General features: G+C 37.5%; 105 protein-coding genes and 1 tRNA gene (1 of these 106 running past the window's edge). 63 read left to right on the top strand and 43 right to left on the bottom strand.

Going from position 1 to position 115,343, the window contains the following annotated elements:
- Window positions 1-539: the 3' portion of a peptide-methionine (S)-S-oxide reductase MsrA gene (gene msrA, locus ESU54_RS08630; RefSeq protein WP_111844608.1), read on the top strand. 133 nt of this gene lie to the left of the window's left edge; 539 of the gene's 672 nt are visible here — the last part of the coding sequence; the start codon falls outside the window, past its left edge; the stop codon is at window positions 537-539.
- Window positions 540-576: 37 nt separating this feature from the next.
- Here msrA and ESU54_RS08625 read toward each other — a convergent pair whose 3' ends face one another.
- Window positions 577-1,383 carry a class I SAM-dependent methyltransferase gene (locus ESU54_RS08625; protein ID WP_111844555.1) on the bottom strand — a complete coding sequence of 269 codons (807 nt, stop codon included), beginning with the start codon at window positions 1,381-1,383 and terminating at the stop codon, window positions 577-579.
- Between the two features lie 158 nt (window positions 1,384-1,541).
- On the opposite strand from ESU54_RS08625, the gene ESU54_RS08620 reads away from it, so the two are divergent.
- Together ESU54_RS08620 and ESU54_RS18165 are read left to right on the top strand one after the other, a co-directional pair.
- Window positions 1,542-1,700 (top strand): lmo0937 family membrane protein, encoded by a 159-nt coding sequence (locus tag ESU54_RS08620; protein ID WP_014781235.1) that lies wholly within the window; start codon window positions 1,542-1,544, stop codon window positions 1,698-1,700.
- Between the two features lie 42 nt (window positions 1,701-1,742).
- A complete protein-coding gene (locus ESU54_RS18165) occupies window positions 1,743-1,874 on the top strand; it encodes a hypothetical protein (RefSeq protein ID WP_262510803.1) in 132 nt (43 codons plus the stop codon).
- Window positions 1,875-1,926: 52 nt separating this feature from the next.
- On the opposite strand, the gene ESU54_RS08615 is transcribed toward ESU54_RS18165, so the two are convergent.
- From ESU54_RS08615 to ESU54_RS08595, 5 genes are all read right to left on the bottom strand, one after another.
- Entirely contained in the window at window positions 1,927-2,214 is a 288-nt protein-coding gene (locus ESU54_RS08615) for a GNAT family N-acetyltransferase (protein ID WP_111844554.1), read from the bottom strand.
- A 201-nt stretch (window positions 2,215-2,415) separates the two neighbouring features.
- Window positions 2,416-6,075 carry a metallophosphoesterase gene (locus tag ESU54_RS08610; protein WP_111844553.1) on the bottom strand — a complete coding sequence of 1,220 codons (3,660 nt, stop codon included), beginning with the start codon at window positions 6,073-6,075 and terminating at the stop codon, window positions 2,416-2,418.
- A 24-nt stretch (window positions 6,076-6,099) separates the two neighbouring features.
- The gene (locus tag ESU54_RS08605) at window positions 6,100-8,448 is read right to left on the bottom strand and encodes a hypothetical protein (RefSeq protein ID WP_111844552.1); all 2,349 of its coding nucleotides are present in this window, start codon (window positions 8,446-8,448) and stop codon (window positions 6,100-6,102) included.
- A gap of 11 nt (window positions 8,449-8,459) precedes the next feature.
- A complete protein-coding gene (locus ESU54_RS08600; RefSeq protein ID WP_111844551.1) occupies window positions 8,460-9,623 on the bottom strand; it encodes a Pycsar system effector family protein in 1,164 nt (387 codons plus the stop codon).
- 244 nt (window positions 9,624-9,867) lie between these two features.
- Complete coding sequence (locus ESU54_RS08595; protein WP_111844550.1) at window positions 9,868-10,296, bottom strand: (4Fe-4S)-binding protein; 429 nt, start codon at window positions 10,294-10,296, stop codon at window positions 9,868-9,870.
- A 67-nt stretch (window positions 10,297-10,363) separates the two neighbouring features.
- On the opposite strand from ESU54_RS08595, the gene ESU54_RS08590 reads away from it, so the two are divergent.
- The 12 genes from ESU54_RS08590 (at window position 10,364) to ESU54_RS08535 (ending at window position 22,353) form a co-directional block, all read left to right on the top strand.
- Complete coding sequence (locus ESU54_RS08590; RefSeq protein ID WP_111844549.1) at window positions 10,364-11,062, top strand: hypothetical protein; 699 nt, start codon at window positions 10,364-10,366, stop codon at window positions 11,060-11,062.
- Between the two features lie 53 nt (window positions 11,063-11,115).
- Window positions 11,116-12,381, top strand: coding sequence for a kynureninase (kynU, locus tag ESU54_RS08585; protein WP_111844548.1), 1,266 nt, complete (start codon window positions 11,116-11,118; stop codon window positions 12,379-12,381).
- Window positions 12,382-12,390: 9 nt separating this feature from the next.
- Window positions 12,391-13,047 (top strand): DUF2306 domain-containing protein, encoded by a 657-nt coding sequence (locus ESU54_RS08580; RefSeq protein WP_111844547.1) that lies wholly within the window; start codon window positions 12,391-12,393, stop codon window positions 13,045-13,047.
- 6 nt (window positions 13,048-13,053) lie between these two features.
- Window positions 13,054-14,460, top strand: coding sequence for an FAD-dependent oxidoreductase (locus tag ESU54_RS08575; protein ID WP_111844546.1), 1,407 nt, complete (start codon window positions 13,054-13,056; stop codon window positions 14,458-14,460).
- Between the two features lie 69 nt (window positions 14,461-14,529).
- Window positions 14,530-14,952: a RidA family protein gene (locus tag ESU54_RS08570; RefSeq protein WP_111844545.1), complete on the top strand. Its 423-nt coding sequence runs from the start codon at window positions 14,530-14,532 to the stop codon at window positions 14,950-14,952.
- A 15-nt stretch (window positions 14,953-14,967) separates the two neighbouring features.
- Complete coding sequence (locus ESU54_RS08565; protein WP_111844544.1) at window positions 14,968-15,468, top strand: hypothetical protein; 501 nt, start codon at window positions 14,968-14,970, stop codon at window positions 15,466-15,468.
- Window positions 15,469-15,515: 47 nt separating this feature from the next.
- The gene (locus ESU54_RS08560) at window positions 15,516-16,958 is read left to right on the top strand and encodes an aldehyde dehydrogenase (RefSeq protein WP_111844543.1); all 1,443 of its coding nucleotides are present in this window, start codon (window positions 15,516-15,518) and stop codon (window positions 16,956-16,958) included.
- A gap of 39 nt (window positions 16,959-16,997) precedes the next feature.
- Window positions 16,998-17,783, top strand: coding sequence for an SDR family oxidoreductase (locus tag ESU54_RS08555; RefSeq protein ID WP_111844542.1), 786 nt, complete (start codon window positions 16,998-17,000; stop codon window positions 17,781-17,783).
- 24 nt (window positions 17,784-17,807) lie between these two features.
- Window positions 17,808-18,896: an amidohydrolase family protein gene (locus tag ESU54_RS08550; RefSeq protein ID WP_111844541.1), complete on the top strand. Its 1,089-nt coding sequence runs from the start codon at window positions 17,808-17,810 to the stop codon at window positions 18,894-18,896.
- Window positions 18,893-20,029, top strand: a complete 1,137-nt coding sequence (locus ESU54_RS08545; RefSeq protein ID WP_111844540.1) for a hypothetical protein — start codon at window positions 18,893-18,895, stop codon at window positions 20,027-20,029. Before ESU54_RS08550 ends, ESU54_RS08545 begins: the two co-directional genes overlap by 4 nt.
- Window positions 20,030-20,144: 115 nt before the next feature.
- A complete protein-coding gene (locus ESU54_RS08540; RefSeq protein ID WP_111844539.1) occupies window positions 20,145-21,701 on the top strand; it encodes a peptide MFS transporter in 1,557 nt (518 codons plus the stop codon).
- A 10-nt stretch (window positions 21,702-21,711) separates the two neighbouring features.
- Window positions 21,712-22,353 (top strand): O-methyltransferase, encoded by a 642-nt coding sequence (locus tag ESU54_RS08535; RefSeq protein WP_111844538.1) that lies wholly within the window; start codon window positions 21,712-21,714, stop codon window positions 22,351-22,353.
- A gap of 24 nt (window positions 22,354-22,377) precedes the next feature.
- Here the strand turns inward: ESU54_RS08535 and ESU54_RS08530 are convergent, their stop codons facing one another.
- From ESU54_RS08530 to ESU54_RS08500, 7 genes are all read right to left on the bottom strand, one after another.
- The gene (locus ESU54_RS08530) at window positions 22,378-22,947 is read right to left on the bottom strand and encodes a phosphatase PAP2 family protein (RefSeq protein WP_111844537.1); all 570 of its coding nucleotides are present in this window, start codon (window positions 22,945-22,947) and stop codon (window positions 22,378-22,380) included.
- On the bottom strand, window positions 22,948-23,235 hold the full coding sequence (locus ESU54_RS08525; protein ID WP_111844536.1) for a twin-arginine translocase TatA/TatE family subunit: 288 nt from the start codon (window positions 23,233-23,235) through the stop codon (window positions 22,948-22,950). It lies immediately after the preceding gene.
- A 127-nt stretch (window positions 23,236-23,362) separates the two neighbouring features.
- Window positions 23,363-25,669: a M1 family metallopeptidase gene (locus tag ESU54_RS08520; RefSeq protein WP_111844535.1), complete on the bottom strand. Its 2,307-nt coding sequence runs from the start codon at window positions 25,667-25,669 to the stop codon at window positions 23,363-23,365.
- A 40-nt stretch (window positions 25,670-25,709) separates the two neighbouring features.
- On the bottom strand, window positions 25,710-26,213 hold the full coding sequence (locus ESU54_RS08515) for a DUF6702 family protein (RefSeq protein ID WP_111844534.1): 504 nt from the start codon (window positions 26,211-26,213) through the stop codon (window positions 25,710-25,712).
- Between the two features lie 218 nt (window positions 26,214-26,431).
- On the bottom strand, window positions 26,432-27,688 hold the full coding sequence (locus ESU54_RS17825) for a T9SS type A sorting domain-containing protein (RefSeq protein WP_160113278.1): 1,257 nt from the start codon (window positions 27,686-27,688) through the stop codon (window positions 26,432-26,434).
- Between the two features lie 188 nt (window positions 27,689-27,876).
- Entirely contained in the window at window positions 27,877-28,650 is a 774-nt protein-coding gene (locus tag ESU54_RS08505) for a carboxypeptidase-like regulatory domain-containing protein (RefSeq protein WP_160113276.1), read from the bottom strand.
- Entirely contained in the window at window positions 28,643-29,461 is an 819-nt protein-coding gene (locus ESU54_RS08500; RefSeq protein WP_111844531.1) for a carboxypeptidase-like regulatory domain-containing protein, read from the bottom strand. Before ESU54_RS08500 ends, ESU54_RS08505 begins: the two co-directional genes overlap by 8 nt.
- Before the next feature lie 126 nt (window positions 29,462-29,587).
- Between ESU54_RS08500 and pepE the strand changes: the two genes are divergently transcribed.
- Window positions 29,588-30,304, top strand: coding sequence for a dipeptidase PepE (pepE, locus tag ESU54_RS08495; RefSeq protein ID WP_111844530.1), 717 nt, complete (start codon window positions 29,588-29,590; stop codon window positions 30,302-30,304).
- A 34-nt stretch (window positions 30,305-30,338) separates the two neighbouring features.
- On the opposite strand, the gene ESU54_RS08490 is transcribed toward pepE, so the two are convergent.
- Window positions 30,339-30,776: a GNAT family N-acetyltransferase gene (locus ESU54_RS08490; protein WP_111844529.1), complete on the bottom strand. Its 438-nt coding sequence runs from the start codon at window positions 30,774-30,776 to the stop codon at window positions 30,339-30,341.
- Window positions 30,776-32,332, bottom strand: a complete 1,557-nt coding sequence (locus tag ESU54_RS08485; protein WP_111844528.1) for a T9SS type A sorting domain-containing protein — start codon at window positions 32,330-32,332, stop codon at window positions 30,776-30,778. The genes ESU54_RS08490 and ESU54_RS08485 overlap by 1 nt, the downstream gene beginning before the upstream one ends.
- Window positions 32,333-32,501: 169 nt before the next feature.
- Between ESU54_RS08485 and ESU54_RS08480 the strand changes: the two genes are divergently transcribed.
- From ESU54_RS08480 to ESU54_RS08455, 6 genes are all read left to right on the top strand, one after another.
- Window positions 32,502-33,245, top strand: coding sequence for a M15 family metallopeptidase (locus ESU54_RS08480; RefSeq protein ID WP_111844527.1), 744 nt, complete (start codon window positions 32,502-32,504; stop codon window positions 33,243-33,245).
- Between the two features lie 62 nt (window positions 33,246-33,307).
- Window positions 33,308-34,825, top strand: a complete 1,518-nt coding sequence (gene gpmI / locus ESU54_RS08475; RefSeq protein ID WP_111844526.1) for a 2,3-bisphosphoglycerate-independent phosphoglycerate mutase — start codon at window positions 33,308-33,310, stop codon at window positions 34,823-34,825.
- Window positions 34,826-34,831: 6 nt separating this feature from the next.
- Entirely contained in the window at window positions 34,832-35,422 is a 591-nt protein-coding gene (locus ESU54_RS08470) for a thioredoxin family protein (RefSeq protein ID WP_111844525.1), read from the top strand.
- 51 nt (window positions 35,423-35,473) lie between these two features.
- Window positions 35,474-35,881, top strand: a complete 408-nt coding sequence (locus ESU54_RS08465) for a BT0820 family HAD-type phosphatase (RefSeq protein WP_111844524.1) — start codon at window positions 35,474-35,476, stop codon at window positions 35,879-35,881.
- 4 nt (window positions 35,882-35,885) lie between these two features.
- Window positions 35,886-36,704 carry a type I methionyl aminopeptidase gene (gene map / locus ESU54_RS08460; RefSeq protein ID WP_111844523.1) on the top strand — a complete coding sequence of 273 codons (819 nt, stop codon included), beginning with the start codon at window positions 35,886-35,888 and terminating at the stop codon, window positions 36,702-36,704.
- A complete protein-coding gene (locus tag ESU54_RS08455; RefSeq protein WP_111844522.1) occupies window positions 36,664-37,482 on the top strand; it encodes a class I SAM-dependent methyltransferase in 819 nt (272 codons plus the stop codon). Before map ends, ESU54_RS08455 begins: the two co-directional genes overlap by 41 nt.
- Here ESU54_RS08455 and ESU54_RS08450 read toward each other — a convergent pair.
- From ESU54_RS08450 to ESU54_RS08440, 3 genes are all read right to left on the bottom strand, one after another.
- Window positions 37,471-38,478, bottom strand: a complete 1,008-nt coding sequence (locus ESU54_RS08450) for an FAD:protein FMN transferase (protein WP_146848103.1) — start codon at window positions 38,476-38,478, stop codon at window positions 37,471-37,473. The genes ESU54_RS08455 and ESU54_RS08450 overlap by 12 nt on opposite strands.
- Window positions 38,479-38,584: 106 nt before the next feature.
- Complete coding sequence (locus tag ESU54_RS08445) at window positions 38,585-38,947, bottom strand: Na(+)-translocating NADH-quinone reductase subunit F (protein WP_111844606.1); 363 nt, start codon at window positions 38,945-38,947, stop codon at window positions 38,585-38,587.
- Between the two features lie 104 nt (window positions 38,948-39,051).
- The gene (locus ESU54_RS08440) at window positions 39,052-40,365 is read right to left on the bottom strand and encodes an Omp28-related outer membrane protein (RefSeq protein ID WP_111844521.1); all 1,314 of its coding nucleotides are present in this window, start codon (window positions 40,363-40,365) and stop codon (window positions 39,052-39,054) included.
- A gap of 166 nt (window positions 40,366-40,531) precedes the next feature.
- Between ESU54_RS08440 and ESU54_RS08435 the strand changes: the two genes are divergently transcribed.
- Together ESU54_RS08435 and ESU54_RS08430 are read left to right on the top strand one after the other, a co-directional pair.
- Complete coding sequence (locus ESU54_RS08435) at window positions 40,532-41,020, top strand: TlpA family protein disulfide reductase (RefSeq protein ID WP_111844520.1); 489 nt, start codon at window positions 40,532-40,534, stop codon at window positions 41,018-41,020.
- Between the two features lie 26 nt (window positions 41,021-41,046).
- On the top strand, window positions 41,047-42,708 hold the full coding sequence (locus tag ESU54_RS08430) for a DUF6029 family protein (protein WP_111844519.1): 1,662 nt from the start codon (window positions 41,047-41,049) through the stop codon (window positions 42,706-42,708).
- A gap of 74 nt (window positions 42,709-42,782) precedes the next feature.
- On the opposite strand, the gene ESU54_RS08425 is transcribed toward ESU54_RS08430, so the two are convergent.
- Window positions 42,783-43,517: a T9SS type A sorting domain-containing protein gene (locus ESU54_RS08425; protein WP_111844518.1), complete on the bottom strand. Its 735-nt coding sequence runs from the start codon at window positions 43,515-43,517 to the stop codon at window positions 42,783-42,785.
- Window positions 43,518-43,877: 360 nt separating this feature from the next.
- Here ESU54_RS08425 and ESU54_RS08420 point away from each other — a divergent pair, with 360 nt between their 5' ends.
- The 3 genes from ESU54_RS08420 (at window position 43,878) to ESU54_RS08410 (ending at window position 48,157) form a co-directional block, all read left to right on the top strand.
- Window positions 43,878-45,557, top strand: coding sequence for a T9SS type A sorting domain-containing protein (locus tag ESU54_RS08420; RefSeq protein ID WP_111844517.1), 1,680 nt, complete (start codon window positions 43,878-43,880; stop codon window positions 45,555-45,557).
- A 241-nt stretch (window positions 45,558-45,798) separates the two neighbouring features.
- Complete coding sequence (locus ESU54_RS08415) at window positions 45,799-47,484, top strand: T9SS type A sorting domain-containing protein (protein WP_111844516.1); 1,686 nt, start codon at window positions 45,799-45,801, stop codon at window positions 47,482-47,484.
- 109 nt (window positions 47,485-47,593) lie between these two features.
- Window positions 47,594-48,157, top strand: coding sequence for an NUDIX domain-containing protein (locus ESU54_RS08410; RefSeq protein WP_111844515.1), 564 nt, complete (start codon window positions 47,594-47,596; stop codon window positions 48,155-48,157).
- Between the two features lie 50 nt (window positions 48,158-48,207).
- On the opposite strand, the gene rsmG is transcribed toward ESU54_RS08410, so the two are convergent.
- Window positions 48,208-48,837, bottom strand: coding sequence for a 16S rRNA (guanine(527)-N(7))-methyltransferase RsmG (gene rsmG / locus ESU54_RS08405; protein WP_111844514.1), 630 nt, complete (start codon window positions 48,835-48,837; stop codon window positions 48,208-48,210).
- 126 nt (window positions 48,838-48,963) lie between these two features.
- Between rsmG and ESU54_RS08400 the strand changes: the two genes are divergently transcribed.
- The 4 genes from ESU54_RS08400 (at window position 48,964) to purT (ending at window position 55,567) form a co-directional block, all read left to right on the top strand.
- Complete coding sequence (locus ESU54_RS08400; RefSeq protein ID WP_111844513.1) at window positions 48,964-50,064, top strand: fatty acid desaturase family protein; 1,101 nt, start codon at window positions 48,964-48,966, stop codon at window positions 50,062-50,064.
- Between the two features lie 5 nt (window positions 50,065-50,069).
- A complete protein-coding gene (locus ESU54_RS08395; RefSeq protein WP_111844512.1) occupies window positions 50,070-51,257 on the top strand; it encodes a pyridoxal phosphate-dependent aminotransferase in 1,188 nt (395 codons plus the stop codon).
- A 129-nt stretch (window positions 51,258-51,386) separates the two neighbouring features.
- Window positions 51,387-54,299 carry a GEVED domain-containing protein gene (locus ESU54_RS08390; RefSeq protein WP_111844511.1) on the top strand — a complete coding sequence of 971 codons (2,913 nt, stop codon included), beginning with the start codon at window positions 51,387-51,389 and terminating at the stop codon, window positions 54,297-54,299.
- A 95-nt stretch (window positions 54,300-54,394) separates the two neighbouring features.
- The gene (purT, locus tag ESU54_RS08385; protein WP_111844510.1) at window positions 54,395-55,567 is read left to right on the top strand and encodes a formate-dependent phosphoribosylglycinamide formyltransferase; all 1,173 of its coding nucleotides are present in this window, start codon (window positions 54,395-54,397) and stop codon (window positions 55,565-55,567) included.
- Between the two features lie 27 nt (window positions 55,568-55,594).
- On the opposite strand, the gene ESU54_RS08380 is transcribed toward purT, so the two are convergent.
- Together ESU54_RS08380 and trkA are read right to left on the bottom strand one after the other, a co-directional pair.
- Window positions 55,595-57,100 carry a TrkH family potassium uptake protein gene (locus tag ESU54_RS08380; RefSeq protein WP_111844509.1) on the bottom strand — a complete coding sequence of 502 codons (1,506 nt, stop codon included), beginning with the start codon at window positions 57,098-57,100 and terminating at the stop codon, window positions 55,595-55,597.
- Window positions 57,100-58,449, bottom strand: a complete 1,350-nt coding sequence (gene trkA, locus ESU54_RS08375; RefSeq protein ID WP_111844508.1) for a Trk system potassium transporter TrkA — start codon at window positions 58,447-58,449, stop codon at window positions 57,100-57,102. The genes ESU54_RS08380 and trkA overlap by 1 nt, the downstream gene beginning before the upstream one ends.
- Before the next feature lie 162 nt (window positions 58,450-58,611).
- Between trkA and ubiE the strand changes: the two genes are divergently transcribed.
- Complete coding sequence (gene ubiE, locus ESU54_RS08370; protein WP_111844605.1) at window positions 58,612-59,343, top strand: bifunctional demethylmenaquinone methyltransferase/2-methoxy-6-polyprenyl-1,4-benzoquinol methylase UbiE; 732 nt, start codon at window positions 58,612-58,614, stop codon at window positions 59,341-59,343.
- 3 nt (window positions 59,344-59,346) lie between these two features.
- Window positions 59,347-60,057 (top strand): type IX secretion/gliding motility protein PorT/SprT, encoded by a 711-nt coding sequence (gene porT, locus ESU54_RS08365; protein ID WP_111844507.1) that lies wholly within the window; start codon window positions 59,347-59,349, stop codon window positions 60,055-60,057.
- On the opposite strand, the gene ESU54_RS08360 is transcribed toward porT, so the two are convergent.
- Window positions 60,044-60,772 (bottom strand): RNA methyltransferase, encoded by a 729-nt coding sequence (locus ESU54_RS08360; RefSeq protein ID WP_111844604.1) that lies wholly within the window; start codon window positions 60,770-60,772, stop codon window positions 60,044-60,046. The two genes, porT and ESU54_RS08360, sit on opposite strands and share 14 nt — an antisense overlap.
- Before the next feature lie 36 nt (window positions 60,773-60,808).
- On the opposite strand from ESU54_RS08360, the gene tamL reads away from it, so the two are divergent.
- From tamL to accD, 3 genes are all read left to right on the top strand, one after another.
- Complete coding sequence (tamL, locus tag ESU54_RS08355) at window positions 60,809-63,367, top strand: translocation and assembly module lipoprotein TamL (protein ID WP_111844506.1); 2,559 nt, start codon at window positions 60,809-60,811, stop codon at window positions 63,365-63,367.
- Between the two features lie 96 nt (window positions 63,368-63,463).
- Window positions 63,464-64,531 carry a class II fructose-bisphosphate aldolase gene (fbaA, locus tag ESU54_RS08350; RefSeq protein WP_111844505.1) on the top strand — a complete coding sequence of 356 codons (1,068 nt, stop codon included), beginning with the start codon at window positions 63,464-63,466 and terminating at the stop codon, window positions 64,529-64,531.
- 40 nt (window positions 64,532-64,571) lie between these two features.
- Window positions 64,572-65,438, top strand: a complete 867-nt coding sequence (gene accD, locus ESU54_RS08345) for an acetyl-CoA carboxylase, carboxyltransferase subunit beta (RefSeq protein WP_111844504.1) — start codon at window positions 64,572-64,574, stop codon at window positions 65,436-65,438.
- Window positions 65,439-65,489: 51 nt separating this feature from the next.
- On the opposite strand, the gene ESU54_RS08340 is transcribed toward accD, so the two are convergent.
- Entirely contained in the window at window positions 65,490-66,323 is an 834-nt protein-coding gene (locus ESU54_RS08340) for a hypothetical protein (protein ID WP_146743991.1), read from the bottom strand.
- Window positions 66,324-66,493: 170 nt separating this feature from the next.
- On the opposite strand from ESU54_RS08340, the gene rpsO reads away from it, so the two are divergent.
- From rpsO to ESU54_RS08265, 15 genes are all read left to right on the top strand, one after another.
- Window positions 66,494-66,763: a 30S ribosomal protein S15 gene (rpsO, locus tag ESU54_RS08335; RefSeq protein ID WP_045080761.1), complete on the top strand. Its 270-nt coding sequence runs from the start codon at window positions 66,494-66,496 to the stop codon at window positions 66,761-66,763.
- Between the two features lie 218 nt (window positions 66,764-66,981).
- Complete coding sequence (locus ESU54_RS08330) at window positions 66,982-69,231, top strand: polyribonucleotide nucleotidyltransferase (protein ID WP_111844502.1); 2,250 nt, start codon at window positions 66,982-66,984, stop codon at window positions 69,229-69,231.
- 252 nt (window positions 69,232-69,483) lie between these two features.
- Complete coding sequence (locus ESU54_RS08325; RefSeq protein WP_111844501.1) at window positions 69,484-70,014, top strand: GNAT family N-acetyltransferase; 531 nt, start codon at window positions 69,484-69,486, stop codon at window positions 70,012-70,014.
- 161 nt (window positions 70,015-70,175) lie between these two features.
- On the top strand, window positions 70,176-70,736 hold the full coding sequence (locus ESU54_RS08320) for a Crp/Fnr family transcriptional regulator (protein ID WP_111844500.1): 561 nt from the start codon (window positions 70,176-70,178) through the stop codon (window positions 70,734-70,736).
- 62 nt (window positions 70,737-70,798) lie between these two features.
- Window positions 70,799-71,716, top strand: coding sequence for an alpha/beta fold hydrolase (locus tag ESU54_RS08315; protein WP_200830107.1), 918 nt, complete (start codon window positions 70,799-70,801; stop codon window positions 71,714-71,716).
- Window positions 71,717-72,027: 311 nt separating this feature from the next.
- Entirely contained in the window at window positions 72,028-72,828 is an 801-nt protein-coding gene (gene proC / locus ESU54_RS08310) for a pyrroline-5-carboxylate reductase (protein ID WP_111844499.1), read from the top strand.
- 21 nt (window positions 72,829-72,849) lie between these two features.
- Window positions 72,850-73,620, top strand: a complete 771-nt coding sequence (proB, locus tag ESU54_RS08305; protein WP_111844498.1) for a glutamate 5-kinase — start codon at window positions 72,850-72,852, stop codon at window positions 73,618-73,620.
- A 28-nt stretch (window positions 73,621-73,648) separates the two neighbouring features.
- The gene (locus ESU54_RS08300; protein WP_111844497.1) at window positions 73,649-74,848 is read left to right on the top strand and encodes a glutamate-5-semialdehyde dehydrogenase; all 1,200 of its coding nucleotides are present in this window, start codon (window positions 73,649-73,651) and stop codon (window positions 74,846-74,848) included.
- 117 nt (window positions 74,849-74,965) lie between these two features.
- A complete protein-coding gene (locus tag ESU54_RS08295) occupies window positions 74,966-76,003 on the top strand; it encodes a hypothetical protein (RefSeq protein ID WP_111844496.1) in 1,038 nt (345 codons plus the stop codon).
- Window positions 76,004-76,219: 216 nt separating this feature from the next.
- Complete coding sequence (locus tag ESU54_RS08290) at window positions 76,220-76,735, top strand: RNA polymerase sigma factor (RefSeq protein WP_394348867.1); 516 nt, start codon at window positions 76,220-76,222, stop codon at window positions 76,733-76,735.
- 3 nt (window positions 76,736-76,738) lie between these two features.
- Complete coding sequence (locus ESU54_RS08285; protein ID WP_111844494.1) at window positions 76,739-77,410, top strand: hypothetical protein; 672 nt, start codon at window positions 76,739-76,741, stop codon at window positions 77,408-77,410.
- A gap of 128 nt (window positions 77,411-77,538) precedes the next feature.
- Window positions 77,539-78,402 carry a sigma-70 family RNA polymerase sigma factor gene (locus ESU54_RS08280; protein ID WP_111844493.1) on the top strand — a complete coding sequence of 288 codons (864 nt, stop codon included), beginning with the start codon at window positions 77,539-77,541 and terminating at the stop codon, window positions 78,400-78,402.
- A 124-nt stretch (window positions 78,403-78,526) separates the two neighbouring features.
- Entirely contained in the window at window positions 78,527-78,976 is a 450-nt protein-coding gene (locus ESU54_RS08275; RefSeq protein ID WP_111844492.1) for a BLUF domain-containing protein, read from the top strand.
- Between the two features lie 5 nt (window positions 78,977-78,981).
- Window positions 78,982-79,644, top strand: a complete 663-nt coding sequence (gene rpe, locus ESU54_RS08270; RefSeq protein WP_111844491.1) for a ribulose-phosphate 3-epimerase — start codon at window positions 78,982-78,984, stop codon at window positions 79,642-79,644.
- A gap of 40 nt (window positions 79,645-79,684) precedes the next feature.
- Window positions 79,685-80,656: a YpdA family putative bacillithiol disulfide reductase gene (locus tag ESU54_RS08265; protein WP_111844490.1), complete on the top strand. Its 972-nt coding sequence runs from the start codon at window positions 79,685-79,687 to the stop codon at window positions 80,654-80,656.
- Between the two features lie 89 nt (window positions 80,657-80,745).
- Here ESU54_RS08265 and ESU54_RS08260 read toward each other — a convergent pair whose 3' ends face one another.
- The 11 genes from ESU54_RS08260 to xrtF form a co-directional block, all read right to left on the bottom strand.
- Window positions 80,746-81,576 carry a zinc-dependent peptidase gene (locus tag ESU54_RS08260; protein WP_111844489.1) on the bottom strand — a complete coding sequence of 277 codons (831 nt, stop codon included), beginning with the start codon at window positions 81,574-81,576 and terminating at the stop codon, window positions 80,746-80,748.
- 167 nt (window positions 81,577-81,743) lie between these two features.
- Complete coding sequence (locus ESU54_RS08255) at window positions 81,744-83,177, bottom strand: SusD/RagB family nutrient-binding outer membrane lipoprotein (RefSeq protein WP_111844488.1); 1,434 nt, start codon at window positions 83,175-83,177, stop codon at window positions 81,744-81,746.
- A gap of 11 nt (window positions 83,178-83,188) precedes the next feature.
- Window positions 83,189-86,413: a SusC/RagA family TonB-linked outer membrane protein gene (locus ESU54_RS08250; RefSeq protein WP_146848102.1), complete on the bottom strand. Its 3,225-nt coding sequence runs from the start codon at window positions 86,411-86,413 to the stop codon at window positions 83,189-83,191.
- A gap of 405 nt (window positions 86,414-86,818) precedes the next feature.
- Window positions 86,819-87,352, bottom strand: coding sequence for a hypothetical protein (locus ESU54_RS08245; RefSeq protein ID WP_111844486.1), 534 nt, complete (start codon window positions 87,350-87,352; stop codon window positions 86,819-86,821).
- A 345-nt stretch (window positions 87,353-87,697) separates the two neighbouring features.
- The gene (locus tag ESU54_RS08240; RefSeq protein ID WP_111844485.1) at window positions 87,698-88,057 is read right to left on the bottom strand and encodes a heavy-metal-associated domain-containing protein; all 360 of its coding nucleotides are present in this window, start codon (window positions 88,055-88,057) and stop codon (window positions 87,698-87,700) included.
- Between the two features lie 30 nt (window positions 88,058-88,087).
- On the bottom strand, window positions 88,088-90,322 hold the full coding sequence (locus ESU54_RS08235) for a TonB-dependent receptor (protein WP_111844484.1): 2,235 nt from the start codon (window positions 90,320-90,322) through the stop codon (window positions 88,088-88,090).
- Between the two features lie 3 nt (window positions 90,323-90,325).
- The gene (locus ESU54_RS08230; protein ID WP_111844483.1) at window positions 90,326-92,833 is read right to left on the bottom strand and encodes a heavy metal translocating P-type ATPase; all 2,508 of its coding nucleotides are present in this window, start codon (window positions 92,831-92,833) and stop codon (window positions 90,326-90,328) included.
- Window positions 92,834-92,946: 113 nt separating this feature from the next.
- Window positions 92,947-93,366 (bottom strand): HYC_CC_PP family protein, encoded by a 420-nt coding sequence (locus ESU54_RS08225; protein ID WP_111844482.1) that lies wholly within the window; start codon window positions 93,364-93,366, stop codon window positions 92,947-92,949.
- A gap of 55 nt (window positions 93,367-93,421) precedes the next feature.
- Window positions 93,422-93,964 (bottom strand): DUF3347 domain-containing protein, encoded by a 543-nt coding sequence (locus tag ESU54_RS08220; RefSeq protein ID WP_111844481.1) that lies wholly within the window; start codon window positions 93,962-93,964, stop codon window positions 93,422-93,424.
- Window positions 93,965-94,001: 37 nt separating this feature from the next.
- Window positions 94,002-94,436 (bottom strand): exosortase F system-associated membrane protein, encoded by a 435-nt coding sequence (locus tag ESU54_RS08215; RefSeq protein WP_111844480.1) that lies wholly within the window; start codon window positions 94,434-94,436, stop codon window positions 94,002-94,004.
- Entirely contained in the window at window positions 94,433-94,978 is a 546-nt protein-coding gene (gene xrtF / locus ESU54_RS08210) for an exosortase family protein XrtF (RefSeq protein WP_111844479.1), read from the bottom strand. Before xrtF ends, ESU54_RS08215 begins: the two co-directional genes overlap by 4 nt.
- Window positions 94,979-95,076: 98 nt before the next feature.
- Here xrtF and ESU54_RS08205 point away from each other — a divergent pair, with 98 nt between their 5' ends.
- Entirely contained in the window at window positions 95,077-95,532 is a 456-nt protein-coding gene (locus tag ESU54_RS08205) for a GAF domain-containing protein (RefSeq protein WP_111844478.1), read from the top strand.
- A gap of 145 nt (window positions 95,533-95,677) precedes the next feature.
- Here ESU54_RS08205 and ESU54_RS08200 read toward each other — a convergent pair whose 3' ends face one another.
- Window positions 95,678-96,934, bottom strand: a complete 1,257-nt coding sequence (locus ESU54_RS08200) for an ABC transporter permease (protein ID WP_111844477.1) — start codon at window positions 96,932-96,934, stop codon at window positions 95,678-95,680.
- 129 nt (window positions 96,935-97,063) lie between these two features.
- Between ESU54_RS08200 and purH the strand changes: the two genes are divergently transcribed.
- From purH to rodA, 6 genes are all read left to right on the top strand, one after another.
- Window positions 97,064-98,596, top strand: coding sequence for a bifunctional phosphoribosylaminoimidazolecarboxamide formyltransferase/IMP cyclohydrolase (gene purH, locus ESU54_RS08195; RefSeq protein WP_111844476.1), 1,533 nt, complete (start codon window positions 97,064-97,066; stop codon window positions 98,594-98,596).
- Between the two features lie 63 nt (window positions 98,597-98,659).
- Window positions 98,660-99,688 carry a rod shape-determining protein gene (locus ESU54_RS08190; protein ID WP_111844475.1) on the top strand — a complete coding sequence of 343 codons (1,029 nt, stop codon included), beginning with the start codon at window positions 98,660-98,662 and terminating at the stop codon, window positions 99,686-99,688.
- A gap of 102 nt (window positions 99,689-99,790) precedes the next feature.
- Window positions 99,791-100,621 (top strand): rod shape-determining protein MreC, encoded by an 831-nt coding sequence (mreC, locus tag ESU54_RS08185; RefSeq protein ID WP_111844474.1) that lies wholly within the window; start codon window positions 99,791-99,793, stop codon window positions 100,619-100,621.
- Window positions 100,608-101,117: a rod shape-determining protein MreD gene (locus ESU54_RS08180; protein WP_111844473.1), complete on the top strand. Its 510-nt coding sequence runs from the start codon at window positions 100,608-100,610 to the stop codon at window positions 101,115-101,117. The genes mreC and ESU54_RS08180 overlap by 14 nt, the downstream gene beginning before the upstream one ends.
- The gene (gene mrdA, locus ESU54_RS08175) at window positions 101,114-102,979 is read left to right on the top strand and encodes a penicillin-binding protein 2 (RefSeq protein WP_111844472.1); all 1,866 of its coding nucleotides are present in this window, start codon (window positions 101,114-101,116) and stop codon (window positions 102,977-102,979) included. The genes ESU54_RS08180 and mrdA overlap by 4 nt, the downstream gene beginning before the upstream one ends.
- On the top strand, window positions 102,979-104,235 hold the full coding sequence (rodA, locus tag ESU54_RS08170) for a rod shape-determining protein RodA (protein ID WP_111844471.1): 1,257 nt from the start codon (window positions 102,979-102,981) through the stop codon (window positions 104,233-104,235). Before mrdA ends, rodA begins: the two co-directional genes overlap by 1 nt.
- Window positions 104,236-104,289: 54 nt before the next feature.
- On the opposite strand, the gene ESU54_RS08165 is transcribed toward rodA, so the two are convergent.
- The 3 genes from ESU54_RS08165 to ESU54_RS08155 form a co-directional block, all read right to left on the bottom strand.
- The gene (locus ESU54_RS08165) at window positions 104,290-105,105 is read right to left on the bottom strand and encodes a DNA/RNA non-specific endonuclease (RefSeq protein ID WP_111844470.1); all 816 of its coding nucleotides are present in this window, start codon (window positions 105,103-105,105) and stop codon (window positions 104,290-104,292) included.
- Window positions 105,106-105,115: 10 nt separating this feature from the next.
- The gene (locus tag ESU54_RS08160) at window positions 105,116-106,222 is read right to left on the bottom strand and encodes an ABC transporter permease (RefSeq protein ID WP_111844469.1); all 1,107 of its coding nucleotides are present in this window, start codon (window positions 106,220-106,222) and stop codon (window positions 105,116-105,118) included.
- Between the two features lie 63 nt (window positions 106,223-106,285).
- Complete coding sequence (locus tag ESU54_RS08155; protein ID WP_170253269.1) at window positions 106,286-108,502, bottom strand: carboxy terminal-processing peptidase; 2,217 nt, start codon at window positions 108,500-108,502, stop codon at window positions 106,286-106,288.
- 179 nt (window positions 108,503-108,681) lie between these two features.
- Between ESU54_RS08155 and surE the strand changes: the two genes are divergently transcribed.
- The 3 genes from surE to coaD are packed head-to-tail and all read left to right on the top strand — an operon-like array spanning window position 108,682 to window position 110,293.
- The gene (surE, locus tag ESU54_RS08150) at window positions 108,682-109,458 is read left to right on the top strand and encodes a 5'/3'-nucleotidase SurE (RefSeq protein ID WP_111844467.1); all 777 of its coding nucleotides are present in this window, start codon (window positions 108,682-108,684) and stop codon (window positions 109,456-109,458) included.
- Window positions 109,459-109,494: 36 nt separating this feature from the next.
- Window positions 109,495-109,782, top strand: coding sequence for a hypothetical protein (locus tag ESU54_RS08145; protein WP_111844602.1), 288 nt, complete (start codon window positions 109,495-109,497; stop codon window positions 109,780-109,782).
- Window positions 109,783-109,837: 55 nt separating this feature from the next.
- The gene (coaD, locus tag ESU54_RS08140) at window positions 109,838-110,293 is read left to right on the top strand and encodes a pantetheine-phosphate adenylyltransferase (RefSeq protein WP_111844466.1); all 456 of its coding nucleotides are present in this window, start codon (window positions 109,838-109,840) and stop codon (window positions 110,291-110,293) included.
- Between the two features lie 74 nt (window positions 110,294-110,367).
- Here coaD and rpsT read toward each other — a convergent pair whose 3' ends face one another.
- From rpsT to proS, 3 genes are all read right to left on the bottom strand, one after another.
- Window positions 110,368-110,619: a 30S ribosomal protein S20 gene (gene rpsT, locus ESU54_RS08135; protein WP_111844465.1), complete on the bottom strand. Its 252-nt coding sequence runs from the start codon at window positions 110,617-110,619 to the stop codon at window positions 110,368-110,370.
- A 27-nt stretch (window positions 110,620-110,646) separates the two neighbouring features.
- Window positions 110,647-110,718 (bottom strand) — tRNA-Glu (locus tag ESU54_RS08130).
- Window positions 110,719-110,798: 80 nt separating this feature from the next.
- Complete coding sequence (gene proS / locus ESU54_RS08125) at window positions 110,799-112,274, bottom strand: proline--tRNA ligase (RefSeq protein ID WP_111844464.1); 1,476 nt, start codon at window positions 112,272-112,274, stop codon at window positions 110,799-110,801.
- A 72-nt stretch (window positions 112,275-112,346) separates the two neighbouring features.
- Here proS and ESU54_RS08120 point away from each other — a divergent pair, with 72 nt between their 5' ends.
- Both ESU54_RS08120 and ESU54_RS08115 read left to right on the top strand, forming a co-directional pair.
- On the top strand, window positions 112,347-113,396 hold the full coding sequence (locus ESU54_RS08120) for a hypothetical protein (protein ID WP_146743990.1): 1,050 nt from the start codon (window positions 112,347-112,349) through the stop codon (window positions 113,394-113,396).
- Between the two features lie 125 nt (window positions 113,397-113,521).
- The gene (locus ESU54_RS08115; RefSeq protein ID WP_146848101.1) at window positions 113,522-115,051 is read left to right on the top strand and encodes an OmpP1/FadL family transporter; all 1,530 of its coding nucleotides are present in this window, start codon (window positions 113,522-113,524) and stop codon (window positions 115,049-115,051) included.
- 172 nt (window positions 115,052-115,223) lie between these two features.
- On the opposite strand, the gene ESU54_RS18245 is transcribed toward ESU54_RS08115, so the two are convergent.
- The coding region (locus ESU54_RS18245) for a T9SS type B sorting domain-containing protein (protein WP_146848100.1) at window positions 115,224-115,343 on the bottom strand (120 nt) is incomplete at its 5' end.

Below are 115,343 nucleotides of genomic sequence, written 5' to 3'. Positions count from 1 at the left end.
CAGTAAACGGATTAAAAAAAGCTTATTTTGCAAGTGGCTGTTTTTGGTGTGTTGAAGCGGTTTACGAAAGTATAGAAGGCGTTAAAGAAGCAATTTCTGGATATAGTGGTGGAAAAACGCAAAATCCAACTTATGAAAATCATGGCGATCACGCTGAAGCTGTTGAAGTTATATATGACCCCGCTAAAGTGAGTTTTGCGCAATTGGTAGCTGTTTACTTTGGATCTCAAAATATAACTCAAGTTAACGGTCAGGGGCCAGACCATGGGGCTTCTTATCGCTCCATTGTTTTCTATCAAAACGATGAAGAAAAGAAAATAATAGTTGAAAAAATTGATGCGCTGAACAAGCAATTAGACGGAGACAAAGTTGCTGCACAAGTTTTGCCCTTTCAAAAATTTTGGGATGCTGAAAACTACCATCAAAACTACGAGCGAAATAATCCGGGGAATCCTTACATTCAAAATGTTTCTATTCCTCGCTTAAACAGGTTTAAGGAAAAATTTCCGGAGTTGTTGAAGAAAGATACAAAGCACTAAATTCTTCGAAATTATCATAATTCTAAAATTCCACAACTTAGGTTGCGGAATTTTTTTTTGCTTTTACTTCAAAAATCAAAGGATACATCTTATCAGTAAGTTCGAACATTCCTTCATCATTCTTTACCAATTTTGGAAAAATATCATAAGGCGATGCATCGTACTCTTTTAAATATTCAATGCGAAGTCCAGCTTCTGAAAGCGATGTAATTACCTCTCCTAAGCTGTGGTTCCAGCCGTATTCCTTACTTACCATTTCTGAATCTATATTTGCATAGGTTCCTTCATATTCTTCATAAATAGCCTCTTTTTGCTGGTAGCCGTATTTCATAACGGGTGGTGAAACGGTATAATCAAACATCCAAGCAATAGGATGAAATTCTACAATATAAAAGAAACCGCCAGGCTTCAATCTTTCTGAAATCATTTTTGCCCAAGGTTTTAAATCTGGTAGCCAGCCTATTGTTCCGTAGCTGGTAAACACGATATCAAACTTCTCTGAAACATATTCTGAAGTGTCCAATACATTGCAGCAAACAAAACTTACGTCAAGCTTTAAGTCTGCATTTAATTGTTTTGCCAGCATAATTCCTTCATCAGAAATATCAACGCCCGTACATTTGGCTCCCATTCGCGCAAAACTCAAGGTATCTTGCCCAAAATGGCACTGAAGATGGAGCAATTTTTTATCAGAAATGTCTCCTAAGGCTTCAATTTCATATTTGTTGAGTGAAGTTTTTCCTTTTCTGAAATTCTGCATATCATAAAAGTCACTTTCAAAATGAATGGCAGCTTTGGTGTTCCATGTTTTTCGATTTGTTTCAAATTTGTCGGAATGATTCATCTAGTAATTTTTGCTAAATATAAAGAATTAACTCAAAAAACACATTCACTAACATTTTTCATATTTATTTGCGCTTTTCGTTAAACATGGGTTAAAAAAATTGAAAAGTGAAAGGTTTTATCGTAGTTTTAATCACACTAACTTTAAAAACTAATATTATGGGTGACATCATTTGGTTAATTGTAGTACTCCTTATTATAGGGTGGCTTGTAGGTTATTTCGGTTTCGGTGAAGCTGTTGGAAGCCTAATTCACATTTTATTGGTCTTAGCTATTATTGGTATTTTATACCGATTAGCAACTGGCCGCAGACCCTAATCAAGCTAAAAACAAATTATTAACTCTTAACAACAAATTAATATGAAAAAAGTATTTTTAATTTTATTTGCTGCAGGTTTAATGAGCACAAGTTTTGTAAGCTGTCGCGAAAAGAAAACAGTTGGAGACAAAATTGAAGATGTTGCGGACGATATAGAAGACGCAGTAGATTAATTCAATCCAAATATTTATTAAAAAATAGCCCTTTCAATTATTCTTGAGAGGGCTATTTCCTTTTATGCTCGTCCGCTACAATGGATTTCCATTCGGGGTGTTTGTCTATATATTTTTTGGTGAAAGGACACACTGGTATCACTTTTAATCCTCTAAGTTCTATTTGCAGCAAAACTTTCTCAGTCATTTCACTAGCAATCCCTTGCCCAGAGAGTTCTTTGGGAACTTCGGTATGGTTTAGAGACAAAATGCCAGGCTGCACGGAATATTCAATGATGGCTTTGTAACCATCAACTTCGGCCTCAAAACGGTTCTTTTCTTTGTTATCAATCACACGCATGCCAATTGGGAAGTTTTATTGGTTCAACGCATTAAAAATACGAAAAATATGATAGGCTTTTATACATAATGATTTTTTGCTAAAATTTAATTCGAACTGGAATTATACAGTTTAGTCCTTATGTGAATCTCTACAATTATCTCATAGATACATATAAAAAAAAACAGGCTTTCGGATGAACATTTTGTAACTAAGTCCTAGTTAAAAACCAAAACCTAAGCCAAATGCGACCCTTATTCCATCTTCCGAACTGAACACGCCTAAATTGGCAGATAGCAATTCTGCTCCGTTTATAAATAATCCGCCGCCATAGGTATTATGCCATTTTTCAGAATAATCATAATTTGGTAGCCATACTCTTCCATAATCAAAGCTTCCATAAACTCCTATTTTGATCGGAATCAATGTTGTCTTTAAATTGCTGAAGGAATACCGTAAATCAGTATTTTGATAAAATGCCCGTTTTCCAGAGAATCGTTGGTTTCTATAGCCTCGCAATCCATCTGTTCCGCCTATGCTCGCCGCTTGATAAAATTCGTAATCATTCCCAAAATTAAGGTGTCCTTTAAGCGTGGTTGCCAAAACCAATTTCCCAGAAGGAATTAATTTGTGTGAAATACTCCATTTAGAAATTAAGTAACCATAATTTCTGCTGCTTTGATCTAAATTACTCTTAAACCCAATATTTATATTGAACAACATTCCCATTGTGGGGTATGCTTGGGTGTCATAATTAACAAATTCAAATTTTGTGTTTGCTCCTGCAAATTGCACCTCACCAAAAAGATAATCTGGCAATGCCGGATTTCCATCCACAAATCGATTTTCTGTTTTATCAACTTCAATTGTTTCATATGTAGCGCCTAAACTTAATGTACTTCCGCGTTTTGAATTCCAAATTAATTGGGGCGAAATTGAAAAATTTCTAATTCTAACACGGTTATAATCCTCTTCTAAGTCATCATCATAATTGCTAGTTTCGTTGCCATAACCGAAGAAATTCTGAGTAAAATTGGGGCTTTGGAAGTTCAGATTTAATGCAAAGTTTAGTTTGTTAATTACATGGGAAAATTCACCACGATAATTTAACTCATAACCACTAGTGGCAAAATAATACGCGCCTTTTAATTTATGTTGGCTTGTAAATGGATTTCTTTCAAAACCATATGTAGTATACGTATTTGAAAGCCCCAATTTTAAACCATCATCAGGATTTGTACCAATCGTTGGAATCATTTGATTGGTGTTTGCTTTCATTTTTTTATAATCATACACATTGGTTTCGTAATCGTCGGTAAGTTTGATTCTTGCTTTTTTAGCTTCTGATAAATCATTTTTCTTAGATTTATAATCATAAATTATTACATTTCTTCCATCAATTACCTTATAATCGTCATTGTTTTGACCGCCAATTAATCGAATTTTTATTTTTTTACTTTTCCCTATTACTTCAAAAGTGTCATCATCATCCAAGCCATAGACCCAGATTTCCTTTGTTGTTTTGGGAGAATATTTTTTATAATGAAACCGATCTTTAATGGTTCCATCTTTTTTTCGGAATATTGCTACTATTACTTCCCCATTTTCTTCTGCTTTAATTTTAATATAGTCATCCTTGTTTGTACCTGTTAAAACAGCATATTTAGAAGTAAGTTTATAATATCTATCCGCAATTTTTTGAAGATTGGTCCGTCGCTGCTTTAAAGTGTTTTTTATCTTTTCCATGCCTTCGTCCTGCACTTCTTTAGGCATTTTTGAAAAAGCGAGATCTATAACACTATCAGTAATATGTTCTGTGATAGAACGCACTTCTTTATCCCAAACTTTTTTATCAATATCAACCAAAAACGCCACGTCTAGTGGGTAAGGCTCCAAGTTTACTCCTTTTACATCTTTTAAATCTGGACTATATTTTCGTAAAACTCTCGCCGTCGGAATTAAGGCGACACCCGCACCTAGTATAAATCCATCAGACATTACAGAAAAGGCTTGATCGCGATCTCTTGGCAAAGGCCTGTAAACCTTTTTCCCTTTCTCTTTGAATTCCATCCAGCGCCATTGGTCTTGATGCCTATCCCAATCGCCAATGAGCATATCAAACAAGCGCGCTCGAATGTAACTTTCTTGATCAATAACTACATCTTCGTCTGAATGCAGATCTTGCATCATGTCGAGGGTGCTAATAATATCTCCTGTAAATTTACCATTAGCAAGCTCGGTATGTCCGTCAGAGGCGTGTTCTTCAAACAAATACAACTCATCGCCAAATTCATCATTAAATTCTCCTAAAGCATGCTGTTTTGGAATAAAGAATAGTTGCGGATTTAAATGATACACTCCAATAGCATCAGACAATGTGTAAATCACCAATGGCGCGTATGGGTGAGAGCCTGTAAAAACATCTTTCACAAGTTTTTCAGAAGCTGTGTCATCAAATTGTCCTTCCACAAAATTATCTTTGAACAACAAAGCTTGAATGTATTGTGTGGCACTTTTTTCAACGGCGCGCATTACATATTCTTTACCATCAGGAGCTCTTAATCGCAACGATATGGATTGTGTTCCGCCTCCTTTTCTGACTGGTTTTAGACCTCCGTATAATGTATCTAAATCAACGGTTTGTACCTTTACTTCTGTGCCAAAATATTTCCGGTATCGCTCACCCCAAAGAAATTTATAAAATCCAGATTTTTTGGTTTCTTCCTTTGTATAAACAGAGGCTACAATAGAATCTTTAAACGTTTTTGGATAATCGCTACTTTTACTTTGTCTTGCATTTTTTATCGCTTTTCTAAAAACCACTTCGTTGGAATTGGCATCTATAAATTGAACGTTTGACGAATTGTCTTTATATATATTCAACAATGCATAACCGTTTGCTCCCAAACCAAATTCATCATCATTTCTAACCCTGAGCGGGGTTGTTTTTGATCCAGATCCGCTAATGATTTGTGTTAAATTATCTGAAGTTATAAATTGTAAGTTATGCTCGTGCCCAGAAAGAAAAACAACATTATCATTTTGTTGCGCAGCGGCAACAAGGTTTCTCCGTAATTCATTATAAAACTGGTTTGACAAATCAGCATGAGAAATACCGCTGGTGCTTCTAATTATATTTTTCAAAGTTCCCAAAACAGGAAATGGGTTCATATAATCAACAAAACTGTATTGCCCATCGTGCGGACCGTTAGTGTACATAGGGTGGTGTATGGCTACTAAAGTAGTTTTACCGCGTGCTTTTTTTATTTCGTCTCTAAATTCATCTAAAAAAAGTGAGCGTGATTTAATTTCACATTCGTCATTAATTGTTGGGTGTCTATTCCAGTTTGTAATGTACCATTGCGAATCTACTATCAACAAAACAATATCATCACTCAGGTCTACTTTCTTAATCGGACAACCATTTTCTGGCAAGAAAGTGTTTTTCCCCAAAGCATCTTCTACTAACTTTTCTTGCTTTTTTAAACCTTTAACGCCACTGTACCAATCGTGATTTCCAGGAATAAAAATTACCTTCCCAGGAAATGTTTTAGCAATATCAACTTGAAGTTGTAATACTTTTTTTGCAGTATCAGCTTTCTCGCCATCGGTGGTTGGGAATCCTTTTGAATAGATATTATCTCCCAAAAATAATAAAACATCCTCTTTGTCGGCGGCGGCGAATTTCTGCTGCATTACTCGCAATGCTTTGGGCGCAGAACCATTTTCATCGGGTTTTCCAGAATCTCCAATTAAAAAAACATTAGTTGTTTTGGAATCAATGTCTTTCACATCGGTTTCCAATCCACTTTCAGGCGTGAATTTATACGTAGCACAAGAGGTAAGTATGAGTGCTAAAGAAATTAGAAATATTTTTTTCATGAAAATTGGACTAAAACGAAACGATTATAGTATCGTTTCGAGGTCTTCTACTGTATACAAGCTATCTGCTTTTTTTAAATGTTGATTAAGATCCACTCGAATTGCTTTAAAACCACTCGCTCCTTGAAGTTCTTCAATCTCAACAATTTCTATATTCTCTCCAATGTAATTTTTGGATTGTAAAAACTCAAAATAATTTAGGTATTCCTTTTCTATGGCATTGCTTGAATATACTACGCTTAATTTGTGTGGTAAGGTCAAACGCTCGTTCGTGTTTTTTATATGCGCCTTATCAATTCTTTTTTTTATCATTTCATAGCGCACGTTATAAGCTCCGTCCACATCAAATTGTTTTTCATCCATTCTGTAGCGAATATTTAAGGGTACATCATAGGCTAAAATTAGTGAAGCAACTTCCAGTTTTAAAGGAAATCCCTCTTGCGCTTTGTAGTACATAGCTTCCATTTCACAAGCAACTTGTAATTGCCAAAGGCGTAAATTGTATAGGTCGGTTAAATGAAAGGTTTTGTCGCGCGTTATGGATTGGCCTATATACATATTGTGTTCTACACCATCGGTTTTGAATTTTTCAAAATAATGGGGAAACATTTCTTGTGCCTTCAGTTGCTGTTTATCCATAAAAGCTGATAGCTGCTTATTTATCAAATTAACCGTGTTATCATAATTTTTTCGGGCATCGTAATAGGATTTTAAATCTTCATTTAAATTGGCATTGAACGATTTTATATCTGAAACATTGGTGTCTGAAACCAAAAGGTGTTCAAACAATGGGAAAATCTGAGTGCTAAAAAACAAGCTGATTTCCTGTTCGGTATTGGCGTGAAAATTCACTTCAAGTTCGAACAAAAATTTATCGATTTGGAAAATCAGGTGTTCATAAAATGGTAGTTTTTTTGTTTTAAAACGAATCTTCAACAAGCGCTTGGCTTGCACCAATTGTTCTTTAAAATCTTTCTGTATTGCTTCGTTTCGTGCATTGGAAGAACCTACAATATCAATTTGACCATACAATGGAACTACGTCCTTAAAGACGACTTCCTTAAAATTTGTTGGCTCACCAAAATTTCGCTTTTGAATATAAAGTATTGCTTCTTCTTCAAAACGCCATTGAACCGAAGGATGTATGGAGGTACATTCTTGCTGTATAACCGCGCTTATTTCATTTTTATATTCTGTCATGGATCTGGCGGAATAACTTAAAATAAAAGGCATTAAGGCTTCCAGCTTTACCATATTAATGGCATTTAGCTGATTGGTTTTATAAGTTGCCAATTCTATGATAAAAGCCAGTTTTTCCTCAATAATTATAGGTATAAGTACGGCACTTTTAAGCCCTTGTTTAAGCAATGTTTTGCTCAAAGTATTTCCCCCTGAAGATTTGTGATAACGCGCTACATTTGATAGGATTACCAGTTTATGATCTACAAACAATCGGTTGTAAACATAATTACAGGCGTAGTCTTCACAATTAATGGACTCTCCTTCCTCTATGCTCAGCATTCTAAAACTTAGGTCATAAGGTGGCTTTAATTGGTTTTTATCGAGTGTATAACTTCCCACTTGTAGATCGGGGATTCCAAAAATATTTCGAAAATCGTCAACCAAAGATTTATAACTTTCATTAGTAGTTTGAATCAGGTGGGTTTTAAATTCGTCAATGGTTTCATCTAAAGAGGTATCAATCATATTTATAATACCAAATCCCTCTATTGTCCATGAGTTTTCTGGAAAATATTTTTTCCAGACTTCTTTATTATTAGCATCTGCGAGCAATTCATCTATAATTTCTTCGGTTATTTCTATTGCATTTTCATTGGGATAGATTTCCAAAAAATCGGCATTATAGGTTATTCGGTAGTTTTTAGTTATACCAGTTTTAAACTTAATTTTTAAAGTTTTTAGTCTTTCTAAATCAACGTTAAATTGATAATATGAATTCAAAATCACGGCATAGGGGATCAAATCAAATCCTTCAATATGATCATCCTTAAACACCTCTTTAAATATATCGTCTAAACTACAAACTGAGTTTTCTATAATTTTATTCAATCTATTGCTTGTAAAAAAAGTAAAATTGGACAGCGGGTAAACGGCGGCCTTAATTTCGTTATTGGTTAACGCTGCAGGAAACAAATAACTCATTAATTGCTGAACCACATCTTCGTACTCTTTGTATTCAGAAAGTGTTGATGTTCTACTAATGAGTTTAGGATTTTTCTTAAACAAGTCCAGCACTTGTTTTGCCTGAAATTGTTCCACAGGGTTTTTTGATTCTGACAATACCTCAAACTTTTCTTTTAGCAATCTAAATGATAATTTAGGCACAAAAGGTCCTGGTAGTAATTTTCTCATAATGATTGTTTTTAAGGATTCATGGTTATGTAATAACTAATGCCAAATGCCAAAGCCGAAATCACTATTCCAAACATAAACACAGTATAGGTAATACGTAGCAATCTATATTTTCGCTCTAAAACCAAACCGAGATAGTATAAATCTTTAGTGAGCGAATTATACAGAACATCTTGATTTTCCATTAAATAATCAATACCCCATTCAAAATCTTTCAGTCCCATTTTGTGAAAGTTTCCAAAAAACAAAATATTGGTTTGCTTGTTTTTTATCATGTCTTTAGTAACTGTGACATTGGAAATATTGGGACGAGTAGAAAGCACAGATAAAACAACTGAAGTAACACTAAACAACATTAAAATCAAGGTGGGCCAAACCAAAAATGAATTGGATACACTATCAAGTTTTGGAACAAGATTGGACAATGCCACCGAAATAATAATGGCATTTACAGAAAGTAAAATATTGGCTTTTGTGTCTGCAATGGCGCTAAGCTCAATATGATTTTTGAGTGTTACCCGAAACATAGTTTCTACGCCTCTTCCAATTTTTTTTGAGTTAGACTTCGCTTCTTCTTTTGCTTTAATTTTATTTATTTTAGTTTCAATTTCACGCTCGTTCAGTTTTTTTAGTGGTTGCCATTTCAGTCTTGCCGCATTTGTATAAAATTGTTGCATTTCGAAAAAAATCTTATTTTCCTCCAACCATTCTAAATCGGTAAAAGTGGTGTGTCTTTTTAAAGCGAATTCTTGCCTTAATAGATTGGATACCTCAAAATAATAGTCAGATGCCACGTGACTGCAATCAGCATCTTTAGTTATCTTTTCAAGTTTTGTATTGGGTATAGAATTTTTTCTTGAAACAAGAATCAGGCTTTTTACAAGTTCAATTTCATCATTGAAAATTTGATTAGATTTTAAGAAATCTGCTGCAATTCTTGCACTTACTTCTTCATGACCCTCATCTTTTTCAACAAAGCCTGTATCGTGAAACCACGCAACGATTTTTAAGGTCGTTTGCTCGCCATAAGAACACCCTTCCCATTCAGCAAGTTGTGTGATGCGCTCTACAACTCTTTTGGTATGTTCAATATTATGATAGAAATTAATTGTAGATAATTTTGTTTCAAATAAATGCGACACAAAGTCTTCGGCTTTTTTTACTATGTTTTCCACTAAAGAATATTTAAAATTATTGTTGTTTTATAGTTGCTGAACTTACATAGAAAATTGATGAAGTAGAATAAGGCAGTATGTTCAAGTGCTTGGTCATTTATTTACCGAAAAACTTACTTTACTACAGAAGAGCAACTCCTTTATCCAAAATTATGATGAAACTTAGAATGAGCTAGAAAATTTTATTTTGGGTTCCACTTTTATCATCAACTGACCCTAAAGCGTTTCTTTATTCTTTTAATTGTTACTTCCACAAGTGCTGTTTATGCGATCCGTCGCAAAAAGGTCTGTTCGTGCTATCCCCACAACGGCAAAATGCAGTGACCTTTGACTTTTTTTCTTCCCGCCCATCGTCATGAGTTAACGAAAGCGAACCGTAAACCATTAAAGGACCATTCTCTAAGACCTCAACTTTAGTGTTTTCAGAATTCTTCTCTGAAGGGCTTTCGGTATTTTCCATGTCGTTCATAAAATAGCTCAAAGCACCACTGGGACAGTTGCCTATTGTTTTTATAATCTTTTCAGTTGAAGCATTTTCAGCCTTTATCCATGGTTTTTCTTTCGGTTTAAAGACTTCGGGCAGCCCATGCACACAATTTGCAGAATGTATGCAAAGATTAGGTTTCCAAACCACAGTAACCTCGCCGTTCGAGTATTTTATTGATTTTTCCATATTATAAATTTACAAAAAATATGAAAGCACTACTTGTTTGATTATTTTTACCTAAAACCATCTCACAATGAAAAATTTTTTCTCCACATTACTTATTACAATTGCACTGATTTCTTGTAATAACAATAAAAATTCTGAAAAAATCGAAAATGACCAATCCATTTTCGAAGAAAATTCAACTATCGCAGAAAAAATAGCCAACGCCAACGGTTATGAAAACTGGAAAAACGTTTCAGAAATTGCTTTCACTTTCAACGTAGATCGCGGTGAAAACCATTTTGACCGCTCGTGGATCTGGAAACCAAAAACAGGAGATATTTCAATGATGTCGGCAAAGGACACCATAAATTATAACCGTTCACAAATGGACAGCTTGATTATGAAAACCGACGCTGCCTTCATAAACGATAAATATTGGCTTTTGGCACCCTTCCAAATTGTTTGGGACGAAGGCACTACTTTTTCGGAAAAAGAAAATGCTGTAGCGCCCATTTCAAAAGACACTTTGAATCAACTTACCATTGTTTATAAAAACGAAGGAGGTTACACACCCGGCGATGCTTATGATTTTTTCTATGATAAAAATCTCAAAATAAAGGAGTGGAATTATAGAAAAGGAAATGCAGACAAACCTTCTATGAGCACCACTTGGGAAGATTATAAAAACTTCAACGGAATTGAAATTGCAAAAACACACAAAGACAGCACTGGCAATTTCAAGTTATATTTCACTAACATTTCAGTGAAAAAAGAAACAGACAATTAAACGAATATTAATTCCTATTTTTGTAAAAAGCCGATAAAATTCAACGTATCCAAATGTTCCAAAACTCTTTAGAATACGCAAAAAAACAAGATGCTGAAGATGCTTTGGCTTCTTTCAGAAATAAATTCCACATTCCAAAAAATGCTTCCGGAGAAGAACTTATTTACCTCTGTGGCAATTCACTCGGATTGCAGCCTAAAATCACTTCAGAATATATTAAAGAAGAATTGACAGATTGGGCAAACCTCGGGGTTGAAGGTCACGTTGAAGGAAACCACCCTTGGCTTCCCTATCACGAATTTTTGACGGAGAATATGGCGAAAATTGTTGGCGCAAAACCTTCTGAAGTAGTTGTAATGAACACGCTTACAACCAACCTTCATTTAATGATGGTTTCGTTTTACCAACCCACAAAAACCAAATATAAAATTGTTGTGGAAAGCGATGCTTTTCCCAGTGACAAATATGCAGTTGAAAGCCAATTAAAATTTCATGGAATAGACCCAAAAGACGGTTTGATTCTTTGGAAACCCCGAAAAGGTGAGGAACTCTGCCATTTTGAGGATTTGGAAGAAATAATGAAAAACCACGGAAACAAAATCGCTTTGTTGATGATTGGTAGCACCAATTATTATACAGGACAATCTTTTCCGCTTAAAAAAATTACAGAGCTTGGACACAGCTATAATTGCATGGTAGGTTTCGATTTGGCGCACGGCGCTGGAAATATTCAACCAATTCTGCATGAAACTGGAGCCGATTTCGCCGTTTGGTGTACTTACAAATATTTAAATAGCGGGCCTGGAAGTTTGGGCGGATGCTTTGTACACGAACGCCACGCAAACAATGAAAACCTCAACCGTTTTGCCGGCTGGTGGGGACACAATAAAAAAACGCGTTTTAATATGCGACACGAATTTGATGCGCTACCTGGGGCAGAAGGTTGGCAACTCAGCAACCCACCAATTTTATCAATGGCTGCCATTCGTGCATCGTTAGATACTTTTGCGGAAGCAGGTTTCGAAAATCTTCGGAAGAAATCCGAAAAGCTGACTGGCTATTTAGAGTTTCTATTGGATGAAATGAAAAATGATTCAATTAAAATTATAACACCTCGAAATCCAGAAGAACGTGGTTGCCAACTTTCAATTCAAGTGAAAAATGCTGATAAAGGTTTACACACAAAACTTACTAAAGCTGGTGTAATAAGCGATTGGCGCGAGCCTGATGTAATCCGTGTTGCCCCTGCCCCACTTTACAATAGTTTTGAGGATGTTTTTCACTTTTCAGAAAAATTAAAAAGTGTATTGAATAGCTAAAACTACTAAATGGAACTAGAAAAATTCATTCAAACCTTAATACTAATCCACGCAGGATTTGGAGGAATTGCACTAGTATCTGGGCTTTTTGCCCTAATAGCAAAAAAAGGTAGTACAATTCATAAAAAATCAGGGATAGTTTTTTTTTACACAATGCTGGCTTCGGCAATAGTTGCATTATTAATTTCTTTTCTGCCAAACCATCACAGTCCATTTCTATTTTCCATTGGTATTTTCAGCATATATTTTTTACTTATCGGTTATCGTAGTCTTCGTTTTAAAAGAAGAAATGTCGGTTCTAAAAACGAAAAAATAATTTCGTTGGCAATGGTTTTTGTTGTTGTTGGAATGATCGTCATACCACTAATTACAAACGGTGTTTTAAATATTGTACTTACAGTTTTTGGGCTAACAGGTTTAATTTTCGCTTTAAGAAATATCAAGCTTTATCAAAACCCAGAAAAACTTCAGAAGAATTGGCTTAAACTACATTTGGGAAATATGATAGGTGGTTACATTGCCGCAGTAACGGCATTTGTTGTTGTAAATGAATTTTTTCCGAGTTTTTACGGTTGGTTTATTCCCGGAATCATTGGCGGAACTTTTATAGCATATTGGATTAGAAAACTGAACAAAGGAAACACTCCTAAAATATTGACAAATTAAAGTTGAATGACAAATAAAGAAACCATACTCATTATCGGTGCAGGTCTCTGCGGAAGTTTACTCGCCTTAAGAATGGCACAGCGAGACTATCAAGTAATCTTGGTTGAAAAACGCCCCGATTTACGGAAAGTTACACAAGATGCTGGACGTTCCATAAACCTCGCTCTCAGTGATCGTGGTCTGCGTGGCCTTCGTATGGCAGGAGTTGAGGAAGCTGCAAAAAAGCAGTGCATCCCAATGAATGGGCGAATGATTCACGATAAAGCGGGAAATACATTTTTAAGTCCATACAGCGGTCGAAAAGATGAATACATAAACTCCATTTCTCGTCCCGGACTAAATATGCTGTTGCTCGACGAAGCCGAAAAAATGCCGAATGTAAAGCTTCTTTTCAATCAGGCCTGTGAAGACGTTATTTTGGAAAATGCTTCGGCAACTTTCAGAGACTTTAACTCAAAAAAAGAAATGACCATTACTGCAGATGTAATTTTCGGAACCGATGGTGCGGGATCTGCGGTTCGCAAAAATATGTTTGACAGCCATAAATTTCTGTTTAGTTTTTCGCAGCAATGGCTAAGCCACGGTTATAAAGAACTTGAAATTCCGGCTGCAGAAAATGGTGGATACAGAACTTATAAAAATGCGTTACATATTTGGCCTAGAGGCGAAGATATGTTGATTGCGCTGCCGAATTTAGATGGAAGTTTTACCGTTACCCTTTTCCTTCCTTATGAAAACAGTGAATATTGTTTTGCGAATTTGACTTCGCCAGAAATGGTGCACGAATATTTCAACAAAGAATTTCCAGATGTGGTAGAAATGATTCCAAACCTTTCCGAAGAATTTTTTGGCAATCCAACTGGTCCGCTTGGCACCGTAAAATGTTCTCCTTGGAACAGCTTTGGAAAAGTGCTTTTGTTGGGCGATGCTGCACACGCAATTGTTCCATTTTATGGACAGGGAATGAACGCTTCCTTTGAAGATGTTGTGGTTTTTGATGAAATTCTTGAGAAATACAATGCCGAAGAAAACATAAATTGGAGTACACTTTTTAAGGAATATGAAGCCCTTCGGAAAATAGATACCGATGCCATTGCAGATTTGGCTGTGGACAATTTCCACGAAATGAAAGAACACACCGCAATGGAAATCTTTCAGCAAAAGCGTAAACTTGAAACCGCCTTCGAGGCGGAATTTCCGGAGGATTATTACAGCAAATATTCTTTGGTTACCTTTAAGGAATCAATCCCTTATTCCGAAGCAATGAAACGCGGAAGAGCGCAGGATAAAGCAATTTTAAATCTTTTGGACGACGGAAAAATGAGCGATAAAATGTCCTTAAAAGAAAAACTGGAATTGGTAAAAAAAGAAACCGAAGCCAACCTTCACGACGATGAAGTGGCGTTTGGATAGGCTTCGGCTCCGCTCAGCCACCAATCGGTCATTAAGCGAAGCCGAAATGACATTATAAAAACAGAAATTATGAGCAATAAAAGCAGATTAGTAGAAGGAAAAGCAACCCCTCGTGGGGCATACCCGCACGTAAAGCGTGTTGGCGATTTTATATTTATAAGTGGAACAAGTTCAAGATTGCCAGACAATACATTTGCCGGTGTCCATAAGGTAGACGAAATGGGCACCATGCATTTCGATGTTAGGGAACAAACCCGTGCCGTACTTGAAAACATAAAAGACTACCTCGCCACAGAGGGAGCTACGATGGCTGATGTAGTTGATGTGACAAGCTTTTTGGTTAATATGAATGATTTTGCAGGCTACAATGAAGTTTATGCAGAATATTTCAACAAAGAAACTGGGCCAGCACGAACAACAGTAGCCGTACATCAATTGCCACACCCTTATTTGGTGGTGGAGATAAAGGCGATGGCTTATAAACCGCTTTAAATAATTTGACAAAAAATGAAATTTCTTACTTTATCTATATTTTTTAGCATTGCAATCGGTTATTCCCAAACAGCAGAATATGGAAAGTTGACTAATAAAGCCGAATACAAAATCTATCTGACTAAAATTGGAGACACTTTAAAAGTTGGAGATACATTGACTATTGGAATTCCAACATCAGATTTAGGCTTTACCTATATTTCACAAGGCGGACAAAGAGTATCAAACACTTTATCCGATAAAAAAGTGCTCGTTGATAAATTAAAAACATATGGAAGTAAGAATAGCGGATATAAACTCTATGCACAATTCAAAGGATATGGTTTGTTACCTGTCCTAATTGATTATGATACTGCTCTGGAACTTGGCGAAATTAAAAATTCGAATATTAAACTAACTAAAGAACAAGCAATTGCAAAATTGAAGGAAGCCAAAGAATTATTAGATTTAGAAGTAATAACCAAAACCGATTATGAAAAGTTGAAAACTGAATTGACACCTCTCATTTTGAATTAAAAATTTTATAAAAAGTAAGTAAAAATTACACAACTAGATTAAAGATATTGAAAATCCTAAACTACATAAACGGCGAATACGTTGAACCACTTTCAAAAAAATGGTTGGATAATTACAATCCCTCTAATGGTGAAGTGTATTCACAAATAGCGAATTCAAATCAAGAGGATATTGAAAACGCATATTTAGCTGCGAAAGAAGCATTCCCAAAATGGAGCAACACTACCATTGACGAACGCAGCAGAATTCTTTTAAAAATCGCAGATTTAATCGAAGAAAAATTGGTTGATTTGGCAGAAGCCGAAGCAAAAGATAACGGAAAACCCTTGAGTTTGGCTTTGGCTGTTGACATTCCAAGAGCTTCAGCAAACTTTCGCTTTTTCGGAAATGCAATCACACAGTTTTCTAGTGAAGCCCACGAGAGTATAGGTTTGAACACGATTAATTTCACTTTGCGTCAGCCCCTTGGTGTTGTTGGCTGTATCTCGCCGTGGAATCTTCCACTGTATCTATTTACATGGAAAATCGCGCCAGCAATCGCAGCCGGAAATACGGTGGTTGCGAAACCCAGCGAAATTACGCCACTTACCGCTTTTCTTTTAGGCGAAATCTGCACCGAAGCCGGTTTGCCAAAAGGTGTTTTAAACATCGTTCACGGCACTGGGCCTTCCGCAGGTCAAGCCATAGTTGAACATAAAAATATTAAAGCCATTTCATTTACCGGTGGAACAAAAACAGGTGAAAACATTGCACGAACCGCAGCGCCAATGTTTAAAAAACTGTCATTGGAACTCGGCGGAAAAAATCCCAATCTCATCTTCGCCGATTGCGATTACGATAAAATGCTGGAAGTAACCGTTCGTTCTTCCTTTGCAAACCAAGGCCAAATTTGTCTTTGCGGAAGTAGGATTTTTGTTGAAAAACCAATTTTTGAAAAATTCAAAAAAGATTTTGTTGATAAAGTAAAACAACTCAAAATAGGAAATCCATTTGATGCTGAAACAAATATTGGCGCTTTGGTTTCAAAACCGCATTTGGAGAAAGTAGAATCCTATATAAAACTTGCTGAAAAAGAAGGCGGAAAAATTCTTTGCGGCGGAAAGCGGGTAACAGTAAAAGGTTTCGAAAAGGGGTATTACTTAGAACCAACAGTTATTGAAGTTTTTGACGACCAATGTCGCGTAAACCAAGAAGAAATTTTTGGTCCCGTAGTAACCATTATGCCTTTTGAAACCGATGAAGAAGCATTGCAAATGGCTAACTCGGTTAAATATGGCTTGTCTTCCACGCTGTGGACTTCAGATTTAAACCGCACGATGCGTATTTCAAAAGAAATTGAAGCTGGAATCGTTTGGGTAAACACATGGCTTAACCGAGATTTGCGAACTCCCTTCGGTGGAATGAAAGATAGTGGCGTAGGCCGTGAAGGCGGTTTTGAAGCACTTCGATTTTTTACGGAGGCGAAGAATGTGTGTATAAAATACGATTGAAAAAGAAACTGAATACTCAATACTCAATACTCAAAATAAATGAATTTAGATTTAACAAATAAAAATGCCCTAGTCTGTGGAAGCACAGCAGGAATAGGAAAAGCAACCGCAATTCAACTTGCAAAACTTGGCGCAACCGTAACTCTAGTTGCCCGTGATGAAGAAAAACTAAAAGAAACCTTAATTGAACTCGCCCACGATAAAGGCCAAAAACACAACTATTTTGTAGCAGATTTCACCAAACCCGAAGAAGTAAAAAAGAAGGCTGAATTGGCCGCATCAACTAAGACCTTTCACATTTTGGTTAACAATACTGGCGGCCCAAAAGGCGGCCCCATCTTTTCTGCATCAACTGATGAGTTTGAAAAAGCCTTTTCAATGCACTTAATCTGTAACCAGATTTTGGTGCAAGCAGTTGTCCCAGGCATGAAAGAAGCCGATTACGGTAGAATTATAAATATTATCTCTACGTCTGTGAAGCAACCTATTGACGGTTTGGGCGTGAGCAATACCATTCGCGGTGCAGTTGCCAGTTGGAGTAAAACTTTGGCTAATGAATTGGGACAATTCGGAATAACAGTAAACAATGTTCTGCCAGGTTTTACCGCTACGGACAGACTTGAGGACATTGTAGAAAACGCAGCAAAACGGATTAATAAAACCGAAAAAGAGGCCAGTGAGTTTATGAAAAGCTTGGTGCCAGCAAGACGTTTTGCGCAACCTGGCGAGATTGCCAACGCAGTCGCTTTTTTGGCTAGTGAAGCCGCCAGCTACATCAACGGAATAAACCTTCCAGTTGATGGTGGACGAACCAAAAGTTTGTAACTTTAACGTTCCTTAAATTTTCTTATGAGACGAAAACTCCGTATTAATGGTCATTCACACCTTCTTCCCTATCCAGAGGAAATTCCTCAGTTTATGCAGGATAAAGGAATTTTTTGGGTAGATAAGGACCGGAAATTTATGCTTCAAAAAAATTGGAGCCGGCCAGTTACCGATTCCAGTTTCTTTTTAAATGAAAAGTTGGAATGGATGGAGCGTTTCAAAATAGATCATGCCGTTGTTTTAAATCTTTCACAACTATACGGAAATGGGCTGCGGGTAGAAGAAATGAAACAGGCACTTCGGTTTCAGAATGATTTTAATGCAAAAGTGCAGCACGACCATCCTTCAAAATTTACCTGTGGTTTTGTGGTGCATCCTGGTTTTGTAAGGGGTGCTCTGTGGGAAATAGAACGTTGCGTAGAAACCTTGGGACTTCAATTATTGTGTTTGCCCACGCATTATATGGACACTATTGGAACTTGGCGCTGTATTTTTGATGAAGAAAATGAACCTATTTTTGAACTGGCTTCAAAATATAATCTTGCAGTTGAAATCCATCCCTACGATGGTGAAAAATTTATAAAGCTGGAAAACACATCTTGGCGTTTTCATCTTATATGGATGCTGGCCCAATGTGCTGATGCCTATCACTTTTTAACATTGAACGGTTACGCAGACAAATACCCGAATATGCGTACTTGCTTCGCCCACGGGGGACAATTGGCACAAATAAATTTGGGAAGAAGAATTCAAGGTTTTGATGGCCGCCCCGATCTTTTTGAAGGAAAAACACATCCTCGAAAATCTGTTGGACACAAAAATATTTTCTTCGATACATTGCTACACGACACCGGCGGACTGGAATTATTAGTAAGAAATCAGGGGTACAAACAAGTAATTATGGGCTTGGACGATCCATATCCGTTGGGAGAAATGGAAAGCGCTGTACAATCTTCCTATCCTGGAAAAATCTTAGACTTGGCTGTTGAGCAAAAGATAATAACATCAGAAGAGTGCGATGACATTTGGGATAAAAATGTAATTCAATGGCTCTGTGGAGATGATGAAGCAGCCAAAGAGAAATTAGTTAAAAGAATTCTTGGTGAAAAATGACCGAAGTAGCCAAATTTTATATCCTTTCTCATATTTGTATCGCTTTTCTCGGCGGGGTTTTGCTACTTGCGCTTTGGTTCAATATTCGGGCACGTTTTAGCCAACTTTTAGAAGAAGACGATTCACAAAAAAGAGTGGACAAAGGAATGCTTTACCTAAGTTTCGCAATGTTTATTTGGGTAATTTCTGGTTGTTGGATTTATGGCGGAACCGTTTTCAATTTTACCGAAACACAAGGATACCAATTAGGGATAAATTTATTCTCCATTGTTAACAATATGTTTTTGCTGTTGGCGCTTTTCTACTTTTATTATGCTCCCGGATTTATTTATCACAACAAAAAGAACATCAAGAAAATAGTTATTGTTATTGTTTTCACTTCAATTGTAACTTTTGCGCTTCCTTTCATTTTAAAAGAAAATAATGTAATAAACGGTTTACGCATAAGCGGAATTCCAGATTTATTGCTCTCTGCTTTTCTCTGTTATTTATTAGGCATTTCCTTCTACAGAACATTTGTATATAGAGGTTTAAAGATTATCGGCTATATTTCGGTTTTGGTGATTCTGCTGATTTTTGTCTCGCAGATTTCCGAAGTTTTCTTGACTTTTGGAAACGATTTCAGTAACAATTTCATTAAGATCATTGCAAAGACTTCGTTGATTTCAATCTTTTTGGTTTTGGCCACTACTTGGGTAATTCGGCTTGCAAGCACACCGAAACCAAACGAAATTACCATTCACTTTTTGGATTGGGGCTTGGTGAAATTGAACATTCCCACCAAAAACATTTATGATCAAACTATTGATTTTGGCTCTAAAACCACGCAATATAAAAACTTACTGAAATTTGCCATAAGAAGAAAATATACTGAAGGCGATCTGCAAACCATTCCTGTAAATCTCGGAGGCGAAATAAAAAACCAAACCTACCTTACCCGAATAATCGAAAACATCAACGATATTCTTCAACTAGACGATACACAAAAACTGGATCGCCGCGATCTTTTCACCTTTATTGGCGAAAGTAAATACCGTTTACGCATTGTTCCCAATAACATTACAATCGATAAAACACTACTAGAAGAATTCTCTGAAAGTATCGAAAATAAAGACTACAAGGCTTTTTTGTAATTAATTGTTACACAAATTACAGATACGCACAATCCACTATTTTTTAGTATAATTTAAAACAGCAAAACTGTTGGTTTGCAAACTGTTTTACATTGCTCCAAATTAAAAATCCACTATGAGCAATGTAATCTCCGAAGCTGAACAACCTCAACTTTTTGGCCACCCCAAAGGACTTCTATATCTATTTTTTGCAGAGATGTGGGAACGTTTTTCTTTCTATGGAATGCGCGCTCTTTTGGTGCTTTATATGACCAAGCATCTATTATATGACGACGATATGGCCTTTGGCGTTTATGCAGCCTACATGTCTTTGGTTTATGTTACGCCAATGATTGGAGGAATTTTAGCCGACAAGATACTGGGCTATCGAAAAGCGATTATTCTGGGTGGAATTTTAATGGTGTTTGGCCACTTTTTCCTTTCCATTGAAATGCCCGTTTTCTTTTATGGTTCGCTCGGATTGATAATTGTTGGTAATGGATTTTTCAAACCAAATATTTCATCTTTCGTAGGTGAACTTTACGCTCAAGGAGATGCGCGCCGTGATTCAGGATTTACTATTTTTTATCTTGGAATTAATTTAGGTGCCGCTATTGCACCACTTTTATGTGCCTGGTTTGCCATAACCTACGGCTGGCATTACGGTTTTGTTTTGGCAGGAATTGGAATGGTTACTGGACTTTTGGTTTTCAGAAGTGGATTGAAAAACAATGTCTTTGGAAATAAAGGTCATGTGCCAAATCAGGAAATTTACGACCGCAAATCGTTTGGATTAAATCGAGGAAAACTGATTGTTTTGGCGGCAATTTCATCAGTCGCAATTTTCGCGACCCTTGTTCGCTTTAATGAATTTGAAGGGTATTTAGTGTGGATTGTTTCTGCATTTTTGGTTTTCTATATAGGTTATATTATTACAACTGTGAGTTCAAAAGAAAAGAAGCGATTATTGGTGGCAGTTTACTTTACGGTTTTATACACTTTGTTCGCCGCTATTTTTGAACAAGCGGGTAGTTCGCTAACGCTTTTTGCAGATAGAAATGTGAATTTAATTGGAATGGATGCCGCTGGGACAAATAGTATAAACGCAGGGTTTATCATTCTTTTCGCCATTCCGTTTTCAATGCTTTGGACATTTTTAAGCCGAAGAAAAGTAAATCCAAATTCTGCTGTAAAATTTGGTCTCGGACTTTTATTTCTAGGTCTCGGCTTTATTGTTTTCGCACTTTCTGCGCACAGTGTAGACGATTTTGCGAAAACTTCGATGAGCTATTTGGTAATTGGTTATTTGGTTTTAACCATTGGAGAATTATTTCTTTCACCAATCGGCCTTTCAAAAATGACAGAGCTTTCACCCATAAAATATGTAGCTTTCATAATGGGTGTCTGGTTTTCGGCTAACTTTTATGGACACTTTTTTGCCGGAAAAATCGCGAAACTGACTACCGTTTCTGATAGTGGTTCAAATGTTTTTTCAGAAGGAATCTTCGGAACTATCACGGAATACATTACGGGATTGACGCCACAGATTGCTTCTGTGCAAAGCGATGCTTTTCAGCAATTGTTTTCCTACGTTTCTGTATATGCAAGTTTTGGAGTAATTAGTATGATTGTGGGTATATTTGCAATACTCATTTCGCCAATTATAAAAAAGATGATGGGCGGCATTCACTAAAAATTTCAAAATGGATTTTCTTCCTGAAAAATTAAACGAATACGTTGAAAAACATTCGCAACCAGAACCAGAATTACTTCAAAAGCTAAATCGTGAAACCTGGCAAAAAATGATTGCACCAAGAATGTTGAGTGGGCATTTACAGGGGCGTGTTTTGAGTATGCTTTCAAAATTAGTACAACCGAAAAATATTCTCGAAATTGGAACTTACACGGGCTATTCCGCTTTGTGTTTAGCTGAAGGAATGCAGCAAACTGGCGAACTTCACACGATAGACATCAACGAAGAATTATTTGATTTTCAACGAAAATATTTTGATGCATCTTCTTTCGGAAAGCAAATTTTCCAGCATTTGGGGAATGCTTTGGAAATAATTCCGAAGCTCGAAAAAACCTTTGATTTAGTTTTTATTGATGCCGATAAAAACAACTATCCCAATTATCTTGAAATCTTGTTGCCTAAGCTAAAAAAAGGTTCGATTATTTTAAGTGACAATGTACTTTGGAGTGGAAAAGTAATTGAAAAAGTGAAAGATGATGATGAAGACACTAAGTCACTACTTCAGTATAATAAACTATTAAATGAGCATCCGAAACTTGAAACGGTAATTTTGCCCATTCGAGATGGATTAACCATAAGCCGTGTTATGTAAATAAACGTTTTTTTATTGGTAAATTCAATATCCAGAAAGACTTGAGTTATTTAATATTTTTTTACAGCCATAATAAAAAACAAAAGCGAAAATTGTTCCCACCAAAGCGCCTACAAGAATATCGCTTGGGTAATGTACACCCACATAAATACGGCTCATCACAAAAATTAGCGGCCAAAGATAGGCGAGATAAATCCATTTTGTGAATTTGCGCAATACCAAAACTATAAAAGTGGTTATCGAAAAGCTGGAAGAAGCATGTCCTGAAAAGAAACTATAACTTGTCGGTTTTTGAAGAATCCGAATCAGTTCGGTAAAAGCTTCTACATTGTTGGGCCTCAAACGGGCTACATAATCTTTCACAACTGTTGTGAAGAAAAAAGTAATCGCAAATGTCAACAAGGCAAAAAGGAAAACAACAACGGCTTTTTTTCCTTTGTAGTAGTAAAAAATAAGGAGAATGAAGAGAATAAAAAGCGGTGTCCAGCTTTCAATTTTTGTTACATAGATCCAAAAGAAATCAAAACGCTCTATCCCTAAACTATTAAGGTAGACAAAAAGTTCCCTGTCCCATTGCCTTAGGGTTTCTAGCATTTAGAATTTTCGTTTAATGGGGCCGGTAACCTCATCTACATCGTCCTTCACTTTGTCTATTTCTTTACGGACGTCTTTAGTGATGTCTATATCTATGCCTTGTTTTTCAGCACCTTTAGAAATTTCAGATTTAATATCGTTGGTGGCATCTTTAACTTGTCGCATAGCTTTCCCCAAACCGCGGGCTATCTCTGGTACTTTGTCTGCACCAAAGACCAAAAGAACGATGAACAGGATAAAACCTATTTCGGCACCGCTGATAAAAAGAAAAATTGCCTGTGAAATCATGATGCAAATATAGTAATGAGTAATGAGTAATGAGTAATGAGTTGTTAGTTTTTCTGAAATCAAATCTTTACAAAAAAACCCTTCTTTAGTAAATTATAAAGAAGGGCATATCTGAAATAGTTCCAAATTAATCTGGGCTCGTTTTATTTTTGAATTGGTCAAAAGCACTCAATTTTTTGCGTTTTGGCCATGTGTTGTTTGAAGTATCGATATCTGCCGTTTCTTCATCGGGGTCTACTTCTATTTTAGTGATTTCCTTTTCCGAAGCAATAACTTTTCCTACTGATTCGTCATTTTTTCGCCATATTTCGGCTGGATACGTTACCTTTTCGCTGCTTCCGTCACTATAAGTATATTGCACAATAATAGGCATTGGGATTCCTCCTGGTTTTTCAAAAGTCACTTGGCAGAAGTAATTAGGGCGCTTTAACTTCGATCTTTCCTCTGCAGGAATATTGTCCATAATATATTCGTTCAAGGTGGTTACATCTTCCAGTTTTGAGTTGCGCATGCTTTCGTCAAAACCTTCACTGCCTTCTTCAACCATATAAACCAACGGTAACAAATCGTTTTCTGAAATCCCGCGTGCGGTTATCATTTCTTCCATTTCCTTGTTCATTTTGGAGGTAACATAGAATTTTTTAACGTCTTTCACCCCGATATCCACATAGTCTGTGGTGTAAAACCATTCTCTCCAATACCAGTCCAAATCTATGGCTGAAGCATCTTCCATTGTTCTGAAAAAGTCCTCTGGAGTTGGGTGTTTAAACATCCAACGGTTTGCATAGGTTTTAAAAGCGAAGTCAAAAAGTTCACGGCCCATAATGGTTTCACGAAGAATATTTAAAGCCGTTGCGGGTTTCGCATAGGCATTGGCACCAAAGTTATATACATTCAATCCTTTGCTCATAATGGGCGCCAACTGGCTTTGATCTCCCGCCATATAGTCTACAATTTTATTTGCTGGACCTCGGCGTGATGGATATTTTTTGCTTGGCGCAATGGCATCTGGATATTCTTCTGCAAAATCCTGTTCGGCCACAAATTGTGTAAAAGTGTTTAAACCTTCATCCATCCAAGTCCATTGGCGTTCGTCGCTGTTTACGATCATCGGGAAATAGTTATGTCCCACTTCGTGGATTATCACACTGATCATTCCAAATTTTGTGCGGTCGCTGATACTTCCATCTTTATCTGGACGTCCGTGGTTCCAGCAAATCATGGGATATTCCATCCCCTGGTTTTTTGCGCTTACCGAAATTGCTTTGGAATAGGGATAATCAAAAGTCATTCGGGAATAAGTTTTTAAAGTACTGGCCACTGTGCGTGTGGACCAATTTTCCCAGAGCGGATTTGCTTCTGGAGGATATAAAGAAACTGCCATTACAGAACCACTGCCCATTTTCACGGCCATCATATCCCAAATATATTTGCGTGAAGTTGCAAAAGCATAATCACGCACATTTTCTGCTTTAAACTTCCAGGTTCTCTTTGCAGTTGAAAAGCTTTTTGAAGCAGCTTCAGCTTCTGCTTGGGTTACAATTACAACTGGCTTGTCAAAAGACTTTTGAGCCGCTTCATAACGGCGAATCATTTCTTTAGAAAAAATATCTTTACTATTTTGAAGCTCACCAGTAGCATCCATAATATGATCTGCGGGAACGGTGATGTTTACTTCAAAATTCCCAAAGGGAAGCGCAAACTCGTCCCTTCCCCAAAACTGACTGTTCTGCCATCCTTCCACATCATTATAAACCGCCATTCGTGGGTAGAATTGCGCAATCACATAACCACGGTTGCCATCGTCAAAGGTTTCATAACCGCTGCGAGCACGATCCACAACGTGGTCATTGATGTTGTACCACCATTTTATGGAGAAGATAAATTTTTCGCCGGGCATTAAAATCTTTGGCATATCCACCCGCATCATGGTTTGGTTGATGGTATATTTAAGTGGAATACCTTTGGCATCTTTTATTTCCAAAATATTGAAACCACCATCAAAACCTCCATCCATATAATTCTGAACAAAACTGCTCGCCTTATCGACAGGAACGGTATTAGACGATTCAATCAACGGTGATTTTGAATCTTTTGCTCTTTTGTTTTGGTCAAGTTGTACCCAAAGATATTCTAGTTGATCGGGAGAATTATTTGTATAAGTTATGGTTTCGTTACCACTAAGTTTTTTGTTTTTATCATCAAGCTCTACGTCCATTACATAGTCTGCCTGTTGCTGATAATAATTTGGCCCTGGTGCTCCACTAGCGGTACGAAACATATTGGGTGTTGAAAATTCTTCGTATAGCTGTTTAAAACGGTTGGTGTTGTAATGACCAGGTTCCCGTTTTGTAGTTTCGGTTTCATCCTGCGCTGAAACCGCCGCCGATACTAAAAATAATCCGGCAAGAAATAGGGAGTTAGATAATCGCATAATAATTCAGAAATTTTAAAAAATTAAGATTGACAAGGTATCAATTAAAATTCAATTTGCCCTTGGGTTCATCTTTGTCAAGAATTAAACTTAGCCGGTTTTTTGGAGTTTTTAGGTGAATAATATTTTGTTGTTCGGGGAACATTTCCATCAACACTTTGTTTTCAATTTCGATGGTTTTCAGCTCCTTTACGTTTTTCACTTCAATATATGCCACAACCATATCGGTCTCGTATTCTTTGCCTATATAATCCAGAGCTACCTGTTTTCCGTTTACTTTGATAGTTATTTTTTGAAGGATATAATTTTTCAAATCTTCATCAGCTGCTTCGGTTTCCTTTTTTGTGTCGAGTGATATTGAGGAGTTATACCGCTGCTGTAGCGCATCTTCAATATCATCGGTAAAAATTTTGGTGATTATTTGAAGGGAACTTTTCTCTTTAACGTATTCTATCTTGGTGATGCTAACATAAAATTTATGAACTGGAATGCCCGAAACCATCGGAAACACTAGCAATAAAAGAAAAACACGGAAAAACTTCATATTAAGAGAAAGAGGCTAATGGAACATTAGACGGTGAATTTTGCTACATGTTACATTCTTTACATTGCTATTTTTTTCGATAAGACGCACTTTATATTCTTAACATTTAATTTGAAGAAATTCCATTAACTACATTTCATTATCGGATTTTAATAACTTTTCTACTTATCAGTACTACAATATGAAGTTATCGTTAATTACCATTTTCAAAAATTACTTTACTTTTTAATCAATTTGTAGATTCCGGTTTGTTCTTCGGAAATAACTTTCATAAAGTAATTTCCGGTGGATAAATTAGAAACACTTAACTCCGTAGTGGCTTTCCCTATGTTTTGATCAATCACTTTTTGACCTAATATATTGTATATAACCACACTTTCTATAGTGCTATTTGCACGGAGATGCAACACTTCATTCATTGGGTTTGGATGATAGGTAAACCCATCTATAACATTGTCTGCTGTTCCCAATACATCTGTTACAAAAGTAAAAGGACCAGACCATGTACTAGTTCCAGTTCCACCGCAATCAGCTTGCACATAATAATCATAAGAAGTATTAGGCATTAAACCTTCTAATAAGTACGGTTTTGCTAAGACCACTTGAGGGTTTCCTGTTCCTAAAGTAAAATTAGAAAAGTCCCATTCAACGTTCCATGTAGTTGCTGTTCCATTTTCAGTCCAATCTAACACAGCAGAAGTTAATTGAATATCAGATGCTGTTAAGTTTGAAGGATTTGAACAAGGATCGTTTCCCCAAGAAATCAAAGCGTAACCGCTATAGCCCATGCCTGGACCACCCCCATTTCCGTTTCCACCACCACCACCACCACCGTAGGGCATTCCATTGGCTGAAGGATCAGTTACGTTACAAGAGACATCTGTAAATCCAGCACCTTTACCTCCACTTCCACCAGGAATTCCACCTCCATCACCACCACTTCCACCAGGTGTTTGACAAATTCCTGTCCAAGGGATGGTGTCTCCACCAATAGATCCATTTCCTAGTGAACCAGCGGCACCACCTCCACCTCCACCGAAATAAGTATAATATCCACCTCCACCTACTCCGCCAGTATAATTTAAAGTACCTCCAGAACCAATACCTCCAGCTCCACCACCACCTACTTCTGGATTAGGAACCGAAATTCCGGGTCCACCACCAGTTGCCTGATTAAATGTTCCAACGGTAGTTGTTCCTCCTGCGGTACCACTTCCTCCAGCGGCACCAATAGTTACTGGAATTACGGCTAAAGGGGTTACCGAATAAGTTCCTATTGAATAACCGCCACCGCCACCGCCGCCAGTACCATTAATTCCACCACCACCGCCTCCACCAACAACCTCAATGGTAATGGATGTGACGCCAGCAGGAACTGTAAAATCTCCAGAAGTAATAAATGATTCCGAACCTGATTGAGCGTAAATGAAGTTAGCTAATAAGAAAATTGAAACAAAAGAGAGTGTTTTTTTCATGATCAGTTAGGGTTAGATATGTGTTAAAATTAATTCTTAGTGATATTAATTTATATGCTATTAAGATACTATTTTATATTTAAAATAGCCCTAACTGCAATCTGATGTTATTAGTAATTAAAATTTACTAAGTAAAATAGTCGACAAATGGAACCTTAGACAAGTTCTTTACGTTATTTTATAAATACCTATTCTTTATTTTCTCCAGCAATACGTTCGTTATAAATCTTCGCCTTTTCATCTAAAACAAGCAAAACCTTTCCGTAATGCTCATTTTTGAAATCACTTTCTATAGAAGTAGTTTCAGTACAAAAAAGCAGGAAATCATACACTCTATTTTCAGAAATACCGTAGGTTGTGGTGAAAAACGGAACGGTATAATAGTTTAGCATTTGTGCCACGGCGTTGTTTTCATATTCCCACTTTCTTCGGGTTTTTAAAGTTTTATAATAACCCGAAATATGTTTGTACAATGCTTCCAAATTGACACTCAAAGGAGTCACGGCAAAGTAAAGAGGCACAATTTTTTCCTCTGGTTTCCCTTTAAATCCAGGAATGCCAACATCATCAAAATTAATGGGCTTTTCGGTTTTAATTTTTTTAAGATCTGCCGCAATGTTGCCTGAAAGGTTTGGCTGTAAAAAAACTTCATCAAGCTCATTCAACAGTTCCGAGAGTTTGACGGTAATAACTCCTTTTTCAAAAATAGCTTCGGTAACCACTACTTTTTCGGGCATATACTTTATAGACGAAAAAAGAAGCGTGTCCGACGGTTTCACATTAATGGAGAAATGACCATTTTCATTGGTAATGGTATTAAAACGCGAAGCTATATTCAACACGTGGATGCCTTCAATATCGGCTTCATTTGTTATTTTTCCCTGTATTGATTTTTGCTGTGCGGAAAGTTGAAGCAATGCAAAGAAGCAAATGAGTAAACTATAAAAAATTCTTTTACTCACCGCGCACTTTATATTCCTTGCTTTTTTTGAAAAGAAATTCCATCAACTGAATTTCGTTTTTGGGTTTTAGCAAATCTTGATCCAGACCGTTTTCTTGGGCATAGAAGAGAAAGTCTACCGCTTTGTCTTCGGGGATATCAAAATTTGCAGCAATGAAATCTTTACTAAACCGCTGTTGAATATTGTTGCTTAACAAACTTTGATTCTCTTGTTGTTCAACTATTGAAATTTTCTCTCCATTTGGAAAAAGTAGCTGAGCCACCCCGCCTAAAATTGCCAGCACATTTGCTCCATTTTTCAATGTATTGCTATGAAGGGCCTCCTCTGCAGCATTGCTTTCAATTTTAGTTTTATCGTCAGGATCAAGATCATCACCGTATTTCAAATTGTAATAGGAAAGCTTCAAATCCTTTGTACCGTTATAAGTGGGGATTTTTTTAACATCTGCATTTATGTTTCCTGAAAGGTCGTATGGACGAACCACAACTTCCTCTAACTGGTTAACTGAAGGGTTCAGAAAAATATTCATCACTTTACGATTCACAATACCTTTATCTACAATCACGGTGAAGGATTGGTATTGCAACGCGGTGATTTGTACACGGTCGTTTTCGGCTATTTCAATTTCAAAACTCCCATCGGCATTGGTGATGGTTCCTTTTTGAGAAGAAATATTGTAAACAGAAATGCCTTCCGAATCCTCGCCTTGGGGCACATGAATTTTTCCAGAAATTTTGGTGCGGTCAATATCCTGCGCAAAAAGTGCGGGAGAAGTGACGATAAATAATAGAAGAAGTAGTTTTTTTGTCATACACTAAAAGTACGGATTTGTTTTGTTAGTGAAAACTTAAAGTTTACATTGTCAATAGTTAAATTTACATTTCTGAAAAAATACTCCTCGTTCCCTGGGCAGGGCCGAAGGGAACAATTTGAAACTATGAAAAATCTATTAATAGCAAGCACCAGTACCGTATACGGCGGGAAATATCTAGATTATCTAACCGAACAAATGGCTGCGTTTTTTAAAGATACTGAAGAAGTTATCTTCATCCCCTACGCACGCCCTGGTGGCATAACCCACGACGAATACACTGAAAAAGCTGCAAAGGCTTTCAGCAAAATTGGTAAAAAACTGATTGGGCTGCACACTTTTGAAAATCCTGTGGAAGCTATTAAGAACGCAAAAGGCGCCTTTACGGGTGGCGGAAATACTTTTGTTTTGGTAAGCGCACTTTACCGTTTGGAGTTGATGCAACCGCTTCGCGAAGCTATTTTTAACGGTTTGGCATATATGGGGACAAGTGCTGGCAGTAATATTTGTGGTGTATCTATGCAGACCACCAATGATATGCCTATTGTTTATCCGCCATCGTTTAAAACCTTGGGTGTTATTCCTTTTAACCTCAACCCGCATTATTTGGACCCAGAACCAAACAGCAAGCATATGGGCGAAACACGCGAAACACGCATTGCGGAATTTCATACGCAAAACTCCGTGCCTGTTGTTGGACTGCGTGAAGGAAGTTGGTTACTTGTAAATGGAGATGAAATTATTCTGAAAGGTGAACTAAAAGCCCGCGTGTTTGAGCAGGGGAAAGAACCTTATGAAGTGGAAACTGGAACTATATTTACAGATCATTTCGGCTCCGCTTAATGACCGAGAGACTGGTGACTGCGCGGAGTTGAAGTCAAAGCTCCTTCACAAAATGGTATCCCTTCGCCACAAAACCTTGGCTATAGAAAAATTTATGGGAAGGAAAATTGTGTACATAACTATTTAGCTCAACCCAATTGCAGGATTTTTTCTTGGCGTAATCACTAATAAATTCTATCAGCATTTTTCCAATTCCTCGGCTTCGGTAGGCATCGTCAATAATTACGTGATCCATCTCCATACTTTTGCCTGCATAATGGCGGGTTTGGAACCACAAGCCACACGTACCAATTAATTTTTCAGCATCAAAAATACCCAGACATTCGTAGTTCTGTTGCGTCATTTCCTGTAAACGCTCTTTTATAAGCGCTTCAGAAACCGTGTAATTCCCAAGTTTTTGCAACAATGGAATGATGCTGAAAATTTCAGAAGAAGGAATAATTTCAATAATAATTTTACTTTCTGAAGCCATTATTCAACTACAATCATTCTAAGGGTTTTAGACTCTCCGTTCACTGTCAGTTTGCAGAAATAGCTGCCATTTGCAAGATTCATTTCACTTAAATTCATTGGGATAATATACTTGCCATAACCTTTGGTTTCATTGTTCATCACCGTATAAACTTTTCTACCCTGGGCATCAAAAAGATCGATACTAACGGTAGCTTCTTCGTGGAGTTTAAAAGAAACATAGCTTATATCGCTGGCGGGGTTTGGGTATTGCATCACGTTGTTTACTTGCTGCGCCGCTCCGTTTCCAGCAAATAGAATTGGGGACGGAGTAACATCTGTCCAAATACTCAGTTGACTGCCCTGCAACCGTGTCCAGATAGGTCTGATCACGTTATTATGCGCCACAATATTGGTGTAATCGCCAAAGAAAACTCCCGAATTGGGCGTAAATGGTGATTCACTGATTCGTTTGTTGGTAATTGTATTTCCACCATCATCTGAATAGGCAAGATAAACGTCCGTCTTATTATCTGTATATTCCCTTCTATCGTAAAATACAAAGAACAGATTTCCATTAGTCTGATCAATATCCATCCAAGTAAAAAACTGTTGTTTTCCGGCTGGGTCGTCATTCACCCTTATGGGCGCGCTCCAAGTATCGCCACCATCGGTAGATTTACTCATAAACACATCTGTGTCATTTGCGCCATTTCGTTGGTCGCTCCAGTTTACGTAGATAGTTCCATTATTTGGGCCACCGCTAAGGTCGCATTTTGTTATAGGCAAACCATTGGCGCGGCTAATCCCGGGAATGGAATAATCCCAGCCTGTAGGCATTGGATCTATTGCAATTTCTTGGGGCAACCAAGTTTCTCCTTGATCTAACGATCTGTTGAAAACAAGTCCGTTGGGTCCTGCCCAAGCAACATAAATCTCTCCATTGGGACCAACTGCGGGAACTGCTCCTTCAGTGGTATCGTCTTCATCTATACAGTTACCGTCAACACTGTTTATCTTTTTAGGTGTTGACCAGTTTTCACCGCCATCGGTAGATTTTGAAAAAAGAATGATCGATTTATCGTTCGGATTGCTGCTTCCATAGTCGTCAAACTGCGTCCATGTTAAATATATATTGTTATTGGTACGATCAATTACGCTCCACTGTTTGTCCTGCGCTTTGGCGCCATTCAAACCTGTGTAGGTTCCGCTGCTCCAAGTATTGCCATTGTCTGTAGATTTCTGACATACAATTCTATCAATCCAGTTTCCGCTAGCAGGATTTGAAAGGTGGAAATAGTAAAAATTACCCTCTGTATCTACATCAAAAGCAGGGTCGCCCCAAACACCATAGCTGGAAGTCATTTCCTGTTCGCTCCACGTAAGCCCACCATCGCTACTATTATACAAGTTGTTCAAGTTTGCACCCGCAACTAGAATATCTGTGTTAAGCGGATTCATCATTATGGAAGGTTCATTTGGCGAATTATTATTGGTTATCATTACGTTTTGGGCAGCTACGGAAGCAACAGCCAAACCGGAAAACAACACTAATGCGGATAGTTTTTTGGGAGTCATACTATTTCGAATTTTAAATGGTTAGTAAATGTATAAAATACTTTAGTTTTTCTTCGGAAGAAAAACGTTTTCAATTGTAAAAATTGAATTAAAAAAGAAAACAGTAACCGACTACTAAATTATTTTTAACGAATTTAGTAAACTCAAAAACTTAGAATATTCACATTTAATGAGACGAAAAGAATTCATCAAGATTTCAGGTATTGCAGGAATAAGTTTGGCAATATTGCCGCAGTTATCTTTCAAAAATTTTATGGGAGAATTTACCCGAAACCAATTGATTGGAAAGGGAAATCCAGATATTGTGGGCGACAGTTACACTTCAAAAATGCACAAAACCGCGAAGGATGCATTTAGCAAAATGAGGTCCGCTGCTGCGAAAGAAAACATAAACATTGAAGTAGTTTCCGCCTATCGAAGCTTTCAGCGACAGAAAGAAATTTTTGAAGGAAAATATAGAAAATTCACTTCCGAAGGGCTTTCGCCAGAGAAGGCGATTGAAAAAATCATTGAATATTCCACTATTCCTGGCACTTCGCGTCATCATTGGGGAACCGATATCGATATAATAGACGCCAACGCCCCCCGACCCGCAAATGTGTTGATGCCCGAAAATTTTCACGGAACGGGTCCTTATTGCAAATTGAAAACGTGGCTGAATAATCATTCTGAAAGTTTTGGTTTTTATGAAGTTTACACAGACAACGGCAACCGAAAAGGCTTTAAATATGAGCCCTGGCATTTTAGCTATGCGCCCGTTTCTATTCCAATGTTGAAGGCTTATAAAGAACAAATTGACGTAAAGAAAATGCTCTCTGAAGAAAAAATTATGGGCAATGCTCATTTTTCAGAAGCTTTCACTCAAAAATATTTGAAAGAGAATATTCTGGATATCAATCCGAAATTATTTTAATATATTAAAATTGAAAATACTTCGAATCTAAATTTCCCAAATCCGCTTCGTATCTTTGCACCATGAATAAAAAAGTCCTTTTAATGATCCTCGATGGTTGGGGCATTACGCAAGACCCTTCAGTTTCCGCCATAGCAAAGGCCGAGACACCTTTTATTGATTCACTTTATAAAAAATATCCACACGCACAATTGCTTACCCACGGGATGAACGTTGGTCTGCCCGACGGCCAAATGGGCAACAGCGAAGTGGGTCATATGAATCTAGGAGCTGGAAGAATCATTTATCAAGATCTTGCCAAAATAAATATGGCGGTTGAAAAAGGCACGTTGAGCAACGAACCCGAACTGCAAAAAGCCTTTGAATACGCAAAAAGCCACAACAAAAAAGTACATTTTCTAGGACTGGTTTCCAACGGAGGTGTGCATTCGCACATAAATCATTTAAAGGGATTGTTAACTGCGGCTCAAAGCGATGGTTTGAAAAATGTGTACGTCCACGCTTTCACCGATGGTCGCGATGTTGATCCACATTCTGGGAAAGGTTTTATTGAAGAATTGGAAAAGCATTTGGAAAAAACAGGTGGAAAACTGGCTTCAATTATTGGGCGTTATTATGCCATGGATCGCGACAAGCGCTGGGAGCGCGTAAAGAAGGCCTATGACTTATTGGTCTTCGGAGAGGGTAAACCCTCACAAGATGCTTTAAAAAGTATAGCCGAAAGTTATGCCGAAGGAATTACAGATGAGTTCATTGAACCAATTGTAATGACTACCTCCGAAGGTAAACCCGTTGCAACCATTGAAAAGGATGATGTTGTTATTTTCTTCAACTTTAGAACCGATCGCGGCAGGCAGCTCACCGAGGTTTTAACACAAAAAGATCACGAAACTTTTGGGATGAAAACGCTTCCGTTGTATTTCGTAACACTTACCAATTACGATGATTCCTTCGGAAATATTCACGTGGTTTACAACAAGGAGAATTTACATGATACCTTAGGCGAATTATTGGAAAAAAACGGAAAGAAGCAAATTCGCATTGCGGAAACAGAAAAATATCCACACGTTACCTTCTTCTTTTCTGGCGGAAGAGAAATTGCTTTTGAGGGCGAAAAACGCATTCTTTGCCCCTCGCCTACTGTCGCCACTTACGATTTAAAACCCGAAATGAGTGCCTATGAACTTCGGGATATGATTTTACCAGAAATTGAAAACGAAACTGCCGATTTTATCTGCTTAAATTTTGCAAACGCAGATATGGTTGGTCATACCGGTGTTTTTGAAGCAGCTGTTAAAGCCTGCGAAACGGTCGATAAATGTGCCAAAGCAATTGTGGAACAAGCCTTGGAAAGTCATTATGCCACAATCATAATTGCTGACCATGGAAATAGCGAAACCATGCGAAACGCCGATGGCTCACCAAACACAGCGCATACTATAAATCCGGTTCCAATCATAATTGTAGACAACGAAATTAAAGCCGTTAAAAACGGAATTTTGGCTGATGTGGCTCCAACTATTCTCGATATTATGGGGATTGAAAAACCTGAGATAATGACACAACATTCCCTAATTTAATAATTTATGAAAAAGCTATTTATAATACTCGCTGCAACCTTTTTAGTTGCCTGCAATTCATCAAAAGAGAAAAACAAAGTGAAAAAGAGCACTTCGACAGAAATGACTTCAGAAAACCCAAAAGAAAAAATAAACGACACTGTTCCCTATGAAGATTCTGTAATGCTTTTGGGAAAAGCCAACCGCAAAGGTTTTCAAATGGACGCGTTTAAAGATTGGTTTAATACTGGATATGCAGATTACAAAGCAGATTCTGAAACTGTGGAACAACTAAAACCTCTTTTAAAAGATGTAAACATCTCCGTATTTATGGGAACTTGGTGCGAAGACAGCCAACGCGAAACTCCACATTTTTATAAAATTCTGGACGATGCTGATTTTGATGAATCCAAACTCACTTTAATTACCGTTTCTGAAGAAAAAACCACCCCACAAGGTTTTGAAGAGGGAAAAAACATAACAAACGTTCCGACCATCATTTTTTACAAAAACGAAAAGGAATTGGGCCGAATCGTGGAATACCCGATTGAAAGTCTTGAAAAAGACATGCGCACTATTTTAAGTGGAAAGGAATACAAGCACGCTTACGCCGAATAAAACTTTAGCAACGGTATAATTCTTTGTAAATTTGCGGCTCGAAAAATGACGATGATCAGAGAAACACTCACTATAGCCATAGATTTTGACGGAACCCTTGTTGAAGATGAATATCCTCGCATTGGCCGTCCCATTATTTTTGCTTTTGATACGCTGAAAAAATTGCAGCATGAAGGGCACCGACTCATTTTATGGACATACCGAAAAGGACGTGCTTTGGAAGAAGCTGTAAAATTCTGTGAAGAAAACGGAATTGTTTTTTATGCCGTAAACCGAAGTTTTCCCGAAGAAGAATTTGATGCTTCTTACAGCCGAAAAATACACGCTGATATTTTTATAGATGACCGTAATATTGGCGGACTTAAAAGTTGGGGCGAAATATATCAGCAACTTATTGGTGAACCTACACCTACAAAACCTAAAACTCAGAAAAAAGGATTTTTTTCCTTTTTAAAATAGTATTATGATAATTTCAAAAACAAGAGAAGAAATTGAATTGATGCGCGAAAGCGCTTTGGTGGTATCCCGCACTTTGGGAATGCTCGCAAAGGAAGTAAAACCAGGCGTTACAACCAATCAGTTAAATAAAATGGCGGAAGATTATATTAGGAGCCAAGACGCAATCCCGGGATTTTTGGGATTATACGACTGTCCTTCAACCCTACTTACTAGTGTAAATGAAGCGGTGGTTCACGGTTTGCCGACAGATATTCCTTTGAAAGAAGGTGATATTATAGCTATTGACTGTGGCTCCATCAAAAACGGATTTTACGGTGACCACGCCTATACTTTTGAAGTGGGTGAAGTTGACCCTGAAATTAAAAAACTACTGAAGATTACTAAAGAATCACTTTATATCGGTATCCGTGAATTTAAAGCTGGAAACCGGGTGGGCGATGTTGGTTTTGCAATTCAGAATTATTGTGAAGCACAAGGGTATGGTGTGGTACGTGAGCTTGTGGGCCACGGTTTAGGAAGAAAAATGCACGAAGACCCAGAGATGCCAAACTACGGTCGTCGTGGTCGCGGAAAGAAGTTTATTGAAGGAATGACCATAGCTCTTGAACCCATGATAAATATGGGAACGCACAAAATAAAACAATTGAAAGACGGTTGGACCATTGTTACGCAGGACGGGCAACCCAGCGCACACTTTGAGCACGACATTGCTTTGGTAAACGGAAAACCAGAATTGCTTTCCACTTTTGCGTATGTTTATGAAGCCTTGGGGATTGTGAGTGATGAAGAAAAGGAGTTTAGAGAAAAGGAATTCGTTTTATAACAACTCAAACCCTTTGTTCAAAAAAATTCTAAATACCATTCCCAGACCACTGCTCATAAGACTGAGTATTATTGGCAGGCCTATACTAGCTTTTCTTCTGAAAGGAAATAAATACACCGACCCAATAGACGGGAAATCCTACCGAAAGTTTCTTCCTTATGGGTATGAAATTGTTCGCGAAAATGTGCTTTCCCCAGGAACACTTTCTTTGGAACGGCACAGATTATTCTGGCTTTATCTTCAAAATGAAACTGGTTTTTTTACTAAAAACTTGAAGGTGCTTCACTTTGCGCCTGAGCAAGCGTTTTATAAAAAGTTCCGGAAAATGAAAAATCTGGATTACACCACAACCGATCTCAATTCGCCAATTGCTGATGTGAAAGCGGATATTTGTGATTTACCTTTTCAGGATAATGAATTCGACTTTATAATCTGCAACCATGTTTTGGAGCACATTCCAAATGACACAAAAGCGATGCGGGAAATTTACCGTGTATTAGCGCCCGGCGGCACGGCAATTCTTCAAATTCCCTACAAAGCAAATTTAGAAAAAACGTTTGAAGACGACAGCATTACCGACCCAAAAGAACGTGCAAAAATATTTGGACAATACGATCACGTTAGGGTGTATGGGATGGATTATTTCACCAAACTTGAAAGTATTGGCTTTAAAGTTGAAGCCGTGGATTACACAAATATTATTCCTTCAGAAAAAGTTGAAAAATACAGGTTGGCAAAAGGGGAATTGATTCCTGTTTGTAAAAAGCTAATTACCTAAGCGCTTTTTAAATCCATCCGTCATAAATACTTGATGCTGGTTTAAAGAATCATTAAAGGTCAGATATGCTTCCACATTTGGAAGGTTTTTTAGCAATTCCTTAGATTTTTCTATACCTAAGGCCATAAAGGAAGTTGCATAAGCATCCGCCACACCGCAAGTTGGTGCAATTACTGTTGAACTTGTCACGTCACTCATTTCCGCAGAACCAGTTAGTGGATTTAAAGTATGCACATATTTTTTTCCTGTTGCGGAATCAATTCTGAATTTGCGGTAATTGCCCGAAGAAGCCATTCCCACATTTTTCAGTTTTACTGTAGCTTCAAAACTTCGGTCTTCAAGTTCTGAATCCACCGCTTCAATACCAACAACCCAATCTTGGTTTTTTTCAATGTTTTCTCCTTTCGCGAGGATTTCACCGCCCAATTCAATTAAATAATCGGTTACGTCTTTGGATTCCAAATAACGTCCAAGACAATCTATCCCGAATCCTTTTGCCACAGCATTAAAATCGAAATATATTTGCGGATATTCTTTTGAAATAGTTCCATCGTTGTTGATTTTCACTTTATGGAAACCTACGTATTTCATTAAGGAATCCAAGGTTGTACTGTCAATTTCTTTCATCGGTTTTACATCTCCAAAACCGTAGGCATTGCGCAATACCCCGATGGTTGGATCAAAATAGCCGTTTGTTTTTTTATTTACTTCTTTAGAAATTTCAAAGACTTCTTTGAAAATAGAATCTACCACAATGGTGGAATCGCCTTGGTTTACTTTAGAAATATCGCTGTCGGGAATATAAGTGCTCACGGAACGATTTACAGCTTCAATAACAGAGTCCAGCCCTTTTTTGAAATCAATATCTTTTTCTGAATAAAACTGAATATTATAAGTGGTTCCAAAGGCTTCACCCTGCATAAAACGGTGCGTGGCTTCTTTCTTTTCACAAAAAATGAAAAGCAACAATACGGGGATAAGGATTAGTTTTTTCATCTGTATAAAATATTTGAGAAAAAGGAATGCTTCGACTGCGCTCGGCACAGGAATGGAATGCCCTAATATACATTTTCGGTTGTTTTGCAATTTGTTAATGGGCATTTCATAAAATTATCTGTAATCCTTTATAGACCATAGTGTAGTCTTCATCTTTTAAAACTGGTTTTCCGTAATCGCTTCCGTTGCCCAAACCAACGCCTGCATAATAGGTTTTTGCTTCAAACTTTGAAGCATGTTCCTTCATCGTTTGCATAAAAACGGGGTCGTAAGCATGAGCATCCTGAGGAAAAGAAACTGCGCGAACAATTATAAAGTGAAGCATTTTATCTTTCAACGCTACGAACTGAGGATCACTTTTCAGTTTTGAATTGACGCCTAAAAACTCATAGCCCTCAGCTTCAAGCTGTTTCCCAACTATGTTCATAGCTAGGTTATGAAGTTCCTGTTTGGTAAGTTTTTCGCTCATAATTGGTTTCAAAATTACGAATATTTCGATTGATTTTTTCAAACCCATAAAAAAACCCACTCCAATAATTTGGAATGGGTTTTTAAATTTATGTGAAAAGTATTTTACTGATACAATTTAGTTTCACCCAACTCTGCATGCAATGAGTTTTTGGCGCTATTATCAGCTTTTACAAGCATTACAACAAAGCTTAAGTTTTCAGCATTGTATTCCGAAGGAATCTCAAAAGTATATGTCTTTTTATATTCTTGGTAAGCAGGAGTTTCTGGGATATTATCTCCAAAAAGGCCTGAAAGTGAATTACGCAATGCGTCCTCGTGAACAAAATCTAAAATTGGATCACCCATTCCAAAATAAGGACTGGTGGGATCACCATCAAAATAATTTCTCTGATCAGCAACAATTCCGCTTTCCAATAAATACACTACAAGTTTATCCCCCGACTCGGAGCCATTTCTATAAATCACTTTTGCATCCACAGAAAGCGTAGAACCACTAACTTGTGAAGAGATTGCAAGGGAGGCATCTGTTTCTAAACCAGCAATACTCGTTACGGCATCCAAATCATAATCATTAGAACCAGGAAGAGAATTCCATTTTATGGTTCTGTTTAACTGACCCTGAGGAAATTCATTTGGAACATCAAATTCAGCTTGAAGATCATTAACCTGTGGAAAATGCATAGGTTCATAACCTAAAGATTTTTTGTGAATAGCAACTACTGAAATGTGATCAGTCATTTGCTTTAAAGTATTAATCGCCGCTAAAGCTTTTAAGCAATAGCCACACCAAGTACCTGTGTAATCTTCAAGCACCACATTTCTTTTTGGAATATATACTGCAAAGTTTTTCACGGTACTTGTATATGTATCGCCATTCACTAAATATTCTGCATAAACCTCAAAGCTTCCTTCTGCTGCAGAGGAATAGGTAAACCCAGTAATTGCCGCGCCATTAACATAAAAAGTAGCATCGGAAGCTGTATTGTTTCCATTGGAATCAAGCAAACCAAAAGTTATGGTCTGATTATTCATAGCTCTCGTCACATCTAAGGTCAGTGCTCGTTCGGTCTCAGCGATTACTTCAAAGTTAAGAACATTACTTGCCGTACTTTCGTAAAGCGCTTTTACGGTAAATGTTCCCGTGCTTGAAAAAGTATATGAAGAGCCCTGTATTTCGGAATCGTTCACATATATTTTTGCAGAAGAAGTATAATTTTCTCCATCATTCCCTGTAATTGTAAAATTCACCAATTGATCTACGGACAATACTTCCAATTCGTTGGTACCGGCATCACTTGTAAGTGTAATTGAAAGACTTTCGGTGGGAGCACCAAGTGGATCTTCTTTTTTGCTACATCCAACGATGGCTATAAAAGCAAAAAGAAACAAGATTTTGAAATAGGGATAAGTTCGCATAATAACAGTTAATTAAATAATTTTAGTGGGCTAATATAAAGCATTTATAAAAAAAGGCACGGTTTTAGAATGTTAAATCCATAACTTTCGGCAATACAAATTTAAGTATTTATTAAAAATAACTTAATATTGCTACACTTTAACTAATTATTAAAAATTTTATTGGATGAAAAGATTACTTCCCCTTCTTCTTGCGTTGGTTACCTTAAGTGCCATTGCACAAAACGAATTACCAAAAGTTGATATGACCACCTTGGATGGTCAACCTATCAATTCCAATGATTTGTCTACGGATGACAATGTAGTTGTAATATCGCTTTGGGCCACTTGGTGCGTTCCTTGCATAAAAGAACTAGATGCCATTAGCGAAGTTTATCCAGATTGGCAGGCAGAAACTAACGTAAAACTCTACGCCGTTTCTATTGACGACAGCCGTGGCGTGAAACGCGTAAAACCAATGGTAAACGGAAAAGGATGGGACTATACAGTGCTCCTAGACACCAACAATGATTTTAAACGTGCCGTTGGTGCCGCCACTGTACCCTTAACGCTTCTCGTAAAAAACAATCAGATCGTTTACAGACATTCAGGCTACAGCCCAGGCGCAGAGATGGAACTTTATGAAAAAATAAAGGAATTTTCCGCTGTTAATTAAAAAAAATTACCAACCAAACCTTTACAATGAAAAAAATTATACTAGGAGCCTTTATGTTTATGGGCGCCGTCTCCTTTTCGCAAGATAACGGCTACTTTTTTGGTGGTCTTGAGTCAAACTCTCAATGGCTCGTTCCAGATGAGAACACAGGCTTTGAAGCCCCAGAAGATCGTTTTAGATCCAATAATTATTTACAGATGAATTATTCTCTGGGAAAATTTACTGCAGGGCTTCAATATGAAGCTTATCTTCCTTCCGTATTATTGGGATATTCTCCAACTTGGGAAAACCAAAACGGCATAGGAACATACTATCTAAACTTTAAAAATGAAACCTTGGATGTTACTGGAGGTTATTTTTATGAGCAATTCGGTAGTGGTCTTATATTAAGAACTTGGGAAGATCGCCAATTGGGTATCAATAACGCTCTTAAAGGTCTTCGTGTAAGATTCACCCCAATTGAAAACCTTGACTTAACTGGAGTTTACGGTCAAATAAGAAATGGCTTTGACGTTTCTGAAGGTGTTATGCAAGGTCTTGATGCCAATGTAGATTTAAGTGGACTTTTGAATATTGATGCCGTTGACCTAAAACTTGGCGGAAGCTATGTGGGCCGCTATCAATCAAATGGCGCCAATGACTCAATCCCTGCAAACATTAATGCTTATGGAGGAAGACTGGATTTTGTCGCCAAAAATTTCTATGGAGGTGTAGAAGCAATTACCAAAGACCCAGACGTACTTATAAATGAAGGCGAAGTAACTTCACCTCAACTTTTTGATGGTACAGCACTTCAGGTGAATTTGGGTTATGCCCAAAAAGGATTAGGAGTGAGCTCTACTTTTAGAAGACTGGAAAATTTTAGCTTTTATGCAGACCGTTATGCTGAAGGCAACGTTTACAATGAACAAATTGTTAATTACGTGCCCGGTCTAACAAAACAACATGATTATTTGCTATCTAATATATATGTATATAGTGCCCAACCACGATTGCTTTTCGGTGATACCGAAAAAAGAGCTGGAGAAGTGGGAGGACAAGTTGATGTTTATTATTCTTTTGATAAAGAATCATTCTTAGGAAAACTTGGAACTAAATTAGCAGGAAATTTTTCCTACTGGGCAGGATTGGAAGCAACATTTAATGATGCAGAACAAACCTATGACCCAAAGTTTATTGGTGATGGCCCACGTTATTTCCGTGATTTAAATATTGAAATGAAAAACCGTTGGTCTTCAAAATGGAGCTCCGTGGCTACTTTTCAAGATGTTATTATAGACAAAGGAGTTGCCGAAGGTGGCCCACTTGGAACACAAGGTGACATTAGAGCCCAAATTGCTGTAATTGAAGCAACACGCCGTTTTGAAGGCGGGAAAGCTTTACGTATGGAGCTGCAACATCTTTCTGTTGATAAAAGCAGAAAAAATGTAGATAGAAAGAACTGGGCGGCTGGAGTACTGGAGTATAACTTCAGTTCTGCATTTACGCTTTACGCAGCAGATGCTTGGAACTATGAAGGAGAAGGAAAAATTCACTATTACAGCTTTGGAGGAAGTTATTCCAAAGGTCCTGCGCGTTTTGCAGTAAACTATGGCCGTCAGCGCGGTGGTTTGATTTGTGTAGGTGGTGTTTGTAGATATGTACCTGAAAACACTGGTTTAACCGCCAATCTTGTAGTTACCTTCTAAAGAAAATTTTCAACAAAATAAAAAGTGCCCCGAAGAAAACTTCGGGGCACTTTTGTTTATAGAGAATTTAAGTTCTATTGAACGACAATCCTTGTGGTTTGCGTAGCTCCATTTTCATTGTTGAACTTAACTATATAAGTTTGTGAACTTAGGTCAGACATATTTACTGTTTGAAGACCTGTTTCAAAACGCGCTTGTTTCACAACACTTCCTTGCAAATTGTAAACCAACATGCTAACTGGCTCATTCACATTTAGCACCATTTCACTGGAAACAATTGTAGATTGAATGGTTAAATTCACTTTGCTGTTTTCATTTACGCCCAAAGTTGGGTTGTAGCGATAGGTAAAAGTTAGAGGCGTTCCTATTTCAGTAACACCATCTGCTTCGTATTGGTGAAACGCACAAATATAATCTATGAGATAAACACCATCACCTGGATCCCCGTTTAAAATATGGTCACCGCCTGGTGTTGTTTCACCTGGGCCAATTGGAAGTACACCTGGTGCTGCTGGAGCAGTAAAACCAAATGGAATACCAGTATAACATTGTCCTGCATAACATATTTCTAATAAAGAACCATCGGCATTTACAGCAGAAACAAATTCAAGTCTTGAATATATTGTCTCAGTAGGATTGTCATTAGTTACAAAAAAAACGTAATCAGCGCCTACATCATAACCGTATGTTCCATACTCTAATACAGCGCCTTCTTGAAGAACAGCTCCATTTTCATCGGTAACAGTATATTGGGCATTTGCCACAGCTATTGAGCCCATAATTGTTAAAAAAAGTAATTTAAGTTTCATTTTTTTGATTTTTAAGTTAAATAAATTGTTTAAAGCTTACTAAGTTTAACAAAAGTAAACATAAAAATTAAAAACCTTCACTTCTATACTCCTTCTATTTCAGTTATTTAACATTTATGGAAGTTTATCCTAAAATATTATCTTCTAGAATTTGGTAATGGAGAAGATTCTTTCTTTTTTGGCTTTAACGATAATTTCAATTATTGAATAAAATACTTAAAAAAATACTTTAAAGTTAGTTTCGACACTATTTTAACATTTAAATCCTAAAATTTTGTCTCCCAAAAGATTGTATTTAACTATAAAAAAGTAAATTTGAAATCAAACTTTAATAATTCACAACAATTTAAATTTAAAAAAATGTTAAAAAAACTACCCCTCTATTTAGTTTTTGCATTGTTTGCAAGCGCTACATATGCGCAAACAATTGTATCAACTTCCCCTCAAGACCAAAACGTAGTTCTTGAAGAATTTACGGGAATCCACTGTGTATATTGCCCTGATGGCCATGCTATCGCAAAAGCAATCCAAGATGCTAACCCCGATCGCGTTTCTTTAATTAATATCCACGTTGGTAGCTATGCCAATCCAGGTTCTGGCGAACCAGATTTCAGGACTCCTTATGGCTCAGCCATCGTTGGTCAAACAGGTTTAACCGGTTATCCTTCAGGAACTATTAATAGACATGTTTTCCCTGGTAGAGAAAACACCCCCGGCGGAACAGCTATTTACAGAAATTTTTGGACCCTTTCATCAAGCGAAACTATGGCAATAGGATCTGCCGTAAACGTTGCTGTTGAAGCTGAAATTGATGTGCAAACAAATATTCTAACCGTTCACGTAGAAGGATATTATACAAGTAACAGTCCAGAAGGAACAAACTTATTGAATGTTGCACTTTTACAGAACAATACCAAAGGACCACAAACTGGTGGTAATATGGGCAATAATTATGTTCACATGCACCGTTTAGTTGAAATGATTACTGGCCAATGGGGTGAGATTATCAACACCACTACATCAGGTACATTTGTAGACCGTACTTATACCTATACAATTCCTGCTACTTATAATAACGTGCCAACTGAGCTTGCCGATATGGAAGTTGTAGCATACATTAGTAACACACACCAAGAAATTCCTAGCGGAAATCGCGCATACCCAACCTATACTGGTCTTACCAATGCAAATGATGCATTTGTAAGATACGTTGAAGACATTCCAAATACATGTCTTGCCACAGTTGCACCAGAAGTTAATATCCAGAATATGGGTCAAAATGCAATAACATCTTTGGCTATTGATTATACCATTAATGGAGATGCACATACTTACAACTGGACAGGTGAAATTCTTTCACTTCACAGTGAAACCATTATGCTTCCTGAAGTTTCATACACTATTCAAACAACCAATACAGTTGGCGTAAGTGTTCCAAATGATGACAACAATGCTAACAACAGTGCCACAACAACCTTTGACCAAGCTATTGAAAGCACAGGAACTGTTAATATGGTATTGCACACAGATGGCTATGGAAGTGAGTGCAGATGGAATGTAAAAGATGGTTCAGGTACCGTAATTTATAACGGTGGACCTTACGGTAACAATCAAACTATAAACGAAACCTTCACATTAACTTCAGACTGTTATTCTTTCAGTATCATTGATACTTATGGTGATGGTGGTGGTTCTGTAACACTTACTGACCATCTTGGAATGCAAGTTTACTACACAAATGGTCAATACGGTTCTGGCGAGACTTCACAGTTTTCCAGCAACGGAGTTTTGGGCATAACCCAAAATCAACTTGACAACATCAGTTTGTATCCAAACCCAGCTTCTTCAACAATTAATGTGAAAAATGCTGAAAACGCAAGTATTCAAGTATTTGATATCCTTGGAAAATTGATCCTTTCACAGGAAAACATTGCTATGGATGCACAAATAAATGTATCACAATTACAAGTTGGGACGTATTTTATGAAGATTTCAAAAGACAACTTTGTAACTACTAAGCGATTCTTGATTTCCAAATAAATCAAATCCTTCAGTTTTTTAAAAACCCCGATTTTTCGGGGTTTTCTATTTTCAAAAAAATAAACCTCTATCCATTTGAATTCTTATTATATATTCTCAAGCCTTTTTAATATGAATTCATTTTATTTATAACTTCAATGTTAAAATGCATAAAAAACTACATTTGAAGTTGTTATAATAAAAATTATAAGCTATTTTTACCCTTAATCTTATTTTTCACAACTAAATAAATCTAATAATCATGTTTAAAAAACTACCTTTCACCTTAGTTTTTGCTTTGTTTGCAAGTGTTACGTATGCACAGACAATAGTATCAACGTCACCCCAGGACCAAAACGTTGTTCTTGAAGAATTCACAGGAATTCATTGTGTATATTGCCCTGATGGCCACGCCATTGCGCAAGCGATTCAAAACGCTCATCCAGATCGAGTTTCCCTAATAAATATCCACGTTGGAAGTTATGCAGTTCCAGGGAATGGCGAACCAGATTTCAGAACTCCTTATGGTAGCGCCATTGTAGGTCAAACAGGTTTAACGGGTTATCCTGCTGGAACTATTAACAGACACGTTTTCCCAGGTAGAGAAAACACAGCAGGCCAAACAGCAATGTACAGAAATTATTGGTCTGTTTCTGCAAATGAAACAATGGCAATAGGATCTGCCGTAAACGTTGCTGTTGAGGCAACAATTGATGTAAATACCAGTGTGCTAACTGTTCACGTTGAAGGATACTATACAAGCAACAGCCCACAAGGAACAAACATGTTAAATGTTGCACTCTTGCAGAACAATACTAAAGGACCTCAGACTGGCGGCGGTGCTGGCAATAACTATAATCACATGCACCGTTTGGTAGAAATGATTACAGGCCAATGGGGTGAGGTTATCAATACAACTACTGCGGGAACTTTTGTAGACCGTACTTTTACTTACCCTATTCCATTAGATTACAACGATGTTCCTACCGAGCTGGCAGATATGGAAGTTGTTGCTTTTATTTCAAATACACATCAAGAAATTCCTAGTGGTAGTAGTGTATTGCCAGGTTTCACAGGACTTACAAATGCAAATGACGCCCAACTAAGATCAGTGTCTGACTTTCCTTCTACTTGTAAAACGGAACTTACACCAGAAATAAACATCTTAAACGTAGGGCAAAACCCAATTACAGCTTTGACTATAGACTATACCGTCAATGGAGAATCACATACTTACAATTGGACTGGAAACATTACTTCACTTCGCAGTGAAACTGTAGAGCTTCCAACCGTTCCATTTGTATTACAAGGAAACAATACAGTTGTAGTAACCTTACCAAATGATGATGATAACTCAAACAACAGCATCACAAAAACTTTTGCTCAAGCACCTGTTGGAACGGGAATTGTTAATATGGAATTACATGTTGATAACAATGGTTCTCAGACAAGATGGTATGTTACTAATTCTAACGGTACCGTAATATACAACGGTGGACCTTACCCAAATAACAATCCACAGGTTATAAACGAAACGTTTAACTTGACTGCAGACTGTTATAGCTTCCGTGTTTTGGATATTCCAAGCAATGGTGGTGGCGAAATAACATTAACTGACCATCACGGTAACCAATTATACCATACCGATGGTAATTATGGTAATGGAGAGACTTCTCCTTTTTCAAGCAACGGAGTTTTGGGTGTTACTCAAAATCAACTTGATAACATCAGCTTGTACCCAAACCCAGCTTCTTCAACAATTAATGTGAAAAATGCTGAAAACGCAAACGTTCAAGTATTTGACATTCTTGGAAAATTGATCCTTTCACAGGAAAATATTGCTATGGATGCTCAAATAAATGTATCACAGTTTCAAGCTGGAACTTATTTTATGAAAATTTCAAAGGACAATCTTGTAACTACCAAGAAGTTCTTGATTATTAAATAAGAAATATTCCTTAAATATTCTGAAAAACCCCGACTCGTTCGGGGTTTTTTATATCTTAACCCTTTCAGTTTAAAAAAAACTGAAAGGGTTCTTTATATAAATTTTTAATATGAAATACACCATCAACGAAGAAAAAATAGTTTTTGACGACCACTATAAAATAGTCAAGGCCAAAGTAACATATGACACTTTTAACGGAAAGCAAATAACCACCAAACGCCTTGCCTTTGAAAGAGGTGACTCTGTTGCTATTCTGTTACTGGAAAAGGAAACCCAAAGTATTCTATTAACAAAACAGTTTAGATACCCTAGTTGTAAAAATAATGAAGGCTGGCTTACGGAGATACCTGCAGGCTCTATGGAAGAAAATGAAAAACCAGAAGAATGTATAACCCGCGAAGTGATGGAAGAATTAGGTTACAAAACAAACCACCCAAAACTTATAAGTACATTTTACACATCTCCGGGAGCTTCAACGGAACGTATTTTTTTATTCTATGCTGAAGTTTCCCTAACAGATAAAACCGGAAAAGGCGGTGGAAACGATGCTGAAAATGAAGACATTCAGTTAGTGAAAATTCCGGTTTCAGAAATAGCTTCTAAAATATTAAAATTAAAGGACGCGAAGACAATTCTGGCTTTACAATGGTTTCTTTTAGAAGGTTGTAGGTGATTTTAAAAAAAAGTGAGATTGGTAAAAACTTGTAAATTGAAGTTTGAAAATTAACCTTTATATTTCAATGGCAAATACACTACACTTTTGGTTTCATAGAAATCTTCCTCAAAAAAATCGTACAACGGAAAAACAGTAGCATTTTTATATACTTTTAATTCTTCCGTTAAATCACCTCCTTTTAAGTAAAGAATTCCGTTTTTGCGTTCGTGAAGGCTTTTTTTGGCAATTTTATCATTCACCCAGTGCACAAAAGTTTCCATTTGTGCCACGGCTCGGCTTACTATAAAGTCATATTTACCAGAAACGTCTTCAACCCGGGCATTTGTAGCTTTTACATTTTTAAGCTGTAAGCCTTCAACTACTTCCTCCACGACCTTTATTTTTTTGCCAATACTATCTACAAGGTGAAACTGAACCTCAGGATAAAGAATGGCCAATGGAATCCCTGGAAATCCACCGCCAGTGCCAACGTCCAAAATTTTTGACCCTGGAAGGAACGGTTGTATCTTTGCAATTCCGAGGGAATGTAAAACATGCCGCAGATAAAGTTCGTCAATATCCTTCCGGGAAACGACATTTATTTTTAAGTTCCAGTCTTCGTAAAGTTCCTGTAACATCTGAAACTGATTTTTTTGACTATCAGTAAGTTGTGGAAAATATTTAGATATCAGTTCCATAATTTCATTTAGGAGGCAAAAGTATGGTAACTTTGTGAAAATTATGATTTTGAAACCACAGATTTCCATAAAAGATAATTATTTTTGTGGTTTACACTATAACAATCCCCAGTTAAACAATTCATTTTGACATACAAAAATCTAAATTTCTCACGAGTTGACAGTGCTAAATTTTTTAGAACTCTAAACAAACGCGTTAATGATTATTTCAAGGACAACGACATTGCTCGAACGGGCAACTGGAAACTACACTTGAAAACAATCATTATGTTTTCAATATATCTTACCCCCTATTTTTTGCTGTTAGCCCTTGATCTTCCTGGTTGGGCGCAATTGCTTTTCACCATTGTTATGGGCGTAGGGATGGCTGGTGTGGGCATGAACGTGATGCACGATGCTAACCACGGCTCGTATTCCTCCAAAAAATGGGTAAATAAAGTTATGGGAAGCAGCATGTATATTCTTGCTGGAAATGTTTATAACTGGCAAGTTCAGCACAATGTTTTGCACCACACATATACAAACATTCACGGCCACGACGAAGACTTGGAGGCGGGGAGAATTCTTCGTTTTTCACAACATTCAAAATGGCACAAGTTCCATAAATTCCAACACTGGTACAGCCTTTTTTTCTATGGGCTATTGACGTTCAACTGGGTGCTTACCACAGATTTTTACCAAACCAAAAGATATTTGGCTCGCAAGCTTTCGTACGGAAAATTACCAAAGCCAATTACTCAATGGAGTATTTTGGTAATAACAAAAATGATTTATATATCACTATGGATCGTAATCCCCATTCTATTTTTTAATATTGTTTGGTGGAAAATTATATTGGGTTTCTTCATTATGCATTATGTTGCAGGACTAATTTTAAGCGTTGTTTTTCAGCTGGCACATGTAGTGGAAGATACCGAAATAATGCTTCCAGATGAAAGCGGCACGATGAAAAACACTTGGGCAATACATCAATTATTTACCACGATGAATTTTTCAACCAATAATCGAATTGTGAACTGGTACACTGGTGGTTTAAACCACCAGGTAGAGCATCATATTTTTCCGAACATAAGCCATGTTCATTACAAGAATATTTCAAAAATTTTAAAAAGCACAACCAAAGAATTTAACCTACCCTATAAAGAATATAAAACTACACGCCAGGCGATTACTGCACATTTCAGACACCTAAAAGAAATGGGGCTAAAACCTACCGTATCCGCTTAATTATTATGGACAATAGACTTTCAAAACGAGTGAACGAGATGGCCACCTCGGCCACTCTGGCAATGGCTGCCAAAACAAGAGAATTAAAAGAAAAAGGAATTGACATCATTGGTTTGAGCCTTGGGGAACCTGACTTTCCTATTCCAGAATTTGTAAAACAGGCTGCCATTAAGGCAATAGAAGACAATTATCACTCTTACACTCCAGTGGATGGTTATGGCGATTTAAAAAAAGCTATTATAACCAAATTCAAAAGAGATAACAACCTTGAATACAAGCCTTCACAAATAGTTGTATCAACAGGTGCTAAGCAGTCTTTAGCCAATTTGATGATGGTACTCTTAGACGAAGGTGATGAAGTTTTGTTGCCAGCTCCTTACTGGGTAAGCTACGCAGACCAGTGTAAGGTTGCGGGAGGCGTTCCCAAAGAAATACCTACTTCAATTGAAACCGATTTCAAAGTAACCGGTGAAGCATTGGAGGCTGCTATTACGCCAAAAACCAAAATGATAATTTACAGCTCCCCTTGCAACCCAAGTGGTTCTGTTTACAGCAAAAAGGAACTCCGAAAGTTAGCAGATATTTTGGTTAAATATCCTGAGATTATCGTTATTAGCGATGAAATCTATGAACACATCAACTTTACGGGAAACCACACTTCCATGGCCGAATTTGAGGATATGTACGACCGAACTGTGGTTGTGAACGGTGTTTCAAAAGCTTTCTCAATGACGGGATGGCGCATAGGTTATATTGGCGGCCCCGAATGGATAGCCCGAGCTTGCGACAAAATGCAAGGGCAGGTAACCAGTGGCGCAAACTGTATTGCACAAAGAGCAACCATAACCGCTTTGGAAAATCCGCCGAGCAAAATAAAATACATGGTTGACGCCTTTAAAGAAAGAAGAAGTTTGATTCTGAATTTACTTTCTGAAATTGAAGGTTTTAAAACCAACAAACCTGAAGGAGCTTTTTATGTTTTCCCAGATATTTCCTATTTCTTCGGAAAAACGCTGCGCGGGAAAAATATTAATACCGCTTCAGATTTTTCATTATATCTTTTGGAGGAAGCCAGAGTGGCTACTGTTACTGGTGAAGCCTTTGGCGATCCAAACTGCATTCGTTTATCTTATGCAGCTTCTGAAACGGACATAAAAGAAGCTATGCACCGAATTAAGGAGGCTTTATCCTAAAATATTAAATATCTGAAAATTGAAATGAAAGAGGGAATGGTTAAAACTGACCAAGCCTTTTTGCAATCTATAAATTAACTGTATTTTAGACGCCTGAAATAAAAATTAACTCAAAACAAACCCTAAACCATGAAAATTAAGATTACGTTACTCCTATTTTTCTTCGCTTTTGTCTTTCAAGGACAGGCTCAAGAAAAAACAAATGCAACTTATGTGGGCACAGTAGGCTCTATGGTGCATGTGCCCTCAATAGCCTCTCAAACAAATTTGGCTCCAGCAAGAGTAAAAGAACAAGTGATGCAAGACGGAAGAGCTTCAAAAAACTTGATTGTTCCCGGAAAAGATCCTCAGATTGAAGATGATTATTTCGTTAGAAACCCAGATAAAATGGAGCAAATTCTTAGCGGAAAAGCTCCTACCTTGGTTTTTGACGCGGCAACTTCAAGTTCACAACCTACAGACCCTTCTATAGGTGTTGGACCTAATCACGCCGTAGTTGTATTCAACACTGGCTTCCGTATTTTTGACAAAAGCGGAAACCCATTAACTGGTCAAATTAGCCCAAACCCAACTATTTTTCCAAATGGTGGTTGCTGCGATCTTACTATTTCGTATGACAATGCTGCAGATAGGTTTGTAATGACTTTCTTGGGGAGTGGTGCACAAGTAGCTGTTTCCGACGGTCCAGACCCAGTAAATGATGGCTGGTATGTTTACAACATTCCACAAATCAACGATTATCAGAAGCTTTCAGTTTGGAGCGATGGTTATTATATGACAGACAATACTTCAGCTACTAATAAAATTTATGCAATGGAGCGGACTAAAATGCTCGCTGGCGATCCAACCGCACAAATAATTGGTTTTCCCCTTCCGGGAATTGTAACCAGCGGTTTTTATAGCCCTCAAGCACTTAACGTAAGCAATAGCAACTTGCCAGCAGCTGGCGGTTTGCCAATTATCTATTTGCAAGATGATGCTTGGTCTGGTGTTTCGCAGGATCACGTAAAACTTTGGACTGTAGATGTTAACTGGGCTAGCCCAGGAAGCTCCACTATTTCTGCTCCTGTTGAATTGACCACAACTCCTTTCATTTCAGTTTTTGACGGTGGTAGTTTTGTGAATTTAACCCAACCAGGTGGTGGTACAGCTATTGATGCATTACAGGCAACGATAATGAACCAAGCACAGTTTAGAAAATTTGGCGACCATAACTCTGCGGTTTTCAACTTTGTTGTTGATACTGACGCCACAAGCGGTGAACTTGCCGGTGTGCGCTGGTTCGAGCTTCGCCAAACTGCCGATGGACAACCTTGGTCAATATACCAAGAAGGAACCTATACTTCCCCTGATGGAAAACACGCTTGGCATGCAAGTATGATGATGGATGTACAAGGAAACATTGGGATGGGATACACTTCTATGGCTGGACCAACAACTCCTGATCCGACTACAAAAAGAGTAAGCTCCTATTATACTGGCCGCTATGCAAACGACCCTTTGAATACCATGACTATTGGGGAAGAATTGATTGCCGCAGGTAATCAAAACATTCCAGGTACTCGTTACGGTGATTACAGCAAAATTGATTTGGACCCATCAAACGATAAAGAATTCTGGTTCATAGACGAATATATGAACAGTGGAAGAAAAGATGTGGTAGGTGTTTTCCAAATTGCACCAAACTTCAACAATGATATTGGAGTAGTAAGCATTGACTCACCAGTTACTGGAACGCTTTCAAACAGCGAAACAGTTACCGTTACTGTCTTCAACTATGGCCAAAACAGTGCTTCAAACTTTCCAGTAACCTTCCAAGTGGATGGTGGAGCAGTAGTTTCAGAAACTTTCATCGGAACAATAGCTTCTGCTGCAACGGCTCAATATACTTTTACCGCTACAGCAAATATGGGTACTGTTGGTCAAACCTATTCCATTATGTCTGAAACCAATATGGCTGGCGATGAAGACACCTCAAACGATGGCCGTACAAAATCCGTGACCTATTTACAGCCAAATGATATTGGTGTGAGCGCAATTACAGCTCCTGTTTCTGGTACCGACTTGACAGCTTCCGAAAACATCGTGGTTACCATCAACAACTTTGGTGGTGAGCCGAAATCAAATTTTGATGTTTCATACGACTTGGAAGGAACTGTAGTTACAGAAGTAGTTGCTGGTCCTTTGGCTGCAAATTCATCTACTTCATACACCTTTGTACAAACTGGTGATTTTTCTGCTCTTGGAAGTTATAACTTGAGCGCCTATACATCTTTGGCTGGAGACAGTGATACTTCAAATGATTCAACCTCTGTGGTTATCATCAAACAAAACTGTCAGCCCGTTGGCGATTGTTCATTTGGAGATGGTTTTCAACTTTTCAGTGTAACGGATATCAACAATCCATCTGCTTGTGAAGGCTATGGTGATTTTACAAACCTTATAGCAGGAATGGAGCCAGATTCTACTAACGACCTTACTATAACTACAGGTTATGGTGATCAGTTCATTCGTGTTTGGATTGATTTTAATGATGACTTCGTCTTCACTAATGACGAAATTGTGGTTGACAACATTGAAGTTGCTTCCGGGCAAGGAAGTGGAACATACACCATAACTACTGATTTGGTAATCCCATCAGGGGCAGCATTTGGTCAACACTTGATGCGTGCAAAAACCAACTGGAATGGTCCTGTACCGGATGATGCCTGTGAAGAAACAAATTTTGGTGAAACCGAAGACTATTCAGCACAAATTGGTACTGTGGGTGTTGGTGAAAATATTTTCGACGAAAATGGTTTAACCGTTTTAATCCTAGAGAACAACAATTTTGACATAAGTTTGAAGACCGTTAATTATTCCGAGGCTATGAACCTTTCCGTTTACAATACTCTTGGACAAAGATTATTGTTCAAAAAGCTTGAAAACAACGGCAACGGATATCAATACAAATTAGACATGAGTTATGTAGCCAAAGGGGTTTACCTAGTTCGTGTTGGAAACAAAAAAGACGGAAGAGTTAAACGAATCATCGTTAAATAACTTAGAAACTTTTTAAATGATAAAAACCCAAAGTACAAATTGTGCTTTGGGTTTTTTCATTTAATCTATTGCTGTATTTTTACAAAAAACATAGCATGGCTAAAATTTTATTATTAGGAAGCGGAGAATTGGGCAAGGAATTTACTATTGCCGCTAAAAGAATCGGGCAAACAGTAATAGCCGTGGACAGCTATGCAAACGCACCCGCAGCGCAAATTGCAGACTTTGCTGAAGTAATAAATATGCTCGATGGAAAAGCGTTGGATGCCCTTGTTGAAAAGTACAAACCAGATTATATAGTTCCTGAAATTGAAGCTATACGCACAGAGCGTTTTTATGAATATGAAAAAAAAGGCTATACAGTAATCCCATCAGCAAAGGCGGCAAACTTTACAATGAATCGAAAAGCAATTCGCGATCTTGTTTCCAAAGAATTAGGCTTGAAAACCGCCAAATATCGCTATGCAACCTCAGCTGAAAGTCTTAAAGAAGCGGTTGCAGAAATAGGAATGCCATGCGTAGTAAAACCTTTGATGTCTTCCAGCGGAAAAGGGCAAAGCACTATAAAAACGGAAACAGATATTGAAAAAGCTTGGAAATATTCACAAGACGGCTCTCGCGGCGATGTGGCGGAAGTAATTGTAGAAGCTTTTGTAAACTTCAAGTATGAAATAACACTGCTCACCGTTACCCAACGCAACGGGAAAACACTTTTTTGCCCTCCTATTGGCCACCGCCAAGAACGCGGCGATTATATGGAAAGCTGGCAACCAGCACCAATGAAAAGTGAAGTTTTAAAGGAAGCACAGCAAATGGCCGAAAAAGTAACCACTGCCCTAACCGGCTGTGGCATTTGGGGCGTTGAATTTTTTGTTGCAGATGATGGCGTTTATTTCTCCGAACTTTCCCCCCGTCCGCACGACACGGGAATGGTAACGCTTGCCAAAACCCAAAATTTCAATGAATTTGAGCTACACCTTCGCGCCGTGCTAGGACTTCCAATTTCTGATATAACTCAGGAACGCATTGGCGCCAGTGCTGTTATTTTGGCCACGGAGAATTCAGAGAACCCCATTTTTGAGGGACTTGAAATAGTAGCGGCTTCGCAAAAAACAGATTTCAGAATTTTTGGAAAACCTACTTCCCGACCTTACAGAAGGATGGGCGTTGTTTTAACCCACGACAAGCTCGAAGGAAATATTTCAGAAGTAACCGAAAAGGCAAAGAATTTGGCTTCAAAAGTAAATGTAACTTCCGCTAAAAATTAGCTTATATCTTGAGCTTTGAACTTTAAATTATCTATTCCTCCAGAAAAAAGGAGTAAGCAGAATAAGTACGGTAAACAATTCCAATCTACCAATTAGCATTAAAAAGCTGGACCACCATTTTGCTGCATCGGGCAGATAGGCATAATTATTTACAGGCCCCAGATCGCCGAGGGCGGGACCAATATTCCCTAGGGTTGAGGCAGCAGCCCCAAGGGCGGTTTTAAAATCTAAACCAAGCCATGAAAAAATCAAGGTTCCTACAATAAAAGAAAGCATATAAAGAATAAAGAAGCCAAGAATATTGAAAACAATTGGCTGCGGCACTGCTTTTCTATTGTAGCGAACAGGCAAAATAGCATGTGGGTGAAGGGTTCGTTTAAATTCAAGCACGCCATTTTTAATCATGATTAAATGTCGCATTATTTTTATTCCACCCGCCGTTGAACCTGCGCAAGCTCCCAAAAACATCATTCCAAAAAAGAAAATGGTCAAGAACGGCGTCCACAAGGTGTAGTCTGCACTAATAAATCCTGTAGTGGTAATAATTGTAAGCACCTGGAAAAGCCCGTGGCGTACCGCACTTTCAAATGGCCCCCAAACCATAGGGTGTGCAATGCTAGAAAGCGCTACGTCTGCTTGAAAATAAATCAGCAAAGATGCGACTATGGTCAATCCAACTACTAATACTGTATATAGTTTAAACTCTTCATCTTGAAAAATTTTCTGAAATTTCCGCTTGAAGGCGAAATAGCTTAAAACAAAATTACTTCCCGCTAAAAACATAAACGCAATGATAATATATTGCACCATTGGGTTGTCGTTCCAATAAGCAACACTTGCATTTTTGGTTGAAAATCCACCCGTACTCAAGGTTGCCAATGAATGGTTTACAGCGTCAAAAAAGCTCATTCCTGCTATTTTCAGTAAAATGGTTTCAGCTAAAGTGTAGCCCACATAAATAAGCCACAATCTTTTTGCTGTATCTGTTATTCGTGGATGCAGTTTGTCTCCACCAGGGCCAGGTGCTTCGGCCGCAAAAAGCTGCATGCCTCCTATTCCCAATAATGGTAAAATTGCTATTGCCAAAACGATGATACCCATCCCCCCAATCCAATGGGTTATGCTTCGCCAAAAGAGTACACCTCGTGGCACAACTTCAATATCTGTGAGAATAGTAGCACCCGTGGTGGTATAACCACTCATTGTTTCAAAAAAAGCATCGGTAAAACTTGGAATTGCATTGGTGAAAATATATGGTAGTGTTCCTATAAGCGCCATAAATATCCAACCAAACGTAACTATTATGTATCCTTCCCGCTTTTGGATTTCCTTTCGGTGATTTTTTGTTAAAAGCATTATGATTCCCCCCACTCCTAAGGCAACTGTGCCAGCCAAAAGCATTTCTTTAAGTACACCATCTTTGTAGTACCAGCTCACTATGGAAGAAAGCAGCATAAACCCGCCATTCACCATAAGCAAAAGACCCATTAAGTGTGAAATGATTTTATAATTAAGCTTGGTAAGTGAACCCATTATATAAAGAGTTTTTCAACTTTCCCGATGGATTGCGGAAGACAGCAAACCACTACCCTATCGCCATTTTTAATTTCGAAATCGCCTAGGGCAATAATCCCTTCCCCATTTCTAATTACCCCGCCAATTATTGCTGAAGCAGGAAAATCAAGGTCTTTAATTTTTCTATTGCACACTTTAGAATGTGAAGAAACCATAAATTCCAATAGCTCTGCATTCATATTGTTAAGCTTCGTCATTGCAACAACCTCTCCTCTACGGACGTAGCGGAAAATATTATTTGCCGCCAAAAGTTTTTTGTTGATGAGCGTATCAATTCCGATAGAGTGTGAAAGCTGAAAATAATCCATATTTTCCACTAATGCGATTGCTTTTTTAACACCTTTCGACTTTGCCATTAAACAAGACATAATATTGGTTTCGCTGTTTCCTGTAACGGCAATAAAGGCGTCCATATCCTCAATGGATTCTTCGGATAACAAATCCACATTTCTACCGTCGCCGTTTATTACAAGACAACTGGGGATATCATCAGCAATTTCAAAAGCTTTGTCTTTGCTGCTTTCAATAAGTTTGACGTTGAAACCGGTTTTACACAAATCTTTTGCTGTTTTGTAGCCAATTTTGCTTCCTCCGAGAATCATTACATTTTTTATTTCCTGTTTACTTTTTCCCGAAAGTTTAAAAATCTGGTCATCCCCTTTATCAACGGTTGTGAAGTAAACCTGATCACCTTCTTTAAATTGGGTATCGCCGCGTGGAATAATGGTGTATTGGGTGCCAAAACGTTGCAAGGCAATAGGGACAAACTGTAATTCGGGATAAACTTTCGCCATTTCCTTTACAGATTTGCCTACAAAAGCAGAGGTACGGGAAAGGTTTAGCCCAATCATACTCAATGCGCCATTCTCAAATTCATAGTTTTCGTTAAAGGCACTTTGACTTAGGAGAAGTTCAATTTCATTTGAAGCCAAAGATTCGGGGGAAATCAATTCGTCGATTCCAAATTTTTCAAAGCCTACCTCATCCTTTCTATCAATAAATTCGGTATTAGAAATACGTGCAATGGTACGCTTAGCGCCCAACTGTTTTGCCAGAACGCAAACCGTAATGTTGGTGGTTTCGCTGGAAGTTACAGCAATAACAAGATCGGTTTCACTTACCTGTGAGTCCTTCAAAACCGCGATTGATGTAGAATCTCCCCGCACTACTCTAATGTCCAAATTCGCATCGGCGTGGGCCAAGGCTTCTCGGTTGGTATCTATAAGTGTAATGTTTTGCGATTCAAAAGATAACAATTTCGCAAGGTGAAATCCCACTTCGCCGGCACCGGCAATGATAATCTTCATTGAGCTATTACTTTAGGCTTTAAAATAAACAATGCAAAGATATAGAAATAAAAGCCATTGGTAGAGAAATCATTTTTTGGGAATAAGTTTTCGCTATAGTCTGAAAATTAAACAAAGTTGATAGCACCTCTTAAAAAATATGTAGTTTTGCAAGCGAAATTTATGGAAAAGAAAATAACACCTTATAAAGATTCTTCGGAAGGAAAAAAGAAACAGGTTGAACAGATGTTCGATGCTATTTCTGAAAATTACGACGGCCTAAACCGTATCATTTCCTTAGGTTCTGATATTAAATGGCGAAAAAAGGTCATTAAAATGGTTGCTGAAAAAAAACCAAAAACCATTCTTGACATAGCTACGGGAACGGGCGATCTTGCCATTCAATTTGCAGAAAAAACTTCCGCAGAAAAAATTGTTGGTTTGGATCTTTCCGAAGGAATGCTTTCCGTTGCCCGCAAAAAAGTTTCCGGAAAGCCTATTTCTAAAAATATTGAATTTGTGCAAGCAGATTCGGAAGCGTTACCTTTTGGAGACAATACTTTTGACGCAATCACTGTTTCCTTTGGTATCCGCAATTTTGAAAATCTGGAAAAAGGTCTTTCCGAAATTTTTCGTGTGCTAAAAAAAGATGGCATTTTTGTGGTTTTGGAAACTTCAGTGCCAACAAAATTCCCTTTCAAACAAGGATACCATTTTTATTCAAAAACTATTTTACCGCTTATAGGTAAAGTGTTTTCCAAAGACAAAGTAGCCTACAAATATTTAAGCGAAAGTGCTTCGGTATTTCCACACGGCGAAAAGCTCAACAATATTTTGCGAAAAATTGGGTTTAATGAAGTGAAAAATATCCCGCAAACATTTGGGGTAGCAACTATCTATAACGCTACAAAATAATTTATGAAGAAGCTTTTTTTTGTATTGGCCGTTTTATTCATTGCAAACAGTGCTCACGCGCAATGGTTTTTCAATAAGGAACGGATAGCAAATTTGGAAAATTTTGATAAAAAGCGCTTTTCATTTGGCTTCTTTTTAGGCTTTAACAGCTACGATTTTAAATTCGATTACAAGGACCAATTTGAAGACGACAATACAGACATTCAAGTAGAACGCTCCGCGGGCTTCAATGTTGGGCTTGTTGGCGATATGCGCCTCACCCAATATATAAACCTGCGTTTGGAACCAGGCTTGTATTTTACGCAACGTAATCTTATTTATCCTGGTTTTGAGGATCGGAAGGATTATTTGCGAGAGGTGAAATCAACTTATATTCACGTTCCGCTGTTACTAAAAGTTTCAACAAAGAGGCTGAACAACATCAAACCGTTTGTTATTGGTGGTATTTCTACATCTATTAACCTTTCCAGCAACGAGAAAAACCCTGAGGACAACGAGCAGGGAAAGTTCCGGATGACGAAAAATACCAATTATTACGAACTAGGTTTTGGAATAGATTTCTATCTGTATTACTTTAAATTCACACCTTCCATCCGTGGGGTGTTTGCTATGAGCAATGAATTGGTACCAGACGACGACCCGAATAGTCCTTGGACCGGGAATATTGAAAAATTATCTACGCGCGGTATTTTTGTGAACTTTACTTTTCAATAGCTCTTCTGAATTCGCTTAAAAGAATAGCAGTTGCCGTGGCAACATTCAAGCTTTCCGTCTTTTGAGATTTTCCGAAACGGGGAATGGTTATTTTGTGAGTTATTTTTTGAAGTATTGCATCTGAAATACCATTGGCTTCATTACCCATTATTACAATTGCATTTTTTGGAAGTTTTTCGGAATAAACATTTTTTCCGTCCATAAATCCTCCAAAAATGGGCAATTCTGTTTGGTCAAAATATTCAGTAAGCGACAAATAATTAACCTGCACCCGCGCCAATGAACCCATTGTTGCCTGCACTACTTTTGGGTTGAAACAATCTGCCGTGTCTTCAGAACAAAGCAACTGCTGTACCCCGAACCAATCGCAAAGTCGAATGATTGTCCCTAAATTTCCTGGATCGCGCACTGCATCCAAAGCAACTATCAAACCTGAATTTTGCACAGGCTTGCGTTTTGGTATTTCAAAAATGGCAACAGCAGTGTTTGCGGTTTTCAAAAAACTTATTTTTTTTAGTTCGTTTTCAGTTACCCGAAAATGATTTTCATTAGTAATTTGAGAAACATCAGTTGAAAAAAGCGACTGAAGCGTCAAGCCTTCGTTCAGCAATTCAGCAATAACCTTTGGCCCTTCAGCCACAAAAAAACCTGTTTGTTCGCGGTACTTTTTCTGCTGAAGGCTCGTTATTAATTTTGTTTGACTTTTGCTGACCAAAATATAGTATTTTTGAATTTGAATAAAAACGTACACTTGAAGCGCGACCTCACAAAAATATCACTATTTATAGTATTAATCAGTTTGTTTTTTTCCTGTGATGCAGTAAAGCTTGTGCCAGAGGGAAAATATTTGCTAACTAAAAACACAATTTTAGTTGATAGCGTAGAAACAAAAGATGCTGGCGTATATAGCCAGCTGGCCCAAAAACCTAATCCTACCATTCCGCTGGTGGGTATTCCTTTTGGATTGCATATATATAATCTTGCAGATCCACAACCAGATTCCACATATTACAAATGGCTTCACAAAAACCCAAAACGAGAGGAGCGGCTTATTCGTCTTCTTTCTAAAAAACAAGTGGACCAGATAGACAGTAGTTATGTGGGCTTCAATAAATGGCTTCAAAAATCTGGAGATGCACCCGTAATTATAAGCGAGCAACGGATTGAAAAATCTGTGGAACGTTTGAAGCGTTGGTATGCGAGCTATGGTTATTTTAACGATGAAGTTGATTATAAAATAGCCCCAAGCGAAAAGAAGAAAAAAAGAGCGACAATCACTTATTCCGTCAAAAAGCACAAACCCTATTTTGTGGGCGATTCCATAGGCGAAAAGATAAGTTCGCCCGTGGTTGATTCACTGTTTCAAATTACGAAGGCCAACTCGTTTATTATTCCAGGGAAGCAATATGCGGCCAATGATTTTGTGAATGAACGTGACCGACTTACTATTTTATTTAGAAATTCTGGATTATATCATTTTGAACAAGATTACGTTGGTTTTGAGGCGGACACCGTCAATACGGATCACAAAGCCGATATAACCTACATTATCCCCGACCGAAAAATTACCGAAGGAGACAGTACCCGTACAGTTCCATTTAAGGTCCATACTATTAATGAGGTTCGGATTGTTACAGATTATTCATACGAAAATCGAAATAAAAGCTTCCAAGACTCATTGAGTTATATGGGTTACAAACTTTACAGTTATGGCAAAATGCGTTTTCGCCCCAAAGCCATTACATCTGCCGTCTCAATCAATCCTGGGAAAATTTTTAAAGATATTGACAGAACCCTAACCTATAACCAGATAAGCGATCTCCGAATATTTAAATATCCAAATATCAGTTATGCCGAAGTAGCTTCAGACACCACTGGAAAGCTATTGAATTCAACCGTTTTGTTAAGCCCGCGCGACCGTTTTACCTTAGGAGTAGATTTTGACGCCTACACCTCTACCATTCAGCAATTTGGCGTCGGCTTTAGTGGAAATATGATTTTTAGAAATATTTTTCGAGGTGCGGAAATTCTTGAAATTTCGGGTCGTGGAAGTCTAGGTTCTTCGAAAGATGCGGGCGATAGTGAGAGCAAATTTTTCAACATTTCAGAATTTGGTGGCGATGTAAAACTCACTTTTCCACGGATCCTTTTTCCATTAAATACTGAAAAGCTTATTCCGAAGTATATGTCGCCCTCCACCAGTGTCAGTTTTGGTTATAGTGCACAAAATAATATTGGGCTGGATAGGCAGACTTCCAACGCCATATTCAATTATCGATGGAAATCTTTAAAAATACTTACCTATCAGCTGGATTTGTTAAACTTGCAATTTGTACGGAATCTGAATCCTGAGAATTATTTTAATGTATACAAAAGTTCCTATTCACGATTGAATGAAATTGCGAGGGATCTCAATTATGACTTTAACAATCCCTCCACAGATCCGATATTGGAAATTCCAGACGAGACAACTGTATTTATTTCTGATGTGTTAAATAGAGATCTTTACGCTGATAATGTAGCCTATCAAGAAGTGTTGAGTATTCGGGAGCGCCAAATACGCCTTAGCGAAAACAACCTTATTTTTGCTTCAAACATAACAATGACGCGGGATACCCGTGAGCACTTAAACGATAATAATTTTTCTCGCCTACGCCTAAAACTGGAATCTGCCGGTAATTTACTTTCTGGTATTTCGAGTCTTGCGGGACTAAACAAGAACTCCGATGGAAACTATGAAACCTTGGGAATTGTTTATTCGCAATATGTGAAAGCAGAAACAGAATACATTAAGCATTGGGACTTAGATGGCAAAAACATCTTTGCTTTTCGTGCTTTTGGTGGTATTGCGATTCCTTATGGCAATAGCAACAGCATACCCTTTACCCGAAGTTATTTTGGAGGAGGTACTAACGACAACCGTGGATGGAGAGCCTATGACCTTGGCCCAGGGAGCAGCGGGAGTGTTTTGGATTTTAATGATGCAAACTTCAAACTCGCTCTTAATGCGGAATATAGATATACAATCTTGGGCGATTTTAAGGGAGCCTTTTTTATTGATGCCGGTAACATTTGGAATGTGTTGGACGATGTTGAAATTCCATCATTCAGATTTGACGGAATTCAAGATCTAAAGGAAACTGCAGTCGCTTCTGGATTCGGGCTTCGTTACGATTTTGGATTTTTTGTATTTCGTTTTGATGTTGGTTTTAAAACCCACAACCCTGGAAGACCTGTTGGCGAACGCTGGTTTAAAGACTATAATTTCTCAAAAGCTGTTTACAACATAGGCATCAACTATCCCTTCTAAACCATTAAAATTTGTTATTTTTGTTTGCTGAAATCGGTTATCAGCTGAAGCTTAAAAACAATGCACGATTAACGTTTAACATTTTACCACAAAATTATGAGTCATGGAATTAAGCCTGGAGTAGCCACAGGAAAAGAAGTTCAAAAAATACATCAATACGCCAAGGAGAAAGGCTTTGCTATGCCCGCAGTTAATGTTGTTGGATCCGATAGTGTTAATGCTGTTATGGAAACCGCTGCTGCGCTCAATGCGCCAGTTATTATTCAATTTTCAAATGGCGGCGCACATTTCAATGCGGGAAAAAGTCTTTCCAACGAAAATGAAAAAGCGGCAATAGCTGGTGGTGTTGCCGGTGCAAAACATATCCACGAACTTGCAAAAGTTTATGGAGCTACTGTAATTCTTCACACAGACCATTGCTCTAAAAAAATACTTCCGTGGATTGATGGTTTGCTTGATGCAGGTGAAAATTTCTTTAAAGAAACTGGCAAACCGCTTTACAGTTCACATATGATAGATCTTTCCGAAGAGCCTATTGAAGAAAATATTCAAATCTGCAAGCGCTATTTGGAGCGCATGAGTAAAATGGGAATGACCCTAGAAATTGAATTGGGTATCACTGGAGGTGAAGAAGACGGCGTGGACAATACCGGCGTAGATTCCTCAAAACTTTATACCCAACCCGAAGAAGTTGCTTACGCTTATGAAGAACTTTCTAAAATAAGCGATCAGTTTACCATTGCTGCTGCCTTTGGAAATGTACACGGTGTTTACAAGCCAGGAAACGTAAAATTGACTCCAGTAATTCTGAAAAATTCGCAGGAATATGTTCAGAAAAAATTCAAGACGGGCCATAATCCAATCGACTTTGTTTTCCATGGTGGGAGTGGTTCTTCTGTGGAAGAAATCCGCGAAGCAATCGGCTATGGTGTGATAAAAATGAATATTGACACTGATATGCAGTTTGCTTTCACTGAAGGTGTTCGCGATTATATGGTAAACAATCTGGAATATTTAAAAACACAGATAGGAAACCCCGAAGGCGATGACCTTCCAAACAAAAAATATTACGACCCACGGAAATGGCTTCGCGAAGGAGAAATCACTTTTAAGAACAGACTTGAACAGGCCTTTAAAGATTTGAACAACGTAAACACGTTGTAAGCCTTGATTAAAAATAAAAATATTAAACAAACACTAGTTTATGCCTTGGTTTAAAAGAACAAAAAAGGGAATTCAAACCCCAACCGAAGAGAAAAAGGACGTCCCAAAAGGACTGTGGTATAAATCACCAACTGGAAAGGTGGTAGATAGCGAAGAGCTTGAAAAGAATTTTTATGTAAGCCCGGAAGATGGCTACCACGTGCGCATAGGTAGTAAGGAGTATTTTGAAATCCTTTTTGACAACAACAAATTTAAAGAGTTCGATAAAAACCTTACGTCTCAAGATACTTTAAAGTTTGAGGATAAAAAGAAATATACTGATAGGTTAAAGGAAGCCCAGGACAAAACTGGACTTAAAGATGCTATTCGTTGCGCCGTTGGAAAATCCATGGGTGCTGATTTGGTCGTTGCTTGTATGGACTTCAGTTTTATTGGTGGTTCTATGGGAAGCGTTGTAGGCGAAAAAATTGCACGTGCAGCAGATTATTCACTTAAAAAGAATATCCCATTATTGATTATCTCAAAAAGTGGCGGTGCCCGTATGATGGAAGCAGCACTCTCTTTGATGCAGCTTGCAAAAACAAGTGTGAAATTAGCTCAATTGAGCGATGCGGGAATACCTTATGTTTCATTATGCACAGACCCAACCACTGGAGGGACAACTGCTTCTTTCGCGATGCTGGGTGATATAAATATTAGCGAGCCCGGAGCATTAATAGGTTTTGCAGGACCGCGTGTAGTACGTGATACCACAGGAAAGGAACTGCCCGAAGGTTTCCAAACCGCTGAATTTGTTTTAGAGCACGGTTTCCTCGATTTTATCACGCATCGCCGAGATCTGAAAAGAAAAATTAATCTCTATCTCGATTTGGTTTTAAACAGACCACTTCGTGAGAAAATTGCATAAAAAAAAGCTGCCCAAAAACGGGCAGCTTTTTTTATGAAAAATCAAATTCAATTAATTCATTATAAAAGGATATTCTTGGCCATTATAAATAAATACAGCCATGTTATCACATTCGCCATCTCCAAAATCAATAGCTGCAGTTAACCCATCTTGAGTTACTTCAAGCCGGCCATCAACAACATAAGGGCAGGCGGTTTTATAAACAAGCGTCTCAGTAACCTCTCCGCTGCGTTCAAAACCATTGGTGAATTTAGTTTGCCAATTTCCGTTTATATGATATACATTGTCAAGCCATGTACCGGAACCAACACCTTCCACCCATTCAGAAATACGGGTTCCATTTCGAGTACCAGTAACCGTAGTATTCGGGAAACTCACAGTAATACTTTCGGTAACGGTAGATTGCGGATTATCGTTTTGATTTGCAATTTCATATAAAATACTGCCGCCACCGCTTACGCCGTTTCCGTTGATAACAAAATTCTGAAAGGTGTAATTGACCGTATAAGTTCCTGAAACCAAAGGCCCATATTCCAAAAGAATACTTCCAGAAACTACATTCCCGTTGTTCAACGTGCAAGAGTTACCAAAATCCAATAAAATGGTAAATACGTTTCCTTGCATTTCAACGGTTATTGTGGTACAATCCGAGAAGAGTGAAAATTGAGTTATGCCACGGCCACCAGTTTCATTTTCAACAAAAGCCTGTTCTATAATATTGAATGTAGCCTCAGTAACATTATCAGTTTTTGCAGCTCTCATAGAATTGTCTGAAGAAAAATTAACTTCTTCCGAAGAATCATTTTCGTCTTTATTACAACTTGTAAACAAGAAGATACCCATTGCTAAAAATGACACAATTAATCTAAAAGGGGTGATTTTCATAAATTTGAGGTTTAGGGGTTTAGACAGATATAACGCAGAAAAATGGGAATAGATATATTTTTGAATTAATTTTATTGAAACATATAAATTTCAAATTCGATTTTGTACTTTTGCGGCCTTGATTATCAAAACGGTAGTCAGTACATAAAAATCATTTTAACAATATTGGCATGTATTTATCAACAGAAGAAAAAGGAAAAATTTTCGAAAAACACGGAAAGTCTAAGACTGACACTGGGTCAGCAGAAGGACAGATTGCGCTATTCACGTATCGCATTGAGCACTTAACAAAACACCTTAAAGCAAACCACAAGGACTACAACACTGAGCGTTCTTTGGTAATGTTGGTAGGTAAGCGTAGAGCATTGTTGGATTATCTTATGAAAAAAGACATCCTTCGTTACCGTGCTATCGTTAAAGAATTAGGATTACGTAAGTAATATTCAAAGGGCTCTTACGAGCCCTTTATTTTTATTTCAACTATTTTTTAGGAGTAATATTCTGAAAAAACATAGAAAAGCTACCCTTAGGTTTTTCATTGGTCAACCACGACAACACAACAACACTAAACCTGAAAATCAGGTTTTGACCAAAATTAACGTACTCCTTTGCTATTGCTGAAAAAGCAAAAGCTTCTGAGCACAAAAATGAAAAACAAATGATACCTAAAGTATTTAGAGAGGTCATAGACCTAGGTGATGGAAGAGAGATTTCCATCGAAACCGGAAAATTGGCAAAACAGGCCCACGGGGCTGTAGTTGTACAATCCGGAAAATGTATGATTCTTTGTACCGTAGTTTCAAACTACGAACAAAAAGACTTAGATTTTCTACCCTTAACAGTAGATTACCGCGAAAAATTTGCCGCTTCAGGTCGTTACCCAGGTGGTTTCTTCAAAAGAGAAGCAAGGCCGAGTGACGGAGAAGTATTGACTATGCGTTTGGTGGATCGTGTATTACGCCCACTTTTCCCAAAAGATTATCACTCTGAAACACAAGTGATGATCCAGTTGATGAGCCACGATGAAGACGTTATGCCAGATGCAATGGCAGGTTTGGCAGCTTCTGCCGCTATTCAACTTTCAGACTTTCCTTTTGAATGTGCTATTTCTGAAGCAAGAGTAGGACGTGTAAATGGAGAATTCATTATCAACCCAACCAGAGCACAATTAGAAGGATCTGACATCGATATGATGATTGGTGCTTCTGCAGACAGTGTAATGATGGTGGAAGGTGAAATGAAGGAGATTTCAGAAGAAGAAATGACCGAAGCAATTAAATTTGCACACGAACACATTAAAGTACAATGTGCCGCACAACTTAGACTTGCCGAAGCTTTCGGAAAAAAGGAAACTCGTGAGTACCCTGCAGAAAGAGAAGATGCAGACCTTGAGAAAAAGGTTTATGATATGGCGTATGATAAAGTTTATGCTATTGCACAAGCTGGTTCAGCTAAACACGAAAGAAGCGCTGCTTTTTCTGAAATAAAAGATTCTATTAAAGCTACTTTTTCTGAAGAGGAATTGGCAGATTTTGGCGAATTGGTTTCAAAATACTACCGTAAAGCAGAAAAATCTGCTGTTAGAGATTTAACTTTAAATGAAGGATTGCGTTTAGATGGACGTAAAACGTCAGACATTCGCCCTATCTGGTGTGAGGTTGACTATTTGCCATCTGTTCACGGTTCGGCAATATTTACACGTGGAGAAACTCAAGCTTTAGCCACTGTAACTTTGGGAACTTCTAGAGAAGCAAACAAAATAGATATGCCATCTTACGAAGGCGAAGAGACATTTTACCTTCACTATAACTTCCCTCCTTTTTGTACAGGTGAAGCAAGACCTATTCGTGGAACATCTCGTAGAGAAGTTGGTCACGGTAACCTTGCACAACGTGCATTAAAAGGAATGGTACCAGCAGATTGTCCTTACACAGTACGTGTGGTATCTGAAGTATTAGAATCTAACGGTTCTTCTTCTATGGCAACTGTTTGTGCAGGAACTATGGCAATGATGGATGCTGGTATACAAATGAAGAAACCAGTTTCTGGAATTGCAATGGGATTAATTTCTGACTCAGCCTCTGGAAAATATGCTGTATTGTCTGATATTTTAGGTGATGAAGATCACTTAGGCGATATGGACTTTAAAGTAACCGGAACTGCAGACGGTATTACTGCTTGCCAGATGGATATAAAAGTAAAAGGATTGGGTTATGAGATTCTTGTAGCTGCATTAAAGCAAGCAAGAGATGGTCGTTTACACATTCTTGATAAATTGACTGAAGCTATTGCTGCTCCTAGAGAAGATGTGAAGCCATACGCACCTAAAATGGTTACCGTACGTATTCCTAATGAATACATTGGTGCATTGATTGGACCTGGAGGAAAAGTAATTCAAGAGCTTCAAAAAGTAACAGGATGTACTATCGTGATAAACGAAGATCCTGTAACTGAAGAAGGTATTGTTGAAATTTTAGGAACTGGACAAGAAGGAATCGATGCTGTTTTAGCAAAAATTGATTCACTAACATTCAAACCTGAAGTTGGTAGCGTTTACGAAGTGAAAGTAATAAAAATGCTTGATTTTGGTGCTGTTGTAGAATATACAGATGCTCCCGGAAACGAGACATTGCTTCACGTTAGCGAACTTGCTTGGGAAAGAACAGAAAACGTAACCGATGTAGTAAACATGGGTGATGTTTTTGATGTGAAATTTATTGGTTTCGATCCAAGGACGAAAAAAGATAAAGTTTCTAGAAAAGCTTTGTTGCCAAAACCTGAAGGTTATAAGGAACGTCCACCACGCGACGATAGCCGAAGTGGTTCAAGAGACAGAGATAATCGTGGACGCGACAACCGTGGCCGTGATGATCGTAACAGTCGTGATAGAGATAGAAAAAGAGATTAATTTCTTTTCAAATAAAACTAAACGCCTTTCAGCAATGAAGGGCGTTTTCTATTTGGTATACAATTGTTTTTTTTAATATTTTTATAATATTATGGCGGCAATTTCATTAGAACCCTTTAACAAGCTAGGGACAGCACTTGAAAACGAGGTATAGGCCTCACAGAGCTGAAGGTGATTTAATTAGCAGATGGTTATACAAGATCGTTAGCGGTCAGGCCAAGAACGAAATCAGTCACAAATATTATAGAAATAATGGAACATAGAAATTTGAAAACCTTCCCTATATTGACAACTGAAAGGCTGACTCTCCGACAATTATCTGACAGTGATGTTCAGGAAATATTTCTTCTTCGTTCTGACACTTTAATAAACAAATATCTTGACAGGCAGCCAAATAAAACATTGGAAGACGCATTGGAATTTATTGAGAAGATAAAAAACAATAGCCTATCTTATTGGGCAATTGCACAAAAAGGAAACGAAAAACTTGTAGGGACAATTTGTCTTTTTGATATTTCAGAAGAACAAAAAAAATGCGAAATTGGATATGAACTTTTAACGGAGTATCAAGGAAAAGGAATTATGAGAGAGGCAGCAAAAAAAATAATTGAATATTCAATTCAAACACTTGGACTAAAAACAATTGATGCTTATACACATAAGGACAACCAAAGTTCAACCAATCTTCTTAAAGAATTGAAATTTAAGACTACGGATAGCATTGATGAGACAAATTCAAAATTGATTTTATTCCGACTAAACATTAGTAATAAAAATAAATAAGATTCAAAAAAAGTCCGAACCGCTTATACCGTATAAAATTAATTGCTGGCACTCGCCTACTTTCAAAAATTGCTTCGCTCGTGTCTATTCGGTTTGTATTTGCTAAATTGGGTGCTTAAACATCGCAGCTAATCTTATAAAAACCGGAAGCACATTACAAAATGAAAGAATTTCTATCCAAAATACATCTAGTTGAAGATAACATTCTTGAAGAGTACCTTTCTTGTTGGACAGAATATTCTGTTCCAAAAAACACTATTATGACTTGGAAAGGAGATACAGAGCGCTATATGTATTTTGTACTAGATGGAATTCAAAAGTCCTATTACATAAACAAAGACAAGGAACATATTATAGCATTTACTTATTCCCCTTCTTTTTCAGGAATTCCTGAATCCTTCTTGAATCAATCACCTTCTAACTATTTTTTAACGACAATTACGGATAGTAAATTCTTGCGAATATCATTTAAAAAACACCAGGAGTTAATGTCTAAACATAGATCGATCGAAACATTATTTCGAAAAGCAACTGAGTTCTTGTTGAGCGACACTTTAAATCGTTACTATGAATTAATGGCATTCGATATAGAAACTCGGTTTAGAAATTTCACTTCAAGAAGTCCTCATTTACTTCAAATGGTATCACATAAAGACCTTGCTTCTTATTTAAGAATTGACCCAAGCAACTTTAGTAAATTACTTGGAGCTGTAAAAATTTGAAATCTTGGTTTATACCAAGATTAGATTGATAGTATAGAATGACCTTTGTTTCAAAATAAATTATGAAACAATTACTAGCAATGTCAACACTATCAATTATGAATTTTTCAGTACAAGCACAGCAATGGTTAGACACAACCTTATACCCATTCGAAAACAAATTTATGCAGTTAGATGCAGGAGAAATGCATTATGTAGATGAAGGAGAAGGAGATATTATATTATTCGTTCACGGCACACCAGCTTGGTCATTTCTTTATAGAGACTATATAACTGAACTATCAAAAAAATATAGATGTATAGCAATCGACCATATCGGTTTTGGATTGTCGGAAAAACCTGAAATATCTGATGGTAGACCGCAATCTCATTCCAAAAATTTAACCGAATTTATAGAAAAGCTTGATCTTAAGGGAATAACTATTGTAGTGCACGATTTCGGAGGTCCAATTGGTCTTTCTTCAGCAATTCAGAATCACAATAGAATCAAGCAAGTGGTTATGTTTAATACTTGGCTGTGGGCAACAAAAGATAACCCAGCAGCGCAAAAAGTGGATAAAATAATCAATAGTGGAATTGCTCAGTTTCTGTACCTAAGAATGAATTTCTCCCCCAAGTATTTAATAAAAAAGGGATTTCACAAAAAGGAAAATTTATCAAAAAAGGTCCATAAACAATACATTCATCCTTTCCCGAATAAATCTTCTCGTCTTTCACTGTTGAATATTGGTAAATCATTAGTTGGGTCGTCTGATTGGTATCAAGAGCAATGGTTGAACTTGGACAGATTAGAACAAAAACCTTGGCTTATCCTTTGGGGTACTAAAGATGAATTTATCACTACAGATTACTTGCAAAAATGGGAGAAACGATTACCACATGCAAAAGTGAAAAAGTTTGATTGTGGGCATTTCGTTCAAGAAGAAGAAACAAAAGAAACAATTCAAGAGATTGAAAAATTTATGAAGATGGATTATTAAAACGTACTAAAACACCCGAATATAACATATAAAATAACTAAATTTCAAAAACGCCTTTAGTCCCGAGAATTCAGGGAGGGCGTTTTTGTATGCCATAATAACAGTGTTTTGATATATAAGCTCCATTTACCGACATAAAAGCATAGTATTATTTTTGGATCATAACTTTAACAAATATTTAGTGATTCCCCTCCCTTGCATTAACCACTAAGCTAACAACCCTTTATTTTTAATATATAGCCGAATTACTAATAAGCTCCCTTTCTAGTACAATACTTGCAGTTATATAAATTAAATAACAAAAAACAATTATGAAGGTACTAGTAATAGGCGCAGGAAATATGGGATTAACCTATGCAGAAGGCATGGCAAAATCTCCATATCTAAATCGCAGAAATTTAATGATCTACGATGTTTCCCCCGAAAAGACATTGGAATTAAAAGAAATTCCAAATTTTGATGCTTATGATAAAATAGCAGATTGCCTTCCGAAAGCGGATGTAGTTTTTATAGCCGTAAAACCTTATCACAGTGAAGAATTATTTAATTCGATGAAAAATTTGGTAAACGAAAACCAACTGTTTATTTCCTTAATGGCAGGAATTACAATCAATACCATACAAGAAGGATTGGGAATTAAAAAAGTAGTGAGGGCAATGCCCAATCTTCCTGCAAAGGTAGGTTTGGGAATGACTTCCTTTACAGAATCAAAAGAAGTAAGCCGCATTGAGTTAATAATGGTACGCAATCTTCTGGACACTACAGGAGAAGCCATCCATGTTAAAAATGAAAATTTCATCAATGCTTCAACAGGTATTTCTGGAAGCGGGCCAGCTTATGTTTTTTACTTTATGCAATCTATGATGGAAGCTGCTCTTAAAATGGGCTTTTCACAGAACGATTCCAAAATTTTGGTTACCCAAACATTTGAAGGTGCTGTAGCATTGTTCAATGATTCGGATCTTTCACCAAATGCGTGGATGGATATGGTTGCCTCAAAAGGAGGTACAACACGTGCTGCCTTGGATTCTATGGAAGACAACAACGTAAAAGAATTAATTAAAGAAGCTGCATACGCGGCATTTGACAGAGCAACAGAGCTCGGACAATAATCAAATACCAAAAATAAAATTATGAATAAAAAACGAGTGGTTATAAAAGTAGGAACCAACGTTATGACTAACAGAGATAACAGGATAGTAGTGCCTATTCTAAATGAACTGGTACGTCAAATTGCTGAAGTTTATGAAAATGGGTTTATGCCCGTATTAGTTTCATCAGGATCGGCAATTGCAGGTAAGGAAGTTTTAGGTGAATGTTTGGCTAAAGATGATGCTACCCGCAGACAGATATACTCTTCGGTCGGACAACCTCGAATGATGCGGCATTACTATAGTTTATTTCACAATCACGGAATGCGTTGCGCACAAATTTTGGCAACAAAACGCGATTTTTCACCAGGAAAACACCGGGAAAACATGATTAACTGTTATGAAGGTTTGCTTGATGAAGGGATTGTTCCCATTGCAAATGAAGATGATGCCGTGTCATTAACACTCTCTATGTTCAGTGATAATGATGAATTGGCAAGCTTGGTTGCAGAATTAATTAAAGCTGATGCTTTGATTATTTTAACCGACACAGATGGTTTATATACTGGAAATCCAGATCATAAGGATTCCCGAAAAATTGATGAAGTACACCATGAAGAAGAAGTAGAACACTATGTTCAGAAATCTGAAAAAGGTGAAGGTGAAGGTCGTGGCGGAATGAAATCTAAATTGAAAATTGCCAAGGAAACTTCCCTGAAAAACATACCTACTTATATCGCTAATGGAAAACAGAAAAATGTAATTGTAGATATTTTGAACGGAAAAAAAATCGGCACAAAATTTTACGCATAAATAATAACTAAAACTGAAGAGAGATAATATGAAATTGATAGACACAAAAATAAAGAATGAGGTATTGGATGCTATGATGAAAAACATAGACCAAAGCCGTAAGGCTATTTTAGAAGCCAATAAAAAAGATTTGGAAGCTTTTAAAAAAGACGATCAAGCATTGTACGATCGTTTAGTTTTGGACGATTCCAAAATTGACGGAATGATAAAAGCAATTTCTGAAGTACGCGCCCAAGAAGATCCCGTAAATCAGGAAATTTCCAATATTGAACTAGATAACGGACTTAACATCATAAACAAGACCGCCCCTTTCGGCACTATTATGATTATCTATGAATCTAGGCCGGACGTTACTGTAGAGGCTGCTGTTTTAGCTTTTAAAGCCAATAGCAAAATCTTATTAAAAGGAGGTAAAGAAGCCTTCAATAGCAATAAGGAATTGGTGGCTTGTTGGCATAAATCGCTTGTTGAAAATGGATTGGAGAAAGACTGGGTCCGTATGCTACAATTAAACCGGGAAGAAACACAGGCATTTCTTAAAAATCCAGATGAGCAATTGGATCTTATTGTACCTAGAGGAGGCGAGCGATTGATTAATTTTGTAAAGGAAAATGCAAAATGTGCCGTTTTAATTAGCGGAAGAGGAAATAACTTTTTATATGTAGCCGAAGATGCCGATTGGGTAAAAACCCTTCAGGTTATTTTAAATGCCAAGACTGATAAAATTTCAGGTTGCAATGCTTTGGATAAAGTTTTAATAGATAAAAAACTTCCACATTATGAAACCCGCCTTCAGGAATTAAAAACTGTATTGGAAAAAGCCAAGGTAGAAATTTTGGTAGATCAAGAAATAAAGAAGGTGCTTTCAGAAAATAAATCTATTCCTAGTGAAGACACGTGGAGTGAAGAATTTTTAGCAATGAAAATTGCCGTGGGAGGTGTCGAGGGAATAGACAAAGCCATTTCAAAAATAAATAAATATAGCGGTGGTCATTCAAGTGTTATTCTGACGGAAAACACTCAAAAAGCGAAACATTTTATGGAAAATGTGGATAGCGCTGCCGTATATCACAATGCCTCTACCCGCTTTACAGATGGTGGGCAAATGGGGGTTGGTGCAGAACTTGCCATTAGCACAGACAAATTGCATCACCGAGGTCCATTAGGCTTAAAACAGTTAGTCACCAATAAATACTATGTCTTTGGTGATGGACAGGTAAGAGTTTAATTAAATATCATTTTTACCAAAAATGCCTTTAGTTTCCTAACTAGAGGCATTTTTTTATTTACCACGCAACCTTTTAAAAAATTTAAGACTATAGGGTAACAACGTAACAGAAATATTATGAAAAACCTTTGTTATCTATCTCTCATTCTTCTACTCACATTTTTCAATTCCTGCGAAGACGAACCCATAAATAAAGCCGATCCCTCAAAGGTTATTCAGGTGGATTCTGAACTTTATAATTTAATTGAGCGAGCAGCGGGAAATGATTTTGAAAATGAAATTACCTGTATTGATTTTAATTACCCTTTCACTTTGGTAATCTATTATGAAAATATGGATGTTTTCGGTTACCAGGTTATAAATAGTGATATACAATTCAGTGAGTTTCTAGGCACCTTGGAAGTAGGAAAATCTATTAGCCTAAGCTATCCTATAAGCAGTGTTTTGGACAATGGACAACCTTATGTTATCAACAATAATGATGAATTAAAAGAAGCCATAGACAAATGCTTAAAGGCAGACACAATTACAACTTGCAACAATATTTTAACTGAAACCTCGTGTATTTGGAAAGTGAGTCATCTTGACGGTCCAAATGTTGAATATGATGGTTCATATTTTGAAGTGAGCAATTTCGGAAATGCAGGTTTGTATTTTCAAGATCACTCCTTCGGCGGAACTTGGGTTACCTATTTTATAGAGGATGAACTTCACCTCAATATTTTTCTAACAGGCGATGAAAGTATAAGTAACGACTGGAATTTTGATTGGAAAGTAGTCAGTTTTGACGAAGCGCAAATGGAAATAGCAAATGGAGTGGACAGCTATCGCTTCATTAAAGACTGTTACGAACCGTGTAGAAAATTTCTTTTTGAAGAATGTGAAACCGAACCGGGTTCGCAAAGTGCCGTATTTGATCTAGAAAGTTATTTTGATTGTTTCTTCCCTTTCACAGGTATCTCTGATCCTTCAACTGTAAGCTGGAGTTATTACGAAACTTACGAAGACATGCTTGCAGGAACAAGCCCCATTACCAATTTAATGTACGAAAACAGTGTAAACCCGCAAATTATTTATATTAGATTTGATGATATTAATACGGGTAATCCGCTGGTTTATGTTCCAATAATTTTAAAAGCAATTTCCTGTTATTAATATAATTAAATATGAAGACAAAAATATTTTTTTCAGCAGTCTACATAATGAAAATTATTAGTGCAAATGCACAAGTAGCAACTATTAATTGGCAAAATGCTATTGGGGGAAATGCACGGAAAGGTCTCCGATTTATAAAAAAAGGGAAGTATAATCGAGTTTAAAAAAATTCTTTACAAAAAATATTTGAAAGAAATCGAACTCATAAAAGCATGTATGAAAAATAACCGGACAGCTCAGAATGAGTTGTTCCGGAAGTATAAAGACACCTTATATTTCACCTCTTTGAAATACTGCCGAAATGATGCCGATGCGGAAGACAATCTGCATGACTCCTTTATAACTATTTTTCAGAAAATAAAAACCTTTAAAGGGAAAGGTTCTTTTGAAGGTTGGATGAAACGTATAACCATCTATAAGGCCATCGATAAATACAAAGCCACTAGGCCCATAAACATTGAAATAAATAACGATTTTTTTGATGAGGCAGTCGAAACTGAGGAAGAAACAGACATTTCTCTAGACCAACTTTTGAAACTTATTCAAGAACTACCAGACCAATATCGGCTTGTCTTCAACCTTTACCAAATGGATGGTTTTTCACATAAAGAAATTGCCGTGCTTTTGAATATTTCCGAAGGCACTTCAAAATCAAATTACCACCGCGCAAAGTTGATTTTACGCGATAATATTATTGAATTAAACAAATCCCTTAACCCAAAAGAACATTAAAAAATGGGACGAAAAAAAGACATAGGAACGCTTTTTGAAAAAAAGCTAAACCACGGAAAAAAGATTCCCAATAAAAGTCTTTGGGATAAAATAAACACCTCACTTGACGAAGAAAATCGCAGAAAAAAAAGAATTCTTTTTTATTGGCTAATGGGCGGAGGGCTCTTCGTTTCATTGGGCTTGTTTGTTCTTCTCGTCAATGGAAATTTTTCAGAACACAATCTTGATAACCAACAAGATAATACTCCTTTAACTGAACAATCTACTCCTCCTTCCGAAGAAAAAAACAATAGATCATCCTTTGGAAAAGAAAACAATGAAGCATCTTTTGAAGTTTCAAAACACGATTCATTAATTATAAAAAATAATGATGAAACACTTTCAAAAATAGAGGCAACCAAAGAAATTTCAGAAAAAATTGAAATTGAAAATTCCCGAAAAACGAAACAATCCAAAAAACAAACATCCTCTTATACTAAATCCAAAAAAAGCATCTCAAACAAAGAAAGTATTGATGAAACTTTTTCCGTTACTACAAAATATTATTACTATAACAGCGAGGATGGGAAACGAATAGTAACTACTGATAAAAATGAAGTAGACAGTCTAATTTCAAGAAAAAACCAATCTTTAGACTCTATAACAACCAAAAAAATAGACAGTCTCGAGCAATAGATGACAAATTCTATAGTTTAAAATATCACAGATTTAGAAAGATTTAAAAACTTTTGTAACCTTTTCTGTTTTTGTTACGTATAACAAAATACAAAAGTTTAAAACTTAATCTACAGGACATTTCTTAAATGAGACAACTTAAAATTACAAAGCAGGTAACCAACAGGGAAACTGCTTCATTAGACAAGTACCTTCAGGAAATAGGAAAAGTTGACTTAATCACCGCAGACGAAGAAGTAGAATTGGCACAGCGCATTAAAGCGGGTGACCAAAGCGCTTTGGAAAAATTGACCAAAGCCAACCTGCGTTTCGTTGTTTCGGTGGCAAAGCAATACCAAAACCAAGGCCTTACCCTTCCAGATCTTATCAATGAAGGAAATCTTGGCCTTATTAAAGCCGCACAGCGTTTTGACGAGACACGTGGTTTTAAATTTATTTCCTACGCAGTTTGGTGGATTCGCCAATCTATTTTGCAAGCTTTGGCAGAGCAATCACGTATTGTTCGTTTGCCGTTGAACAAGATTGGAAGCATCAACAAGATAAATAAAATGTACGCTTATCTGGAACAAGCCAATGAGCGCCCACCTTCCGCTGAGGAAATCGCGAAAGAGCTGGATATGACCATCAACGATGTAAAAGAGTCCATGAAAAACTCGGGCCGTCACGTATCGATGGATGCACCGCTTGTTGAAGGGGAAGACAGTAACCTTTACGACGTTTTGCGAAGTGGCGAAAGTCCGAACCCAGACCGTGCTTTGTTGCACGAATCACTTAGAACTGAAATCGAGAGAGCTTTGGAAACCCTTACTCCTCGTGAAGCAGACGTTATCCGTTTGTACTTCGGTCTTGGCGATCAACATCCAATGACTTTGGAAGAAATAGGTGAAACATTTGATCTTACACGTGAACGCGTGCGTCAAATTAAAGAGAAGGCAATACGAAGACTTAAGCATACTTCGCGAAGTAAAATATTGATGACTTATCTGGGATAGCTTCAACGTCGCTCAGCTACCGTTTCCGGTCATTAAGCGTAATCGAACTAGCAAAACCCATAAAGATAACTTACAGTATCAGTTTTTCAGTTAGCCTGAAAAATTACTGTTCGTTTTTTGATTGATGAATGACCTCCGGCTGATTACCGGAGGTTTTTTCTATCTTTACAGCAGCATGGAATACACTATCTGTTATTTAAGCAAACAAGCCGAAGTTCTGAAAGACTCAGAGCTGGAAGATTTGTTTAAATATATTTTAGAAATAAATCCAACTTTGAATATTACCGGAGCACTTCTCCACAACAATGATTTTTTTCTACAAGTACTAGAAGGCGATAAAGAAACCATAAAGAAACTCTTTGATAAAATTCGAAAAGATAAAAGACACAAGAATATCTTGATGATTTTGAATCAAAAAATTGAAAATCGAATTTTTAACAATTACGATGCAAATTTTAGCATTATGAAAACCAAAGCCGATATTGAAAGATTGAATATATATCTTTCACATTACGATTTTGAAAACAAGTATCCAAAAAATATAAAAACACTTATCGAACCTTTCTTACTATAAGCTACATGAAACATACAATTATAGCCCCATCTATTCTTGCCGCAGATTTCGCAAACCTTCAGCGCGATATTGAAATGATCAACAATAGTGAAGCCGATTGGTTTCACCTTGACGTTATGGACGGTGTCTTTGTGCCAAATATCTCTTTCGGAATGCCAGTGATTAAAAGCATTGCGGCCTATGCCAAAAAACCATTGGATGTTCATTTAATGATTATTGATCCTGATCGCTACATTAAGGCGTTTGCAGATTTGGGGGCGAATATACTTTCGGTTCATTTTGAAGCTTGCACCCATCTTCACCGCACTCTTCAAGGAATAAAGGCGGAAGGAATGCAGGCGGGAGTTGCTATTAATCCACACACTAATGTTTCGCTGCTTGAAGACACCATCAATGATATTGATTTGGCATGTATGATGAGCGTTAACCCAGGTTTTGGCGGGCAGAGTTTTATTGAAAACACCTATAAAAAAGTAAAACAACTTCGAAAAATTATCGAGGCCAACGGTGCTTCTACCAAAATTGAGATTGACGGTGGTGTAACCAATAAAAACGCTAAACAACTTGTTGATGCCGGCGCGGATGTTTTGGTAGCTGGCAGTTATGTTTTTGGCGCGAGCAATCCAACACAAACCATTCAGGAGTTAAAGAAACTAACAACAATTTAAATTGAAATGGAGTTCTTGAGACTCCTTCGCTACACTCGGAATGACAGCTATTAAAGATGTTTTAATTATCGGTGCAGGACCCATAGGTATTGCCTGTGCCCTTGAATGCAAGAAGAAAGGCTTAGACTACATAGTAATAGAAAAAGGAACGCTTACCAATTCCCTATACAATTATCCGCTAAACATGACCTTTTTCTCCACTTCTGAAAAATTGGAGATTGATGATATTCCTTTCATAAGCAATAATCCCAAGCCTACACGTAATGAAGCATTGGAATATTATCGGCGTGTAGCCACTTCTAATAATCTTTATATTAATTTATATGAAAGGATTAATTCTATAAAAAAAGTCGGTAATCATTTTGAAATTACTTCTGATAAAAAAAAATACAGAAGTGAAAATGTAATTATAAGTACAGGATTTTACGATATTCCAAAAACGCTGAACGTTCCCGGAGAATCATTGCCAAAAGTAATGCACTATTACAAAGAAGCACATCCATTCATAACACAAAAGGTTATTGTGGTTGGTGCGAGTAATTCAGCTGTTGATGCCGCTTTGGAAATATGGCGCAAAGGCGGCGATGTAACCATGGTTGTTCGTGGCCCAGAAATTGGAGAACGTGTAAAATACTGGGTAAAACCAGATATTGAAAACCGAATTAAAGAGGGAAGCATCAAGGCCTTTTTCAATTCAAAAATTATTGAAATAACTGAAACTGAAGCAACGATCAAAACGCAAAAAGGCAACCAAACTATTCAAAATGATTTTGTAGTTGCACTAACAGGCTACAAACCAGATTTTCATTTTTTAAAGGAGTTAGGAATCCACTTTTCGGAAGATGGAAATCATATCCCTGAATACAATTCCAAAACGATGGAAACTAACATACAAGGATTATACTTGGCTGGGGTTATTTGTGGCGGAATGGAAACCCATAAATGGTTTATTGAAAACTCGCGAGTGCACGCTCCGTTGATTATAGAAAACATCCTGTCTTCTAAAAAATAAATTCGAGATTCGAAAATATCCCCCAAACTCCTTCAAATGAGTAATTGTTGAACTAGAATTATTAAATTATATCTATAATTTGACTAATATCACTCAAAATTAAAGTTTAACAGCTTTTTTGTATAATTATATAGTTTTGGGAATATTGCTTCAAAATCCTTTGGTGACTCAAAAAAATATTCCGCAAGTACTGCCATAAATTCGTATTGATTTGTAAAAGCATATGATCTAAAGAATTTGGTTTTGTCCAACTGGTCTTTCACTTCTTGCTTTGTCAATTGTTTTAAAATATTTTGAAATTGTTTTGAAAAACGAATAGAATCCAAGTCTCTGCTACTCATGGATTCCAACTGCATAGCGTGCATAAATTCATGAATTCCTAAATTAAAATTATCGTTGTTTATTTGAAAACCCTCTTCAAAATCTTTCCAAGAAAGGACTAATGCTCTTTCTTTTGGATTGAATTCTCCTTTATGAAAATTTTGGTTTACGGTGCTATAAAATTCTGAAGGATAAACAAGTATAAAATCGATCAAAGGATATAAATAGTTTTTTCTTCCAAAGCTCAGCATACAAGCTGTGGCAGTAATTAAAACCTCCATTTGTTCTGTAATCACCAAATCAGTTCTTCCAATAAATTTTTTTTCAGAAATAAATTTGACCATTCTATGTTCGAATTGTTTTTTATGTTTTTTAGAAAGTTTGCTATAAAAAACAAATTGATTTTGAAGAATAACTTCTTGCGAAGCAGTCAATTTTTTATACACAAAATAATGTCTATAAAGTGGTCTATCATAAATTGAGGCATACCAATTTTCAAAAACACGAAACAGAAAAAAACTAAAACCCAGCAGCACGATACCATAAGCATAAGGAGCAAGCCAAGGAGCGTATGGTTCAGATATGAGAGTTAAATACATGTGGGAAAAGAATTAATAGTTGCAATTTATTGGTTGCAATAAATATAACGCTTTTGAAAATGCTTTATTTCTATTACTATTTTGATGCAAAAAAAAAGGGCAAAAAAAATCCCCGGCATTTCTGCCGAGGATTTAATAATCAATTATTAATTTTCAAAGATTTTATCTTAAAAGCCCCAAGTGTTATCAAACTTGTCCCAGAAAAGTCTAGTTTCCGTTACATCACCACCAATTGCACTAGCGGCTTCTTCATAATTAGTTGGGTTTAGGTTAATCTCGCTAACAGGATAAGGATAGCGTACAGGATACCCAGACTCAGCACCGATTGGTTCAACTAAAACTGGAAAGTCTAAACGTCTAACAGATAGCCAAGAAGCAAAAGTTCTGTTATAATTTGCTAACCAAGCTTGAGTACCAATAGATTCTCTCCAAGCTCCACTGTTATAAACAACAGCAGGATTGGCAAGATAACCAGCAAGGCCATCTGCACCCCAGAAATCAAAAGAAGCAGTTATACCAGCTACGTAATGGCTTTCAGCACTACCACCTACATTAAATTCTCTTGCAGCAGCTTCGGCTAACAAAAATTCAGTTTCAGCGTATTGTAGGAACCAACCAGGATAATCGCCACCCAAAATAGATGGAGTTACGTGGCTATAATCTGAATAAACAGTTTGGTCACCAATTACACCCCCTATATATTCTCCATTTACATCAGTAAAAAATGAACCTCTACGTGGGTCTTCTAGTATATTCATTAAATCAATAATAGTTTTACCAGCAACGTAATCATTACGGTTACTTAAAACCAAGTTATTATTTAATGGATTACCGTTTGGTGGAGCAGTATATGCATATCCAGCATCATCGGCATTGCTAGTGAATATTCCAGAAGCAACAGCAGATTCCACAGCTGCTTTCGCAGTTGCAGCATCAGCATCAGCAAGAATAATACCCATTCTTAATTTAAGTGTATTTGCAAACTTCTTCCATGAAGCCACATCACCTGAATAGATTTTTTCTTCATCACCAGAAAAACTTCCTTTGCTAGTATCCATAGAATTAATAGCAGCTGTCAAGCGAACAATCAAATCTTTGTAAATGGTTATACCATCGTCATACTTAGGCAATAAATTTTCAATATCCAAAGCTTCAGAATAGGGAACATTACCATAGGTTTCAACCAAATTGCTCCAAGCGTAAACATTCATAACCTCGATAATAGCCAATTTATTTGGTTTTAATGGGTTTGTAATGTCGTTATCAGTAGCAGTTATGTTTATGCTCGCTTCCTTAAGATCTCTCAACACATCCCTGTACATTTCTCTCCAGTGGTTATCTGGAATAGGACGAGTTGATTGATCATAGTTACTTTCATCAGGATAAGTAGTTTCCTGCCAATGTTGTACCCACAATCTAGTATTGTTAAGGTTTACGTTTGGCGTGGTAATTTGATCAGCAAGCTGCTTTTGGGCAGAAGCGAATAAACTCTCACCACTAACTGCTGTAGGGTCCTTTATATTCTGATTCAGATCCTCTAAGTTGTCTGAACAGGAGACGGCGAAAACTGCCGCTGTTAATATTAAAATCAGTTTCTTCATTTTTCTATATATTAAAATTGTGCTTTAATGTTAAACCCGTAATCTTGGGTAGTTGGCAATGAACCTGTAATATATCCTTGAGAGTTACCTGAGCTCAATCCAGATTCTGGATCGGCATAAGGTGTATTTTTATCAATGATCCAAAGGTTTGAGCCAGTTACTGTAAACTGAAGGCCTGTCATAAATGTATTTTCAAGTAATTTTGAAGGCAGCGTATAGCTTAGAGAGGCTTGGCGTAACTTAACATAGCTAGCATCATACACAAATTCGGATTGTGGATAAGCTGCATAACCAAATTGACCAAATTCTGAAGCATCTACTCTCTTGGTGTTTGGAGTGCCATCTTCAAGAACTCCTGGATTTATAAAACCACCACCATTCTCAATAGTATTTCTTACAGGGAATCCTAAATCATTTATGTAATCAGTATCAGCATATATACCAGTAGCCTGTCCGTAATATTGATCCAATGAGAACAAAGATCCTCCTTGTTGAACATCTATCAAAAAGCTAAATGACCAAGACTTATAATTAACAGTATTGGTAACACCCATTAACCAATCTGGGTTGGTATCTCCAATTACTTCATTAGGTCCTGTTTTCAAATATCTTCCATTGGCTCCAACTACTCTATCTCCATTATCGTTGTAAACATAATCAGCTCCATAAATTACTCCGTAAGGTTGTCCTGGCACTGCATTAATTTTTACACCACCTTGATAACTAGCCAACTGGAATACCTCTACACCTTCAGGAAGTGCAATAACCTCACTCTTATTTTGGGTAAAGTTAGCGTTAAGCATCCAACTGAAATTATCAGTTTTTACTGGAGTAGCGTTCAAAGATATTTCAATACCCTTGTTTTCTATTTCACCTGCGTTCAATAACTTTCTAGATTGACCAGTTGCTTCAGAGATTGGAACTTCTACAATTTGGTCAAGTGAATTTGTTTTGTAGTAAGAAAAATCAAAACCAACACGATTATTAACAAAACGCATTTCAAGACCTGCTTCATAACTTTTAGTACGTTCAGGCTTTAAAAATGGGTTGTTAGCAGTACTAGGTACAGAAGTCCCAGTATCTATGTTAATATCAAAAGTATTAAACAATTTATCAAATTCTGGGCCATTACCTACTTCAGCGTAGTTAACCCTTAATTTACCAAAAGATATAGCATTTACGTTAATCAATTTACTAAATACAAAACTGGTAGAAACAGATGGATAATAGAATGAACTATCATCTACAGGAAGTGTTGAGAAATGGTCTCTACGTATTGTTCCGTCTACATAAACAACATTTCCAAAACCAAGAGATGCACTTGCGTAAACACCATCTACACCAACTTTCTGAGCTTTTTCTTGAGATTTTGGAATATCATCCCTTGAATTCTGAATTGAATAAAGGCCTGGAACCACCAATCCACCAGCGGTAGAGTTAGCTATAGAATTAAATTCGTTTCTTCTAATGTTTGTTCCCAAAATACCAGCTATACTTATGCTTTCAGAAATATCAGCATCAAAGTTGAACATTAAATCATAATTGGTTTCACTAACAGTCAAATCACGTCTTAAGTATCCAGAACCTGCATTAGGTCGAGCTACTCCTGCTGGCGCTATACCAAAACTTGTAGGTACAGACCCAACGGCTCTGCGTTCTTCCTGCTGCTCGTTATAAGTATCTGTTGATACTCTACCAGTAACATTTACCCAATCAGCAAGTTTGTAATTTAGCTCAAAGTTACCTAAGAAACGACTTCTACCATCATTTTGATAGTTTTCGTAACGTGTCCAATATGGGTTGTCCCAATATATTGGACTAGTACCAGGTGTAGAAGAACCTGGGTTCCATCCAATGTTTCTTTTAGTTTGATTGTATATATCCCATTGTTGTTTAATATCTACGTTGGTTTGCCACCATTGCTTGAAGTTACCAACTACGTTATCGTTGTAACCAGTTGAGTTACGTCCCAAAGCATCAGTTTTAATATAATTAGCAAACGCACTGGCTGTCATTTTTTCTGAAAGATCGTAAGTTCCAGTAAAAATAAAGTTATGTCTATCTATTTGACTGTTTGGCAATAAACCAGATTGATCCAATTTGCTATAAGACATACGATATGAACCATTCTCAAAACCATTGGAGATGGAAATAGAGTTCGTAAGTGTTATAGGTGTTTCAAAGAATGTAATTGCTCCATTTGGAGAATTTACCCAAGGAGTTCTCTTAAGATAGTTTGGCGATGCCGGATCAAATGAATCCCACTGATAAATTAATTGACCATTGTATGAAGGACCATAAGAAGCATCATCAAGGTAATTGGAAACCACATCGTCAATACCATCACCATCAATATCCTCAGAAGTAAAAGCCTCTCCACCATAACCCGCTCCGTAGCCAGTCTGATAATCAGAAAAGGTGCTTTTATCAACAAATCCTACTTGCGCATTAGAGTTAATAGTAACGCCCAATCCTTTTGATTTTTTACCTTTTTTGGTTGTAATAATAATCACACCACTTGCGGCACGAGAACCATAAAGTGCAGATGCAGCAGCACCTTTAAGTACGTTCACAGACTCAATATCGTCCGGATTAATATCTGCAGCAGCATTACCATAATCATAATAGTTATCTCCAGACGAGTTTTTTTGACTGGCATCATTGGTATTTCTATTACTAATAGGCACTCCATCCACAACAAATAATGCTTGGTTGTCACCCGTTAAAGAAGTAATACCTCTAATAACTACGTTGGTAGAACCACCAAAGTTGTTGTTTCTTCTAATTTGAAGACCTGCAACCTTACCGGAAAGTCCGTTTGTAAAGTTATTTGTCTTTACAGTAGCTAAATCTTCTCCAGCTACTTGCTGCGTAGAATAACCCAATGATTGTTTTTCACGGGAAATACCTAGTGCAGTTACTACCACTTCGTCCAGAACTGATCCGGCTTGCATAGTAATATTGATCTTATTTGAAGCCCCAACAGCAATCTCTTGGGTATCAAAACCTACATAACTATAAACAAGCGTCTGTCCAACAGCAGCCCCAATGGTATAGTTACCATCAAAATCTGATTGCGTTCCAGTACTAGTACCTTTTATAATTATGTTAACTCCTGGAAGCGGCAGACCTGTGTCATCGGCCACCGTTCCGGAAATCGTTTTTTCCTGTGCAAAAGCGAGCTGCACAATCAACACTAACAAAAGTGTTAAAATTCCACTAAACTTTGTTTTCATTTTTTTGTTTGTTTGAATTAGCACCCCAAAAGTGCCAATAAAATCTTACAATTCCAACTTTTAATGAAAGTAGATTATGAAAATTTTATCAAAAAGTTATTTTAAAACTTCCCTTTTGTCGGAAATTTTAACTTAAAATTTTGCAAAGCCTTGGTTTTCTTGTGTTTTCGGAAGGCGAGCTATAGAGAAGCTACTGAAATGAGTTTGCAAAAAAACTTTAAAAAAATTTCAAACACTTTATGAACAATTCCTCCAACTTCACAAATAATGCCGTTTTTGAGCATTTTGAAGTTTCCACAGAAGAAAGAAATTTCTTATAAAGATTGGTTTTTAGAAAGGAAACCAAGTATTTTAAAAAAGCGCTAAATTTAAGATGCCCACTCCTTAATATAATTAGTCGAATTGTTATTTCGTAGTGCTTTCCCCTTTAAATTGCTGTGAAGTGCTTTTAAATAGCACATTGAAGGTCGTTAAACTTCCGTAGCAGCGTGTTAAATATTGCTGAAGATCTATTTTATCTTGTTCTGCCAGTTCTTTACTAGAATTTATTTTTTGTTCCATCACCCGAAGCCGGTCGCGTAACATCACTATTTTATGAAAAAAAGTATCAATAGGAATTTCCTTTGAAACCAAATTTTTATCCAGCGGTTGTAAAACCATCATGCCACCCTTCCATTTATCTGCAATTGGAACTATTTCACTGAACCCGTTCCATTTTTTAAGAATATCGCGAAGGCTTTTTTCAACTTCGTAAAAGCTTACACTATCCACCTCATCTTCCGAGGCTTCAATTATTTCAAAATCATCGTCCGTAGGAATGGTTTCAAGCCCATTTTCAATAAAAGTTACCCAATACATTTTTGAGGTAACATTGGTAACAACTCCTTTTCCATATTTGGGGTGATCTATTCGAGAACCTATTCCTAAAATTTGTTTCATCTATTTGCGGTTTGAAGGGGTGTAAAAATATAAAATTATGATGGAAATATACCTCTAATTCAAATTTACCCAGAATGAAAAAACCATCCTTCTTTCGAGGGATGGTTTCTTAAGGTCTTCCAATAAATAAATCGCAGACTACTTCTTCTTAGGAGCAGTTAGCGAAGCCTTTTTGTTATCCTGCTTTTTGGCTTGTGGTCCTTTTGCAGGTTGCGGCTTTTTACTTTGCTGTTTTTCTGGCATAACAATTATTTTTTTTAATTAACAATATAAAGGTAAAAAGAGCTGCTGTTAAATTATTCTTTCATTAGCTAAAATTTAACAATCGTTTTTTTTTGAGAAAAATCAATCGTTCTTATGGTCATCAATCACTTCCTGATCCCGATACCTACAGCATGGATCTATATTTTCATAAACCTCATCTTTAGCTTTTATATCTTGAGTGTCATGACCACTGTCTGCAATGCTTTGTTGAATTTTCGTCAAATCGGTTTTTCCTTCATTGTATATCAAATTCAATTGATGGGTACTAACATCCCAAGTAGCTGACTTTACACCTTTTGCTTGAATGGATGCTTTTTCAATTCGTTCTTTACACATACCGCAAACACCGTTTACTTCTATGGTTGCTTTTGCATTTTTGTTTTGCGCAAAACCTGTTGCTCCAATTAGTAGTATTCCTAAAATTACAATCACATTTTTCATAAATATCATTTTAAAGTTTTAATGTTTAAATTAATTAAGGCTATAACGTAAACCTGCGTAATAAGAACTTCCAAAAATGGGCCCATAAACATAGGTTGTGTCAAAAGTTGTTCCAAAGGGGTTATCGCTTCCCACAATTGGGTTTAACTGTGAAACACTTGTAATGTTCTCACCGCCAACATAGATTTCAAAATTAGGCGAAAAAACTTTAGTAATCTGTGCATTTAAGGTGGAAACTGAAGGCGAAAATTCAGAAAGACCAATCGTATTCAAGTAGCTTTCATTGGAAGCAAACCGCTGCTCACCCAAATAATTGAAAGTTGCATCAAACTTCCAGTTGCCTCCTTTTCTGCTTTTATGGGTTTCATAGGAAGCATTTGCAAAAAAGCGATGGTTCGGCGTTAAAGGGGTTTGCTTTTTTCCGCTTAAATAAGTTGTTTCCACATCGTAATATTTGTAAGCCAACCGCATATCGAAATGTTCAAAAGCATTATAATTGAATTCCACTTGATAATTATTAGAATAACTTTCACCCTCCAAATTATAAAAATTTATTTCCGAAGGGTTTTCCCCATCCACAACAATTTGGTTCACAAAATCGGTTCTGTAAAAATCGAAAGTGATATCTGCTTTTCTACTGAATAGATTGAAGCCCTGCATATAGGAAACTCCATAATTCCAAGCAATTTCTGGATCGAGACCATAAATTTTTCCGCCATTACCAAGAATATTCAAGTTGCGTGAAGAGGCAAATAAACTTTGGTTTTCAGCAAAAATATTCGCACTTCGCTTTCCTCTTCCAGCCGAAATCCGAAAAGCCGATTTGTCCCAAGGCGTATAGCGCAAATGGAAGCGCGGCGTTAAGAAAGTCCCCAATGTGTTGTGAACATCGGCGCGAATTCCCGCACTAAAATTTAAATTGCCCAAATTGTCAAAGTTGTATTCAAAAAACGCTCCCACTGAATTTTCAACCCGGTTGAAATTTTCAGTCAAAACCAATTCGTCATAACCGTCATAAGTAGCGCTAAGCCCCGTTTTAATTTTGTGACGCGAATCGCTGATTATTGAATTGTAAAGCAAATTAGCATACAAACTGTTATGTTGAATATTGTAATCATTCAACCCAAAATAAGATTCTTGATTGTGATGGCTATATGCAAGTTGCAATCCTCCGGTTCGCCAAGGAATATCAGGATTTACAAATCCAAATTTCCCCGAAACATCAAACCTTTGGGTTTTTATCTCACTTCCCCATGCATTCGTGGTTCCACGGTCTTTATCTGGATCATAAAATATTTGGCCAGTCTGCTTTTCATCGTTTAAATACCTAACATTGAAAAAACCCACATAGCCGTTTTCCTGATCTGTGTATTGCCAGCGATTCATTATGTTCACTTGTTTCATCAATGGGGCATCGAGAAAGGAATCATTGTTTTTGTCAAATTCCGTTTCACGCATATTTCCGTGAATATAGAGACCTGTACTCCATCGCTCACTAACTTTTGTGTTGAGATGCGTATTCAACTCAAAACGTCCATTACCTGCACCGTAAGCGTTTACAAAGAGCTTAGCGTCAGTAGTGGGTTTTTGTAATTCGGCATTAATTTGTCCTGCAATACTTTCGTAGCCATTGACAACACTTCCTGCTCCTTTGGTAATTTGAATACTTTCCACCCAAGTTCCCGGAATAAAACTCAAACCATACGCTTGCGAAGCTCCGCGAATGCTCGGCACATTTTCAGTCGTAATCAAAATATACGGACTTGTAAGCCCAAGCATTTTAATTTGTTTGGTTCCCGAAATAGCATCGGCAAAATTCACGTCAATTGACGGATTTGTTTCAAAGCTTTCAGCCAAATTACAGCAAGCCGCTTTCAAAAGTTCGGCGCTACTTACGTTTAAAACATTCGCTGATTGGATGAAAGAACGCGACGAAGCCTTCTGCCTTGCAGTAACTGTAACCTCATCAAGATTTGCTTTAGATTTTAAGGAATGTGTTATTCGTTTCGAAGAATTTACCGTAATGGTATCGGTCTTATAGCCCACAAAACTGATCACCAGCTTTTTGTATTCCGGTTTATAGGAAATTTCAAAATTACCATCAAAATCGGTTACTGCTCCCACCGACGTATTCAACCAATAAACATTTGCGCCACCAAGCGGTACTTCTTCATTATTGACATTTTCAGTAATATGCCCCGTTATTTTTTCCTGTGAAAACACACAGAGCGGAAGTATAAAAAGTATGTATAGTAGATTTTTCATTTTTTAAATTTTTGCTCCACGTAACCGCAATGCATTAGTAATTACCGAAACCGAGCTGAAACTCATAGCGAGCGCAGCAATCATTGGTGATAATAGAATTCCGAAAAAAGGATACAGCACTCCGGCAGCAATTGGCACGCCGAGGGTGTTGTAAATCAGCGCAAAAAAGAGGTTTTGTTTGATATTGCCCATCACTTTTTCACTTAGATGAAAAGCTTTTACAATGCCGTGCAAATCGCCTTTTACCAAAGTTATTCCAGCGCTTTCAATAGCTACATCGGTGCCCGTTCCCATCGCTATGCCAACATCACTTTTTGCCAAAGCAGGTGCATCGTTTATTCCGTCGCCAGCCATTGCAACTTTTTTGCCCTCCGCTTGTAATTTTTCAACTACTTCCAGCTTATTCTGAGGCAGCATTTCAGCTTTAAAATCGGTGAGATTCAATTCCGAAGCCACTGCTTTTGCGGTATCGTAATTATCACCGGTGAGCATTATAACCTGAATCCCTTTTTTCTGAAGTTCTGCAATTGCCATTTTGCTATTTTGCTTTATTTTATCAGCAATCACAACATAACCCACCACTTTTCCATCCACGGAAAGCATCGGCACGGTTTTGCCTTTTTTCTGTTCTTCAGATATTTCTTTTTGAAGAACTTGGGAGATGTCTGCGACAGCCTCTTCCATCATCTTTTCGTTACCGAGAGCAACTTGTTTTCCGTTGATAGTTCCAACAACACCTTTTCCTGTAACCGATTTGAAGTCGATGGTTTTTAAAATTTCAGAATTTTTTTCCTTTCCATATTTTACAGTTGCATCTGCCAATGGATGTTCACTGTTTTGATTCAGCGAAACAATATATTGAAGCACTTCTTCCTTTGAAATATTTTCAGAAACACCCACTTTCTCAACGGAAGGTTTTCCCTCGGTAATGGTTCCTGTTTTGTCAATAATCAAAACATCTATTTTGTTAAGTGTTTCAAGTGCTTCGGCATTTTTGATGAGCACTCCATTTTGAGCGCCCTTCCCAACTCCAACCATTACTGACATTGGTGTGGCGAGCCCCAAAGCACACGGACAGGCGATTATTAAAACTGCAATAGCGTTGACTAAGGCATACACATATGCCGGATCAGGCCCAAAAACCGCCCAAACTACAAATGTGATTATTGAAATAAGAACTACAATCGGCACAAAATATCCCGAAATTTTATCGGCCAATTTTTGGATTGGTGCGTGGCTTCGGCTGGCTTTGTTTACCATTTCTATTATTTGTGAAAGTAGGGTATCACTTCCCACTTTTTCGGCTTTCATCACAAAGGTCTGTTTGCCATTGATAGTTCCGGAACTAACTTTATCTCCTTTCTCTTTTGAAACGGGAACAGGTTCACCGGTAATCATCGATTCGTCAATAGAGCTTTCACCTTCCAAAATACTTCCGTCCACGGGGATCTTTTCACCCGGTTTTACACGGAGTTTATCACCAACTTGTATTTTGTCGATTGCAATGGTTTCTTCTTTTCCGTCAACAATTCGAACCGCTTTGTTGGGGGCCAACTTCAACAATTCCTTAACTGCGGAATTGGTACGGTTGTGCGCACGAGCTTCCAAAACCTGCCCCATTAAAACCAAGGTAAGAATCACCGTCGCCGCTTCAAAATAAACGTGGACAGTTCCCATTTCGGTTTTGAATTGAGCGGGAAAAAAGTCTGGAAATAACATCCCAAAAACGCTAAAGGTCCAAGCCACACCAGCACCGATTCCGATGAGGGTAAACATATTGAGATTCCAAGTTTTAACAGAACGATAAGCACGTTCAAAAAACATCGCAGTGGCGTAAAAAACCACGGGAATTGATAAGCCGAATTGAATCCAATTCCAATTTCCCATTGGCATCCAATTATACAGCGGATTATTTGGAATCATTTCAGACATTGCTATTAGAAAGATAGGAACAGTAAAGGCGACCGCCATCCAAAACTTTTTGAGCAAAGTTTTATAGCTTTTGTTTTCGGCAGATTCATCAACCTCCTTTGGCACCAAATCCATCCCACAGATGGGACAAGAACCTGGTTCGTCGCGAATTATTTCAGGATGCATCGGGCAAGTGTATTCCGTTGCGGAACTTGTTGAAGTTTTTGCTTCTTCAACCAAATCCATTCCGCAAACTGGGCAATCGCCTGGTTTATCGTACGTTTTTTCACCCTCACAGTGCATTGGGCAATAGAAAGTGCCAGAGCTACTTTGCTTGGCTCTTTTCTCTTCTTTTTTCACTTGATGCTTTTGCGAGGCTTCAGCATCGTCGGGAAGGGAAATACTGTAACTTCCGCCATCGTCTTCTAAAGCTTTTTCAAAAACTTTCAATGGAATATGCTTTTCCATTTCAATGACCGCTTCTGCTTTTTCGAGATTTACCGATGCTTTGGAAACACCTTCAATTTCGTTTAAAGTTTGTTCTACGTGTCCTCTGCAGCCATTGCAGGTCATTCCGTGTATTTTATATGTGTGTTTCAAGTTTATTTGATTTTAAATCTATATTTCAGTGAATTGCTGTTGCTACATCCTTAAACGCACAACAAGTATACATTTCAAATTAATGAAACGTAGTTACTAAAAGGTTTACAAAATCAAATCAGGAAAGTCTCGTATAGAATATTTAAATCCTGTTCGAGTGGTGGCGGATTGTAATCCGCAAAGAAGATTTTTTCAGTGGAAGCAATTTCAACTTCCTGCAATACAAAGATTGAAACAAAAGTAGCTACAAAGGTTTTGCTCAGTTTTAAGTCGAACGAGGCTTTTGCAAAATTATCGTCTGTGTGTATTTTGGTTATATGGTTTTTACAGCAGTCGTGGGCTTCGCGAGCAGCAGTTTTATCACCACAATCCGAATCTGGAGCATCCGTCTCCATTCCGCAGTAAAGATGTTTTTCACCCAATGTAATTTCAGCCATCATTTCCATCCCACTGCAGAAATGCTGGGCATAGGCAATCCCTGAACTGCTGGCTAGCATCAGTACGGAGAGAAATATGGAGAAGGCTTTTTTCATTGAAATACAAAAGTACAAAAAAAGCCTCCCGAAAAATTGGAAGGCTTCGTTAAAATTATTTTACTTTGGAATCCACTCTACCGCATTTCAGCATTTTATCACCAAAATAGGGATTCAGGATATCTTCGCTACTGCTGATCCAATAGGCGCCTTTATTGTTGAATGCCATTGGGCAAAATTGTTTGTACAGTGTTCCAGATTTTAAAGCTCCTTTCAGTATATTTTCGAGTCCGTTACTCAAAGCTTCAAAATTTTCCCGTTGCACTTTTATGTCGTCAGAACCTGCTATTGCAGAAACTGCATTTTGGGTGGCTTCGTCCGCATTCATTTCTTTTAGCGTTTCCTGCAGTTTTGAGGCTGCAATGGCTGTTTTGGAAGCGTCTGTATTTACCAGTCCCACTTCAATCAGCAAATATTGATCAAAAATTTCTTCTATTTTAGGGTCGTTGAATTCGGCCTCTGTTTTAGCTATTTCGTAGGTTTTTGTCTCGGTGTTTTCTACGGTCACAACTTCGGGCTCCGTTTGTTTTGTGGTGTCTTTGCAAGATGAAACTGCAAATGCTGTAATTGCGAAGAAAATAAGCGGTAATTTTTTCATTTTTAAATAAATTTAGAGACGCAAAGGTATTAAAATTTCATCGGGATTTATATTTCTGAAAATAAAAAGCCGGAAGCAAAAGAAGTAAAAACAGTGGTTGAATAAGAAACCTGCGTACATAGAACAAAACCATATGGCTAGCAGTTCCTTCTGAAGTTAAAACAATGAAACTAAAAGCTATGAAAAGTACAACAAAGAAAAAACCATAAAGAATTGCCGAAAACTTAATAATTTCCTTATCCCTAAAAACAAGCCAAATTATTGCAAGTGAAAGGATAGTATTCATTATAAATCGAAATACTATACCCGCTAAGAGCCTAGACATATCCATCTTTGGAAGCGGTAAGATTTTGTAATCCATTTTAAAAAACTCTAAAAGTGGATCATAAAAAAGTGTGTCTTCAAAAGCACGTATTAGCACCAAAAAACTTGCAAAAACAACAACGCCCAATATCTTAAGTGGTTTTTTCATTTAGGCAAATTTGGTTTCAACATCCGCACCCAAATCATCCATAAAATAAAAACCAAACTATAAATTATGCCTGGAAAAACTACGGAATGCAATATGTTCTCATACTGTGGATATTTATAAAGTGCGACTGTAAGAATTGCGATTCGTATGATATTCACAATATAAATCAACACAGCTCCAGCGAAGAGAAACAGGAAGGTTTTTTTAAATTTTTCAGCAAAAGCGATGACAAAAGCAACAAATAACACAATAACACTAACAGAATTGCAACCTTCAACAATACTCACAGTATATTTATTATCGATGGTCAACAACATTCCCTGCCCCAAAGAATCTTTCCATAAAACTGGATTGTAACCCAAACTATCAAGCACCGCAGCGCTTTGCTTTGCAACAAGATTCGTGATGTAATCTGGGAAATACGCTCCATTTTCTGAAGCTTTCAAATAAATTGAATACAGAATTCCAAGAACCAAATAGGTCCCTAAAAAAAGGATTACAAACCGAATAACGGCTTTATATTTTCTGAAGAGTTTTCTCAATGGCTTGGGCTACTTTTTTAACAAAAATACAGTAATTGTTTTTGGTGTATATGGTCGTTTTAAAATACTTTTACCGAAGTAATCAAGAACTAAAAAATATGTCCTTTTCACATTTAAAGCCGAAAGTAACTACCATTTTGGCTAACGACCGCGAGAACAAAGACCAACGATTGAAAGAAGTTTGTGAGCTTTTGCAGTCTTCCATTGGATATTATGATTGGGTTGGATTCTATTTTGCAAACGAGGCAGAAAAAACACTTCACCTAAAAGCTTTTGCAGGAGAGCCCACCGACCATACTGTTATTCCTTTCGGAAAAGGGATTTGCGGACAAGTAGCCGTCTCAAACTCAAATTTCGTGGTGCCTGATGTGAAAGCACAGGACAACTATATTGCTTGCAGCATAACCGTAAAAGCTGAAATTGTAATCCCGCTTTTTAAAGACGGAAAAAACATAGGCCAAATAGATATCGATTCGCATATGGAAGATCCATTTTCTGAGGAAGATGAACGCTTTTTAGAATGGGTGAACGAAGAAGTAGCGAATATACTTTAGTCTTGTAAGTCAATATTTTTGGCACAGCTTCTTTGAAAACTCCAAATAACGAATAAGCACCAAACTTTTAAATTCCAAATTCCAAACATACGATCAATCCGTTTTGGAATATGGGATTTTCTTTTGTTTTTGGAATTTTCGCAATTTACATTCCCGTCCTAATCGCTTCAACCGGATCTAGTTTTGAAGCTGAAATTGCAGGAAGAATTCCTGAAATCAAGCCAATTGCTGCGCTTATTGCCGTACCAATAAACATATTCCACGGCGAGAGTACAAATTCAAAATCGCCCGTAAATTGGGACGCAAGAATGGAAACTATAAACACTAAAAACAACCCTATCAATCCTCCAATTACCGCAAGGATTACGGCTTCAAACAAAAATTGGAAAAGGATAAATTTGTTTTTCGCGCCCAAAGATTTTTGAATTCCTATTAAATTGGTTCGCTCCTTTACGCTAACGAACATAATATTTGCAATTCCGAAACCGCCCACAAGTAGTGAAAACCCACTGATTATAAGTCCAATAATATTCATACTTCCAGTTATTTCGTCAATGAAATCAGCAAAACCCTGCATTTGGTTCACGAAAAAATTACTTATTTCATCTGGTTTCAAACCACGTTTAATTCGGAGTTTTTGCGAAAGTACTGCTATAAATTCTGCCTCGTCCACGCCTTTTTTGGGTTTTACTACAATCTGTGGAAATGTTTTTTTGTTGTTGTCCCCATAAATGCGGCGTACAACATTCACGGGCATCCAAATGGATGTATCTTTTGAATTTCCAAACAAACCCGCTCCCTCCTTCTCCAAAACCCCAATTACATTAAACTTTCTTCCGTAAATCCGTACTTCTTTCCCTATAGCATTTGCAGCACCTCCAAACAATTGATTGGCAATTTCATCACCCAAAACAACGACCATAGATCCACTGTTTGATTCAGAACCATTAAAAAATCTGCCTTCGCCAAGTTTTAAAGCTTCAATATCGTAATAACTGTCAGTAACTGCTCCGATGGGAACATTATCAACCTGATTGTTTTCATACTTTATACTTTCATTCGGAACGTTTAGCGTAAAAGTAGCAGCTTCAATATTCGGGGTATTTCGGTCAATATACTGGTATTCATCATACGTAACATCTGGGAATTGTTGCCATTTCCATCGCGGGATATCTGTTGGCCCAAAATTAAAACGCATAATGATGATGGTACTATTGTCCAAACCACTGATACTACCTTCAATTTCCTGTTTTAAGGAATCAACCGCCGCCAAAACCGCGATGATGGAAAAGATCCCAATCGTTACGCCAACCAAAGAGAGAAAGGTTCGCAATTTGTTGTTCCGAAGCGCATTGAGCGCAAAATTGAAACTTTCCTTTAAAACGCGAAGATAGATTAGCATTAAGATTTCAGATTAACGATTTGAAATTTTGAAAGGGTTGATAAAATTATAAAAAGTAAGACGTTTTCTCTGTGGTTATGTTACAAATTTACTGTGCAATTATGTACTTTTGCACCTTAATTTTCAATAATGAGCAATTCCAAAAAAATTACGTCCGCATTAATTTCCGTTTTTAGCAAAGAAGGGCTCGCCCCAATTGTTAAAAAACTGAACGAACAGAACGTAAAAATCTATTCTACGGGCGGCACTGAAAAATTCATAAACGATCTTGGCATTGAAGTAATTGCGGTGGAAGATATAACAGATTATCCTTCCATTTTGGGTGGCCGCGTTAAAACCCTTCACCCAAAAGTTTTTGGTGGAATTTTAAACCGTCAAGACAACGAAAGTGATGTAGCCGAAATGGAGCAATACAACATTCCGCAGCTAGATGCAGTGATTGTGGATTTGTACCCTTTTGAAAAAACCGTTGCTTCGGGTGCTTCGGAAGCAGACATTATTGAAAAAATTGACATCGGCGGAATTTCTTTGATTCGCGCCGCTGCGAAGAATTTTAAAGACACCATTTGCGTTTCTTCGGTTGATGATTACGCTGAGTTTTTGGAATTAATTTCAGCAAACGATGGCAACATTTCTCTAAAAGACCGCAAGCGTTTCGCCGCAAAATCATTCAACGTTTCTTCAAATTACGATACGGCGATTTTTAATTATTTCAACAAAGAAGAAAAATTATCGGCTTTCAAGATAAGTGAAATCAATGGCCAAGAACTTCGCTACGGTGAAAACCCACACCAGAAAGGATATTTCTTTGGAAATCTTGACGAAATGTTCACCAAGCTTCACGGAAAGGAATTGAGCTACAACAACCTTTTGGACGTGGACGCCGCAGTAAATTTGATGAACGAATTTAAAGGCGAAGATCCAACTTTCGCCATTTTGAAACACAACAACGCCTGCGGAATTGCACAGCGAGAAACCGTGCAACAAGCATATTTAGCAGCCTTGGCGGGCGATTCTGTTTCCGCTTTCGGTGGAATTTTGATAAGCAATGTTGAAATTGACGAAGCTACCGCAAATGAAATACACGACCTTTTCTGCGAAGTAGTGATTGCCCCTTCTTTTTCAGCAAAAGCGCAGGAAACTTTAGAAGGAAAAAAGAATCGAATTTTATTGATTCAAAAAGAAATTGCACTACCTTCAACAACAGTACGCACTTGCTTGAACGGTGTTTTGGTCCAAGATAAAGATACTATTACCGACAGTGCGAAAATTTTAACGCACGCAACAAACAATAAACCAAATTCCACAGAGTTAGAAGACTTGTTGTTCGCTTCCAAAATTTGCAAACACACAAAAAGTAACACCATTGTTTTGGTAAAGGGAAAACAACTTTGCGCCAGCGGAACCGGCCAAACCAGCCGCGTTGATGCGTTACGGCAAGCAATTGATAAAGCAAAAGCCTTTAATTTTAACCTTGAAGGCGCCGTATTGGCGAGTGATGCTTTTTTCCCCTTTCCCGATTGTGTGGAAATTGCGGACAACGCAGGAATAACAGCAGTAATACAACCTGGAGGTTCTATTAAAGACCAATTGAGCATCGATTATTGCAATTCACACGAAATGGCGATGGTATTTACTGGAACACGCCATTTTAAGCATTAAATTTTATTACATTTGTTAAAACCAAACCTAACACGTTAACCTTCAATACCACCGATTTAAACTATGGGATTTTTTGACTTCCTGACTGAAGAAATAGCCATTGACTTGGGTACCGCAAACACCCTGATAATCCACAACGACAAAGTAGTTGTAGATGCGCCGTCTATTGTTGCACGCGATAGAACTACCGGAAAAATAATCGCCGTGGGCCGCGAAGCCGCGATGATGCAGGGAAAAACACACGAAAACATAAAAACAATTCGTCCGTTGAAAGATGGCGTTATTGCAGATTTTGACGCTAGTGAAAAGATGATAAATATGTTCATCAGCGACATTCCAGCACTTAAGAAAAGATGGCTGAAACCTTCATTGCGCATGGTTATCTGTATTCCCAGTGGAATTACCGAAGTGGAAATGCGTGCGGTAAAGGAAAGTGCGGAACGCGTTAACGGAAAAGAAGTTTACTTGATTCACGAACCAATGGCAGCTGCGATTGGTATTGGCGTTGACATTATGCAACCTAAAGGAAATATGGTTGTGGACATAGGAGGTGGAACCACTGAAATTGCCGTAATCGCCCTTGGAGGAATTGTTTGCGACAAATCTATAAAAATTGCTGGTGACGTTTTCACAAACGATATTGTTTACTATATGCGAACGCAGCACAACTTGTATGTGGGTGAACGTACTGCTGAAAAAATAAAAATCCAGATTGGTGCCGCTACAGAAGACCTTGAACTTCCACCAGACGAAATGGACGTGCAAGGACGCGATTTACTTACAGGAAAACCAAAACAGGTACAAACTTCTTACAGAGAAATTGCAAAAGCACTCGACAAATCCATCCTTCGAATTGAAGATGCGGTAATGGAGACGCTTTCGCAAACGCCACCTGAACTTGCCGCTGATATTTACAACACCGGAATTTATCTTGCTGGCGGTGGCTCTATGCTCCGCGGATTGGACAAAAGGCTTTCGCAAAAGACCGATCTTCCGGTGTATATTGCTGAAGATCCTTTGCGCGCTGTAGTTCGCGGTACCGGAATTTGTTTGAAAAATCTGAACAAGTACAAAAGCGTGCTGATTAAATAGTTTTCGGAAGAATTTAATTTCACTGAAAAGATTTAAAAGAATAGTTGCCCATTTATGGCGTTGCTCCCATTAGAAAGCAGAATTTATTAACCCCACAAAGCAATGCAGCAGATTATATTTTTCTTCATTCGGAATAAAAATTTCCTGTTGTTTGCCGTGCTTTTTACAATTTCCGTAGCGCTCACCATCCAAACTCACAATTATCACAATAATAAGTTTATAAGCTCTGCCAATTATGTTACAGGCGGGGTTTATTCATACAAAAATAGCATTACAGATTATTTTTCACTGGGGAAAGAAAACGAACAGTTGCTTCAGGAAAATTTAATGCTTCGGAAAAAGCTGGACCAATTTAAGGAAGTAGTTGTTTTTGAAAAGCTGGACAGCACCCTTCTTCCTAATAAATATGAATATTTTACCGCACGCGTTATCAATAACAACTATTCGAAAACCAAAAACCAACTCACGTTGGACAAAGGCAGAAAAGATAGTATAAAAATAGATTTGGGCGTTATTTCTTCCAAAGGAATTGTGGGCATTGTAAGTGATGTTTCAGAAAACTATGCAACCGTCCAATCTATTTTGAATACAAAAAGCAGGATTAATGCGAAGCTAAAAAAATCCAGCCATTTCGGATCGCTTATATGGAATACTAAAGACCCAAACGTTGCACAATTAATAGATATTCCAAGACTTGCGAAGTTGGAAAAAGGCGATACAGTTGTAACTGGAGGAAGATCTACAATTTTTCCTGAAGGGATTTTTATTGGTACCGTAAAAGATTTTCATCTTGATAACGATGACAATTATTATTATGTAAATATTGATCTTTTTAATGATATGACGAGTCTTGAGCAGGTTTACTTAATTGAAAATAAGGAAGCACAAGAAATTATAGAACTGGAAAAAAGAATGGAAGATGAAGAACAATGATGTTGTTATAAATATAGTTCGGTTTATCGCACTTGTTTTTCTTCAAGTACTGATGCTTAACAATATAAATCTTGCAGGTTACATAAATCCCTATCTATATATCTTCTTCATTTTGATGTATCCATTGGACGGAAACAAAGGGCTTTTAATATTTTTAAGTTTCCTTTTGGGACTATCCATCGATATTTTTGAGGATTCCGGTGGCGTTCACGCTGCGGCCTGTGCTTTTATAGCCTACATTCGCCCAGTAGTTTTAAAATATTCGTTCGGCGTTAGCTATGAATACAACAGTATAAAAATTAAAAAAGCCGACCCCATGGAAAGGCTAACGTACATTTCTTCTTTGGTTTTTATGCACCATTTTGTGATGTTTTCTTTGGAAATTTTTAGTGTAAAGCACATACCACTGTTACTTAAATCTACGTTGTTTTCTGGGATATTTACCATAGTTTTGGTAGTGTGTACCTTGATTTTGTTCAATAGAAAATCTACATGAGAAAAATTGTACTTATAGCATTGGTTCTTATAAGTGGCCTACTTTTTACGGCCAGGCTTTTCTATTTGCAAGTTTATGATGCTTCCTCAGACTCTCTTGCTCAAAACAGTGCCATTAAGGTAATGTACGACTATCCACAGCGAGGTTATATGTTTGACCGCAACAATAAACTTTTAGTTTCAAACCAGCCGTCGTATGATGTGATGGTGATTCCAAAAGATGTAAAACCTTTGGACACTTTGGAGTTTTGTGGTTTGCTAAAAATAACCAAAGAGGAATTCAAGGAAATATTGCACAAAGCGCGAGTGTACTCACCACGTCTTCCTTCAGTAGTGCTTCCTCAATTGAACAAGGCCGATTATGCTTCTCTTTCGGAAAAAATGCACAAATATGAAGGGTTTTACATTCAACGCCGCTCCCTTCGCGAATATCAAGTGGACCATTCAGCAAATGTGATGGGCTACATTGCAGAAGTAAACAATGCTATCATCGAAAAAAATTCCTATTACCAAATGGGCGAACTTATTGGAACCGCTGGTGTTGAAAAGGAATATGAAGATGTACTTCGCGGAATAAAAGGTGTTAAATACATTCAGAAGGACCGTTTCAATAGAGACATTGGCCCCTATAAAGAAGGTGTTTTTGACACCCTCCCTGAACGCGGAAACGATATTCAACTTACTATTGACGCTACTCTTCAAAAATACGGACAGGAACTGATGGTTCATAAAAGAGGCGGTATTGTTGCCATTGAGCCATCTACGGGCGAAATTCTGGCATTGATTACTGCGCCCAGTTATGACCCGTCTCTTTTAGTTGGGCGTGAACGTTCGAAGAATTTTACAAAATTATGGTATGACACTTTAGCAAAGCCCTTGTACGATCGGGTTTTGATGGGAGAATATCCCCCTGGATCGCCTTTTAAAACCTTGATTGCGCTTATTGGCCTTCACGAAAACGTGGTTACTACTGAAGATGCTTTCTCATGCTACGGTGGTTATAGGTATGGCAACCGAATATTGGGGTGCCACCACCACCCTAGCCCCTTATCAATGATTGGCGGGATAGCCAACAGCTGCAATGCCTATTTCTGCAATGTTTATAAAAGAGTGATTGATAAATACCCAACCCCACAGGAAGGGATTGATGCCTGGAGAAATGACCTCATGAGTTTTGGTCTAGGAGACTTTTTGGGGTATGATCTTCCCAGCGGAAAAAAGGGTAACATTCCCACATCAAAATATTATAACAAGATTCACAAATTTCCTGAACACAAGTGGTCTTCCTTGGCGACCATTTCCAATGCTATTGGGCAAGGGGAAGTTTTGCTCACCCCGATGCAAATGGCAAATTTTACAGCAGCAATTGCCAATCGCGGTTATTATTATACACCCCACATTATAAAAAATATAATAGGGCCAGATACCATTCCGAAGAAATTTACTGAAAAACATTACACCGCAGTGGAAGAGAAAGATTTCTATCCTGTTGTGGAAGGAATGCATCAAGTTTATCAGCGAGGAACAGCGGCTTCAATTCAAATTCCTGGCATTGAGATGTGCGGGAAAACTGGAACCGCAGAAAATTTCACCAAAATTGGCGGGAAACGCGTTCAGCTTACAGATCATTCCATTTTCGTAGCATTTGCGCCAATGGACAATCCAAAAATTGCTATTGCGGTATTTGTGGAAAACGGATACTGGGGTTCACGCTGGGCAGGACGAATTGCTGGGCTTATGGTTGAAAAATATCTAAAAGGTGAGATTACGCGTACCGATATGGAAAAATATGTGCTGGAAGGAAGCCTCGAAGCAGAATACGCCAAACCTTACAGTGGTCAACCCTTTTCAATAAATCGTTAATGGCAGCAAGCAAAAGTTATGTTCGTTTTGACTGGTTGATGATTTTTATTTTCATTGCCTTGGTTGCAATGGGATGGGTAAATATCTATTCCGCCTCTCTTAGCGATAGCGCAAAAGGTTTTTTCGATTTTGACCAAATCTATGGCAAACAGATGATTTGGATAGGCTTAAGCGTTATTATAATTATTTTTGTGCTCGCCATTGAATCCAAATTTTATGAACGTTTTGCTAGTGTTATTTATATAGTTTCTTTAATATCACTCGTGGGGCTCTTCGTCCTCGGTAAAACAATTGCTGGTTCCACTTCTTGGTATGATTTCGGAGGCGTAAGTATCCAGCCCAGTGAATTTGTAAAGGCCACTACGGCTTTAGCACTTGCAAAATATGTGAGTGATATTCAAACTAATATGAAGGATTTAAAGAACCAGTTAGGAGCCCTTATTATTATTGCCCTACCCGCAGTTTTAATTATCCTTCAACCAGACCCTGGAAGCGCGCTTATCTATGCTGCGTTTGTTTTTCCGCTTTACAGAGAAGGACTTCATGGGGTTTATTTGCTATTGGGTCTTTTTGCGGTTATGCTTTTTGTATCAACACTCGCTTTTGGGGCGGTTTGGGTTGCCGTTGGCGTAGTTCTATTGACTGGAATTCTATTTTATCGGAATAGAAGAAAACGTCCTAGCATTATAAAATACATTCTAATTGCGGTTGGTTGTATTGCCTTCGCATTTTCTGTAAGCTATATTTTCAACAACGTTTTTAAGCAGCACCACCGTGACCGTTTCAACATTGTATTGGGAAAAGAAGTCGACGCCCGCGGAATTGGTTATAACACCAACCAAAGCGAAATAGCAATTAGCAATGGCGGCTGGCTCGGAAAAGGCTGGACACAGGGAACACAGACCAAAGGAAATTTTGTGCCTGAGCAACATACTGACTATATTTTCAGCACGGTAGGCGAAGAATGGGGCTTTTTGGGAAGTATGATAGTTGTACTGCTGTTTGTTGCACTAATAACAAGGATTATCTATCGGGCGGAAAAACAAAAAAATCAATTTGGAAGAGTTTATGGTTATAGTGTCGCGGCAATTCTCTTTTTGCACTTTTTTGTGAATATCGGGATGGTAACAGGCATTTTTCCAACCGTTGGGATTCCGCTTCCCTTCTTTAGTTACGGAGGATCGGCCTTGTGGGGTTTTACTATTTTGCTCTTTATTTTTGTAAAGCTGGATGGGGCGAATTATCACTACGCATAGCAAACTGAACTTACCGTCAACTGCAACTGGATACTGATAACAGCGTACTGACCACTATTTCCTACCCCAAGCTTTTAAATCAATTGTATTTTCCATTGAGTTTTCAATGGAATCTGGCAATTTCGGGAAAAAATCAATTCCGGTTTTAGCTTCAACTTCATCAATGGAAATGGCGTATTCATAAAAAGAATCGCTAGAAGGTTTATTCGGAATAACGAACGCGATGGCTTTATAATTGCCATTGGAAACATCAACAACTATTTTATAGAATTCATTGGGAACCGATACATTTTCATCGCCAATGGTTTTCATATTTCCTTTTAAAACACCTCCTGTAACAACGTAAACGCCGTCATATTTTTCAGCCCAAAACCTCACTTTCTGCTCCAAGCGGTTCCAGATACCAGCGTTAAAACTATGGTCCTGCGGACTTATATTGCTGGTCAAAAATGTTTCGTTATAAGCTTCAAAAGATATTCTTCTATCACCTGCTGGACATTGATGGCCACGGTCGTAACCCGAATTCTTATAATTGCGCCAATCTGCAGATTTCGTTTTTACACTTTTATCTTCAATAAAATAAGGTCGTTCAAATTCATTTTTTGAAAGGTCGCTTTTAGCCAATTCATAAGCCACCCACTCTGCCTGTTCGTCTTTTTCGGAATAGGAAAGTGTGAAAAAATTGTGTTTCACAATGGCTCCCGTAGTTGATGCAGGAAGGAAAGAGTCGTCAAATTCATTTGAATTTCCTCGCTTTACTATTGAAGTATTAGCGACTGAATTATTGTCTTTTTCGAATAAATCGTCAGCATAATAGAGTACAACTGTTACGATTATAATTACTAAAGGGTAAATGTATTTTCGGTTCATTAAAATTCAATTAATTATTCCGCACATCCATCGCATCGCGCAGGGCATTTCCTATTAACATAAAAGCAGTGACCAAACTCATAATGGCCAGCCCAGGAATTAGGGCAAGATAGGGTTTTCCTAAAATAATATAGGCGTAGTGGTCTTTTATAATACCGCCCCAACTTGGCATTGGCGGCTGTGCTCCGATTCCCAGAAAAGAGAGCCCACTTTCAATAAGTATAGCTCCCGCAAAATTGGCAGCAGAAATAATGATAACAGGTGCCATACTATTTGGCAAAATATGATTTACAATTATTCTGAAATCATTAAAACCCAAAGCCCTTGCAGCGGTTACGTATTGCATCTGTTTTACGCCCATAACCTGACCGCGGACTACGCGAGCAACTTCTACCCACATTGTGAGCCCTACGGCTATAAAAACCTGCCAAAAACCTTTGCCTAGCGCCAAGGTGATAGCAATCACCAAAAGCAAAGTTGGAATAGACCAAGTAACATTGATAAGCCACATTATTGCAGCATCCACTTTTCCTCCAAAGTAGCCAGCAATGGCTCCCATTGTGACTCCTATTACTAATGAAATGAACACGGCAACAAAACCAATAGCCAATGAAATCCTAATGCCTATTAACATTCTGCTCAGCAGGTCGCGACCGTATTTATCGGTTCCGAGAAGGAATTTTTTTTCTGAAATGTATTTCTTTGAAATTTCTTTAACTGAGCTTGCATTGGGGAAATGTGAAATTGCATATCCTTTTTCAAGACCGTCAGTTCCATCTGGTGTATACTCTGTTATTTCGATTGAACTTTCCGTCAAATAAAATTTCGAAATAGGAATTTCCGTATCCGCATTCTTTTTTCCGAAGAAGAATACCGATAATGGATTTTGCGCTTCCACAGTAGCGGGAATGGTTAACATCTGCACAGAAAATCCCGGATTTTTAGAATGGATGGAAAGATGCATTTGGTTTGCGTTCTGTGAATTATCTGGCGCCAAGGCATACGCAAAAATCGCAACCAACACACAGAGCGCTAAAAAACCCAAACTAAAAACGCCCCAAAAGTTTTTTTTGAACTTTCGGAGCGCTATTCTGGTTAATGAAGTGGAGTTTTTCACACTTCAAATTTAGTAAAATTTAGCTTGTATCATTAAGAAACAAGCATTGGCTTCAACCTTTTATTAATTTTTAATATCAGCTACTTTTCCAGCTTTAATATTATTGAGCTTTAAATCTTCAAGCACATTGATAGCCTCTTCAATATACATATCCTTAATCAGGTTTTTGTGCCATCTTTTGCGCTTATCAGATAGGGTTGTGTCTTGCTTCATCAATGCTGTTTCATAAGGCAAGGATTCAAAAGTTAGGTGATTGTCGTATTTATCAATCGCTTCAAAACGTTTGGTTTCCTGTTTGCGTTTATCAATATCGGCGCTGTAATCTTTATAATTAAGGTTTACCTCTTTTTCATCTCTACGTTCCCTTATCCATTTTGCATTATCATCGATTAATGTCAAATGTTCGTTTTGAGCCATTCTAGCTTTGCTTTTTTGAATAGTTTCGTCGTAATCAATGTAACCGTCCCAAACAGTATATTTTGCAGCATCAATTTTATCATAGGGCAACGGGTTTGGGTAATCTCTTTCGCCTATATCAATATAACTGTATCGATCTGGCATAACCACATCGCTTTTTACACCTTCCAATTGGGTTGAACCACCATTGACACGATAGAATTTTTGGGAAGTTATTTTCAAAGCGCCCAAATCGCCCATGTCATTTTTACGGAGCCATTGGTTCAGGTCTATAACATTCTGTACAGTTCCTTTTCCATAGGTCTGCTTACTACCAATGATTATTGCGCGTTTGTAATCCTGCATTGCAGCGGCCAAAATCTCTGAAGCCGAAGCGGAAAGCTCGTTCACCAAAATAACCAATGGGCCGTCCCAAACCACTTCGCTGTCTTTATCCTCAAGTACTTCTTTATTTCCTGCTGAAGCAACTTGCACAACTGGCCCTTTTTTTATGAACAGACCTGCAATATCCACAGCAGTTCTTAAAGATCCGCCGCCATTGTCGCGAAGATCCAAAACAAGACCTTCCATGCCTTGTTCTTTTAGGCGGATGATTTCTTTTTTAACATCTGTGGCTGCATTTCTTTCTTTGTAATTTTCCATATCAAAATAGAACTGCGGCAGATTTATTAATCCAAATTTGCGGTCGTCCTTTTCAATAAATGAAGATTTTGCATAGGTTTCTTCAAGCTCAACAATATCGCGGGTAAGGGTTTTGTCGGAAATTGTTCCGTCCACATTTTTTATTGTCAACGTAACTTGGGTCCCTTTTGGACCTTTTATTAATTTCACGGCGTCATCAATACGCATACCAATTATGCTTACGGCATCATCTTCATTTTCTTGTTTTACTTTTAAAATAGCATCGCCCACTTCAATTTTTTCACTTCGCCACGCTGGGCCCCCGCCTATAACTTCAATCACCGTGATATAATCGTTTTTCTTTTGAAGCCTTGCTCCTATGCCTTCCAGCTTTCCTGACATTTGCAGATCGAACCTGTCTTTTTCTGGCGGTGCAAAATAGTTGCTGTGCGGATCGTACTCTTCAACAATTGTGTTTAAATAAATTGAGAAATAGTCCTTACGTTCCAAATCTTTGGTGAAGTCAAAATATTCATCCAAGGAATTTTTTGTGGTTTCGCGAGATTTCTTTTCAAGTTCTTCCAAAGACTTTGGCTCAAAAGGTTCCTTTGCTTCTGTCTTAGACTTTTTGTCAGTTTTAGAAAAATCTGTATCACCTTCAATATCGTTATCGGTAGCTTCTTCAGATGAAGTAATGCCCTTTTTTTTGTTCTTTTGATCTTCTACCAAATCATAATAACCCGAAAGTGTTGTGAATTTTAATTGTTGTTTCCAGCGCGCCTTCAAATCTTTCTTAGATTCGGCATAAGCCAATTTATCATAATCCACATTGATGGTTTCCTTTTCATTAAAATCAAAAGGTTTGCTCAAAACTTCGGGATAGATCTTTTTCACATCTTCCATACGCTCCTGAAAACGACCGTAAACCAAATCGAAAAACGAAAGATCTTTATTTTTAATTTGGTCATCAATCTCAGTTTTGTATTTGCTGAATTCGGCAATATCAGAAGCTATGAAATATCTTTTTAAAGGGTCGAGTCCATTTATGAAGTTCTCATAAACATCTGCCGAAAACTGATCGTTTATGTCTTTCGGATCATAATGGCCCTTTTGAAGCACGTATGTTATAAGGTCTAATAGTAGTTTGTCTTTATCGGGATCGTTAAATTCCTTGGTTGTAAAACTGCAGGAAGCTACAGAAACAAAAACAACAAGAAACAAAACTTTAAAATTCTTCTTCATTATGCGCATAGTGGTAGTATATTTTAAGAGTGCCTAAATTATATAAAAAACCGTGCCATTAAAGGATTTGGGTACTAATTTTTTGTTAAACAACTTTATTCAATTCTGAATTCTAATCTCGATGGCTATCGAGACAGAATTAATAAATGTATTTTTGTTTCTTAAAATTTTAAAAACCAATGTCCAAAAAAAGACCGCTCATTTTAGTAACCAATGACGATGGCATAAACGCTCCTGGCATTAGAACCTTAATTGAAGTAATGAACACACTGGGCGACGTTTGCGTAGTGGCTCCAGACTCACCGCAAAGTGGTATGGGCCACGCCATAACCATTAACGATGCTTTGTACTGCAATAGTATAAAGGTAATAAACGGAGAACCCCATAAGGAATACAGCTGCAGCGGTACTCCTGTGGATTGTGTTAAAATAGCAGTAAACGAAATTTTGAAACGCAAACCAGACCTTTGTGTTAGCGGCATAAATCACGGAAGCAACTCGTCCATCAATGTAATTTACAGCGGAACAATGAGTGCTGCCGTTGAAGCAGGAACGCTGGGTGTACCGTCTATTGGATTTTCGCTTTTGGACTATTCTATGGAAGCCGATTTCAAACCTTCAAAAAAGTTTGTAAAATCCATTACCGAGCAGGTTCTTAAAAATGGACTTCCAAAAGGCGTTGTATTAAATGTGAATATCCCCAAATTGGATGCTTCCGAAATAAAAGGCATCAAAGTTTGCCGGCAGGCCAATGCACATTGGGAAGAGAAATTTGACAAGCGTACCAATCCGCTGGGACGCGATTACTACTGGCTTACTGGAGAATTCGTAAACGAGGACAAAGGCGAAGACACCGATGAATGGGCGCTACACAATGGTTTTGTATCAGTAGTTCCTGTACAGTTTGATCTAACCGCCCATCACGCAATGAAAGAGCTCAATACTTGGGATTTATAAATGCTGATGCTAAAAAACATCCAAAATGAAATAAATATGAAGCCACACATAAAGGAAATATTGATTGGTTTGGTGATAGGTTTGGCGGCAAATATGGCCGGCACCTATTTATACATCTTCTTTTTTTCAAAACTCAGCTTGGAATCAACGCTAGAAGCAGCATTGGAAAGTGATTTTCTGGGAAGCTTAATCGCTTTAGGTGCAATTTTGAACCTAATCGTTTTTTTTATCCTTTTAAAAAAGAACCAAAACTATCGAGCTAGAGGTGTTGTATTGGCCACGGTAATTGCAGCGCTGGCAATTTTGATATCTAAATTTTTCTGAAAAAGAAACCGGTTTCACTTTTAACTCATTAACTTAGTAAACAAATAACTTAAAAATGAGACGCGCAGTTTTTCCTGGAACTTTTGACCCCATTACTCTTGGACATGTTGATATAATTAAACGTGCACTCCCACTTTTTGATGAATTGATTATTGCCATTGGCCTAAACGCTGATAAAAAGACGATGTTTTCCTTAGAAGAAAGAATCCATTTTATTGAAAAATCTTTTCAAGGCGAATCGAAAATTACGGTAAAAAGTTATTCCGGGCTTACTGCAAAATTCTGCATTTCAGAAAAAGCACAGTTTATAGTTCGCGGTTTACGGAATACTACAGATTTAAATTATGAGCAACCCATCGCGCAGACCAATTATAAAATGGCGCAGGTAGAAAGCATCTTTCTAATTTGTTCTCCGGAAGTTTCAAATATATCTTCAACCATTGTGCGAGATGTGATGCGAAATGATGGCGATTTTTCTGGTTTGGTTCCAAATTCGGTTAAAAAACAATAGTCTTTCCAAAATCTTCAACAAAAAAACCCTTCCAGTTTCCTGAAAGGGTTTTCAAAAAGTTTAATCAAAAAAAATTATAGCGCAGCTACATGCTTAGCCATATTCGATTTTAAGTTGGAAGCCTTATTCGTGTGAATAATGTTTTTCTTCGCCAATTTGTCTATCATAGAAACAACTGCTGGAAACATAGTTTCAGCCTCTTTCTTGTCAGTAAGTTCTTGAAACTTCTTCATGGCGTTACGGGCAGTTTTGTGCTGGTAACGGTTACGCAAGCGCTTTGCCTCGTTGCTTCTTATTCTCTTTAATGCTGACTTGTGATTTGCCATTTTGTTTTTGTTAAATTCTAATTTTTGTAGTCCGTAGGGGAATCGAACCCCTGTTACCAGGATGAAAACCTGGCGTCCTAACCCCTAGACGAACGGACCATTTTAATTTTTTAATGCGGATGCAAAAATACAACTATTTTTGAATGCCGCAAATCATAAATTACTTTTTTCAAAAAAAATTAATAAGCCCTTGCAAATAGCACTTTCCGAGCCGAGGGGTTTCCTGTAACCATGCAGACTCCAGCCTCAATACTTCCATCCAAAGGAATACATCTTATTGTGGCTTTAGTTTCGTTTTTAATTTTTTCTTCTGTCTCTGTTGTTCCGTCCCAATGGGCTAAAATAAATCCACCTTTGGAGTCCAAAACCTTCTTAAACTCCTCATAAGAAGCTACTTCAGTAGTGTTTTCAGCTCTGTGGGAAACAGCTTTCTTATATAGATTATCCTGAATTTCATCCATCAATGAAACTACTTTTTCAACTACATTTTCATTGTTAATGAATTCTTTTTGGAGTGTATCACGTCTGGCCAATTCCACAGTTCCTTTTTCTACATCTTTTGGGCCAATGGCAATTCTGATTGGAACGCCCTTTAATTCATATTCATTGAACTTCCAACCTGGCTTATGTGTATCACGATCGTCATACTTTACTCTAATTCCTTTAGAGCGCAATTGCTTCATCAAATCCTTAGCTACTTTATCTACGGCTTCAAGCTCTTCATCTTTTCTATAGATAGGAACGATAACCACTTGATCAGGAGCCAGATTTGGTGGCAAGACCAAACCATTGTCATCACTGTGAGTCATAACCAAAGCACCCATCAATCTTGTGGAAACACCCCAAGAAGTTGCCCAAACATAATCAAGAATCCCTTCTTTGGAAGTAAATTTTACATCAAAAGCCTTTGCAAAGTTCTGACCCAAAAAATGGGATGTTCCAGCTTGAAGTGCTTTTCCGTCTTGCATCAAAGCTTCGATACAATAAGTTTCCAGAGCTCCAGCAAAACGTTCGCTTTCAGTTTTTGTTCCTTTTATAACCGGAATAGCCATATAATTCTCAGCAAAATCTGAATACACATTCATCATTTGTTCTGCTTCAGCTATTGCTTCATCTTTGGTTGCGTGAGCTGTGTGTCCTTCTTGCCATAAAAATTCAGTAGTTCGCAGAAACAAACGCGTGCGCATTTCCCAACGCACCACATTTGCCCATTGGTTTATTAAAAGCGGAAGATCTCGATAAGATTGGATCCACTTTCGGTAAGTATCCCATATGATGGTTTCTGAAGTTGGGCGAACAATCAGCTCCTCTTCCAATTTGGCATCCGGATCTACAATAACTCCACTACCATCTTCGGCGTTTTTCAATCTGTAATGTGTAACTACGGCACATTCCTTTGCAAAACCATCAACGTGGCTAGCCTCTTTACTGAAATATGATTTTGGAATAAACAATGGAAAATAAGCATTCTGATGCCCAGTTTCTTTGAACATTCTATCCAGTTCGGCTTGCATGCGTTCCCAAATAGCATATCCGTAGGGCTTAATAACCATACAGCCACGAACTCCAGAGTTTTCCGCAAGGTCTGCTTTGATTACCAGCTCATTATACCATTTGGAGTAATCTTCCTCCCTTGTTGTTAAATTCTTTGCCATAGCCCAGTTTTTGGCACAAATGTTGTGTCTATGTTAAATGATTAGTTATTGTCCGCAAAACTACTTATTTTTATGATGTCCAACAATAAAATTACCATAGATATGTTCACTCAAAATTTTAATATAAAACGTTTCATTCCAATAGCATTGGCAGGGGTTTTTACACTTTTGCTCACATCATGCGGAACATATAACAACGGTTACAATGAAAATGATGGTATTTACGCATCTGGTAACAATACAAATACTGAAGAAGGAAGTACCAACGTTGAAGATCCTTATGAAAGATCAAATTACTATAAGCAATATTTCCAATCAAAGTCTAATGCCTATTCTGATTTGCCAGAAGAAGGAGCTATATTCACTGATATTGATGCCTATTCCACTACCGAAAGTTTAGATGAAGAGGGAAACATAATCATTGAAGAAAATTACAATGAAGAAGGTTATGGGTCTTGGGGAAACAATGCCGAAAACGTTACAATAAATATTTATAACACTGGCGGTTATGGCTTCTATCACAATCCTTATTGGTATGGTGGCTATTGGGGCTGGGGATATCCATATTATGGCTACTCCACACCTTATTGGGGCATAAGTTACGGTTGGAGCTACCCATATTACGGATATGGTTATGGTTACGGTTATGGCTACCCATATTATGGCTATGGAAATTATAACCCATATTATAACAATTCATATTACAACGGCGTATCCTACAATCGAGGAAGACGAAACACAGATTATAACAGAACCGAAGCTCGTGGAAGATCAAATGTTTCAACACGAAATTCATCTTATAGCCGCTCGGAAACAACCCGTCGCATAAATAGAAACGATGTTCGAGCAAACACAACACGCTCAACTCGCAGCGGCACTATTCGCAGCAATAATGTTCGCACTACTAGCCCCAATTCAACTCGGGTTATAAGAAATACACCTTCCAACACAACACGAAGCGGCAGTTACTCACAGCCCACAAGAAGCAACAATACTGTTAGAAGTACTACACCAAGTACGAGAAGTAGTAATTCTGGTTCCGTAAGGAGTTCAGGCAGCAGTGGCAGTTCTAGTAGCGGAAGTACTCGAAGCAGCGGAGGCGGAAGAGGAGGCCGTGGCTAAAATTAATTTTCAAAATATACTTTTTATAAGTTTAATATGATGATGCCCATTGACCATTTCAAACTAAACCGAAATGATTATTTTGGGCATTATCATTTCCTATTTTTTTAAAATATTTTATTCCTATGAAAAAAATACCATTCTTTATAATAGCTGCCTTCACTATGGCAATCTCCCAAGCTCAAAACACAACAGATGGCCTGCGTTATAGTACCGAACAAAACATTGGAACTGCTCGTTTTACAGCGCTTAGCGGAGCTATGGGTGCTTTGGGTAGCGATTTTTCTGCAATTAACGTAAACCCTGCTGGAGGGGCGGTTTTCCTAAATTCAAACCTGATGTTTTCTGCCTCTTTGTTTGATGTGGAAAACAAAGCAAATTATTTCAACAACAGTGAAAAAAGTTTTTCAGACGACGTTGCCATAAATCAATTGGGAGGCGTGTTCGTTATAAATAATTCAAACGAAGAATCTGCTTTTAAAAAATTCACGATTGGATTGAATTATAATACTACAAAAAGTTTTGACAATGAACTATACATTGCAGGAACAGGAAATAATTCCATCGGAAATTTCTTTTTAGAACAAGCGCAAGGCATTCCTTTAAATCTATTGGAAACAAATGGAAATGAATCTATTTCTTCAAAATATTCTTACTTAGGCGGGTTAAATTTACCCGGTGCCCAAAATGCATTCTTAGGCTATCAGGGCTTTCTTTTTGATCCAGTTGACCCAAACGATCCTTCAAACACAGCATATATTTCAAATATCGCCGATGGAAGTTTTAAACAAGAGTATGCCTATCTTTCACAGGGATACAACAGTAAATTTTCAATAAATCTTGCCACACAGATTACCGATAATTATTTCTTAGGAATTAATATAAATACACATACCCTAGATTTCGACCAAAGTTCATTTCTACTTGAAACCAACAGCAATCCAGGCTCCACAGTTAATAGAGTTGGTTTTGAAAACAATCTTTCGGTTACGGGAGCCGGAATTTCTGCTCAAATTGGAGCTATTGCGAAGCTTGCAAACAATTTCCGCCTTGGTTTAAGTTTTGATTCACCCACTTGGTATCAAATCTCTGAAGAAACAACCCAATATCTTGAAAGCCGGCGTGTTTTTGAAGGTCAGTCTATTTACCAAGAAGTAGATCCCAGAATAATTAATGTTTATGAAGATTACACACTTCGTACACCCGCAAAGGTTACAGCCAGCGCCGCCTATATTTTTGGCCAAAAAGGATTGATTAGTTTTGATTACTCTTATAAAGATTATTCCGCTATCAAGTTTAGCGAAATAAATGACTCCTATAGCTCTTTTTTTAATGATTTAAACAACACTCTTAATAACACACTGAAAGGTGCTTCAGCCTTAAAAGCTGGTGCCGAATACAGAATTAACCAACTTAGTCTAAGAGGAGGTTTTCATTATGAGGAAAGCCCTTATAAAAATACTGAAATAGTTGGAGATCTTACAGGGTTTTCTTTAGGTGCAGGTTATAATTTTGGACGGGTCACTTGCGATCTTGCTTATTCCAGATCAGAACAAGAACGCAACCAAAAGCTATATTCCGTAGGTTTAACCGATGTTGCCAAGATCAATTCCATTTACAGCAATTTTGTAGTATCGCTTGGCTTCAACTTTTAATCATTTTTTTTGAATACTGAAGCATTAAATTTATCTCTGATCAGTTACAATCTTTCTGAAGAAGAGTTAATAAATCCATATTTCAATTAAAAAACAGCTTCGCTAATTAATAGTAAAGCTAAAAGCCCCGCATTATCTGCGGGGCTTTTAATTTTATTACTTGTTTTTCTATTTATCGTTTTAAGGTAAAATGTCCTTTAAATTCCTTTGCGTTTCCGTCCTCGGTGTATTCCACCCGGAACCAGTAGTCGCTCGAGGGCAGCGGTCTGCCGTTATAGGTACCGTCCCATCC

The sequence above is a fragment of the Aequorivita antarctica genome (assembly GCF_007997155.1).
Classification (GTDB): Bacteria; Bacteroidota; Bacteroidia; order Flavobacteriales; family Flavobacteriaceae; genus Aequorivita; species Aequorivita antarctica.
The sequence above is the reverse complement of the archived record's forward strand: the minus strand, read 5'-3'. Positions and strand labels throughout refer to the sequence as shown.

Excerpts from the sequence above, each read along its gene's own strand:
- ESU54_RS08625 (WP_111844555.1), bottom strand. The coding sequence starts at position 1,383 with ATGAATCATTCCGACAAATTTGAAACAAATCGAAAAACATGGAACACC.
- ESU54_RS08515 (WP_111844534.1), bottom strand. The coding sequence starts at position 26,213 with ATGAAGTTTTTCCGTGTTTTTCTTTTATTGCTAGTGTTTCCGATGGTT.
- ESU54_RS08320 (WP_111844500.1), top strand. The coding sequence starts at position 70,176 with ATGAAAGAATTTCTATCCAAAATACATCTAGTTGAAGATAACATTCTT.
- ESU54_RS08435 (WP_111844520.1), top strand. The coding sequence starts at position 40,532 with ATGAAAAGATTACTTCCCCTTCTTCTTGCGTTGGTTACCTTAAGTGCC.
- ESU54_RS08260 (WP_111844489.1), bottom strand. The coding sequence starts at position 81,576 with ATGTATTTAACTCTCATATCTGAACCATACGCTCCTTGGCTTGCTCCT.
- proC (WP_111844499.1), top strand. The coding sequence starts at position 72,028 with ATGAAGGTACTAGTAATAGGCGCAGGAAATATGGGATTAACCTATGCA.
- ESU54_RS08500 (WP_111844531.1), bottom strand. The coding sequence starts at position 29,461 with ATGACAAAAAAACTACTTCTTCTATTATTTATCGTCACTTCTCCCGCA.
- ESU54_RS08420 (WP_111844517.1), top strand. The coding sequence starts at position 43,878 with ATGTTAAAAAAACTACCCCTCTATTTAGTTTTTGCATTGTTTGCAAGC.
- ESU54_RS08300 (WP_111844497.1), top strand. The coding sequence starts at position 73,649 with ATGAAATTGATAGACACAAAAATAAAGAATGAGGTATTGGATGCTATG.
- rsmG (WP_111844514.1), bottom strand. The coding sequence starts at position 48,837 with ATGGAACTGATATCTAAATATTTTCCACAACTTACTGATAGTCAAAAA.
- ESU54_RS08325 (WP_111844501.1), top strand. The coding sequence starts at position 69,484 with ATGGAACATAGAAATTTGAAAACCTTCCCTATATTGACAACTGAAAGG.
- ESU54_RS08605 (WP_111844552.1), bottom strand. The coding sequence starts at position 8,448 with ATGAGAAAATTACTACCAGGACCTTTTGTGCCTAAATTATCATTTAGA.
- purH (WP_111844476.1), top strand. The coding sequence starts at position 97,064 with ATGAGCAATTCCAAAAAAATTACGTCCGCATTAATTTCCGTTTTTAGC.
- ESU54_RS08620 (WP_014781235.1), top strand. The coding sequence starts at position 1,542 with ATGGGTGACATCATTTGGTTAATTGTAGTACTCCTTATTATAGGGTGG.
- ESU54_RS08540 (WP_111844539.1), top strand. The coding sequence starts at position 20,145 with ATGAGCAATGTAATCTCCGAAGCTGAACAACCTCAACTTTTTGGCCAC.
- ESU54_RS08410 (WP_111844515.1), top strand. The coding sequence starts at position 47,594 with ATGAAATACACCATCAACGAAGAAAAAATAGTTTTTGACGACCACTAT.
- rpsO (WP_045080761.1), top strand. The coding sequence starts at position 66,494 with ATGTATTTATCAACAGAAGAAAAAGGAAAAATTTTCGAAAAACACGGA.
- ESU54_RS08480 (WP_111844527.1), top strand. The coding sequence starts at position 32,502 with ATGAGACGAAAAGAATTCATCAAGATTTCAGGTATTGCAGGAATAAGT.
- ESU54_RS08490 (WP_111844529.1), bottom strand. The coding sequence starts at position 30,776 with ATGGCTTCAGAAAGTAAAATTATTATTGAAATTATTCCTTCTTCTGAA.
- ESU54_RS08595 (WP_111844550.1), bottom strand. The coding sequence starts at position 10,296 with ATGGAAAAATCAATAAAATACTCGAACGGCGAGGTTACTGTGGTTTGG.
- ESU54_RS08610 (WP_111844553.1), bottom strand. The coding sequence starts at position 6,075 with ATGAAAAAAATATTTCTAATTTCTTTAGCACTCATACTTACCTCTTGT.
- ESU54_RS08590 (WP_111844549.1), top strand. The coding sequence starts at position 10,364 with ATGAAAAATTTTTTCTCCACATTACTTATTACAATTGCACTGATTTCT.
- ESU54_RS08165 (WP_111844470.1), bottom strand. The coding sequence starts at position 105,105 with ATGAACCGAAAATACATTTACCCTTTAGTAATTATAATCGTAACAGTT.
- ESU54_RS08445 (WP_111844606.1), bottom strand. The coding sequence starts at position 38,947 with ATGAGCGAAAAACTTACCAAACAGGAACTTCATAACCTAGCTATGAAC.
- kynU (WP_111844548.1), top strand. The coding sequence starts at position 11,116 with ATGTTCCAAAACTCTTTAGAATACGCAAAAAAACAAGATGCTGAAGAT.
- ESU54_RS08545 (WP_111844540.1), top strand. The coding sequence starts at position 18,893 with ATGACCGAAGTAGCCAAATTTTATATCCTTTCTCATATTTGTATCGCT.
- mreC (WP_111844474.1), top strand. The coding sequence starts at position 99,791 with ATGCAGCAGATTATATTTTTCTTCATTCGGAATAAAAATTTCCTGTTG.
- ESU54_RS08465 (WP_111844524.1), top strand. The coding sequence starts at position 35,474 with ATGATCAGAGAAACACTCACTATAGCCATAGATTTTGACGGAACCCTT.
- ESU54_RS08535 (WP_111844538.1), top strand. The coding sequence starts at position 21,712 with ATGGATTTTCTTCCTGAAAAATTAAACGAATACGTTGAAAAACATTCG.
- gpmI (WP_111844526.1), top strand. The coding sequence starts at position 33,308 with ATGAATAAAAAAGTCCTTTTAATGATCCTCGATGGTTGGGGCATTACG.
- purT (WP_111844510.1), top strand. The coding sequence starts at position 54,395 with ATGGCTAAAATTTTATTATTAGGAAGCGGAGAATTGGGCAAGGAATTT.
- ESU54_RS08190 (WP_111844475.1), top strand. The coding sequence starts at position 98,660 with ATGGGATTTTTTGACTTCCTGACTGAAGAAATAGCCATTGACTTGGGT.
- rodA (WP_111844471.1), top strand. The coding sequence starts at position 102,979 with ATGGCAGCAAGCAAAAGTTATGTTCGTTTTGACTGGTTGATGATTTTT.
- ESU54_RS08525 (WP_111844536.1), bottom strand. The coding sequence starts at position 23,235 with ATGATTTCACAGGCAATTTTTCTTTTTATCAGCGGTGCCGAAATAGGT.
- ESU54_RS08180 (WP_111844473.1), top strand. The coding sequence starts at position 100,608 with ATGAAGAACAATGATGTTGTTATAAATATAGTTCGGTTTATCGCACTT.
- ESU54_RS08530 (WP_111844537.1), bottom strand. The coding sequence starts at position 22,947 with ATGCTAGAAACCCTAAGGCAATGGGACAGGGAACTTTTTGTCTACCTT.
- ESU54_RS08120 (WP_146743990.1), top strand. The coding sequence starts at position 112,347 with ATGATGTCCAACAATAAAATTACCATAGATATGTTCACTCAAAATTTT.
- ESU54_RS08485 (WP_111844528.1), bottom strand. The coding sequence starts at position 32,332 with ATGACTCCCAAAAAACTATCCGCATTAGTGTTGTTTTCCGGTTTGGCT.
- ESU54_RS08235 (WP_111844484.1), bottom strand. The coding sequence starts at position 90,322 with ATGAAAAATCTACTATACATACTTTTTATACTTCCGCTCTGTGTGTTT.
- ESU54_RS08245 (WP_111844486.1), bottom strand. The coding sequence starts at position 87,352 with ATGAAACAAATTTTAGGAATAGGTTCTCGAATAGATCACCCCAAATAT.
- ESU54_RS08570 (WP_111844545.1), top strand. The coding sequence starts at position 14,530 with ATGAGCAATAAAAGCAGATTAGTAGAAGGAAAAGCAACCCCTCGTGGG.
- ESU54_RS08205 (WP_111844478.1), top strand. The coding sequence starts at position 95,077 with ATGTCCTTTTCACATTTAAAGCCGAAAGTAACTACCATTTTGGCTAAC.
- ESU54_RS08440 (WP_111844521.1), bottom strand. The coding sequence starts at position 40,365 with ATGCGAACTTATCCCTATTTCAAAATCTTGTTTCTTTTTGCTTTTATA.
- ESU54_RS08340 (WP_146743991.1), bottom strand. The coding sequence starts at position 66,323 with ATGAAAATCACCCCTTTTAGATTAATTGTGTCATTTTTAGCAATGGGT.
- ESU54_RS08280 (WP_111844493.1), top strand. The coding sequence starts at position 77,539 with ATGAGACAACTTAAAATTACAAAGCAGGTAACCAACAGGGAAACTGCT.
- ESU54_RS08215 (WP_111844480.1), bottom strand. The coding sequence starts at position 94,436 with ATGAAAAAACCACTTAAGATATTGGGCGTTGTTGTTTTTGCAAGTTTT.
- ESU54_RS08250 (WP_146848102.1), bottom strand. The coding sequence starts at position 86,413 with ATGAAAACAAAGTTTAGTGGAATTTTAACACTTTTGTTAGTGTTGATT.
- pepE (WP_111844530.1), top strand. The coding sequence starts at position 29,588 with ATGAAAAATCTATTAATAGCAAGCACCAGTACCGTATACGGCGGGAAA.
- coaD (WP_111844466.1), top strand. The coding sequence starts at position 109,838 with ATGAGACGCGCAGTTTTTCCTGGAACTTTTGACCCCATTACTCTTGGA.
- ESU54_RS08555 (WP_111844542.1), top strand. The coding sequence starts at position 16,998 with ATGAATTTAGATTTAACAAATAAAAATGCCCTAGTCTGTGGAAGCACA.
- ESU54_RS08255 (WP_111844488.1), bottom strand. The coding sequence starts at position 83,177 with ATGAAGAAACTGATTTTAATATTAACAGCGGCAGTTTTCGCCGTCTCC.
- ESU54_RS08450 (WP_146848103.1), bottom strand. The coding sequence starts at position 38,478 with ATGAAAAAACTAATCCTTATCCCCGTATTGTTGCTTTTCATTTTTTGT.
- ESU54_RS08285 (WP_111844494.1), top strand. The coding sequence starts at position 76,739 with ATGGGACGAAAAAAAGACATAGGAACGCTTTTTGAAAAAAAGCTAAAC.
- fbaA (WP_111844505.1), top strand. The coding sequence starts at position 63,464 with ATGAGTCATGGAATTAAGCCTGGAGTAGCCACAGGAAAAGAAGTTCAA.
- ESU54_RS08550 (WP_111844541.1), top strand. The coding sequence starts at position 17,808 with ATGAGACGAAAACTCCGTATTAATGGTCATTCACACCTTCTTCCCTAT.
- proB (WP_111844498.1), top strand. The coding sequence starts at position 72,850 with ATGAATAAAAAACGAGTGGTTATAAAAGTAGGAACCAACGTTATGACT.
- ESU54_RS08145 (WP_111844602.1), top strand. The coding sequence starts at position 109,495 with ATGAAGCCACACATAAAGGAAATATTGATTGGTTTGGTGATAGGTTTG.
- ESU54_RS08330 (WP_111844502.1), top strand. The coding sequence starts at position 66,982 with ATGATACCTAAAGTATTTAGAGAGGTCATAGACCTAGGTGATGGAAGA.
- ESU54_RS08395 (WP_111844512.1), top strand. The coding sequence starts at position 50,070 with ATGGACAATAGACTTTCAAAACGAGTGAACGAGATGGCCACCTCGGCC.
- porT (WP_111844507.1), top strand. The coding sequence starts at position 59,347 with ATGAAGAAGCTTTTTTTTGTATTGGCCGTTTTATTCATTGCAAACAGT.
- ESU54_RS08240 (WP_111844485.1), bottom strand. The coding sequence starts at position 88,057 with ATGAAAAATGTGATTGTAATTTTAGGAATACTACTAATTGGAGCAACA.
- ESU54_RS08200 (WP_111844477.1), bottom strand. The coding sequence starts at position 96,934 with ATGCTAATCTATCTTCGCGTTTTAAAGGAAAGTTTCAATTTTGCGCTC.
- ubiE (WP_111844605.1), top strand. The coding sequence starts at position 58,612 with ATGGAAAAGAAAATAACACCTTATAAAGATTCTTCGGAAGGAAAAAAG.
- ESU54_RS08220 (WP_111844481.1), bottom strand. The coding sequence starts at position 93,964 with ATGAAAAAATTACCGCTTATTTTCTTCGCAATTACAGCATTTGCAGTT.
- proS (WP_111844464.1), bottom strand. The coding sequence starts at position 112,274 with ATGGCAAAGAATTTAACAACAAGGGAGGAAGATTACTCCAAATGGTAT.
- ESU54_RS08115 (WP_146848101.1), top strand. The coding sequence starts at position 113,522 with ATGAAAAAAATACCATTCTTTATAATAGCTGCCTTCACTATGGCAATC.
- surE (WP_111844467.1), top strand. The coding sequence starts at position 108,682 with ATGTCCAAAAAAAGACCGCTCATTTTAGTAACCAATGACGATGGCATA.
- rpsT (WP_111844465.1), bottom strand. The coding sequence starts at position 110,619 with ATGGCAAATCACAAGTCAGCATTAAAGAGAATAAGAAGCAACGAGGCA.
- rpe (WP_111844491.1), top strand. The coding sequence starts at position 78,982 with ATGAAACATACAATTATAGCCCCATCTATTCTTGCCGCAGATTTCGCA.
- ESU54_RS08225 (WP_111844482.1), bottom strand. The coding sequence starts at position 93,366 with ATGAAAAAAGCCTTCTCCATATTTCTCTCCGTACTGATGCTAGCCAGC.
- mrdA (WP_111844472.1), top strand. The coding sequence starts at position 101,114 with ATGAGAAAAATTGTACTTATAGCATTGGTTCTTATAAGTGGCCTACTT.
- ESU54_RS08315 (WP_200830107.1), top strand. The coding sequence starts at position 70,799 with ATGAAACAATTACTAGCAATGTCAACACTATCAATTATGAATTTTTCA.
- accD (WP_111844504.1), top strand. The coding sequence starts at position 64,572 with ATGCCTTGGTTTAAAAGAACAAAAAAGGGAATTCAAACCCCAACCGAA.
- ESU54_RS08575 (WP_111844546.1), top strand. The coding sequence starts at position 13,054 with ATGACAAATAAAGAAACCATACTCATTATCGGTGCAGGTCTCTGCGGA.
- ESU54_RS08265 (WP_111844490.1), top strand. The coding sequence starts at position 79,685 with ATGACAGCTATTAAAGATGTTTTAATTATCGGTGCAGGACCCATAGGT.
- ESU54_RS08155 (WP_170253269.1), bottom strand. The coding sequence starts at position 108,502 with ATGAAGAAGAATTTTAAAGTTTTGTTTCTTGTTGTTTTTGTTTCTGTA.
- ESU54_RS08275 (WP_111844492.1), top strand. The coding sequence starts at position 78,527 with ATGAATGACCTCCGGCTGATTACCGGAGGTTTTTTCTATCTTTACAGC.
- trkA (WP_111844508.1), bottom strand. The coding sequence starts at position 58,449 with ATGAAGATTATCATTGCCGGTGCCGGCGAAGTGGGATTTCACCTTGCG.
- ESU54_RS08520 (WP_111844535.1), bottom strand. The coding sequence starts at position 25,669 with ATGCGATTATCTAACTCCCTATTTCTTGCCGGATTATTTTTAGTATCG.
- ESU54_RS08580 (WP_111844547.1), top strand. The coding sequence starts at position 12,391 with ATGGAACTAGAAAAATTCATTCAAACCTTAATACTAATCCACGCAGGA.
- ESU54_RS08455 (WP_111844522.1), top strand. The coding sequence starts at position 36,664 with ATGAAGAAAAGGAGTTTAGAGAAAAGGAATTCGTTTTATAACAACTCA.
- ESU54_RS08470 (WP_111844525.1), top strand. The coding sequence starts at position 34,832 with ATGAAAAAGCTATTTATAATACTCGCTGCAACCTTTTTAGTTGCCTGC.
- ESU54_RS08430 (WP_111844519.1), top strand. The coding sequence starts at position 41,047 with ATGAAAAAAATTATACTAGGAGCCTTTATGTTTATGGGCGCCGTCTCC.
- ESU54_RS08380 (WP_111844509.1), bottom strand. The coding sequence starts at position 57,100 with ATGGGTTCACTTACCAAGCTTAATTATAAAATCATTTCACACTTAATG.
- ESU54_RS08615 (WP_111844554.1), bottom strand. The coding sequence starts at position 2,214 with ATGCGTGTGATTGATAACAAAGAAAAGAACCGTTTTGAGGCCGAAGTT.
- ESU54_RS08290 (WP_394348867.1), top strand. The coding sequence starts at position 76,220 with ATGAAAAATAACCGGACAGCTCAGAATGAGTTGTTCCGGAAGTATAAA.
- ESU54_RS18165 (WP_262510803.1), top strand. The coding sequence starts at position 1,743 with ATGAAAAAAGTATTTTTAATTTTATTTGCTGCAGGTTTAATGAGCACA.
- map (WP_111844523.1), top strand. The coding sequence starts at position 35,886 with ATGATAATTTCAAAAACAAGAGAAGAAATTGAATTGATGCGCGAAAGC.
- ESU54_RS08415 (WP_111844516.1), top strand. The coding sequence starts at position 45,799 with ATGTTTAAAAAACTACCTTTCACCTTAGTTTTTGCTTTGTTTGCAAGT.
- ESU54_RS08390 (WP_111844511.1), top strand. The coding sequence starts at position 51,387 with ATGAAAATTAAGATTACGTTACTCCTATTTTTCTTCGCTTTTGTCTTT.
- ESU54_RS08425 (WP_111844518.1), bottom strand. The coding sequence starts at position 43,517 with ATGAAACTTAAATTACTTTTTTTAACAATTATGGGCTCAATAGCTGTG.
- ESU54_RS17825 (WP_160113278.1), bottom strand. The coding sequence starts at position 27,688 with ATGAAAAAAACACTCTCTTTTGTTTCAATTTTCTTATTAGCTAACTTC.
- ESU54_RS08295 (WP_111844496.1), top strand. The coding sequence starts at position 74,966 with ATGAAAAACCTTTGTTATCTATCTCTCATTCTTCTACTCACATTTTTC.
- ESU54_RS08565 (WP_111844544.1), top strand. The coding sequence starts at position 14,968 with ATGAAATTTCTTACTTTATCTATATTTTTTAGCATTGCAATCGGTTAT.